The 115,343-nt window shown below is 43.8% G+C and carries 102 protein-coding genes, 1 pseudogene and 2 riboswitches (1 of these 105 running past the window's edge); of the genes and pseudogenes, 79 read left to right on the top strand and 24 right to left on the bottom strand.

Annotated elements, in window-relative coordinates; all coding sequences use genetic code 11:
• The 6 genes from pknB to FRX57_RS03975 all read left to right on the top strand — a co-directional run.
• Positions 1–360: the 3' portion of a Stk1 family PASTA domain-containing Ser/Thr kinase gene (gene pknB / locus FRX57_RS04000; protein WP_146566936.1), read on the top strand. 1,452 nt of this gene lie to the left of the window's left edge; only the last 360 of its 1,812 coding nucleotides appear in the window; its start codon lies off the left edge, out of view; the stop codon is at positions 358–360.
• Positions 361–497: 137 nt separating this feature from the next.
• Positions 498–1,196, top strand: a complete 699-nt coding sequence (liaF, locus tag FRX57_RS03995; protein WP_146566934.1) for a cell wall-active antibiotics response protein LiaF — start codon at positions 498–500, stop codon at positions 1,194–1,196.
• The gene (locus tag FRX57_RS03990) at positions 1,193–2,203 is read left to right on the top strand and encodes an envelope stress sensor histidine kinase LiaS (protein ID WP_146566933.1); all 1,011 of its coding nucleotides are present in this window, start codon (positions 1,193–1,195) and stop codon (positions 2,201–2,203) included. The genes liaF and FRX57_RS03990 overlap by 4 nt, the downstream gene beginning before the upstream one ends.
• Positions 2,190–2,828, top strand: coding sequence for a response regulator transcription factor (locus tag FRX57_RS03985; protein WP_146566931.1), 639 nt, complete (start codon positions 2,190–2,192; stop codon positions 2,826–2,828). Before FRX57_RS03990 ends, FRX57_RS03985 begins: the two co-directional genes overlap by 14 nt.
• A gap of 39 nt (positions 2,829–2,867) precedes the next feature.
• Complete coding sequence (locus tag FRX57_RS03980) at positions 2,868–4,271, top strand: Cof-type HAD-IIB family hydrolase (protein WP_146566929.1); 1,404 nt, start codon at positions 2,868–2,870, stop codon at positions 4,269–4,271.
• The gene (locus tag FRX57_RS03975) at positions 4,268–4,633 is read left to right on the top strand and encodes a S1 RNA-binding domain-containing protein (protein ID WP_146566927.1); all 366 of its coding nucleotides are present in this window, start codon (positions 4,268–4,270) and stop codon (positions 4,631–4,633) included. Before FRX57_RS03980 ends, FRX57_RS03975 begins: the two co-directional genes overlap by 4 nt.
• A 40-nt stretch (positions 4,634–4,673) precedes the next feature.
• Here FRX57_RS03975 and FRX57_RS03970 read toward each other — a convergent pair whose 3' ends face one another.
• Positions 4,674–5,327, bottom strand: a complete 654-nt coding sequence (locus FRX57_RS03970) for a YigZ family protein (protein ID WP_146566925.1) — start codon at positions 5,325–5,327, stop codon at positions 4,674–4,676.
• Between the two features lie 35 nt (positions 5,328–5,362).
• On the opposite strand from FRX57_RS03970, the gene FRX57_RS03965 reads away from it, so the two are divergent.
• The 3 genes from FRX57_RS03965 (at position 5,363) to hpf (ending at position 7,948) form a co-directional block, all read left to right on the top strand.
• A complete protein-coding gene (locus tag FRX57_RS03965; protein WP_146566923.1) occupies positions 5,363–6,664 on the top strand; it encodes an ATP-dependent helicase ComFA in 1,302 nt (433 codons plus the stop codon).
• Positions 6,661–7,323, top strand: a complete 663-nt coding sequence (locus FRX57_RS03960) for a ComFC family protein (RefSeq protein WP_146566921.1) — start codon at positions 6,661–6,663, stop codon at positions 7,321–7,323. The genes FRX57_RS03965 and FRX57_RS03960 overlap by 4 nt, the downstream gene beginning before the upstream one ends.
• Positions 7,324–7,399: 76 nt before the next feature.
• Complete coding sequence (gene hpf, locus FRX57_RS03955; protein WP_146566919.1) at positions 7,400–7,948, top strand: ribosome hibernation-promoting factor, HPF/YfiA family; 549 nt, start codon at positions 7,400–7,402, stop codon at positions 7,946–7,948.
• Here hpf and FRX57_RS07755 read toward each other — a convergent pair.
• A complete protein-coding gene (locus FRX57_RS07755) occupies positions 7,906–8,100 on the bottom strand; it encodes a hypothetical protein (protein ID WP_146567259.1) in 195 nt (64 codons plus the stop codon). The genes hpf and FRX57_RS07755 overlap by 43 nt on opposite strands.
• Before the next feature lie 278 nt (positions 8,101–8,378).
• Positions 8,379–8,891, bottom strand: coding sequence for a TetR/AcrR family transcriptional regulator (locus FRX57_RS03945; RefSeq protein WP_146566917.1), 513 nt, complete (start codon positions 8,889–8,891; stop codon positions 8,379–8,381).
• A 146-nt stretch (positions 8,892–9,037) separates the two neighbouring features.
• Between FRX57_RS03945 and FRX57_RS03940 the strand changes: the two genes are divergently transcribed.
• From FRX57_RS03940 to FRX57_RS03885, 13 genes and pseudogenes are all read left to right on the top strand, one after another.
• Positions 9,038–10,390 carry an alpha/beta hydrolase gene (locus FRX57_RS03940; RefSeq protein WP_186600823.1) on the top strand — a complete coding sequence of 451 codons (1,353 nt, stop codon included), beginning with the start codon at positions 9,038–9,040 and terminating at the stop codon, positions 10,388–10,390.
• 95 nt (positions 10,391–10,485) lie between these two features.
• A pseudogene (locus FRX57_RS07870) lies at positions 10,486–11,166 on the top strand (transposase); the annotation flags it as partial.
• 141 nt (positions 11,167–11,307) lie between these two features.
• The gene (metG, locus tag FRX57_RS03930) at positions 11,308–13,302 is read left to right on the top strand and encodes a methionine--tRNA ligase (protein ID WP_146566913.1); all 1,995 of its coding nucleotides are present in this window, start codon (positions 11,308–11,310) and stop codon (positions 13,300–13,302) included.
• Positions 13,303–13,313: 11 nt separating this feature from the next.
• On the top strand, positions 13,314–13,550 hold the full coding sequence (locus tag FRX57_RS03925; protein WP_146566911.1) for a DUF2829 domain-containing protein: 237 nt from the start codon (positions 13,314–13,316) through the stop codon (positions 13,548–13,550).
• Positions 13,543–14,241: a 3-oxoacyl-ACP reductase gene (locus FRX57_RS03920; RefSeq protein WP_146566909.1), complete on the top strand. Its 699-nt coding sequence runs from the start codon at positions 13,543–13,545 to the stop codon at positions 14,239–14,241. The genes FRX57_RS03925 and FRX57_RS03920 overlap by 8 nt, the downstream gene beginning before the upstream one ends.
• Before the next feature lie 10 nt (positions 14,242–14,251).
• Positions 14,252–14,698, top strand: coding sequence for an ASCH domain-containing protein (locus FRX57_RS03915; RefSeq protein ID WP_146566907.1), 447 nt, complete (start codon positions 14,252–14,254; stop codon positions 14,696–14,698).
• Between the two features lie 10 nt (positions 14,699–14,708).
• Complete coding sequence (locus FRX57_RS03910; protein WP_146566905.1) at positions 14,709–15,671, top strand: Gfo/Idh/MocA family protein; 963 nt, start codon at positions 14,709–14,711, stop codon at positions 15,669–15,671.
• A gap of 184 nt (positions 15,672–15,855) precedes the next feature.
• Positions 15,856–16,947 carry a M50 family metallopeptidase gene (locus FRX57_RS03905; protein WP_146566903.1) on the top strand — a complete coding sequence of 364 codons (1,092 nt, stop codon included), beginning with the start codon at positions 15,856–15,858 and terminating at the stop codon, positions 16,945–16,947.
• Between the two features lie 182 nt (positions 16,948–17,129).
• Entirely contained in the window at positions 17,130–18,515 is a 1,386-nt protein-coding gene (gene glmU / locus FRX57_RS03900; protein ID WP_146566901.1) for a bifunctional UDP-N-acetylglucosamine diphosphorylase/glucosamine-1-phosphate N-acetyltransferase GlmU, read from the top strand.
• A gap of 5 nt (positions 18,516–18,520) precedes the next feature.
• Positions 18,521–19,063: an NUDIX domain-containing protein gene (locus FRX57_RS03895; RefSeq protein ID WP_146566899.1), complete on the top strand. Its 543-nt coding sequence runs from the start codon at positions 18,521–18,523 to the stop codon at positions 19,061–19,063.
• On the top strand, positions 19,056–19,226 hold the full coding sequence (locus tag FRX57_RS07630) for a hypothetical protein (RefSeq protein WP_484377507.1): 171 nt from the start codon (positions 19,056–19,058) through the stop codon (positions 19,224–19,226). Before FRX57_RS03895 ends, FRX57_RS07630 begins: the two co-directional genes overlap by 8 nt.
• Before the next feature lie 9 nt (positions 19,227–19,235).
• The gene (locus FRX57_RS03890; protein WP_146566897.1) at positions 19,236–19,934 is read left to right on the top strand and encodes a 5'-methylthioadenosine/adenosylhomocysteine nucleosidase; all 699 of its coding nucleotides are present in this window, start codon (positions 19,236–19,238) and stop codon (positions 19,932–19,934) included.
• A gap of 39 nt (positions 19,935–19,973) precedes the next feature.
• Positions 19,974–20,678 (top strand): B3/B4 domain-containing protein, encoded by a 705-nt coding sequence (locus tag FRX57_RS03885; RefSeq protein WP_146566895.1) that lies wholly within the window; start codon positions 19,974–19,976, stop codon positions 20,676–20,678.
• Between the two features lie 74 nt (positions 20,679–20,752).
• On the opposite strand, the gene FRX57_RS03880 is transcribed toward FRX57_RS03885, so the two are convergent.
• Positions 20,753–21,226 (bottom strand): arginine repressor, encoded by a 474-nt coding sequence (locus FRX57_RS03880; RefSeq protein ID WP_146566893.1) that lies wholly within the window; start codon positions 21,224–21,226, stop codon positions 20,753–20,755.
• 247 nt (positions 21,227–21,473) lie between these two features.
• Between FRX57_RS03880 and arcD the strand changes: the two genes are divergently transcribed.
• From arcD to FRX57_RS03855, 5 genes are all read left to right on the top strand, one after another.
• Positions 21,474–22,883, top strand: coding sequence for an arginine-ornithine antiporter (arcD, locus tag FRX57_RS03875; RefSeq protein WP_146566891.1), 1,410 nt, complete (start codon positions 21,474–21,476; stop codon positions 22,881–22,883).
• A 56-nt stretch (positions 22,884–22,939) separates the two neighbouring features.
• On the top strand, positions 22,940–24,055 hold the full coding sequence (locus FRX57_RS03870) for an aminotransferase (RefSeq protein WP_146566889.1): 1,116 nt from the start codon (positions 22,940–22,942) through the stop codon (positions 24,053–24,055).
• A 75-nt stretch (positions 24,056–24,130) separates the two neighbouring features.
• Positions 24,131–24,670: a 16S rRNA (guanine(966)-N(2))-methyltransferase RsmD gene (rsmD, locus tag FRX57_RS03865; RefSeq protein ID WP_146566887.1), complete on the top strand. Its 540-nt coding sequence runs from the start codon at positions 24,131–24,133 to the stop codon at positions 24,668–24,670.
• A complete protein-coding gene (gene coaD / locus FRX57_RS03860; protein ID WP_146566885.1) occupies positions 24,660–25,160 on the top strand; it encodes a pantetheine-phosphate adenylyltransferase in 501 nt (166 codons plus the stop codon). The genes rsmD and coaD overlap by 11 nt, the downstream gene beginning before the upstream one ends.
• Positions 25,138–26,178 (top strand): SepM family pheromone-processing serine protease, encoded by a 1,041-nt coding sequence (locus FRX57_RS03855; protein WP_146566883.1) that lies wholly within the window; start codon positions 25,138–25,140, stop codon positions 26,176–26,178. Before coaD ends, FRX57_RS03855 begins: the two co-directional genes overlap by 23 nt.
• A 64-nt stretch (positions 26,179–26,242) precedes the next feature.
• Here the strand turns inward: FRX57_RS03855 and FRX57_RS03850 are convergent, their stop codons facing one another.
• The 4 genes from FRX57_RS03850 to FRX57_RS03835 all read right to left on the bottom strand — a co-directional run bounded on the left by FRX57_RS03850 (position 26,243) and on the right by FRX57_RS03835 (position 28,846).
• A complete protein-coding gene (locus tag FRX57_RS03850) occupies positions 26,243–26,611 on the bottom strand; it encodes a VOC family protein (RefSeq protein WP_146566881.1) in 369 nt (122 codons plus the stop codon).
• A 57-nt stretch (positions 26,612–26,668) separates the two neighbouring features.
• Entirely contained in the window at positions 26,669–27,481 is an 813-nt protein-coding gene (locus tag FRX57_RS03845) for a TIGR03943 family putative permease subunit (RefSeq protein WP_146566879.1), read from the bottom strand.
• Positions 27,478–28,383, bottom strand: coding sequence for a permease (locus tag FRX57_RS03840; protein ID WP_146566877.1), 906 nt, complete (start codon positions 28,381–28,383; stop codon positions 27,478–27,480). The genes FRX57_RS03845 and FRX57_RS03840 overlap by 4 nt, the downstream gene beginning before the upstream one ends.
• A 268-nt stretch (positions 28,384–28,651) precedes the next feature.
• Positions 28,652–28,846 carry a CsbD family protein gene (locus FRX57_RS03835; RefSeq protein WP_146566875.1) on the bottom strand — a complete coding sequence of 65 codons (195 nt, stop codon included), beginning with the start codon at positions 28,844–28,846 and terminating at the stop codon, positions 28,652–28,654.
• 427 nt (positions 28,847–29,273) lie between these two features.
• On the opposite strand from FRX57_RS03835, the gene FRX57_RS03830 reads away from it, so the two are divergent.
• The 7 genes from FRX57_RS03830 (at position 29,274) to FRX57_RS03800 (ending at position 34,884) form a co-directional block, all read left to right on the top strand.
• Entirely contained in the window at positions 29,274–31,400 is a 2,127-nt protein-coding gene (locus tag FRX57_RS03830) for a Tex family protein (RefSeq protein WP_146566873.1), read from the top strand.
• Positions 31,387–31,824: a SprT family protein gene (locus tag FRX57_RS03825; protein ID WP_146566871.1), complete on the top strand. Its 438-nt coding sequence runs from the start codon at positions 31,387–31,389 to the stop codon at positions 31,822–31,824. Before FRX57_RS03830 ends, FRX57_RS03825 begins: the two co-directional genes overlap by 14 nt.
• Positions 31,825–31,901: 77 nt before the next feature.
• Positions 31,902–32,174, top strand: a complete 273-nt coding sequence (locus tag FRX57_RS03820) for a PspC domain-containing protein (RefSeq protein ID WP_146567257.1) — start codon at positions 31,902–31,904, stop codon at positions 32,172–32,174.
• 112 nt (positions 32,175–32,286) lie between these two features.
• Complete coding sequence (gene hprK, locus FRX57_RS03815; RefSeq protein ID WP_146566869.1) at positions 32,287–33,222, top strand: HPr(Ser) kinase/phosphatase; 936 nt, start codon at positions 32,287–32,289, stop codon at positions 33,220–33,222.
• Positions 33,215–33,994 (top strand): prolipoprotein diacylglyceryl transferase, encoded by a 780-nt coding sequence (lgt, locus tag FRX57_RS03810; protein WP_146566867.1) that lies wholly within the window; start codon positions 33,215–33,217, stop codon positions 33,992–33,994. Before hprK ends, lgt begins: the two co-directional genes overlap by 8 nt.
• A gap of 38 nt (positions 33,995–34,032) precedes the next feature.
• The gene (locus tag FRX57_RS03805) at positions 34,033–34,431 is read left to right on the top strand and encodes a DUF948 domain-containing protein (RefSeq protein WP_146566865.1); all 399 of its coding nucleotides are present in this window, start codon (positions 34,033–34,035) and stop codon (positions 34,429–34,431) included.
• Complete coding sequence (locus FRX57_RS03800) at positions 34,432–34,884, top strand: YtxH domain-containing protein (protein WP_146566863.1); 453 nt, start codon at positions 34,432–34,434, stop codon at positions 34,882–34,884.
• A gap of 293 nt (positions 34,885–35,177) precedes the next feature.
• Here FRX57_RS03800 and FRX57_RS03795 read toward each other — a convergent pair whose 3' ends face one another.
• Positions 35,178–35,465, bottom strand: a complete 288-nt coding sequence (locus tag FRX57_RS03795; RefSeq protein WP_146566861.1) for a DUF3270 domain-containing protein — start codon at positions 35,463–35,465, stop codon at positions 35,178–35,180.
• A gap of 145 nt (positions 35,466–35,610) precedes the next feature.
• Here FRX57_RS03795 and FRX57_RS03790 point away from each other — a divergent pair, with 145 nt between their 5' ends.
• Positions 35,611–35,829: a YdbC family protein gene (locus FRX57_RS03790; protein ID WP_146566859.1), complete on the top strand. Its 219-nt coding sequence runs from the start codon at positions 35,611–35,613 to the stop codon at positions 35,827–35,829.
• 15 nt (positions 35,830–35,844) lie between these two features.
• Here FRX57_RS03790 and FRX57_RS07625 read toward each other — a convergent pair whose 3' ends face one another.
• Entirely contained in the window at positions 35,845–35,997 is a 153-nt protein-coding gene (locus FRX57_RS07625) for a hypothetical protein (RefSeq protein ID WP_186600821.1), read from the bottom strand.
• Between the two features lie 6 nt (positions 35,998–36,003).
• Positions 36,004–37,491 (bottom strand): lysine--tRNA ligase, encoded by a 1,488-nt coding sequence (gene lysS, locus FRX57_RS03785; protein ID WP_146566856.1) that lies wholly within the window; start codon positions 37,489–37,491, stop codon positions 36,004–36,006.
• A gap of 255 nt (positions 37,492–37,746) precedes the next feature.
• Between lysS and FRX57_RS03780 the strand changes: the two genes are divergently transcribed.
• Positions 37,747–39,291 carry a BCCT family transporter gene (locus FRX57_RS03780; protein WP_146566854.1) on the top strand — a complete coding sequence of 515 codons (1,545 nt, stop codon included), beginning with the start codon at positions 37,747–37,749 and terminating at the stop codon, positions 39,289–39,291.
• Positions 39,292–39,384: 93 nt separating this feature from the next.
• Entirely contained in the window at positions 39,385–40,287 is a 903-nt protein-coding gene (locus FRX57_RS03775; protein ID WP_146566852.1) for an HAD family hydrolase, read from the top strand.
• A gap of 46 nt (positions 40,288–40,333) precedes the next feature.
• On the opposite strand, the gene FRX57_RS03770 is transcribed toward FRX57_RS03775, so the two are convergent.
• The 5 genes from FRX57_RS03770 to FRX57_RS03750 all read right to left on the bottom strand — a co-directional run bounded on the left by FRX57_RS03770 (position 40,334) and on the right by FRX57_RS03750 (position 44,049).
• Positions 40,334–40,987: a histidine phosphatase family protein gene (locus FRX57_RS03770; protein ID WP_146566851.1), complete on the bottom strand. Its 654-nt coding sequence runs from the start codon at positions 40,985–40,987 to the stop codon at positions 40,334–40,336.
• A 34-nt stretch (positions 40,988–41,021) separates the two neighbouring features.
• Positions 41,022–41,495 (bottom strand): aminoacyl-tRNA deacylase, encoded by a 474-nt coding sequence (locus tag FRX57_RS03765; RefSeq protein ID WP_146566849.1) that lies wholly within the window; start codon positions 41,493–41,495, stop codon positions 41,022–41,024.
• Entirely contained in the window at positions 41,492–42,334 is an 843-nt protein-coding gene (locus tag FRX57_RS03760; protein WP_146566847.1) for a DUF368 domain-containing protein, read from the bottom strand. Before FRX57_RS03760 ends, FRX57_RS03765 begins: the two co-directional genes overlap by 4 nt.
• A 67-nt stretch (positions 42,335–42,401) precedes the next feature.
• On the bottom strand, positions 42,402–42,950 hold the full coding sequence (gene thiT / locus FRX57_RS03755; protein WP_146566845.1) for an energy-coupled thiamine transporter ThiT: 549 nt from the start codon (positions 42,948–42,950) through the stop codon (positions 42,402–42,404).
• 37 nt (positions 42,951–42,987) lie between these two features.
• Positions 42,988–43,086, bottom strand: a riboswitch (TPP riboswitch).
• Positions 43,087–43,182: 96 nt separating this feature from the next.
• Positions 43,183–44,049, bottom strand: a complete 867-nt coding sequence (locus FRX57_RS03750) for a glycoside hydrolase family 25 protein (protein WP_146566843.1) — start codon at positions 44,047–44,049, stop codon at positions 43,183–43,185.
• Positions 44,050–44,216: 167 nt separating this feature from the next.
• Between FRX57_RS03750 and FRX57_RS03745 the strand changes: the two genes are divergently transcribed.
• From FRX57_RS03745 to tuf, 5 genes are all read left to right on the top strand, one after another.
• Positions 44,217–44,708: an ECF transporter S component gene (locus tag FRX57_RS03745; RefSeq protein ID WP_146566841.1), complete on the top strand. Its 492-nt coding sequence runs from the start codon at positions 44,217–44,219 to the stop codon at positions 44,706–44,708.
• Positions 44,692–45,060, top strand: a complete 369-nt coding sequence (locus FRX57_RS03740; protein ID WP_146566839.1) for a DUF4430 domain-containing protein — start codon at positions 44,692–44,694, stop codon at positions 45,058–45,060. Before FRX57_RS03745 ends, FRX57_RS03740 begins: the two co-directional genes overlap by 17 nt.
• Before the next feature lie 179 nt (positions 45,061–45,239).
• Positions 45,240–47,936, top strand: a complete 2,697-nt coding sequence (gene ppc / locus FRX57_RS03735) for a phosphoenolpyruvate carboxylase (RefSeq protein WP_146566837.1) — start codon at positions 45,240–45,242, stop codon at positions 47,934–47,936.
• 116 nt (positions 47,937–48,052) lie between these two features.
• Positions 48,053–49,333: a cell division peptidoglycan polymerase FtsW gene (ftsW, locus tag FRX57_RS03730; protein WP_146566835.1), complete on the top strand. Its 1,281-nt coding sequence runs from the start codon at positions 48,053–48,055 to the stop codon at positions 49,331–49,333.
• A 188-nt stretch (positions 49,334–49,521) separates the two neighbouring features.
• On the top strand, positions 49,522–50,718 hold the full coding sequence (gene tuf / locus FRX57_RS03725) for an elongation factor Tu (protein ID WP_146566833.1): 1,197 nt from the start codon (positions 49,522–49,524) through the stop codon (positions 50,716–50,718).
• A gap of 319 nt (positions 50,719–51,037) precedes the next feature.
• Here tuf and FRX57_RS03720 read toward each other — a convergent pair whose 3' ends face one another.
• On the bottom strand, positions 51,038–57,406 hold the full coding sequence (locus tag FRX57_RS03720; RefSeq protein WP_146566831.1) for a pullulanase: 6,369 nt from the start codon (positions 57,404–57,406) through the stop codon (positions 51,038–51,040).
• 217 nt (positions 57,407–57,623) lie between these two features.
• Entirely contained in the window at positions 57,624–58,409 is a 786-nt protein-coding gene (locus tag FRX57_RS03715; RefSeq protein WP_146566829.1) for a MerR family DNA-binding transcriptional regulator, read from the bottom strand.
• 91 nt (positions 58,410–58,500) lie between these two features.
• Between FRX57_RS03715 and FRX57_RS03710 the strand changes: the two genes are divergently transcribed.
• Positions 58,501–60,429 (top strand): heavy metal translocating P-type ATPase, encoded by a 1,929-nt coding sequence (locus tag FRX57_RS03710; RefSeq protein ID WP_146566827.1) that lies wholly within the window; start codon positions 58,501–58,503, stop codon positions 60,427–60,429.
• A gap of 66 nt (positions 60,430–60,495) precedes the next feature.
• On the opposite strand, the gene FRX57_RS03705 is transcribed toward FRX57_RS03710, so the two are convergent.
• Complete coding sequence (locus tag FRX57_RS03705; protein ID WP_146566825.1) at positions 60,496–61,128, bottom strand: DUF3862 domain-containing protein; 633 nt, start codon at positions 61,126–61,128, stop codon at positions 60,496–60,498.
• A gap of 237 nt (positions 61,129–61,365) precedes the next feature.
• Between FRX57_RS03705 and purB the strand changes: the two genes are divergently transcribed.
• From purB to deoD, 6 genes are all read left to right on the top strand, one after another.
• A complete protein-coding gene (purB, locus tag FRX57_RS03700) occupies positions 61,366–62,658 on the top strand; it encodes an adenylosuccinate lyase (protein ID WP_146566823.1) in 1,293 nt (430 codons plus the stop codon).
• A gap of 191 nt (positions 62,659–62,849) precedes the next feature.
• Positions 62,850–63,527: a ribose-5-phosphate isomerase RpiA gene (rpiA, locus tag FRX57_RS03695; protein WP_146566821.1), complete on the top strand. Its 678-nt coding sequence runs from the start codon at positions 62,850–62,852 to the stop codon at positions 63,525–63,527.
• Between the two features lie 12 nt (positions 63,528–63,539).
• A complete protein-coding gene (locus FRX57_RS03690; protein ID WP_146566819.1) occupies positions 63,540–64,751 on the top strand; it encodes a phosphopentomutase in 1,212 nt (403 codons plus the stop codon).
• A gap of 23 nt (positions 64,752–64,774) precedes the next feature.
• A complete protein-coding gene (locus FRX57_RS03685; RefSeq protein ID WP_146566817.1) occupies positions 64,775–65,584 on the top strand; it encodes a purine-nucleoside phosphorylase in 810 nt (269 codons plus the stop codon).
• A 3-nt stretch (positions 65,585–65,587) separates the two neighbouring features.
• Positions 65,588–66,808 carry a chloride channel protein gene (locus tag FRX57_RS03680; protein WP_146566815.1) on the top strand — a complete coding sequence of 407 codons (1,221 nt, stop codon included), beginning with the start codon at positions 65,588–65,590 and terminating at the stop codon, positions 66,806–66,808.
• A gap of 10 nt (positions 66,809–66,818) precedes the next feature.
• On the top strand, positions 66,819–67,529 hold the full coding sequence (gene deoD / locus FRX57_RS03675) for a purine-nucleoside phosphorylase (RefSeq protein ID WP_146566813.1): 711 nt from the start codon (positions 66,819–66,821) through the stop codon (positions 67,527–67,529).
• Between the two features lie 41 nt (positions 67,530–67,570).
• On the opposite strand, the gene FRX57_RS03670 is transcribed toward deoD, so the two are convergent.
• Positions 67,571–69,769: an LTA synthase family protein gene (locus tag FRX57_RS03670; RefSeq protein WP_186600829.1), complete on the bottom strand. Its 2,199-nt coding sequence runs from the start codon at positions 69,767–69,769 to the stop codon at positions 67,571–67,573.
• Between the two features lie 186 nt (positions 69,770–69,955).
• On the opposite strand from FRX57_RS03670, the gene FRX57_RS03665 reads away from it, so the two are divergent.
• From FRX57_RS03665 to gorA, 4 genes are all read left to right on the top strand, one after another.
• Positions 69,956–71,116, top strand: coding sequence for a class I SAM-dependent rRNA methyltransferase (locus tag FRX57_RS03665; protein WP_146566809.1), 1,161 nt, complete (start codon positions 69,956–69,958; stop codon positions 71,114–71,116).
• Between the two features lie 24 nt (positions 71,117–71,140).
• Positions 71,141–71,482, top strand: coding sequence for a YlbF/YmcA family competence regulator (locus FRX57_RS03660; protein WP_146566807.1), 342 nt, complete (start codon positions 71,141–71,143; stop codon positions 71,480–71,482).
• Positions 71,483–71,586: 104 nt separating this feature from the next.
• A complete protein-coding gene (locus FRX57_RS03655) occupies positions 71,587–72,309 on the top strand; it encodes a DUF554 domain-containing protein (protein ID WP_146566805.1) in 723 nt (240 codons plus the stop codon).
• A 113-nt stretch (positions 72,310–72,422) separates the two neighbouring features.
• A complete protein-coding gene (gene gorA / locus FRX57_RS03650) occupies positions 72,423–73,775 on the top strand; it encodes a glutathione-disulfide reductase (RefSeq protein WP_146566803.1) in 1,353 nt (450 codons plus the stop codon).
• Between the two features lie 88 nt (positions 73,776–73,863).
• Here gorA and FRX57_RS03645 read toward each other — a convergent pair whose 3' ends face one another.
• Positions 73,864–74,292 (bottom strand): GtrA family protein, encoded by a 429-nt coding sequence (locus tag FRX57_RS03645; RefSeq protein ID WP_146566801.1) that lies wholly within the window; start codon positions 74,290–74,292, stop codon positions 73,864–73,866.
• A gap of 28 nt (positions 74,293–74,320) precedes the next feature.
• Positions 74,321–74,417: riboswitch (PreQ1 riboswitch) on the top strand.
• Between FRX57_RS03645 and FRX57_RS03640 the strand changes: the two genes are divergently transcribed.
• The 4 genes from FRX57_RS03640 to addA all read left to right on the top strand — a co-directional run bounded on the left by FRX57_RS03640 (position 74,415) and on the right by addA (position 82,148).
• Complete coding sequence (locus FRX57_RS03640; RefSeq protein ID WP_146566799.1) at positions 74,415–74,924, top strand: QueT transporter family protein; 510 nt, start codon at positions 74,415–74,417, stop codon at positions 74,922–74,924. Its footprint overlaps the riboswitch before it by 3 nt.
• Before the next feature lie 7 nt (positions 74,925–74,931).
• On the top strand, positions 74,932–75,312 hold the full coding sequence (locus FRX57_RS03635) for an OsmC family protein (protein WP_146566797.1): 381 nt from the start codon (positions 74,932–74,934) through the stop codon (positions 75,310–75,312).
• Positions 75,313–75,370: 58 nt separating this feature from the next.
• Positions 75,371–78,559 (top strand): ATP-dependent nuclease subunit B, encoded by a 3,189-nt coding sequence (gene rexB, locus FRX57_RS03630; protein ID WP_146566795.1) that lies wholly within the window; start codon positions 75,371–75,373, stop codon positions 78,557–78,559.
• Entirely contained in the window at positions 78,549–82,148 is a 3,600-nt protein-coding gene (gene addA, locus FRX57_RS03625) for a helicase-exonuclease AddAB subunit AddA (protein ID WP_146567255.1), read from the top strand. Before rexB ends, addA begins: the two co-directional genes overlap by 11 nt.
• Before the next feature lie 496 nt (positions 82,149–82,644).
• Here addA and FRX57_RS03615 read toward each other — a convergent pair whose 3' ends face one another.
• Positions 82,645–82,953, bottom strand: a complete 309-nt coding sequence (locus FRX57_RS03615) for a hypothetical protein (RefSeq protein ID WP_146566791.1) — start codon at positions 82,951–82,953, stop codon at positions 82,645–82,647.
• Positions 82,954–83,131: 178 nt separating this feature from the next.
• Here FRX57_RS03615 and trhO point away from each other — a divergent pair, with 178 nt between their 5' ends.
• Positions 83,132–84,121, top strand: a complete 990-nt coding sequence (gene trhO, locus FRX57_RS03610) for an oxygen-dependent tRNA uridine(34) hydroxylase TrhO (protein ID WP_146566789.1) — start codon at positions 83,132–83,134, stop codon at positions 84,119–84,121.
• Between the two features lie 169 nt (positions 84,122–84,290).
• Entirely contained in the window at positions 84,291–90,137 is a 5,847-nt protein-coding gene (locus tag FRX57_RS03605) for a ZmpA/ZmpB/ZmpC family metallo-endopeptidase (RefSeq protein WP_146566787.1), read from the top strand.
• Between the two features lie 270 nt (positions 90,138–90,407).
• Here the strand turns inward: FRX57_RS03605 and FRX57_RS03600 are convergent, their stop codons facing one another.
• A complete protein-coding gene (locus tag FRX57_RS03600; protein WP_146566785.1) occupies positions 90,408–90,584 on the bottom strand; it encodes a DUF3042 family protein in 177 nt (58 codons plus the stop codon).
• A 68-nt stretch (positions 90,585–90,652) separates the two neighbouring features.
• Between FRX57_RS03600 and miaA the strand changes: the two genes are divergently transcribed.
• The 15 genes from miaA to rfbB all read left to right on the top strand — a co-directional run bounded on the left by miaA (position 90,653) and on the right by rfbB (position 104,847).
• Positions 90,653–91,540, top strand: coding sequence for a tRNA (adenosine(37)-N6)-dimethylallyltransferase MiaA (miaA, locus tag FRX57_RS03595; RefSeq protein ID WP_146566783.1), 888 nt, complete (start codon positions 90,653–90,655; stop codon positions 91,538–91,540).
• Between the two features lie 66 nt (positions 91,541–91,606).
• Complete coding sequence (gene hflX, locus FRX57_RS03590; protein WP_146566781.1) at positions 91,607–92,854, top strand: GTPase HflX; 1,248 nt, start codon at positions 91,607–91,609, stop codon at positions 92,852–92,854.
• Positions 92,838–93,476 carry a cystathionine beta-lyase gene (locus FRX57_RS03585; RefSeq protein WP_146566779.1) on the top strand — a complete coding sequence of 213 codons (639 nt, stop codon included), beginning with the start codon at positions 92,838–92,840 and terminating at the stop codon, positions 93,474–93,476. Before hflX ends, FRX57_RS03585 begins: the two co-directional genes overlap by 17 nt.
• Positions 93,477–93,488: 12 nt before the next feature.
• Positions 93,489–94,418 (top strand): ribonuclease Z, encoded by a 930-nt coding sequence (gene rnz / locus FRX57_RS03580; RefSeq protein WP_146566777.1) that lies wholly within the window; start codon positions 93,489–93,491, stop codon positions 94,416–94,418.
• The gene (locus tag FRX57_RS03575) at positions 94,415–95,173 is read left to right on the top strand and encodes an SDR family NAD(P)-dependent oxidoreductase (protein WP_146566775.1); all 759 of its coding nucleotides are present in this window, start codon (positions 94,415–94,417) and stop codon (positions 95,171–95,173) included. Before rnz ends, FRX57_RS03575 begins: the two co-directional genes overlap by 4 nt.
• Before the next feature lie 253 nt (positions 95,174–95,426).
• Entirely contained in the window at positions 95,427–97,625 is a 2,199-nt protein-coding gene (recJ, locus tag FRX57_RS03570) for a single-stranded-DNA-specific exonuclease RecJ (protein ID WP_146566773.1), read from the top strand.
• Positions 97,626–97,703: 78 nt separating this feature from the next.
• Positions 97,704–98,216, top strand: coding sequence for an adenine phosphoribosyltransferase (locus tag FRX57_RS03565; protein ID WP_146566771.1), 513 nt, complete (start codon positions 97,704–97,706; stop codon positions 98,214–98,216).
• Between the two features lie 32 nt (positions 98,217–98,248).
• The gene (locus FRX57_RS03560; protein ID WP_146566769.1) at positions 98,249–98,947 is read left to right on the top strand and encodes a DnaD domain-containing protein; all 699 of its coding nucleotides are present in this window, start codon (positions 98,249–98,251) and stop codon (positions 98,945–98,947) included.
• Positions 98,944–99,591 (top strand): endonuclease III, encoded by a 648-nt coding sequence (nth, locus tag FRX57_RS03555; protein WP_146566766.1) that lies wholly within the window; start codon positions 98,944–98,946, stop codon positions 99,589–99,591. The genes FRX57_RS03560 and nth overlap by 4 nt, the downstream gene beginning before the upstream one ends.
• Before the next feature lie 50 nt (positions 99,592–99,641).
• Positions 99,642–100,325, top strand: a complete 684-nt coding sequence (locus FRX57_RS03550) for a tRNA (adenine(22)-N(1))-methyltransferase (RefSeq protein ID WP_146566765.1) — start codon at positions 99,642–99,644, stop codon at positions 100,323–100,325.
• Positions 100,315–101,106, top strand: a complete 792-nt coding sequence (locus FRX57_RS03545; RefSeq protein ID WP_146566762.1) for a Nif3-like dinuclear metal center hexameric protein — start codon at positions 100,315–100,317, stop codon at positions 101,104–101,106. The genes FRX57_RS03550 and FRX57_RS03545 overlap by 11 nt, the downstream gene beginning before the upstream one ends.
• Positions 101,107–101,115: 9 nt before the next feature.
• A complete protein-coding gene (locus tag FRX57_RS03540) occupies positions 101,116–102,213 on the top strand; it encodes an NAD(P)/FAD-dependent oxidoreductase (RefSeq protein WP_146566760.1) in 1,098 nt (365 codons plus the stop codon).
• A 73-nt stretch (positions 102,214–102,286) separates the two neighbouring features.
• Entirely contained in the window at positions 102,287–103,156 is an 870-nt protein-coding gene (gene rfbA / locus FRX57_RS03535; RefSeq protein WP_146566758.1) for a glucose-1-phosphate thymidylyltransferase RfbA, read from the top strand.
• Positions 103,156–103,749 carry a dTDP-4-dehydrorhamnose 3,5-epimerase family protein gene (locus FRX57_RS03530; RefSeq protein ID WP_146566756.1) on the top strand — a complete coding sequence of 198 codons (594 nt, stop codon included), beginning with the start codon at positions 103,156–103,158 and terminating at the stop codon, positions 103,747–103,749. The genes rfbA and FRX57_RS03530 overlap by 1 nt, the downstream gene beginning before the upstream one ends.
• A 51-nt stretch (positions 103,750–103,800) precedes the next feature.
• Positions 103,801–104,847, top strand: a complete 1,047-nt coding sequence (gene rfbB / locus FRX57_RS03525; RefSeq protein WP_146566754.1) for a dTDP-glucose 4,6-dehydratase — start codon at positions 103,801–103,803, stop codon at positions 104,845–104,847.
• Positions 104,848–104,880: 33 nt separating this feature from the next.
• Here the strand turns inward: rfbB and FRX57_RS03520 are convergent, their stop codons facing one another.
• On the bottom strand, positions 104,881–105,783 hold the full coding sequence (locus FRX57_RS03520; RefSeq protein ID WP_146566752.1) for a polysaccharide deacetylase family protein: 903 nt from the start codon (positions 105,781–105,783) through the stop codon (positions 104,881–104,883).
• 171 nt (positions 105,784–105,954) lie between these two features.
• On the opposite strand from FRX57_RS03520, the gene FRX57_RS03515 reads away from it, so the two are divergent.
• From FRX57_RS03515 to FRX57_RS03495, 5 genes are all read left to right on the top strand, one after another.
• On the top strand, positions 105,955–107,691 hold the full coding sequence (locus tag FRX57_RS03515) for an ABC transporter ATP-binding protein (protein WP_146566750.1): 1,737 nt from the start codon (positions 105,955–105,957) through the stop codon (positions 107,689–107,691).
• A gap of 9 nt (positions 107,692–107,700) precedes the next feature.
• Complete coding sequence (locus tag FRX57_RS03510; protein WP_146566748.1) at positions 107,701–109,470, top strand: ABC transporter ATP-binding protein; 1,770 nt, start codon at positions 107,701–107,703, stop codon at positions 109,468–109,470.
• Positions 109,471–109,491: 21 nt separating this feature from the next.
• Entirely contained in the window at positions 109,492–110,601 is a 1,110-nt protein-coding gene (locus FRX57_RS03505; RefSeq protein WP_146566746.1) for a low temperature requirement protein A, read from the top strand.
• Between the two features lie 56 nt (positions 110,602–110,657).
• The gene (gene gloA / locus FRX57_RS03500) at positions 110,658–111,038 is read left to right on the top strand and encodes a lactoylglutathione lyase (RefSeq protein ID WP_146566743.1); all 381 of its coding nucleotides are present in this window, start codon (positions 110,658–110,660) and stop codon (positions 111,036–111,038) included.
• A gap of 221 nt (positions 111,039–111,259) precedes the next feature.
• The coding region (locus FRX57_RS03495; RefSeq protein WP_186600820.1) for an Ig-like domain-containing protein at positions 111,260–115,343 on the top strand (4,084 nt) is incomplete at its 3' end.

Below are 115,343 nucleotides of genomic sequence, written 5' to 3'. Positions count from 1 at the left end.
CTTAGTCAAACTCCTAAGGCCGGCAATCTCTTTGATCCTAAATCAGCTAAAAAGATTACCCTTGAAGTAGCGACAGCGGAAGAAGTAGCCCTACCAGGCTTAATCGGCTATACTTATAGTCAGGCTGTTAAAGAATTGGTTGATTTGGGCATTGCTGAATCTCGTATCAAGACCTATAATGCTGATGGCAGCAAGGAAATCAAACTCCCTTCAGCTTCACGAGAAGTTGTAGGACAATCTCCTGGCTATGGAGAATTGATTAAGTGGTCTGATAATACCGATATCAGCCTATATCTAGCAGATGAGTCGCAGGAATCAACTGACGAGAACGATCTTTCCGAAACAAGCGACACTGAATAACAAAAAAGCACGTAGAGGCAATGAATTGTTAACCTACGTGCTTTTTCTTGTCTTGTGTTTTTGATTTCCGACCTCTATTGAGCATTTTCACGGTTTTTTTGGTACAATGGCAAGTAATTAGTCAAGTGAGGTTTAGTGTGAAAAAGTTTCAGCTATTTTTAATTGTAGAAAGTCTGCTACTAACTATGGCTTTTCTAACCATTTTGGCCAATGATTTTTCAGCAGCTATCTGTATTTTGGTCATGGTTTTATTGGTTTTACGCTTTTATAATATTGGTAATCGCAGTAATTTTTTGTTGACGGCCAGTCTATTGCTTCTGTTTTTGATTTTTATGCTCAATCCCTATGTGGTGGCAGCTGTTCTGGTAGCGGTTAGCTATATTTTAATTAACCATTTTTCACAGGTTAAGCAGAATAATCGCCGTGCCTTAATTCAGTTTGAACGTGATGAACTGTTAGTTCGTCCAACTCGGAATCAGTGGCTAGGAGCCCAGCAACATCTGATTGGTGATGACTATCGCTTTGATGACATCAACATCATTCGCCTTTCCGGGAGTGATACCATTGACTTGTCGAATGTGATTATCAATCAGGAGAACAATATGGTTCTGATTCGTAAGGTCTATGGGCCAACCTTAATTTTGGTGCCAATTGATGTAGCCGTGACTTTAGATGTTAGTTCTGTCTATGGTAGTGTGACTTATTTTGATTTTCCGGTCTATGATTTACGCAATGAGACCATTAAACTAAGTCAACCTGAGGACAAGCAGTTATTGAGGGCCGTCAAAATTGTGGTTAGTGTTATTGCAGGTTCAGTTGAGGTGAGACGCTTGTGAAAAAATATTATCTTTTTTTGTTCTTTTTCTACGCGATTATCACCATGTGTTCAATGGTTTTTGTTATTCTAGATAGCTTGGGACTAGACTTTTTTTCCTTGATGACGGATTGGTGGATTTTACGCAAGTTCCTTTTTTCCATGAGCTTGCTAACCTGCTCGCTTCTGATTCTCCTTGTCCTTTTATGGGTGCTAGTCGATGATAGCATTAAGCGGGACCTGAATCAAAATCTCCGCCGGATTTTGAATAATCAGCCGATTTCTCTTGAAACGGAGACGGAGGTGGACCGTAATCTCCAACGCCTATCAAATAAGGTTAATCGATTGACGACTAATTTACAAAATACCGAAAATGCCTATATTTTAAATAGCCAAGAAATCGTTAAACAAGAACGTAAACGAATTGCCCGGGACCTGCATGATACGGTCAGTCAGGAGTTATTTGCCTCAGCCATGATGATTTCTGGTTTATCACAGAGTCTATCTCAACTCAGTCATGAGCAGCTGCAACTCCAACTAAGGGCAGTGGAAGATGTTATCAGTAGTGCTCAGAATGATTTACGGATTATGTTGTTACATTTGCGTCCAACAGAGTTAGAAGGACGGACGCTATCTGAAGGATTAGATATGATTTTGCGTGAATTGACTGATAAAAGTAATATTGAAGTGGTTTACCGTAAGGAGGTCAGCAAGTTACCCAAGGTCATTGAAGACAACCTGTTTCGGATTGCCCAAGAATTTATCAGCAATACCCTAAAACATGCCCAAGCTAGTCGTTTGGAGGTTTATTTGATTCAGACGGAAACGGAGGCCCAGTTGAAAATGGTGGATAATGGGAGGGGATTTGACATGAACGCTGTGCGTGAATTGAGTTATGGCTTGACCAATATCCAGGAACGGGTAGATGACTTGGCAGGAACCATGAAATTTTTAAGCAGTCCTGGAAATGGTGTTTCTATGGATGTGCGTTTACCGATTGTGAAAGGACAAAGAAATGGAGAACATTAAGGTTATTTTGATTGATGATCATGAGATGGTGCGGTTAGGGCTAAAAAGTTTTTTAAACCTACAGGCAGATGTTGAAGTGGTTGGTGAAGCTAGCAATGGACAAGAGGGAATCGATTTGGCCTTGACCCTCAAACCTGACGTCGTGGTCATGGACCTGGTGATGCCGGAGATGGATGGGGTTGAAGCGACCTTGACCTTGCTTAAACAGTGGAAGGCAGCTAAAATTTTAGTCTTGACGTCCTATTTGGACAATGAAAAAATTTACCCTGTGATTGAAGCTGGTGCCAAGGGATATATGCTAAAGACCTCAAGTGCTGCGGAAATCCTCCATAGCATTAAAAAGGTTGCCCAAGGCGAATTGGCTATTGAGACGGAAGTGGATAAGAAAATCAAATACCATGACCAACATCCCGATTTGCATGATGAATTGACTGCTAGAGAGCGCGATGTACTGAAATTATTGACCAAGGGGTATGATAATCAGACTATCGCAGACCAATTGTATATTTCTTTGAAAACAGTCAAAACTCATGTCTCTAATATTCTGGCCAAATTAGAGGTAGAGGATAGGACTCAGGCAGTTGTTTACGCTTTTCGTCATAATCTAGTTGCTCAAGATGATTAAGATGGTATAATAGAACTAGTGAAACAGAGGGGGAAAGTAATGGACGCAAAAACAAAATATAAGGCTAAAAAGATTAAAGCGGTCTTCTTTGATATTGATGATACCTTACGTGTGAAGGATACAGGCTACATTCCTGAACATATTACTACGGTTTTCCAGCAGCTACAGGCAAAAGGCATTTTAACCGGGATTGCTTCTGGACGTAGCATGTACGGGGTGGTGCCTGAGATCCGGGACTTAAATCCAGATTATTTTGTCACCTTAAATGGGGCCTATGTCATTGATAAAAAAGGTCAGGAAGTTTTTAACCAGCCATTTGAGTCAGAGTTAGTGACAGCTTATGTTAACTGGTGTCAGGAGGTTGGCATTGACTATGGCTTTGCAGGGAAGGACGAGGTTCCAGTGGTTTCTAAGCGGACAGATGTGATTGATGATGCCTTGGTTCCTGTTTATGGTACTTGTCCGGTAGATGCTGATTATTATCAAAACAATGAGGTCTACCAAATGTGGACCTTTGAAGATGGCAAAACTGATTTGCAGTTACCGGAGCATTTGGCGAAACACATGCGCCTAGTTCGTTGGCATAAAGATTCATCTGATGTTGTCCAGCTAGGCATGTCTAAGGCTAAAGGGCTGGAGTCAGTTATGGCAGCAGAAAATCTCAGCCCTGAGAATGTCCTCTTTTTCGGTGATGGCCTTAATGACTTGGAAATGTTTGACCTAGTAGGCCTCAAAATTGCAATGGGAAATGCTGTTCCTGAATTAAAAGAAAAAGCAGATTTGGTAACAGTTTCTGTTGAAGAAGATGGCATCTATCGTGCTTTAGTAGCTTTAGGTCTGATTGACAAGGTTTTACGTCTACCACAGTTGGATTTAGCACAAGTTGACGGACCACGCGCTATCATTAAAACCAACCACGGTGATTTGACTCTTCAACTCTTTGATGAGTATGCCCCCAAAACGGTGGCTAATTTTGTGGCTCTAGCCAAGAGTGGCTATTATGAGGGTGTTATTTTCCACCGCATTATCAAAGATTTTATGATTCAAGGCGGTGACCCAACAGGCACAGGTATGGGCGGACAATCAATTTATGGTGAGAGTTTTGAAGATGAATTCTCAGATGAATTGTATAATATTCGTGGCGCCCTATCAATGGCCAATGCAGGACCTAATACTAATGGCAGCCAATTCTTTATTGTTCAAAACCAACATTTCCCATACAGTGCTAAAGAACTCGTTCGTGGAGGCTGGCCGGAGAAAATTGCAGAAGTTTATACAAAAGGTGGAACTCCCCATTTGGATGGTCGTCATACAGTTTTTGGCCAATTATTAGACCAAGCTTCCTTTGAGGTTTTGGATAAGATTGCTGCTGTGAAGACAGATGTGACTGATAAACCGGAAGAGGACGTGGTCATCCACTCGATTGAGGTTATTGAGGGATGAGAATTGGAGACACCTTAGAGGGGAAAATCGTTGGCATTAAACCTTACGGTGCCTTTGTTGAATGTGAAAATGGGCTGACAGGCTTGATTCATATTTCTGAGATAAAAACAGGCTACGTTGATAATATTTATCGTATCTTAAGCCTGGGACAAACTGTGACAGTCCAGGTCATTGACTATGATGAATATACGAAAAAAGTCAGTTTTTCCATGAGGACCCTAGAGTCAGTAAAGAAAGTTGTCCATAGTAACCATCGTTTTTCTAATAGTCGTTATAAAATCGGTTTTAAACCACTAGCTAAAGCCTTACCCACTTGGTTGGCAGATAGCATGATATTTTTAAAAAAAGACAAAAAAGACTAGCTTGTAGAAGCTAGTCTTTTATTATTGATAACCAAGTGCTTTAAGTTTCTGATTGGTTCATAGGGATTAAGTCCACCTCAACTACTTTGCTGCCAATCTCTTGGACACTGACCTTACCGTGATAAAAATCAGTCAGGTCTTCTAGGGTGGTTTGGACAGCTTCCTTGTCTAGAAAGAGGTGGGTGGTGACCGTGACCGAAAAATCAGGGTCAACTTCTTGCAAGCCTTGGCTTTCTAAAAAGTTGGCAAAGGTTTGGTACTGGGGATAGGTCAGCTCAACTGCCAAGCCCTGTAGTTCCTTGATTTCAACGATACCGATTTCTTTGAGAGCCTTGGCTACACTACCAGCATAGGCCCGAATCAAGCCGCCAGCCCCCAGTTTAATGCCACCAAAGTAGCGGGTGACCACAACCACAATATTGGTCAAGCCCTGCTTTTCCAAAACAGTCAACATGGGAACTCCTGCTGTTCCGCTAGGCTCACCGTCATCACTGGAGCGTTTAATTTCCCCATTTTCCCCAATAATCATGGCAGAGCAGGAGTGATTAGCCTTGTGGTGTTCTTTTTTGATTTGACTAATAAAGTTACGCCCTTCCTCCTCACTACTAATCCGTTTGACCTGGCAGATAAAGCGTGATTTTTTGATGATGTCTTCAGAAAGACCAGTCTTTTTTATGGTTTTATAGCTTTTCATAAGAAAATTTTACCACAAATCACGAATAAATAGGTATGACAGACTTAAAAAATTATTACGGCCGCTTATTAACAGACCAGCAGCTGCCAGATGATCTGCGTCCACTCGCTCGTAGGCTACCGAGTATGGTCACGAAACAAGGGAAAAGCTATTGTGGGCGTTGTTCCAGTCGCATTGAAGAGGAGTGGTGCCTTCCAGACCAGACCTATTATTGTCGAGCTTGTATCGTCTTTGGTCGCGTGTTGAGTGATTTACCCCTTTATCATGTCCCGCAGAAAGACTTTGAGCAAAGACAGGTGCTCAACTGGCAGGGAGAACTAACTCCCTATCAAGCAGAAGTGTCCCAACATTTGCAAGAGGCCATTCAAAAACAGGAAGATATCCTTGTCCATGCTGTGACTGGGGCGGGAAAGACGGAGATGATTTATCAACCAGTCGCTAGTCTCTTGGCAGCAGGCAAGGCGGTTGCTCTGGTCAGTCCAAGGATTGATGTTTGTGTGGAATTATTTCAGCGGTTGACGCGAGATTTTACTTGCCCGATTAGCCTTTTACATGGGGGGTCAGAAGCCTATCAAGGCTCCCCCTTGGTCATTGCGACCGTTCATCAGTTATTCAAGTTCTATCAGGCTTTTGATTTGATTATCATTGACGAGGTGGATGCTTTTCCATTTGTAGACAATGCCATGCTTTATCAGGCAGTGGAGCAAGCGATAAAACCCGAGGGCAGTAAGGTTTTTCTAACAGCAACCTCAACCGATCGCCTAGATAGGGCGGTTAAATCAGGCCAGTTAAAAAAGGTTCATTTGGCCAGACGGTTTCATGCCAATCCCTTGGTTGTTCCTCGCTTGTCTTGGTTGGATGATCTATTGGAAAGCCTTAGTAAGCAAAAAATTCCTACTAAACTCAAGCGACAAATTGAGAAGCAGCAGACGACCGGTCACCCTCTCTTAATCTTTTTCCCTCATATCAGTTTGGGGCAGGATTTTTGTCAAGTGTTGACTAGCCTCTTTCCTGACAAGGCAATTGGTTTTGTATCCAGTCAAACGGCAGAGCGACAGGCAGAGGTTGAGCGATTTCGTCAGCGGGACTTGGACATTTTGATTTCAACCACGATTTTGGAGCGTGGGGTGACCTTTCCCTGTGTTGATGTGTTTGTTCTCTGGAGCAATCACAGGCTTTATAATCGCTCGTCGCTGGTTCAGATTGCTGGGCGAGTTGGTCGGAGCAAGGAGCGACCGACTGGTCTGTTGATTTTCTTCCATGACGGTAAAACCAAGGCCATGCTTCAGGCTATTCGGGAGATTAAACAGATGAACAAGGAAGGGGGATTTGAATGACTTGTTTATTGTGCGGGCAGAGTCTGCCAAGACAGTTCTCTTTTACGGATCTATTGTATTTGAAAAAATCTAGGGTCTGTCTTTGTTGTTCCTGTCAGGCCAGTTTTGAGCCGATTGGTCCCCAGCATTGTCCTGCTTGTGCCAAACCTGGTCAGAATGAGCTTTGCTTGGATTGTCACTATTGGCAAGAGCAAGGTCAAGTCGTGGAACATACCAGTCTTTATCACTACAATGAGGCCATGAAAGCCTACTTCAGTCGTTATAAATTTGAAGGAGATTACCTGTTAAGGGCGGTATTTAGCCAAGATATCAAGCTAGCCCTCAAGTCTTATAAGGACTACACTCTTGTTCCGGTTCCTCTGAGTCCTGAGGGCTTGGCCAAACGTCGGTTCAATCAAGTGACAGCTTTTCTTGACCATGCGGGCCTAAGTTATCAGGAACTTTTAGGGAAAAAAGATGGGGTTAAGCAATCCAGTAAGACTAGGCAGGAACGCTTGGCTAGCTGTCAGACCTTTTACTTGACAAGCAGGCAACCTCTTCCTGCTAAAATTCTCCTCATAGATGATATTTATACAACAGGGGCCACCTTGAATTTGATTAGGCAGCTTTTTCAGCAGGCGGGGGTTAAGGAACTCAAAACTTTTTCCTTGGCACGTTAAAATCTTGTCTTTTTTTCTTGAAAACGGTATAATGAATATATAGAAAAAGCAGTTAATTAGAAAAGAGGTAATGCTTATGATTAACTATAAGGTTCGTGGTGAAAACATTGAGGTAACAGAAGCCCTTCAGGCCTATGTTGAAGATAAACTAGCTAAGGTTGAAAAATATTTCCATGCGGATCAAGAATTGACTGCTCGTGTCAATCTCAAGGTTTATCGAGAAAAAACTGCCAAGGTTGAAGTGACCATTCCTCTGGGAAGTTTGACCCTTCGTGCGGAAGATGTTTCACAGGATATGTACGGTTCGATTGACTTAGTGGTTGATAAAATTGAACGTCAAATCCGTAAAAATAAAACAAAAATTGCGAAGAAACACCGTGAAAAAGTAGCCACTGGCCAAGTCTTTACACCGGAGTTTGAGGGTGAAAGTCAGGAAGACCAGGTGGGCTTGAAGGTTGTTCGCACCAAAAATATTGACCTTAAACCAATGACAGTGGATGAGGCTCTACTTCAGATGGAACTTTTGGGCCATGATTTCTTCATCTACATTGATGCCGATGACAATAGTACCAATGTGCTCTACTACCGTGAAGATGGTAATGTTGGCTTGATTGAAGCAAAATAATCTGTGAGAGTCTGGGACAATAATTCCTTGTCTCCAAAAAAAGCAACGGATTTGCCGTTGCTTTTTTGCATGGTTATGATCTCCTTTGTAAAATAGCATTGCTCAATAAACCATTTAGAAAGGCTATCCCATATGATTTTAGACTTTATCAGTCAACCATAGTGTTTAGGTGGTTTCTCAAATCAATCATAAAACAGCTGCCCTTAAGCTAGCCTGAGCCTGAGGAATAGCTGTTTTTGTTTTTTCAACTTGGCTAAGAAAGGCTAGTAGCTTACAACTGATCCTGTAACTCTGCCAGTTGGGAGACCAGCTCACTCTGGGATTCAAGTAACTAAGACAAGATATCTCTAATCTAAGCAAAATGGTTGATTACAAGCTAATTTGAAGACTGTCAGTAGTAAATTTGACACTTATCCAACGCAATCCCTGTCTAATCCAGTTGACGATTTGTTTCAAGATTAAAAGGATTAAATTGTCTATGAACTTCCTCTGGGCTATCCACCATGCCTTGACTTAGCCAACAATCAATGACCCCCCATGCAGCTCCTGAATGAAAACTTAACTCATAAGAACTTAAGTCAAGTCCCAAATCATAGGCCGTCTGCCTATTATAATCGATAATTTCCTGATACAACAAATGACCTAAACCCTGCTTGTGAATCACTAATAAATCATCTTTCAACTGATGGAGAAACTTAAAAACGGTTAACTCAGATGGTGTCTGACTTGTTTTGCTTTCTTCTAATAATTCTGCTGATTTTCCTTTAAGATAACTAATAATAATATCTTCCTTATTTGAAAAATTTCGGTAAAACGACACACGACCAACGCCTGCCTTACGGACCAAATCGGTCACTCGAATCGTGTTCAGTTCTTGTTCTGCCATCAACAAAAAGAGTGCCTGGGTTAGACTTTCTCTGACGATGTACTGATTTTCCTGCATACTCGACTTCCTTTCTGATACAAACACCTCTAGATTGTTTCATCTTCTGCCAAAGCGTTGACAACCGAAAACAGTTTGAGGTATATTACTTAAAGATGATACATTTGTTTCATCTGGCTGTCAATCATTTTGAAAGGAAAAATTCAATGTCCCGATTCGTTAACCTCTTAGCTGCTCTCGTCAGCATTGGCCTTGTCCTAGCTCGGAGTATCCTCTTTAAAGACAGTATCGTCTTAACCATACTCCTTATCGTAGTCCTTATCGGATTAGCTTGGTTGCACCGCTCCTCCAAAAACAGATTCTTCTACCTGGGCCTCATTTCCGCAGGTCTGATGAGCATCTATCTTACTTTTCCGACACCTTGGATTTGGTTTGTCGGACAGGTAGTAACCATTATCCTCTCTGCCCTAGTCATCATGTCTTTGTCAACCAAGAAAAACTACCTAACCTGGTTGAAGGCAGGAGTTTGTGGCCTCATTAGCCTCCTCCTTGTGACCATCAGTTACCAAGCTGTGGATCCAACTCTCTTCTTGAGCTACTATCAGGCAAGCACTCCTACTACTAATAGCTTTGAACCTAATTCTGAACTGACCCTTAATTTTGGTGACCAATTTGAACATCAAAAAGACATTGCTTATGCAACAGAGTATCCTCGAAGTTTTCTGGATATTATCCGTCATAAGGGGGCGGATAGTCGTGAAAGACCAACCTATGTCTTTTTTCATGGTGGTGGGTTTATTGCTGGTGATAAGATGTCTGGCGACCCTAATGCTAAGGGGGAAGAAAATGGCGAGCTCATTTATTTTAAGCAGGTTCTTGACATGGGCTATAACCTCGTTTCCATCAACTACGCTCTGGCTCCAGAGTACAAGAACCCTGTTCCAGTCATCCAAGCCAGTCAAGCTCTAGCCTACCTCCAAGAACACCAAGAAGAACTGGGAATTTCGACCAATCAACTGATTTTTGCTGGAAGTAGTGCCGGTGCTAACTTGGTCGGTAACTTTATCACAGCCCAACTTAACCCTGACCATGCTAAAACCTTAGGTCTAGAGCCTGTTCTTAGTAAATCTCAAATCAAGGCATTGGTCCTTGAAGCACCAGCCCTAGATCCTAGCCGAACCAGTCGAACGGTCCAATCGTCTGCCTTACATAATTACATCTTTGGTCAATCCCTAGCTTCTTATACCCAACAATCTCAAATCGCTTTAGACGATGATTTTGTCGCCAAAAATAACCTGATTAGCCTCATCACAGCAGATTTTCCACCAACCCTCCTCACAGAAGGGAATTACGGTAGCTTTGGTGACCAAGCTCAAGATTATCATCAACGACTTACTGCATTGGGTGTGCCGTCTACTCTCTTTATTCCAGACCAGCAAACCTATGGGAAACAACCTCACGCCTTTTTTACAGCAGATGCTACCAGCCAAGCTAGTAAAGACTATTATCGCCTCAAAGCAGAATTTTTCAAAACTCTTGACGAAAAATCCTCAGAATAACGAAAGCAGAAAAATAAACACGCTAAAAAGCTCTTGGAAAAATGAAATTTTCACTTTTTTCAAGAGCTTTTCCATTTCTAATGCCAGTCACTACAAATGGTCAACTCAAGGCTGGATACAATCTTCAAATCGCTACTGAGAAGCAATTTGTTCTTCACTATGATGTTTTCCCAAATCCGACAGACACTAAAACTCTTTTGCCATTTCTCGAAACCTACCCACATGATGTGAAGACCGTTGTCGCAGATGCTGGATATGGCAGTGAAGAGAACCTTCTTCGTTTAGATGAAAACAATGTGAACCATTTGATTCAGTATGCCATGTTTGATGAGGAACAGAAGAAAAAGTATACACAGTCAGCTAGGAACTTAGCGAATTAGTACTATGATGACAAAGAGGATAGCTATACTCATCCTGACGGGTGGTGCTATCGTTTTCACCATGTCAACCATCAGAAAACACAGACGGACTTTCAACAGGAAATCAAGGTTTACTACGCCGATGAACCTGAATTAGCCCCTCAAAAGGGACTGTATATCAACGAACGTTATCAACACTTAAAAGCTAAAGAATGCCAAGTGCTTTTATCTCCCGAAGGTAGACAGATTTTCGATCAACGCAAGATTGATGTGGAACCTGTCTTTGGGCAGGTAAAGGCTTGTTTGGGCTACAAGAGATGTAACTTAAGAGGCAAACGTCAGGTGACAATTGACATGGGATTGGTACTCATGGCCAATAATCTTCTAAAATACAATGAGAGAACAACTCAAAACTAAAAAGCTAGAGTTCCGCTATTGGGAATCTCTAGCTTTTTTTGTGGCTGAGAACGAGTTTTGTCTTACGCTCTTTCTTGATGGGAATTTACTGCTTTTTGTGGTATAATGAACTGATTATAGATGACAAGAAAGAGGAAAGAAATGACTGACAAGAAATCATTTTATATTACCACTCCGATTTATTATCCGTCAGGGAAACTGCATATTGGGTCAGCCTACACCACTATTGCCTGCGATGTTTTGGCTCGTTACAAACGCCTCATGGGGTATGATGTGTTTTATTTGACAGGTCTGGACGAGCATGGTCAGAAAATTCAAGATAAGGCCGCAGAAGCAGGTTTAGAGCCGCAAGCCTATGTGGATCAGATGGCCGCAGGTGTTAAAGACCTTTGGCAGCTCTTGGATATTTCCTATGATAAATTTATCCGCACGACCGATGATTATCATGAGCAGGTGGTGGGGCAAATTTTTGAGCGTCTTTTGTCTCAAGATGATATTTATTTGGGAGAATATTCTGGCTGGTATTCGGTGTCTGATGAGGAGTTTTTCACTGAGAGCCAATTGGCAGAGGTTTTTCGTGATGAAACAGGCAAGGTGACAGGGGGGATTGCCCCATCAGGTCATGAAGTTGAGTGGGTTTCAGAGGCGTCTTATTTCTTACGCTTGAGCAAGTATGCCGACCGTTTGGTGGCTTATTACCAAGAACATCCAGAATTTATCCAGCCAGCTGGTCGGATGAATGAGATGTTAAAAAACTTTATCGAACCAGGTTTGGAGGATTTGGCGGTTTCTCGTACGACCTTTACTTGGGGAGTACCTGTCCCATCAGACCCTAAACATGTGGTTTACGTCTGGATTGATGCCTTGGTTAACTATATCACAGCCCTTGGCTATGGTCAGGCTGATAGTAGTCAATTTGACCAATTCTGGCCGGCTGATGTTCATATGATTGGTAAGGATATTTTGCGTTTCCACTCTATTTACTGGCCAATTATTCTCATGGCGCTTGATTTGCCACTTCCTAAACGTTTGGTTGCCCATGGCTGGTTTGTCATGAAGGATGGTAAGATGTCCAAGTCCAAGGGCAATGTGGTCTATCCTGAAATGCTGGTAGAGCGGTATGGACTTGATCCCCTGCGGTATTACCTCATGCGGAGTTTGCCTGTTGGGAGTGATGGTACCTTTACTCCTGAAGACTATGTTGGTCGCATTAACTATGAATTAGCCAATGATTTGGGAAATCTGCTCAATCGTACAGTTGCTATGATTAACAAGTACTTTGATGGACAGGTACCAGCTTATGCCGGTCATGTGACTGCTGTTGATGGTCTGCTGACCGATTTCATAGCCCAAGAGGTGGCCCAATACCATGAGCAGATGGAAGCTGTTGACTACCCTCGTGCCTTGGAAGCTATTTGGAACATCATTTCTCGCACCAATAAGTATATTGACGAAACAGCTCCCTGGCTTTTGGTTAAGGACGAGAGCAAAGTAGCTGAGTTAGCGAGTAGCATGAGCCATTTGGCGGCGAGTTTGCGAGTGGTGGCACATTTGATTCAGCCATTTATGATGGCGACCAGCCAAGCCATTATGGAGCAGTTGGGCATGGAAAGTGTCACAAGTTTAAGCAAGCTGAGCCTAGCTGATTTGCCAAAAGGATTAAGCGTGGTTAAAAAAGGTAGTCCGATTTTCCCACGTTTGGAAATGGAAGAAGAAATTGGCTATATCAAGGCACAAATGGAAGCAGGAAAACCACAAGAAGAAACTGACTGGGATCCTGAAAAAGTTAGCTTGACCTCAAGCAAGCCAGAGATTAAGTTTGATAGTTTTGACGCTGTGGAAATCCGTGTGGCGCAAGTTAAGGCAGTGGAAAAAGTTGAAGGTTCTGATAAACTGCTTAAATTCCGCTTGGATGCAGGTGACGGTACGGATCGTCAGATTTTATCAGGTATTGCTAAATATTGCCCTAACGAGCAAGAACTAGTGGGTAAGAAGTTGCAAATCGTTGCCAATTTGAAACCAAGAAAAATGATGGGACTCATCAGTCAAGGCATGATTTTATCTGCTGAGCATGAGGGAGTCTTGACGGTCTTGACAGTTGATGACCAAGTGCCAAATGGTAGCCTCATCGGCTAGGAGGAAGAGTGATGACTTTTGAAGAAATCTTACCTGGTCTAAAAGCCAAGAAAAAGTATGTTCGTACGGGTTGGGGAGGGGCTGAAAACTATATTCAGCTCTTTGACACCATTGAGGTTCACGGGAAAAAGCTAGAAGCAACTCCTTATTTTCTTATCAATGTGACTGGAGAGGGTGAAGGATTTTCCATGTGGAGCCCCACTCCCTGCGATGTCTTAGCGACCGACTGGGTGGAAGTCCATGACTAAGACTGTCTTGGTGACAGGAGTGGCTAGTGGGATTGGTCTGGCTCAGGCACGAGCCTTTTTGGCTCAAGGTTATCGGGTCTATGGGCTGGATAAAATCCCAGCTCCTGACTTGACAGGTGATTTTCACTTCGTCGGCTTAGATTTACAAGAGGACCTAGGGCCTCTTTTTGAGCAGGTGCCAAAGCTGGACATTCTCTGCAATACGGCAGGTGTTTTAGACGCTTATCAACCCCTCTTGGCTGTGGACGAGGCTGAGTTTGACCGAGTATTTGCCATCAACTTCTTTGCCACGGTCAAACTTATCCGCCACTACCTACCAGATATGGTCGAGAGACAGGTGGGAATTATCATCAACATGTGCTCGATTGCTAGTCATTTGGCTGGTGGTGGTGGAGCAGCCTATACGGCCAGTAAGCATGCCTTGGCTGGTTTGACCAAGCAGCTGGCTCTGGATTATGCCAAGGACAAGATTCAGATTTTTGGGATTGCACCGGGAGCTGTTCAGACAGGTATGACCCAGAGTGACTTTGAGGAGGGGGGCTTGGCTGATTGGGTGGCGGAGCAGACACCGATTGGTCGTTGGTCTCAACCGGAGGAAATCGCAGAGCTAACCTTGTTTTTAGCTAGTGGAAAAGCTCAATCCATGCAGGGACAGATTGTCACCATTGACGGTGGTTGGAGTTTGAAGTAAGGAGTGACTGATGACAGTAGAAGAAATGATTAAGGCCTACCAAGCCATCAATCCTGATTGTGACGGGCAGATGGAGGCCTGGCAGTTTGGTGCCATGCCAGATGAATTGGCTCAGTTGGTCTTGGCGGGGCAAAAGACAGCAACCGCTTCGGCCTATGATGAATATCTGATTCATGATGAGGCTTTGCCAAGTAGTGATGAGAGTCCTTACAGTGTCATTCTCAATAGTAAGGATGAACCCGTGTGTATCATCAAGACCAGTAAGGTGACTGTTTTGCCCTTTAAGGAGGTGTCAGCCGACCATGCCTACAAGGAGGGCGAAGGTGACCGTAGTTTGACCTACTGGCGTCAGGTTCATTGGGATTTATTTAGCCAGTGGCTTGCTGCAGATGGTCTGACCTTTACCGAGGATAGCTTGGTGGTTTGTGAAGAATTTGAAGTCGTTTATCGGCCATAAGGAGGAAAAAATGAAACTAGCCCTACTTGGGACAGGCATGATTGTCAAGGAGGTCTTGCCAGTTTTACAAGAGATTGATGGCATTGATTTGGTAGCTATCTTGTCAACGCCTAGAAGTTTAGCCACGGCTGAAGAATTGGCTCGTCAGTATGGGATTGAGCAGGCAAGCAGTGATTATGAGGCGATTTTGTCCAATCCTGCAGTGGATACGGTTTATGTGGCCCTGCCCAATCATCTTCACTATGCTTACGCCAAAGAGGCTCTCTTGGCTGGAAAACATGTCATTTGTGAGAAGCCCTTTACCTTGCGGGCAGAGGAACTGGAAGACCTGGTCACTCTAGCGGCAGAGCGTCAGCTGTTCTTGCTTGAAGCCATTACCAACCAGTACTTGCCCAACTTCTTTTGGTTGAAAGAGCGTTTACCAGAGCTGGGTGACTTAAAAATTGTGACCTGTAATTATTCCCAGTATTCATCTCGCTATGATGCTTTTAAGCAAGGAGAAATTGCTCCTGCCTTTGATCCCAAACAGGGGGGCGGTGCCTTGCGTGATTTGAATATTTATAACATCCATTTGGTCGTAGGCCTGTTTGGCTCACCGGTGTCAGTTAACTACCTTGCCAATATGGAAAAGGGCGTGGACACCTCAGGCATGCTCATCATGGACTATCAAGCCTTTAAGGTGGTCTGTATCGGCTCCAAGGATTCGAGTGCGGTGATTAGTTCTACCATTCAGGGCAATAAAGGCTCTCTAACGGTTCATGGGCCAACCAACAGTTTACCAGAGGTCAGCATTAGGCTGAATGGTCAGGCAGAAGAAAGGGTCACCCTAAATCGTCAGCCTCACCGGATGGCTGATGAATTTATGACCTTTAGGGATATATTGGCTCAAGATAATCGCGTCTTGGCCCAAGCCATGTTGGACCATAGCCGAGCGGTGATGAGGGTCTTGGATTTGGCAACTGGTCAGCAATAGTCCTTGAAAACGGTCCTTTGGACTGTTTTTTCTTATTCTCCCAAAGGTGATTATTGGTATTGTGAAAGCTTTCAATCGCTCCAGTATTAGACAAAGAGATTTTTTGAATAGTGATCAGGAGATATTTTCTGAGGGTAGTTATCTATGTTATAATGAAAGAAAGCCTTGTTCTGGGAGGAAAGGTATGAAAAAGCATTTATCAAGCATTCTCGTGATGATTTTGTCAGGTTTGATGGGGTTTTATGGCACGCATTTTGTGTCTAGTATTATCTATTGGTCTAAGCTATCCTTTGACTGGCCGGTTTTAACGCTCATCTATCTGGTTCTTGCCTTTGTCCTGCAAATTGCCCTTCATGAGCTAGGGCACTTATTTTTTGGCTGGTTGACAGGCTATGGTTTTGTCTCCTATCGCTTTTTCAATCTCATGTGGCAGCAGGTTGATGGGAAAATCAAGTTTTTTAGGTATTCCATTCCAGGAACGGCAGGTCAAGCCTTAATGTCACCGCCAGACTTGGTAGGTGGTCGCTTACCTTATGTGCTCTACAATCTTGGTGGTGGTCTTGCTAATCTGGTGATCAGTTTTCTCAGTGCAGCGATATTCCTTGCTAAGCCCCACGAGTTCTTGCTTTTCCTGGCCCATTTTGGCCTTCTTTTTGCCCTAATCAATTTAATTCCCCTGACGGGTGTTATTGCTAATGATGGTGCTAATTGCTGGGGACTTTATCGTCAGCCGGAAACTCAAGTCTATTGGTGGGCTATCTTGGCTGTCAATGCTCAATTGGCTCAAGGAAAGGAGCTGGCAGAACTACCGGAAACTTATTTTCCCAAACCAGAGCCAGACCATCTGCAAGTTAGCCTAGGACAGGGGGCTGCGGTTAACCATGTGAATTGGTTGATGGCCAAGGGAGAGCTGGAGGAAGCCCTAGCCTATCTAGAAGAACTGGACTGGTCAGCTGCTGCTTGGTCGCAAATTTATGCTGTGGCTCTCAAGGTTGATCAAAATTACTGCGAGCTGCTCTTGCAAAAGGACGTGTCACCGATTTTAACAAAGAAAGATTGGCGACTGGTTCATAATCTTGCCAAGTCGCAACCCAGTTTTGCTGTTTTTTGCTATGCCTATTATTCCCTAGCCAAAAGAGACCAGAAAAAAGCACAAGAGGCTCTGAAAACCTTTGAAAAAATCGGCAAATCTTACCCTTATCCTGCAGAATATCAAGCAGAAGAAAGTAATTTGACACGGTTTCAGGAGTTGGCACTAGAGAAAAATTCTTGCTAAATCTGACTGTTTATGAGGGGTCCCCATTTTCCTATGTCAAGGAGACAGGCTCACATAGGTCAGTTGACCTCCTATCTGATTCAGACTTTGAAAACAGTCCTTTGGGCTGTTTTTTGGTTGCCGTCTTAAAATATGATATAATGGTAGGGTAAGTTTAAGTTAGAAATGGAAGAATGGTTAGTATGAGTAATTACGCAATTATTTTGGCAGCAGGCAAAGGCACTCGCATGAAATCAGACTTGCCTAAGGTCTTGCATCAAGTGGCAGGTATCAGCATGTTGGAGCATGTTTTTCGCAGTGTATCTGCCATTGCCCCTGAAAAAATGGTAACGGTAGTGGGGCATCAGGCTGAGTTGGTCCAGCAAGTCTTAGAGGGGCAAACCGATTTTGTCCTCCAGACCGAGCAGTTGGGGACAGGTCATGCGGTCTTAATGGCTGAAGACCAGTTGGCAGCCTTGGAAGGTCAAACCTTAGTGATTGCAGGCGATACCCCCTTGATTACTGGCGAGAGTTTGAAAGGTTTGATTGATTTTCATGTTAGCCATAAAAATGTGGCCACCATTTTGACTGCCCAGGCTGACAATCCTTTTGGCTATGGCCGTATTGTTCGCAATAAAATTGATGAAGTGGTCAAGATTGTTGAGCAAAAAGATGCTACTGATTTTGAGCAACAAATCAAGGAAATTAACACTGGCACCTATGTTTTTGATAATAAACGCTTATTTGAAGCCCTGAAAAATATCAATACTGACAATGCTCAAGGGGAATACTATTTGACGGATGTGATTGGCATTTTCAAGGAAGCTGGCGAAAAGGTCGGTGCCTACAAGTTGCAGGACTTTAACGAAAGTCTGGGTGTCAATGACCGAGTGGCCCTGGCGACAGCTGAAAAGATCATGCGACAACGCATTAACCAAGAACATATGCTCAATGGAGTAACCTTTATTGACCCAGAAAGAACTTACATTGATATTGATGTTGAATTGGCAGCTGATGTGCAAGTAGAGGCCAATGTGGTCTTGCAAGGGAAGACCAAGATTGGCTCAGAAACACTCTTGACTAATGGAACGGTTATTGTGGATTCTCAGTTGGGAGAAGGTGTGGTTGTGACCCATTCCATGATTGAAGAGTCGATCATTGGTTCTGGTGTAACCATTGGTCCTTATGCCCATATCCGTCCAGATTCTGAGCTGGCAGATCAGGTTCATATTGGTAATTTTGTCGAGGTTAAGTCATCAAGCATTGGAGAAAATAGCAAAGCAGGCCATTTGACTTATATTGGCAATGCTGAGATTGGTCCAGATGTTAATGTCGGTGCAGGAACGGTTACGGTCAATTACGATGGTAAGGGCAAATATAGAACCAAAGTGGGCAAGGGAGCCTTTATTGGTAGTCAATCAACCCTGATTGCACCCCTGTCGGTGGGAGATTATGCCTTAACGGCGGCAGGATCTGTCATCAATGAAGATGTCCCAGCCGATGCTTTGGCTTTGGGACGTAGTCGTCAGGTGACCAAGGAAGGTTATGCGGTCAAGTTTCCCCACCATCCTCAACAAAAAGAGAAGTGAGTACTATGGAAGAAAAAACCCTCAAACGTGACCTTGTTTTTCAAGGAAGGATTTTTGATGTAGCAGTCGATCAGGTGTCTTTTCCCAATGGTGGTCAAAGTAGCCGAGAATTGATTTTTCATAAAGGAGCGGTGGCTATCTTAGCCGTCACGCCTGACCAGAAGATTATTATGGTCAAACAATACCGCAAAGCCATTGAGAAGGTCTCCTATGAAATCCCAGCAGGTAAGCTAGAACTTGGGGAGACAGGTTCAGAAAAAGAGGCGGCCCTACGTGAGTTGGAAGAAGAAACGGCCTACACTGGTCAGCTAGATTTGCTTTATGAATTTTATACCGCCATTGGTTTTTGTAATGAAAAAATCAAGCTCTATCTGGCTAGGGACTTGACCAAGGTAGAAAATCCCCGTCCCCAAGATGAGGATGAATTTATTGAAGTCTTGGAGCTTAGCTATGAAGATTGCATGACCCTGGTTGAGACGGGTCAGATTGAAGATGCCAAGACCATTATTGCCTTGCAATATTATGCCTTACATTTGGCTAATGCCTAGGAGAGACATGATGAAAAAACAACCGTTAACAAGCAGAGAGCCGCTCAGGAGTCGGCGTCAGGCTCAGGCTGAGCGAAAACAGTTTCAACGGCGATTGAACTTGATTTTGTTTTTGGTCTTGACCTTGTTGGCTCTCTTGATTTACGCAATTTTGAAATGGTAGGGAAAAGGGATGAAATTTGGAATTATTGCCGCCATGCAGGAAGAATTGAGTTTCCTGCTGGCGCATTTGGTGGATAAAGAAGAACACTTAGTTTTAGACAAGACCTACTATACGGGTCGCTTGGGCCATCATGAGGTGGTCTTGGTTCAGAGTGGGGTTGGCAAGGTCATGTCAGCTATGAGTGTGGCGATTTTAGCGGAAACATTTGGGGTTGAGGCTATCGTCAATACCGGTTCAGCAGGTGCAGTTAAGACTGGACTAGCAGTGGGTGATGTGGTTGTGGCTGACCGCCTAGCTTATCATGATGTGGATTTGACTGCCTTTGGCTATGCCTATGGCCAAATGTCCATGCAACCCTTGTATTTCGAGAGTGAGCCTGCTTTTATTAAGACATTCAAGGCTGTTTTAGCTGAAAACCACCTACCTAGCCATTTAGGTTTGATTGCGACTGGGGATAGTTTTATTGCTGGTCAGGACAAGATTGCTGCTATCAAAGAAGCCTTTCCCCAAGTCTTGGCAGTAGAGATGGAAGGGGCAGCTATTGCTCAAGCAGCACAGGCCTGTCAACTTCCCTTTGTCGTTGTCCGAGCCATGAGTGACACAGCTGAACATGATGCTAATATTACCTTTGACCAATTTATTATTGAAGCCGGTAAAAAATCAGCCCAGGTCTTGTTGAGTTTTCTGGCCTCTGATGAGCTTGCTTAATTGCTAGAACTAATGATTTTAGAAAAATAGGAGTAGCAGATGACTAAATTTATCATTGACCAATCCTTTTGGGAGCTTTTTCCTCAAGCCAAGATTGGTGTGGTCTTGTTGAAAGACTATCAAGCCATTGGTGACTCGCCCCAGTCCTTGGTTGACCTCTTGGCGGAGAGCAACCAAATGGCTCAACAATATTTGACGGCAGCTAATTTTAGTGACAATCCTGTCATTCAGGTTTACCGTCAGGCCTATCAAAAATTTAAGACCAAAAAAGGTGCCCGGTGTAGTATTGAGGCCCTGTTGAAGCGGAGCCAAGGAGATAGAGCAGTGACCTCTATCAATCCTCTGGTTGATATTTATAATGCAGCTAGTCTGCGTTATGCCCTACCTGTGGGAGCCGAGGATTTAGACACCTTTGTCGGCGATTTGTACCTGACCCAGACTGAGGGTGGCGATGATTTTTATCTGATTGGCGATGGGGAGAATAACCCAACCCTACCAGGAGAAATCTGCTACAAGGATGACCAAGGGGCGGTTTGTCGGTGTTTGAATTGGCGAGATGGCCACCGTACCATGATTAGGGAGCAAACGAAAAATGCCTTTGTGGTCATTGAATTATTGGAGCCAGAGCGGCAGGATGACCTCTTGGCAGCTCTCAACTTTATCGGCCAGCAGGCTAGTGACTACTTATCAGCCAAAGCTGCTATCACCATTCTAGATAAGAACAATAGTTGTTTAGACTTATAAGCATATAATAAATCCTCTGTCAGATGAACAGAGGATTTATTATGACTTGTTTCGTGCTATGATCTTGGTAGAAGTTACTTGTCCCCAAAGAAAAATAGGGGAGGGGTATATTTGCTTAGTTCCTCAAAGCCACGCTGGGCTGCTTCTTGATCTTCACAAATGAGCAAGCAGGTGTCATCTCCACAAATGGTTGCGATGATTTCGGGTAATTGCATGGCATCAATAATAGAGCCAAAGGATTGTGCCAAACCAGGCAGGGTCTTCAAGACGATTTGGTGTTGAACTGGTCGTAGCATAATCAAGGCATCTTCCATATAAAATCTCAGTCGTTGCTCCCAGTGAGCCTGTGAGACACTATGAATTTCATAGTGTGAATCGTCTGAGGCGACCTTAACCAAATTAAGTTCCCTCATGTCACGAGACAAGGTGGCTTGGGTAACATTGACACCATTTTTTTTAAGAGCTTCTTGTAATTCTAATTGGGTGTGAATCTTGGTTTCTGTAACCAAGGAGCGAATTAACTGATGCCGTGCTTCTTTTTTGTTCATCATTTCTCCTTTTCTAACCATGAATCATAAACAGATGTATCTTTAGTATAACAAATAAAAAGTAAAATGTAAACAAAATAATCGTATTTTATATTTTTTATTCGGATATCAAGGAGTGATTGGCGAATTAAAAATACTTATTGATAAGGATAATGAAATTTTTTGCAAAAAAAGATGAAAAATAATCTTGCAAAAAACTAGTATTTTTGGTATTATTATAAAAAATAAAACTTAGGAGAGTATATTTATGTCAACAAATTCCAAAAAAGTTGGGGTTTTTGCTTTAACCGCTTTGGTGATTAGTTCCTCTATTGGATCAGGAATTTTCGCTATTCCGACGGATATGGCAGCCGCTACTGCACCAGGAGGTGCCTTACTAGGTTGGCTGATTGCGGGTATGGGTGTTTTGACCCTCTGTTTGTCAATTGTTAATATTGGTCAGAAAAAACCAGAGCTGGCAGGTATTGTGAGTTATGCTGAAGAGGGATTTGGTCCCTTTAATGGCTTCATCAGTGGCTGGGGTTACTGGTTGTCGGCCTGGTTAGGAACGGTGTCGGTTGTTATCATGATGATGAAGACCCTGTCACGTCTCTTTCCGATTTTTGGTAATGGTGATAATTTCCTCTCCATTGCGGTGGGTTCAGCCCTCTTGTGGTTCTTGTGCTACTTGGTTAATCGTGGGGTGGAAAGTGCTATTGTCCTCAATACCATTATTGCTGTTTGTAAGATTGTGCCCCTAGCCCTTTGTATCATCTTGGCCTTTCTCTTTTTTGATATGGATACCTTTATGACTAATTTTTGGGGTACCCAGTCAGGTCAGTTTGAATTGAGCAGTGTTGCCAAACAGGTGCAAAATTCCATGATGACCATCATGTGGGTTTTCGTTGGTATTGAGGGAGCTGCTATGATGTCAGATCGTGCTAAGAGTCAATCTGTTGTTGGTAAATCAACAGTTCTTGGTTTGATTAGCCTGGCTATCATTTATGTGTCGGCTTCTATCTTGCCTTATGGTATTTTGACACAAGAGCAGATTGCCAATCTACCTAGTCCAGCCCTAGGCTATGTCTTTACCCAAGACGTCGGAAGCTGGTTTCCCATTTTTGTTAATATTGCCTTGGTGATTTCTTTGTTTGGTTCATGGTTGTCTTGGATGATGCTGCCAGTGGAAACAACAGCCATCATGGCTCAACGTCACCTCTTGTCGCCTAAATTTGCTGAACTTAATGACAAGGACGTGCCAACCTTCTCTTTGGTTTTCATGACCGCCTTGATTCAGGTCTTTATGCTGACCCTCTTGGTGACAGACCAAGCCTATCAGTTTGCTTATACTCTATGTACCGCCTCTATGTTTATTTCTTGGCTATATGTGGTGCTTTATCAGGTCAAATTGGCCTATCAAACCAAGGAAATGGGGCAACTCTGGATTGGCTTGGCGGGTTCAGCCTTCTTCATCTGGGTCATCTGGGTGTCAGGATTTGACTATGTTTTGCTCTGCTTGATTGCCTATTTGGCTGGGATTGCCTTTTATTATCAGGCCCGTAAACAGGCTGGTTTCAAGACCGTCTTTTCACAAAAAGAATGGCTCTTGGTGGCTGTTTTAGTCCTTGGTGCCATCTGGGCTCTTGCTCGCCTCTTTGGTGGTCAAATTACGATTTAAGATAGCATAAAAGAGTTTGGTTAGCCAAACTCTTTTAGCACAAGAAAGGAGAATTTATGGAAATAAAGGCCTTTGGCGTGGAAGAATGGCTCAATACTTGGGAAAATGATGCCATCTATGATATTGCGGGCAGTTCAATCGCCTCGCTGACCTTGGAAGAAATTTTTCAGCTAGGGTCTGGGAAGGAAAAGCTTTTAAGTCAACTCTTGCCCAAAAAGATGAATTATGGCTGGATTGAGGGGTCACCAGACTTTAAGGAAGAGGTTGCCAAACTTTATAAAAGGGTCAAGCCCAGTCAGGTCTTACAGACCAACGGTGCGACAGGGGCTAATTACTTGGCCCTCTATGCCTTGATTGAACCAGGAGACCATGTGATTTCCCTCTATCCCACCTATCAGCAGCTGACAGATATCCCACGTTCGCTGGGGGCTGAAGTCAGCCTCTGGCAGATTAGGGAGGAAGATGGTTGGCTGCCCTCTTTGGCTGACTTACGTCAACTCATCCGTCCCAATACCAAGATGATTTGTATCAATAATGCCAACAACCCGACAGGAGCCCTGATGGACGCTAGCTACTTGACGGAATTGGTCAGTATTGCCCAAAAGGTGGGGGCTTATATCCTGTCTGACGAGGTTTACCAACCCTTAGAGCTAGGGCTTGAAATACCGGCTATTGTTGACCTGTATGACAAGGGAATTTCAACCAACAGTCTCTCCAAAACCTATTCCGTGCCTGGTATTCGGATTGGTTGGGTGGTAGCCAATAATCAGCTGACGGATTTATTTAGGAAATATCGTGATTACACCATGATTTGTGGGGGTGTTTTTGATGATTTTATCGCAACCCATGTTTTGAGACACAAGGACGACATCTTACAACGTAACCGTTCCATTGTTGAGGAAAATTTAGCCCTAGTCAAGGATTGGGTGGCCAAGGAGCCACGTGTGTCTCTGGTCTTTCCCCGCCATGTGTCCACCTCTTTTATCAAGTTAGCTATTCCAGAAGAGACAGAAAGTTTCTGTATCCGTCTTCTCAAGGAAAAGGGAGTGCTCCTGGTGCCAGGCAATCGTTTTGACCTGCCTGGCTATGCTCGCTTGGGCTATTGTGCCCCCAGAGATGTTTTGGTGGCTGGTTTGGCTGCCTTGTCGGATTTTCTGAGACAGTATGATTGAGGATAAGGAGGGAGAAATCAAGATTTTCTCTTTCTTTTTTCATCATTTACTTAAAAATCTGTTATAATAGGGGTTATGAGAGTTGTAGCAGGAGAATTTGGTGGTCGTCCCTTGAAAACCTTAGCGGGTCGAACGACAAGACCAACGACAGACAAGGTTAAGGGGGCCATGTTCAACATGATTGGTCCTTATTTTGAAGGGGGACGAGTTCTTGATTTATTTGCGGGCAGTGGTGGTTTGGCCATCGAAGCTATTTCACGTGGCATGGACAGTGCCGTTTTGGTAGAAAAAGACCGAAAAGCCCAGCAAATTATCGAGGAAAATATTAAAATGACCCAGGCACTGGCGGCTTTCACCCTGTTAAGGATGGATGCCAATCGGGCCTTGCAACAACTAACTGGAAAATTTGATTTGGTTCTGCTAGATCCTCCTTATGCCGAGGAGGAGATTGTCCGTCAGGTGACTGAACTGGAAGAACGAGCCCTCCTAGCACAGGAGGTTATGATTGTCTGTGAGACGGATAGGGCGGTGGACCTGCCAGAGGAAATCAGTAACTTTGGGATTTGGAAGCAAAAAATTTATGGGATTAGTAAGGTAACGGTCTATGTCAGGTAGAATTGGTCTGTTGGCAGGTAGTTTCGATCCGGTCACTTTTGGGCATTTGGACATCATTAGACGGGCTAGTCAGCTTTTTGACCAGCTTTATGTAGGAATTTTTTTTAATCGTGACAAGTCTGGTTATTTTGATGTAGCTACCCGCCAAAAATTACTCAGGGCTAGTTTGCAAGACCTGGCCAATGTCAAGGTGATTCTGGCCCAAGACAGTTTGGCGGTGGATATTGCTCAAGAATTAGGAGTGACCCATCTAGTTCGTGGCTTGCGTAACGCTAATGATTTAGCCTATGAGATGGAATTATCCTTTTTTAATCAGCAACTCGCGGAAGACTTGGAGACGATTTTTCTCTTGACGGCTCCCCAGTGGCAGCATGTTAGCTCCAGTCGAGTTAGGGAGTTAATTGCCTTTGGCGCAGATATCAGCCCCTTTGTTCCCCAAGCAGTAGTAAGGAAAGTGAATGAATGTCATGAAAAAAAACAAACGATTTAAATGGTGGCTACTGAGCCTCTGCTCAGTTCTAGTCGTGCTCTTTGCCTTTTTATACCCTTTGCCCTATTACTTAGAGCTTCCTGGCGGAGCCTATGATATTAGAACAGCCCTAACGGTTGATGGTAAAGAGGATAAGAAGAAGGGTTCTTATTATTTCACGGCTGTCAGTGTTGGTCGGGCTACCCTAGCTCACGTCATTTATGCCTGGCTAACTCCTTTTAGTGAGATTCAGTCGGAAAAGGGAACAACAGGTGGTTATAGTGAAGAGGATTATGTCCGCATTAATCAATTTTATATGGAAACCTCACAAAATGGAGCGGTTTATCAGGCCCTTAAACTAGCAGATCGACCGGTCAGCCTTGACTTTCTTGGTGTTTATGTCCTTGATGTGGCGGAAGATTCGACTTTCAGAGGTATTTTAAATCTAGCAGATACGGTGACTGGGGTTAATGATAAAACGTTCAAGAGTTCAAAAGAGTTGATTGATTATGTCGGTGGATTGACCATTGGTGACAAGGTCAGTGTGCAATACACCTCAGATGGTAAGCAAAAATCAGCTGAGGGGAAGATTATCAAATTATCTAACGGCAGAAATGGGATCGGTATCGGTCTAGTTGACCATACACAGATCTCTTCGGATGTGGCTGTTAAATTCACCTTAGACGGTGTCGGAGGCCCAAGTGCAGGCTTGATGTTTACCCTAGCCATTTATGATCAATTGATTGATGAAGATCTCCGCAAGGGAAGGGTAATTGCTGGGACGGGAACCATTGAACAAGATGGGTCAGTAGGAGATATTGGTGGCGCCGGACTCAAGGTGGTTGCCGCTGATAAGAGTGGAGCGGATATTTTCTTTGTTCCCAACAATCCAGTAGATGAGGCTATTTTGAAAGAAAATCCTGATGCTAAAACCAATTATCAAGAAGCCCTTCAAGCGGCCGAAAAACTCAAGACTAAAATGAAAATTGTACCTGTGAAAAATGTTCAAGAAGCCCTTGATTATTTACGTCAACAGTAACAACAAAACACCTGGCTTTGGTCAGCTTGCCTAAGAGCGAGACTGATAAAAGCCAGATGTTTTTTTATTTTTCTTTCACGGCGTAGTAGTGGCCACTAGGTGCCTGGAAATTAAAGTTTCTAAAGGGTTGGTCTTGAATATCCCCAATAGCGGGAGCATGAGCCTTGATGTTGCTGTGAAGCTCAGCTAAATGTTCAGTTTCAAAGAGGATGCTGGGCTGGTGATTAGCGACCTCAGGAGAAACCTGCTTGATAAATTCCAAGTCAAAGACGGTAAAGGTAACAGGTGATGTGGCGTCAACTTTCATATCAAATGTTGGGTAGCCCATCAGGTCTTCCTTATCCGTAATGGTAAAGCCAATCGCCTGCCAGAAAGTCTTGTCAGCTAGGACATCAGAACTGTAAAGCATGATGGAAAAGTCTTTGTGAAACATTCTAGTCTCCTTACTAGTAATTTATTTCATTATAGCATAATTGAAGTCGGATTCCTTTTAAAATGCTCGATAAACATAGGGATTGTCAGGTGGGTCAATCAGGGCGACTTGGCTAACTTGTAGGAAAGGAAGTCTTTGGTTTAAGTCTTTTTGGTAGCCCAAGTGCAGGGTTCCAGTAACCCTGAGCCAGCTATTATCAGGGAAGTTTTTCTGATAGCCTTTGGTTAGAAGGCCATAGACTCCTGAATCAGCAATGCAGTGGATAATGCCAAAACGAAAGAGGTAGAGTTCCTTGCTTGACTTAGGCTTGTTGTAGACAAAGCCAGTGAGACTAATTTGACGGTTGACAAACTGCTGGGGGAACAGATAGATGAGTTCCAAAACTTCCATGTAATTGTCTTGGTTAATGGTAATGGTTTCTTGACCATCATATTTTTTAAGGGCCTGAGTCATTTCTTGTTGATAACTGGTGGGGGTAAAATAAGAACTGGAATCTGGTTTTAGGTATTGTTGATTAGTATCGTCTGTAGGATCACTGGTTTTACCAGTTGGCAGAGCAGTTGGAAAGTGATATCCCTTGGCCTCAACGATACTAGAGTCTAAGCTGACTTGGGGGAGAAAAAAGCCGACAAGTAGGGGAAAACTCAGCAGAATGAAGGACAACTGGTTTGATTTTTTGTCTACTGTTCTTGTTTGTTGACTCTCTTTCATCCAAATATAGAGTTGATTTAGTAAGAAAAATAAACTGAGTACCATGGACAAGTAGACGAGGTAGCGATAGTGGCGGCTGATATATTGATCAAGTTTTCCTGTTAATTGCAAGTAGATGGCCAGTTCAAAATAACCAGCTAGGATAAAAAATCGACTCATAGGAGTACCTCCAGAATTAGGCTGAACAGTAAGACGAGGCTACTTGAGAGGGCAATAAATTGCCAAATAAAGGTGGGCTTAAACACTTTTCTCATCATCAGTAGATTTTTCAAATCAAGTAAGGGACCAAACAGGAGGAAGGCTAGTACGGGTGTTATTCCGAAACTTCCAAGCAAGGAAGCTCCAATAAAGGCATCAGCCTCACTACAAAGGGAGAGGGTAAAGGCTAGCCCCATCATGGCTAAAATAGCTAAACTAGGTGTTTGGGTAACCTGTCTGAGCCAGGTTGTTGGCAGATAGACTTGCATAGCAGCAGCTGCTAGACTTCCCCCAACCAGATAGCTCCCCGTGTTGAAAAAATCATCAATGGCATGACGACTGACAAACAGTAGTTTAGCCCTAACCGTTTTTGCTTCATGATGATGGTGCTTCTTAAGAGGAGGCTCGTCTTTTAAAATATCAGGTTTGATAAGATAGACCAGAGCCAACCCCATACAGAAGGCTACTAGACTGGCCCCCACGAGTCGTAAGATGACAAAGGTCCAGGAGTAGCCAAAGGCTGAGTAGGTAGCAAAGAGTACAATGGGATTGATAACCGGAGCGGTCATCATAAAGGGGATGGCTGCATGGCTAGGTAGCTTCTTTTCTAGTAGCTTATGAACAATTGGAACGATGCCGCATTCACAAGAGGGGAAGAAGAAGGCAGCTAGAAGACCAAACATAATTTGGCCTAAGGGGTGTTTAGGTAAGTAGTTGCTCATTCGCTCCGGGGTGATAAAGACTTCAAGAAAACCTGATAGTAAGGTTCCTAAAAAAATGAAGGGAAGAGCCTCAATCATAATAGACATAAAAATGGTTAGGACTTGCAAGAGACTATTGGGGAGAAAAGATAGGATAGTCATGAGATAAACTCCTTGGTGACATGATGATCTCCTAAAAACTAATGATTTCCTTAAAAATCTCACGTTTTTTCTTGAAAGCTGAACAATATTCCAGCACTATTTATTGTATCATAAGCTACTGTTTTCATCACTTCCTAGGCTAAGGGCAGGTTAGATTCTTCTGTCTTGGAGCAAGGTGTTAATGGAGAAAATCATCATTCTCAATTGACATAAAAAGAAAAAGCCAAGGGAAGCTGCCCTTGGCTATCTTGTTGGGAGGAAGATTTGTTTAGTCCTTGCTGAGACCAGAAAGGGCACCTTTGACAGTGTCTTTAACATCCTCCAAGGTTTCTTTGGCTTTGCCGGCCAATGTTCCTACTTGACCCTCAGTTTCCGTTGCCTTGTCACCGGTAACCTTACCAAAGGCCTCTTTAACACCACCTGCAACTTGTTCAAGTTTTGCGTTCAATTTTTCTTCTGACATATCATACTCCTTTAGTTATTCTTAGTTCAGTAGAGATAGGGGGATTGTTGTAGAACCTACAATGGACCAGTTTGGTCTCCCCCTATCACGCGATGAAATGTTCTGAGAAAAGTTAGCTAATCCCTTTCCTCACAATGGCTGACATCACTGTCATAAGAAGAGCAGTGAATGAGTGCTACCGGTAGTTTCACTCAAGGCATCTATATAAAATAGATAAGAGTTGTTAACATCTTTAGCATACCATCTTTTGTTTGAAAAAACAAATAATATGATTGTTTACCAGATAAATGATAGCAAAATGACATTATTTTTTGATATTGTCTTTTATTTTTAATCTAATGTTAATAGTTTCCTTCACAAAGGCAATGAAGTATTTAATTTATGATCCCAATGTGCCATTTTGGCTGAAAAAGGGTATAATAGGGTCATGGAAAATATGATTAAAATTGCCCAGGAATTGGGGCTGAAAGACAAACAAGTCAGTCAGGTGCTTAATCTGGCGGCTGAGGGAAATACCATCCCTTTCATTGCGCGTTACCGTAAGGAATTAACAGGAAACCTGGATGAAGTGCAAATCAAGGCTATTCTTGATTTGGACAAGAGCTTAACCAATTTGGCTGATCGTAAACAAACGGTCTTGACTAAGATTGACCAACAGGGTAAACTGACAGACAATCTGAAACTGGCTATCTTACAGGCAGAGAAACTGGCTGATGTGGAAGAGCTATATTTACCTTATAAGGAAAAACGGCGGACCAAGGCCACCATTGCGCGTGAGCATGGGCTGGCAGACTTGACCCGCTTGCTGCTTTTGGATGATCGTCAGTTGGAAGAAAAAGCTCAACAATTTCTTAGTGAGGCATTTCCAACGGTAGCTGCTGCCTTAACAGGAGCGGTAGATATTCTGATTGAAGCCTTAGCAGAAGATAACAACCTGCGTTCCTGGACCTATAATGACATTTGGGCCAATAGTCAGCTGGTGTCTAGTCTCAAAGCTCCGGACCTAGATGCTCAAGAAACCTTTAAGATGTATTATGAGTTTAGTGAAAGGGTCAAAGATCTGAAAGGCTACCGCCTACTAGCCCTCAATCGTGGTGAAAAATTAGGGGTTTTAACGGTCAAATTTACCCATCAATTGGACAAAATCCTTCGTTTTTATTTGGCTCGTTTTAAGCAGGTCAATCCTTACATTGAAGAAGCCGTAACTAAGGCAGCCAAAACCAAAATCATCCCAGCCATGGAGCGACGGATTAGGTCAGAACTGAGTGAACAGGCAGAAAATGGAGCCATTGATTTGTTTTCAAACAATCTTCGTCAGTTACTCCTGGTCTCTCCCCTTAAAGGGAAAGTGGTCCTCGGTTTTGACCCTGCCTTTCGGACAGGGGCCAAGTTGGCAGTTGTTGACCAGACCGGTAAATTGTTGGTCACAGAGGTAATCTATCCAGTGCCACCAGCCTCGCAAGCCAAGATTGAACAGGCCAAGGCTAGTTTGTCACAATTATTAGAGGATTATGGGGTTGAGCTGATTGCTATTGGTAATGGGACAGCCAGTCGCGAAAGTGAGGCCTTTGTTGCCCAGGTCTTGAAAAATCATCCCAAAGTTTCCTATGTGATTGTTAATGAGAGTGGGGCATCGGTTTACTCAGCCAGCGATTTGGCGCGGGCTGAATTTCCTGATTTGACGGTTGAAAAACGTTCTGCCATTTCCATTGCCCGCCGCCTGCAAGATCCTTTGGCCGAGCTAGTCAAGATTGATCCTAAGTCTATTGGGGTTGGTCAATATCAGCACGATGTTAGTCAGAAAAAACTATCAGAAAAATTGGATTTTGTGGTAGAAACAGTGGTCAACCAAGTTGGGGTCAATATCAATACAGCCAGTCCTGCCTTGCTTTCCCGTGTGGCGGGCTTAAACAAAACCATTTCTGAAAATATCGTTAGTTTTCGTGAGGCCCGAGGGGGAATTCGTAGTCGACAGGAAATTAAAAGCGTTCCCCGTTTGGGGGCCAAGGCTTTTGAACAAGCTGCAGGATTTTTGCGAATTCCAGAAGGTGATTATTTTTTAGATAATACAGGGGTCCATCCGGAATCTTATCCGATTGTGGAAAAATTATTCCATACGTTGGGATTGACTGAGCTAACTCAAGAGGCTAAGGAGACCCTTGAGCAGTTAGATGTCTTAACAATGGCTCAACAATTAGAGGTTGGGGTCTTGACCTTGCAAGATATTGTGGAGGATTTGCTTAAGCCAGGTCGTGACTTACGAGATAATTTTGAAGCTCCCGTTCTTCGCCAGGATGTTCTAGACATCAAGGATTTGCAAGTTGGTCAGCAGTTAGAGGGGACGGTCCGTAATGTGGTTGATTTTGGGGCCTTTGTGGATATTGGGATCCATGATGATGGCCTTGTTCATATTTCTGATATGCGACGCTCTTTTGTTAAGCACCCGAGCCAGGTGGTCTCTGTCGGAGAGATTGTTACCGTATGGATCAAGTCCATTGATGTGCAGCGTGGTAAAATTAATTTAAGTTTGGTCAAGCCAGATGAGACTCACTGACTATGTTAAGCAGGTGTCGCTAGAGGATTTTGGTTGGGAATTTACCCACCAAGCTTATTGGAATAAGCGACTACGAACAACGGGAGGTCGTTTCTTTCCTGGTGATGGGCATTTGGATTTTAATTTAGGCATCTATCAGGAATATGGAGAGGCTATTTTCCGGAAAATTGTCCGTCATGAGCTCTGTCACTACCACCTGTATTTCCAAGGTCGGGGTTATCGCCATCGTGACCAAGATTTTAAGCAGCTATTAGCCCAAGTGGATGGTCTGCGGTATGCTCCATCCTTATCGGAAAAAGGGAATGGCTATCATTATTTTTGCGTTTTTTGTCATCTCAGCTACCAGAGAAAGCGGCGGTTAAATCTAGCCCGTTATCGTTGTGGTAAGTGTCATGGCAGGTTGAAAGAGAAAAATCAGTCATAGGACTGATGACAATAGAGCTAATCCGGGTTATAATCGAATCATAAAAGTTGATTACAATCCAGAACAGGAGGATTATGATGACATCAGCATTTTATAAATTAAAACGAGGTAGAGTAGTTAGTGGCGTGATTGCTGGCCTGGCGGATAAGTTTGGCTGGGATTTGAGTTTAGCTCGGGTTCTGACGGCTATTTTTATCTATTTTTCAGGTGGTTTTGGTCTTTTTCTCTATATCGTCATGGCAAGCATATTGCCTTATAAGCTAGAGGAAAAAGAGACTTATAGTCAGCAAGCTCGAGGAAGAAGGCGCAAGGAAGCTAAGGTTGTTGAAGATGACGACTGGGTTTGGTAGCTACTAATAAAGTAATCAGTAGTGGGGGTACAAGGAAAGATGATGATCGACTTTGTGCTCCCACTTTCTCTTTTGACCTGAAATATGTTAAAATAAATAAAAAGGAGAACATATGACAGTTACTGTAAAGATGCTAGTTGATAAGGTCAAGTTAGAGACGATTTATGCCAATGATGACCTCTTATCTAAACCGATTACAACTTCTGATATTTCTCGTCCAGGTTTGGAAATGACAGGGTATTTCGACTATTATGCTCCTGAGCGTATTCAGCTGATTGGAATGAAGGAATGGTCCTATATGATGGCCATGACAGCCAATAATCGTTATGCTGTCTTGAAGCATATGTTTCGAGATAGCACACCGGCAATGGTTGTGGCGCGTAGTTTGGAGATTCCAGAGGAAATGCTTCAAGCTGCTCAAGAGGAAGGCACAGCCTTGTTGCGTAGTCACCTACCGACCAGTATTTTATCTGGTGAGATGTCTTGGTACCTCAATTCAAGTCTAGCTGAGCGGACCAGTGTCCATGGCGTGCTGATGGATATTTATGGCATGGGGGTTCTGATTCAAGGCGATAGTGGTATTGGTAAGAGCGAGACGGGCTTGGAGTTGGTGAAACGTGGCCACCGTCTAGTAGCTGATGACCGAGTGGATATTTATGCCAGAGATGAGGAAACCCTTTGGGGAGAACCGGCCGAGATTCTTCGCCATCTTTTGGAAATTAGAGGGGTTGGGATTATTGATGTGATGAGCCTTTATGGGGCGAGTGCTGTTCGCAATTCCTCTCAGGTCCAACTAGCGGTCTATCTGGAAAATTATGAACCTAATAAGGATTTTGACCGTCTGGGAAATAAAAAAGAAGAAATCGAGCTGTCGGGAGTGAAGATTCCTTATATTCGGATTCCTGTCAAAACAGGACGGAATATTTCAGTAGTTATTGAAGCAGCAGCCATGAATTATCGAGCTAAACAGATGGGCTATGATGCGACTAAGACGTTTGAAGATCGGTTGACGCAATTGATTAGTGAGAATGGAGCTAGCCATGATTAGTCCGATTTTAATTGAGCTAGGTCCCTTGACTATTCGTTGGTATGCAATTTGTATTGTAGTTGGCTTAATCTTAGGTGTTTACTTGGCCATTAAGGCTGCTCCTAGTAAAAAGATTACAGCTGATGACGTCTTGGATTTGATTTTACTAGCCTTTCCCTTGTCCATCTTGGGAGCAAGAGTATACTATGTTATTTTTTCCTGGTCCTACTATAAGGACCATCTGGCTGAAATACCAGCCATTTGGAATGGGGGTATTGCGATTTACGGTGGGATTTTAACAGGAATTGCTTGTGTTTACTGGTTTACCCGCCGTCGTTTTATCAATACTTTAGATTTCTTAGATTTGATCGCTCCCAGTCTTATCTTAGCCCAAAGTATCGGCCGCTGGGGAAATTTCTTCAATCAGGAGGCTTATGGTCAGGCAGTTGCAAACCTCAACTACCTGCCAACCTTTATCCGGCAACAGATGTATATTGATGGTGATTACCGTACACCGACTTTTTTATATGAATCCCTATGGAATCTTTTAGGATTTATTGTGATGATGGGAGCTAGTCGTCGCAAGGATTTTCTTAAACGAGGCGATTTTACAGCCTTCTATCTCATTTGGTATGGTGTGGGGCGTTTCATCATTGAAGGTATGCGGACAGATAGCCTGATGTGGTTGTCTATTCGAGTTTCCCAGTGGTTATCCTTGATCTTGGTGATTCTTGGTCTAGGATTACTTCTTGTTGGTCGTGGTCAAAAAGACAAGGTAGCCTACCATCTGTAGTGACTTGTCATGTTTAATAGTTAGAGGAGAATAGATAAATGGATTTAGGTGGCATTGCCCTATTAATTATTGCCTTAGCAGTTGTTTTGTTAGTGGTCTATTTGGTTATTTTACTAAGTAAGGTTTCTCGGACAGTGGACGAGACAACCAAGACCATTCAGGTATTAACTAGCGATTTAGATGTTACCCTGCATTTGACCAATGAATTATTGGCTAAAACAAATGTTTTAGTGGAAGATGTCAATGGTAAGGTATCAACCATTGATCCCCTTTTTGCAGCTGTGGCTGATTTATCGGTTAGTGTTTCAGATTTGAACACTCAAGCCCGTCAGTTTAGCCAAAAGGCTAGCACGGGGTCAAGTGTTGTCAAGGCAGGTGTTGCGACCGGAGCAACTCGGATGGCGACAAAATTATTTCGGAAAAAAGGAGGAAAATAGATGACTAAGTTATTGAAGACCGTATTTTGGGGTAGTCTATCAGGAGCGGCAGCCGCTTACTTGTTGACGAGTCAAAAGGGGAAACAGTTACAAGGGAAGGTTACCGACTTTGTAACAGATTATCAAGAGTCTCCTGAGGATTATAACCAAAAGTTGAAAGAAATGGTTATAGGTTATAAGGATAAGGCGCTTAATCAAGTACAGTCTTATAAGCAGCAATGGGAGACAGGTGAGTTGACCAAGGAAGATTTGTTGGCAAACTTGAAGGAGCGAACGGGGGAAGTCTTGGATTTAGCAAGTGATGGTCTTAATCAGGTCAAAACTAAGGTTCAAGAGGAGCTAGAAGGAGATGATTCTCAAGACGTGGCTGATCAGCAATTGCCCAAAGTAGGCGTTGTGGTAGACGATATTGTTATTGAGTATCAAGAGCAAACAAGTCAAGAAAAAGAGTAGGAGTTCTTAGCGAATTCCTTACGGGGGTAGACGATTAAAAGAGCCTAGTTGACTGGACTAGGCTCTTTTCGTCTGGTTTGTTGTGAGACTTATGATAAGATGCAGGTACAAGGAAAGAATAGGATTAGCCTGACTTGGTCACATCTAGTGGGTTTGGATTTGTGATGGGTTAGGTCAGGTTAAGGTAGAAATAAAAATCACTGGGTTGAGCAGCAAATCTAGCGAAAATTTGTGGCATGTTCACATATTTTATAAAAAATAACAGGTAGTCTTTCATCAAGCTTACCTGTTGGTTAATGTTTCATTGAAAAAATAAAATAAGATAGGGTCGAATTAAGGGCAAAACTAATCAAGAGTGATAGCAGAAAGGCCCAGAGGGACTGTATTCCTAAGGAGAGAAGGACAAAGCAAATGAGTACTGTCATGATGGAGAAAATGGCAACACGGGCAAAGAAAACGAGCTCGCGGAATTTTGCGCTGTTGCTATTCAACTCTTGAAATTCTCTGTACTTAGGCGAATAAGAAACTTGTAGGTCTTCTTCTCGTTCTTCTTGCCGTTGTCTATTGACATTGGTTGACATATTCCCCTCCCTCTATATTAATCTCTTTTATTATATCATAAGGAAGGGGCTTTGTCACATTGAATCGCCAAAAAACTCAATTTTTCTCCTTTTTGGTATAATAGTTGTGGTCTATTTGACGAATAAATAAGATAAGGAGGTCAATATGGCGACATTTACTTTTGAGATTGTTGAGGAGCTTTTAGTCCTGTCAACTAATGATAAAGGCTGGACTAAGGAATTAAACCGAGTGAGTTTTAATGGGGCAGAGCCCAAGTATGACATTCGTTCTTGGAGTCCAGACCATAGTAAGATGGGCAAGGGCATTACCCTCAGCAATGACGAATTTCAAACCTTGCTGGATGCCTTTCGTTCAAAAAAGTAGTCTAAAGACCTTAGACTACTTTTTCTTTTTGAGATAATCTGCCAAGGCGATGATGATAAAGACCACCCCTAAGTAGATAAACATGGTTCTATTGCTGGATTGGGAAAATAAGCCGTAGGCTATAAATATCAAGGCCGATAGGCTGGCCATCAGTCGATTGGTTCTCATAGGTATTTATTTCATGGTTGGGAAGAGGAGGACATCACGGATAGAGGTGGTGTCTGTGAGCAACATGCACAGACGGTCGATACCGATGCCTAGTCCACCTGTTGGTGGCATACCGTATTCAAGGGCTTCAACATAATCATAGTCAATGCCAGTAGCCTCATCATCTCCCAATTCTTTAGCCTTGGCTTGGGCTTTGAACCGTTCAAGCTGGTCAAGTGGATCATTGAGTTCGGTAAAGGCGTTACCGTATTCTTTGGTCATGATAAAGAGTTCAAAACGGTCAGTAAAGCGTTTGTCCTCGTCATTCATCTTAGCCAGTGGTGAAATTTCAACGGGGTGACCATAGACAAAGGTTGGTTGAATCAAGGTGTTTTCAACAAATTCTTCAAAGAAAGCATTGATAATATGGCCGACAGTAAAGTGTTTTTCCACAGCGACCTTGTGCTCCTTGGCCAGGGCAGTGGCTTCTTCTAGGCTCATGTCTTGCCAGAAATCAACACCAGTTTCTTCTTTGATGGCGTCAACCATATGGACACGTTTGAAGGCTTGGTGGATATTCAATTCAGTCCCTTGATAGCTGATAGGCCCCTCTCCCTTGACCGTTTTCGCCACATGTTGGATAATGCCCTCGGTCAAGTCCATGACATCAGTGTAATCATGGTAGGCTGTATAAAGTTCCAGCATGGTAAATTCAGGATTGTGGGTTTGGTCCACCCCCTCATTACGGAAGACACGACCAATTTCATAAACCTTCTCCATACCACCAACAATCAAGCGTTTAAGATGGAGTTCCAGGGCGATGCGGAGTACCATGTCCATACTGAGCGCATTATGATGGGTATTGAAAGGACGAGCAGCAGCCCCACCAGCTTCATTGTGAAGCACTGGCGTTTCTACCTCAAGATAGCCCAAGCTGTCAAGATAGCGACGGATTTCTGAAATAATACGGCTACGTGTTGTAAAACGCTCAAAGCTCTCACGGTTAGAAATCAAGTCTAGATAACGCTTGCGATAGATGGTTTCAATATCTGTTAGCCCGTGGAATTTTTCTGGTAGGGGACGGAGTGATTTTGAGAGGTGGGTGAGTTTGGTTGCCTTGATGGACAATTCTCCCATGTCAGTCCGCATAACCTGACCTTCCACGCCAAGGAAGTCTCCTAAATCAGCCTTTTTGAAAATCTCATAATTGTCTTCGCCAACCATGTCCTTGCGAACATAGATTTGAATTTGGCCTTCACGGTCTTGGATATGGGCAAAGCCGGCCTTGCCCTTACCTCGTTTGGTCATCATCCGACCAGCGATAATAGCAGTGTGCCCTAAGTCATTTAATTCATCCTTGTCTTTATCGGCGTAGTTAGCCTTGAGCCCAGCTGAGTCAGCAGTACGTTCAAAACGCTTACCAAAGGGATCAATGCCCTGCTCAGCTAGTTCAATCATTTTTTCACGACGCACAATCTGTTGGTCGTTAAGTTCTTCCATATGTTCTGTGGACATGTCTTCCTCCAAAAGTTTCTTTCCCTCCTATTCTATCATAAAATAGCAGAAATTTCACAAAGAGACTATCTTTTCTTTGAGTGTTGAGGAGAAAAGGGGAGTATTTTTTGAACAAAACTTGACATTTTTAGTTTTATGAGTAGAAGTATTTTTAGGTTTTTGTTACACTAGATAGTGATGTTCGTTTATCCTTTGAAAATGCGATGTTATTTTCTCGCAAAAAAATAAACGATAAGAATTTAAGGAGGTCTTGTCATGTTTAAACGCCAGACATCTGTCTTTTATGCGTCAGCAGGTTTGGTCTTGCTGCTGATTCTCTTAGGTGTTGTCCGACCGGTAGAATTGCAGCAGGCGACCGAACAGATTAAGCAATTGATTACTGTTCATTTTGGGTGGCTGTACCTACTTTTGGTGACGACTATTTTAGCCTTTTGTGCTTTTTTTATTTTCAGTCCCATGGGTCAAATCCGCTTGGGAGAGCCTGACTCTAAGCCAGAGTATTCTACCCTTTCTTGGATTGCCATGATGTTTTCTGCTGGTATGGGGATTGGCCTAGTTTTTTATGGGGCAGCAGAGCCGCTTAGTCACTTTGCTATTTCAGCGCCTTATGCCCAGGTGGGGAGCCAGCAAGCCTTGGCGGATGCCTTTCGCTTAACCTTTTTTCATTATGGTCTTCATGCTTGGGCTGTTTATGGGGTGGTTGCCTTAGCCCTGGCTTATTTTGGGTTTCGTAAGCAGGAAAAATACCTGTTGTCAGTTACTTTAAAGCCTTTGTTTGGAGCTAAGACGGATGGTTTTTGGGGCAAACTAGTTGACACGATAACTGTTTTAGCAACGGTCATTGGGGTAGCGACTACTCTGGGGTTTGGCGCTGCTCAGATCAATGGCGGTCTATCTTATGTGTTTGGTCTGGACAATACCATTTCGATTCAGATTATAATTATTGTGGTAGCCACTGTTCTTTTTCTTTTATCAGCCCTGTCGGGCCTAGGCAAGGGAGTTAAGGTCTTATCTGACTTTAATTTGCTTTTAGCCTTGTTATTGTTAGCAGTAGTCGTGGGGATCGGGCCGACAACCAAGATATTCGATGTCTTGACGACTTCTTTGGGCAATTATCTACAGACCCTACCCGAAATGAGCTTAGGAACTGCTGCCTTTAATGATAGTCAGAGACCATGGACTAATCAATGGACGATTTTTTATTGGGCCTGGTGGATTTCTTGGTCGCCTTTTGTTGGTGTCTTTATCGCTCGAATCTCCAGAGGACGAAGTATTCGTGAATTCTTAACGGTTGTTTTAATTGTGCCAACCTTACTGAGCTTACTGTGGTTTTCAGCCTTTGGGACCCTATCAACATCAGCCCAGATGTCGGGCCTTGATTTACGAAAATTTGCGACGGAGGAGATCCTTTTCGCCACCTTTGGTCAATACTCACAGGGAACTATATTATCAATCTTAGCTATTATTCTAGTCATGACTTTTTTTATCACGTCTGCAGATTCTGCCACCTTTGTGCTGGGGATGTTGACTGAAGATGGTCAGTTAACACCAACAAATCAAACCAAGGTAACTTGGGGAGTGGCTCTGTCTATTATGGCTATTGTACTACTCTTGTCTGGCGGCTTGACTGCCTTGCAGAACATTTTGATTATTGTCGCGCTACCATTTTCATTTGTTCTTATCCTGGTTCTTGCTTCGCTATTTAAAGAACTGCTCTATGAAAAACATGAAATGGGGTTGAGCATAACACCAGATAGGTACCCTAAGAAAAATGCTCCCTTTAAATCCTATGATGAGTAGTAAGAAATCTGGGCAAGAGATAGTTTGAAAGTTGCTAGGACTTAAGGTAAAGTAGTATAATAGTGAAAATAGAATGAAAGAGGAATTGAAACCATGATTTCATCAATTGTTTTTGATGTGGATGATACCATCTATGATCAACAAGCCCCTTACCGCTTGGCCATGGAAAAATGCTTTCCTGATTTTGATATGACTCAGATCAATGCGGCCTATATTCGGTTCAGGCATTATTCTGATACGGGATTTCCACGGGTAATGGCAGGTGAATGGACCACAGAGTATTTTCGTTTTTGGCGGTGTCGTGAAACTCTGTTAGAGTTTGGTTATCCAGAAATTGATGAAGCAAAGGGACGTGCTTTTCAAGACATCTACGAATACGAGCTAGAAAATATTACCATGCTTGATGAAATGAGGATGACCCTTGATTTTCTGAAAGCTAAGGGGGTCCCTATGGGAATTATCACCAATGGGCCAACGGAACATCAGCTGAAAAAAGTAAAAAAATTAGGTTTGTATGATTATATCGAACCCAAGCGTGTCATTGTTAGTCAAGCGACAGGTTTTCAAAAACCGGAAAAGGAAATCTTCAACCTAGCAGCAGAACAGTTTGACATGAATCCGGCTACCACCCTTTATGTGGGAGATTCCTATGATAATGATGTCATGGGAGCGTTGAATGCGGGTTGGCATGCTCTATGGTTCAATCATCGGAGGCGTCAACTCAAGGCTGGCAATAAGCCGATTTTTGATTTGGAAATTGATAATTTTGAACAGCTTTATGGAGCGGTTAAGGTCTTGTTTGACCTGCCAAATAATAAATTTATCTTTGATGCCAATGACAAAGAAAATCCTGTCTTTCAGATGGGCTTGGATAATGGCTTGATGATGGCAGCAGAGCGTTTATTGGAGAGTAATATGAGCATTGATAAGGTGGTCATCATGCTCCGCTTAGATAAAAAACAAGAACACCTGCTTCGCGTTAAATATGGTAATTAAAAAAAATCTTCTGATAATCATGATTATCAGAAGATTTTTTATGGCATTAGACCTGTTGAACCACTGCAAGAGGCTCTGTTTCGTCCAAATAAGATTTATCATTCCAGCTTAACAAACTAAAATCCTGGCCATTAGTCGTTTCTAATACACTGAGACTGGCATTGGCTAGTCCCCCATGTTGGCGGAGTCGAGCTGGTGAGTAGCCGAGCAATTCACCCATTCCAGCTACTAAGCTAGCTCCATGGCCGACGATAAGGACATGGTCTAGTTGCTGATAATCTAGTGATTTGACAAAATCAGCAATACGGTGACTGACTTGATAAACGCTTTCAGCATCAAACATGTCATGATTAAAGCAGGCTAGATTGTGGGTAAAGGCGTGGATTTGTTTAGGGTAGATGGCCTTCATTAAGCTGATTTTTTGGCCTTCCAAGCTCCCCAGACGCCATTCCCGTAGTTGGGGAATTTCTTCAATCTTTTTGGGGTGCAGATTTTCCTGGTTGATGAGTTGTGCGGTTTCGACAGCACGACGTAAATCACTAGAAAAAATGCGATTAAAAGGGATGTTCTTTAGGGCTTGACCTAACTGGATAATCTCCGGTAGGCTATCTTCCAGTAGGCTAGCATCGATACTTGCCCCTTGGAACATCCCTTGGCGATTCCAGAGGGTTTCCCCATGACGGACAAAATAAAGTTTCATAATCTTCTCCTAAGTTGTTAAAAATAGTAGTTGGTTATTGTTTGAGGTCAGCAAATTGAGCCTGGACAAATTCGGCAAGTTCCTGGCTATTGATTTGAATAGAGCGACCGCCTTCCCCTGCTGAAACAATTATCTCGGGTTGCAGGAGAGCTTGTTGATCAATAAAAATTGGAAAGGCGTGCTTTTGACGAATACCGATAGGATTATTGGCTCCGTGAATGTAACCTGTGGTTTTTTGTAAATTTTTCTGGGGAATCATTTGGACCTTTTTGTTACCGGATAATTTTGCTAGTTTCTTTTCTGAGAGGTGTTCTGTGATGGGAACAAGACCAATCAAGGGGCCAGTTTTATCTCCGGTCAAGGCTAATGTTTTAAAAATCATTTCCGGTTGGATATGATCTGGTAGTTGTCCTTCTAAGGCGTTTAGTTGCAAGCTGTCATAGGCAATTCCGGCCTTATCTAAGATTTGCTCAACCAAGGTTTTTTTCAGTTTAAGTCCTTTACTCATTTGTATTTCTCTTCTAATTTACTCATCCAAAGTCCCAAAGCAAGTCCTGCGATAAAAAGTAAGCTGGCAATCAAAAAGCCGGTCAGGTCAAGGCCCGCATAGGAAATGCTTTCGCTGCTGCTTGGATTTGGAAGAACAATCAGCAGGGTACTGGAGATAACAAGCCCAATAATAAAGTGATAGACGCGTGAATGATAGGTGGCAAGAGCATAATCCATTGCTTTTGAGAATAGTAGCATCGTTAGGGCTCCGCCAATGGCAATGGGAAGAAAGACTCCAAATAAATCAAGATTTTTAAAACCAGTCAACATCGGACTATAAAGCCCAAGAATAAGCAGCAGATTTGACGGGCTAAGACCAGGGACCAGTACACCAAGGGCAATCAAACTTCCTGCCAAGATAAAGCTCATGAAATTAGCAGGGATGGTTCCCACCATAGCATTAAGGTTATAAAGAAAGAAGCCAGAAATCAGCAAGGTAGCGATTAGCCAGAGCCAGTCAAGCTGGTCGCGTGGTGATTTGGCACTAGCCTCTTGCCAAAGGGTGGGGAGGGTACCAACAATGGCTCCGGTAAAGGCCCAGAGGACAGGAACTTGATAGTTGGCAAGCAAGTATTCCAAGGGGGCAGAAAAGAGAGCAATCCCTAAAATACCGCCAATTCCAACTGGCAGGAAAAAGAGAACATTATCAATAAAGTTCTTCGAGAGGTGGGCAAGAAATGAAATAATACGCTCGTAAAGTCCCAAGATGGAAGCTAAAACCCCACCGGATACCCCAGGTAAAATAAAACCGAGGGCGATGATAACTCCTTTAACGAGCCTGGTAATCCAAGAAATCATAAAATCCTCCAACTAAAAAATGGCATATAGAATCATTATACCATTTTTTAGTCATAATTTAAGAGAATTAACGGTTATAGCCGGGAATTAATAGTCTTGGAATTTTTTTGAGCAGGATAAGAAGCAAAAGATAGGAAATGATAGCTGATGGAATGAGAAAACCAGCATTGTAAGTTAAGGCATAGAGCCAGACAGGGCTTCCTTTAGGAGCATAGTCGCTATAAAAGAGAATACCAGCCAAGGTATGGGCTACTAATCGGCCTAGGCTAGCCAAACCTATGGCAAAGGCAAGTAGAACAGGGCGGTGGCTTAGATTTTTTTGGCGGGTGGCTAGACCAGCTAGGCCCAGCAGGCCATAAGCGATAGGATAATCAAGGAAAAATTGCCAAGGGCTAAGGAAATAGCCGCCTAGAAAAAGTTGAAGTTGCCCAGAAAGACTGCCTAGTAAGCAGCCGCTAATGGGGCCGTAGCGAAGGGCAAAGATAATCACTGGAAGCATGCCTAGAGAGATACTTCCACCTTGAGGCAGTTGAAAGAGGATTAATTTGTCTAACAGTAAGGACAGGGCTAAGAGCAAGGCTCTCTCTGTCTTTTGGCTAGTTGATAATTTTGGCATAGAAAAACTCCTTTTTAACGACAAAAGGAGTGGATAGACAAACTTTTGACACAATCCCTCCGCTAGTTTTAACTAGATCAGGTCTTGAGGATTTCGCCTGTGGCGATCTCAGCTAGAAGCACTCCTATGTGTAATATGTGGGATATTTAATTAATTTCAGTTTATCATAAACCATTTTTTTAGGCAACTGAAACGGCTTACAAAGTCAATAAGACTTAGCAAGTGCTAAATCTTATTTGGTGGTTGATTTCTTTTTGATCTTACCAAACAGTTTCTCATAGGTTGATTTGGTATTTTTGGTAACCGCAATTTGGTTTAAATCCAGAGGATTAGCAAAACCATTGAGATAACCTTGTGAGGTGTACTGGTGTAAATCGTAGTCAAGCGTGGTATCAGGTGCTGCTTCATAGTATCCAGAGTCAGACCCATAAGTTGGAATCCAGATAGCATCAAATTTATCTACGGAGATTTCTTGTTCTTCCATAAAGTAGGTTCCAATGTAGATACCGACATTTTTGGCACCTAAACGTTTCAGCTCCTTGCGGAAAGCTTCAACACCGGCATTCATATCAGACATGGTTGCTTCTTCAACGTCAATCCAATAGAAGGTGGGGTTATAGGGGGAGGCATTTTTATAGAAAATTTGAGCTTCCTCTTTCATTTCTTTAATGCTTGCCCCTAAGGCGTAACTATAGACAGCGACGGGAACCCCTCGCTTTTGAAATTCTGTGATGTGTTTCTTAAAGGATTTATCGACACCCGTTGTATAAGCAGCATTGTTGTTTTTGGTAATTTGAGATCCGCCGAAGACTCGGACAATGGCTCCGGAAATGTTTCTTGAGAGCACATCGTAATTAATCTCATTGGGTAATTGCCAACCGGAGACGTCAATAATTGGTTTAAGAACCACTTTTTCATCCTCTGAACTTGTTGTGGATTCTTCACTACTGGTTTGACTAGAGGCTGAGGGAATGGATTTTTGAGCAGCCTTTAACTGTTCTCTTTCCATCCAGGAGGCCTGTACTTTAGCAATAATCATGATTAAAGCAATCAAACTGAAAAAAATAAACACAACAATTGGTTTAATTCTTCTTCTCATCATTTCTATTGTAACGTAAAAAGGTTGAAAAAGCAAAATATCATGCCCAAAAAAGTGATATGATGGACTCGTTTTTTGATTTATAAGCCAGGATAAGGCTACAGACAAGGTTGAAGGCATTTTGACAGGTCAGGTAAGATTTGTTAGAATGAAGAAGAGGTAAGCTTATGGCACTAAAACGATTAAGTCAGCTGGCCCTGTTATCGGCAGTTTGCATCATTCTTCGTTATCTTTTCGCAGGAATTCCCAATGTGCAACCCATTACAGCCATTTTCTTAACCATAACCATTCGCATGGGCTTGGTCGATGGTGTCTTGGTTGCTGCGGTTACTATGTTAGTGACGGGGTTTTTACTATTTTTTGGGCCGTGGGTTCTTTGGCAAATCTTGTCGTATAGCTTGATTTTATGCCTTTGGAAGTTTTTATGTTATCCCATCAGCCAAAGGAAGTCATGGCTAGAGTCAGCCTTGGCAGGTTTACTTGCTTTTTTATATGGTTTGGTGATTGACAGTATAACAGCTCTTTTTTATGGGGCTCCTGTCTGGCCTTATGTGTTGGCAGGATCTGTTTTTAATTTGGCTCATGGCCTGTCGACGAGTTTGTCTTACCCAATTATTATCACGGTGTTTAGGAGGTTTACACATGAAAAAAATATTTAGTCTCATGCTACTGGTCGTGACCTTGTTTGTGGGAGCTTGTTCATCTCAAACGGCAACCAAGTCTACAGCGGAGCCACTTCAACGCGTTCAGTTAATTGTCACTGCTAACAACCATACGACTGATGAACAGGTTGAAGCAAAATCAAATCAAACGGTTATGGATGTGCTAAAAGCCAATTATCAAGTTAAGGAAAAAGATGGCTTTATCACAGCCATTGATGGGGTTGAACAAGATGTTGAAGCCAAAAAGTATTGGATGTTCAAAATCAATGGTGAGCTTGCTCCCAAGGCTGCTGATCAAATTACTGTTAAAGATGGGGATAAAATTGAATTTTACCAAGAGAGCTACTAATTTAGCAACATCATATGACGGAGGCATCTTCCCTAAGGGGAGGATGTTTTCGTATGCAGTTAAATGGGTCATTTTTGAATATTAAGGGGAGAAAAATGCAGGTCTGACCGATTGAGAATAGTATTTTTGGGATAAAAATGGTAAGATAGGAATGATTTAGTGATGGCAAGGAGGGGCCTGTGAGTATTCAGAAGTTAGAAAATATTAATGGAAATCAAGTGGTTGGTGAGGAGGTCAGAATCTTGACCCAACTGCTGCAGGAGGTCACCAAAGAGTTGGTGAGTCCAGAAGTTTTTGATTTGATTGAGCAATTGACTGACTTGTCCATTAGGCAAGATTATCAAACCTTGGAGGGGGTAATTCAGGGGATTAGCAACCAAGACATGGTGTTTGTGGCGCGATATTTTGCTATCTTGCCCCTCTTGATTAATATTGCAGAGGATGTGGATTTGGCTTACGCTGTCAATTATAGCAATAATATTGGTCAAGATTACCAAGGGAAATTGTCTTTGGTTATGGATGATTTGGTTAAAATGGAAGAAGCTAAGACCATCTTGGAACAGATTAAGGTGGTTCCAGTCTTAACAGCCCACCCAACCCAGGTTCAACGCCGGACCATGCTAGGTTTGACCAATGGTATTTATCTTTTATTGCGTAAGTATCGTGATGTTAAGCAGGGCCTAATTAACCAAAGAAAATGGCAGTCTGATTTGAGGCGCCAAATTGAACTGATGATGCAAACCGATATTATCAGGGAAAAGAAACTCAAGGTTAAAAATGAAATTAGTAACGTTATGGAATACTATAACCGCTCCCTGATTCCAGCAATCAGTACTTTGGTACAAGAGTACCGTCGTCTGGCCCGGGAACGAGGAATTGATTTAGCTGCTGCTCAGCCAATTAGCATGGGCATGTGGATCGGGGGCGACCGTGATGGTAATCCTTTTGTTACTGCTGAGACCTTGGAATTGTCTGCGGTGACACAGGCAGAGGTCATTCTTGGCTACTATTTACAGATGGTTGAAAAGCTTTATGCAGCCTTTTCAATGTCCACCAATCTTTCCAAGGCGAGTGATTCCTTGATTGCTTTGGCAAACCGGTCGCAAAACACGTCTGAGTTTCGTGAGAAGGAACTTTATCGTCGGGCCTTAACCCATATTGAAACCAGTTTAAAGCATAGCCTTACCTATCTCACAACCGGACGGACATCAGTGCCTTATTATGCCAAGGCAGAGGAGTTTAAGCAAGACCTTCTGATCTTGCAAGAGTCACTTTTAGCAAATAAGGGAACCTACCTGTTGGAGGGGGATTTTGCGCAACTTTTGCAGGCGGTTGATACGTTTGGGTTTTATTTGGCTAGTATCGATTTACGTCAAGATTCTAGTGTTCATGAAGCCTGTGTGGCCGAGCTTTTGAGAACAGCCAATGTTGAAACCGATTATTGTGGCTTATCAGAGCCAGAGAGGTGTCAACTTCTCTTAAGTCAGTTGCAGCAGGACCCACGAATTTTGTCATCCACCCCACTGCCAAAATCAGATGTCTTACAAAGAGAATTGGCTATTTTCCAAAAGGCGCGTGACTTGAAGGAGCGCATGGGAGAAGAAATCATCAGCCAACACATCATTTCTCATTCGGAAAGTGTGTCTGACTTGCTAGAATTGGCGATTTTATTAAAAGAAGTAGGGCTACTAGATAATGAGCAAACCCGCTTACAGATTGTTCCACTTTTTGAAACGATTGAGGATTTGAATAATGCTCATGACATCATGCAGGCTTATTTCCAATTGGATATGGTTCAACGTTGGCTAGCCGGTAATCATCAGTATCAAGAAATTATGCTGGGCTACTCTGACAGTAATAAGGATGGTGGTTATCTGGCTTCTGGCTGGACTCTGTATAAGGCCCAAAAGGAATTGACGGCTCTTGGAGAACGTTATGGCATTAAGGTCACCTTTTTCCATGGTCGCGGAGGAACGGTCGGTCGCGGAGGTGGCCCATCTTATGACGCCATCACCTCTCAACCTTTTGGCTCCGTGAAAGATCGGATTCGGGTGACCGAGCAGGGAGAAGTGATTGGCAATAAATATGGCAATAAAGATGCAGCCTATTATAATTTGGAGATGTTGTTGTCTGCTACCCTTAACCGCATGGTAACTCGTATGTTAACCAATCCGCAAGATCTTGACCGGTATCGTCAAGTCATGGATGAGATTGTTGCTGAAAGCTATCGCACTTATCGCCAATTGGTTTTTGAAAATCCTCATTTTTATGATTACTTTTTTGCCGCCAGCCCTATTCGTGAGGTGTCCAGTCTTAATATTGGCTCGCGCCCTGCCGCTCGTAAAACGATTACGGATATTAGCGGCCTAAGAGCTATTCCCTGGGTCTTTTCTTGGTCGCAAAACCGGGTCATGTTGCCTGGCTGGTATGGTGTCGGCTCCAGTTTTAAGTCCTTTGTTGATAAAGATCCCAAACATTTAGAACGTTTACAACAAATGTATCAAGAGTGGCCATTTTTCCGTAGTCTTTTATCCAACGTAGACATGGTTTTGTCAAAATCTAACATGAATATAGCTTATCAATATGCTCAACTCTGTCAGGATGAGGACGTCAAACAGGTTTACCAGCTTCTATTAACCGAGTGGAATTTGACCAAGGAAATGATTCTGGCGATAGAAGAGCAGGAGGAACTTTTGGCTGAAAACACCTATTTGAAAACCAGTCTGGCCCATCGTCTGCCTTATTTCAATGTGTTGAATTATATCCAGATTGAATTGATTAAACGATTGCGCCAGGGGCAGTTAAATGAAGAAGATGAAAACCTGATTCATATTACCATTAATGGTATTGCTACGGGCTTGCGTAATTCAGGTTAACTGATTAGGGAATTGGACGATTGGTCCAGTTCCCTTTGTTTTTCTCTTAGCTTTTGTTTTTTTTTGTCAAAGATGATATAATCGGAAACGCAAACTAGTAATTATCGGAGAAATCCATGAAGATTGATAAAAAACATTTATTAAATTATTCCATATTTTTACCCTATATGATTTTATCTATTGTGGGATTAATCGTCGTTTATTCAACCACTAGCGCTACCCTGATTGAATATGGTAGGAGTCCTTTTCGCTCGGTGATTAACCAAGGGATTTTCTGGTTGGTTAGTTTGGTGGCCATTACCTTTATTTACAAACTAAAATTAAATTTTTTAAAAAACTCAAGAGTCCTAACCATGGTCATGCTTATTGAAATGGTTTTGCTAGTCATTGCTCGTTTCTTTACCCAGCAGGTCAATGGTGCCCATGGGTGGATTGTGCTAGGGCCCATTAGTTTTCAACCGGCTGAATACCTGAAAATTATTATGGTTTGGTTTTTGGCATTTACCTTTGCTCGGAGACAAAAAACGATTGAGGCATACGACTATCAGGCCCTAACCAAAAGGCGTTGGATTCCAAGGCAGTTGTCTGATTTAAAGGATTGGCGCTTCTATTCTCTGGTCATGATTCTTTTGGTGGCAGCCCAGCCTGACCTGGGGAATGCCACGATTATCGTCTTGACTGCTATTATCATGTTTACCGTTAGTGGTATTGGCTATCGCTGGTTTTCTGGTCTATTGGGCACTATCACCCTGACCTCAACCTTATTTTTGGGAATGATTTCTGTGATTGGGGTTAAGACTGTTGCCAAAGTGCCTGTTTTTGGTTATGTTGCCAAACGCTTTAGCGCCTTTTTCAATCCCTTTAATGACCTGACTGACTCAGGTCACCAGTTGGCCAATTCCTATTATGCCATGAGTAATGGTGGTTGGTTTGGCCTTGGCTTGGGAAATTCGATTGAAAAAAAAGGCTACCTGCCTGAGGCTCAAACCGATTTTGTTTTCTCCATTGTTATTGAAGAGTTGGGATTGATTGGGGCAAGTTTGATTTTGGCCTTGGTTTTCTTTCTCATTCTCCGTATTCTGTTGGTAGGGATTAAATCTCAGAATGCCTTTAACTCAATGATGGCTTTAGGGGTTGGGAGCATGATGCTGATGCAGGTCTTTGTCAATATCGGAGGGATTTCCGGCTTGATTCCATCTACAGGAGTAACCTTCCCCTTCCTGTCGCAGGGAGGAAACAGCGTCTTGGTTCTCTCGGTTGCCATTGGTTTTGTCTTGAATATTGATGCCAATGAGAAGCGGGAACAGATTTACCAAGAAGCAGAAGAGGAATACCATCATCGCATGTCAGAAGAGTTGATGTCACAAAGTAAGGTTGTGGAGTTTAAAGAAATGTAGGACGAATACCTGATTTCCTATGGAAATCAGGTATTTTGCTATGAAAATATTAGAAGATAAAACAAAAAGATAAAAATAGCATAAAATACTTGCAATTCTGAGCTAATTTGATAGAATAGTATAGTAAAGTTAGACTGTATTGTACCGTCTATCTATAAAATATATTTTATTTGGAGGCTTTTCCTAAAATGGCAAAAGAAAAATACGATCGTAGTAAACCCCACGTTAACATTGGTACAATCGGACACGTTGACCACGGTAAAACTACTTTGACAGCTGCAATCACAACAGTTCTTGCACGTCGTCTTCCAAGCGCAGTTAACCAACCAAAAGACTACGCTTCTATCGATGCTGCTCCAGAAGAGCGCGAGCGCGGAATCACGATCAACACTGCACACGTTGAGTACGAAACTGAAGCACGTCACTATGCGCATATCGACGCTCCAGGACACGCGGACTACGTTAAAAACATGATCACTGGTGCGGCTCAAATGGACGGAGCTATCCTTGTAGTAGCTTCAACTGATGGACCAATGCCACAAACTCGTGAGCACATCCTTCTTTCACGCCAAGTAGGTGTTAAACACCTTATCGTCTTCATGAACAAAGTTGACCTTGTTGATGATGAAGAATTGCTTGAGTTGGTTGAAATGGAAATTCGTGACCTTCTTTCAGAATACGATTTCCCAGGTGATGATCTTCCAGTTATCCAAGGTTCAGCTCTTAAAGCTCTTGAAGGTGACTCAGCATTTGAAGATATCATCATGGAATTGATGAACACTGTTGATGAGTATATTCCAGAACCAGAACGTGACACTGATAAACCACTTCTTCTTCCAGTCGAGGACGTATTCTCAATCACTGGTCGTGGTACAGTAGCTTCAGGACGTATCGACCGTGGTACTGTTCGTGTCAACGATGAAATCGAAATCGTTGGTATCAAAGAAGAAACTACTAAAGCAGTTGTTACTGGTGTTGAAATGTTCCGTAAACAACTTGACGAAGGTCTTGCAGGAGACAACGTTGGTGTTCTTCTTCGTGGTGTTCAACGTGATGAAATCGAACGTGGTCAAGTTATCGCTAAACCAGGTTCTATCAACCCACACACTAAATTCAAAGGTGAGGTTTATATCCTTACTAAAGAAGAAGGTGGACGTCATACACCATTCTTCAACAACTACCGTCCACAATTCTACTTCCGTACAACTGACGTAACAGGTTCTATCGAACTTCCAGCAGGTACAGAAATGGTTATGCCAGGTGATAACGTGACAATCGACGTTGAGTTGATCCACCCAATCGCCGTAGAACAAGGTACTACATTCTCTATCCGTGAGGGTGGACGTACTGTTGGTTCAGGTATCGTTTCAGAAATCGAAGCTTAAGAAATTAAGTTCCCATAAACAATTAAAGTCAGACAACTATAATTGTAACCAGCAGAGCATTCTGCTGGTTTTTTAGTAGATCAGGGGGTTAGATTAGGTGAAAGGTATGGGAGGTTATAGGATCGATAGGTTGATAAGTTTCCTTTTATTTGGAAGAAGTCGTCTTCTTTTTAAAGATATGTCTGATGAATTAAGGATGATAAGGGAATTCTCTAGATTTTTACCGTGGTTTAGCTGATACCCATCTTTGATATGGCTAATAAGAAAAAGGAAATCTTTTATAGAGATTTCCTTTTTCATTGAGAAAATTAGGCTAGGACTACCAATTACTTTTCTTTTTCCGAGAAATGATACTTGCTAGACTAAGGAGAAGGCCAGAGCCGGCTAAGCTAAGGAGTTTGCTGGTTTTGTCACCAGTTTGTGGAAGTTTAATGGCTTCTGATTTTCTTGCTTTTGGGTTGTTTGTTTGATTAGCTGATGGTCTTGTTTGAGGGCTAGCCATCACTAGTTGTTTGGTTTTGAGAAGTTGTGGCTCCTCGTCAGTTTTAATTTGCTCGGATGCTTCTTCTGTTTTTCCTTGTTGGGTTGACTTGCCATCAAGGTTTGACTGTTTAGCTTGGACTGATGAAATGGTGTTGTTTTGGTCTTTTCCCTCTTCTTTTTCTAGCTCTGGTAGTTTATTTTCTTTGCTTAAGCGTAAGATGGTAGCTGTTAGGGGAGCTAGGGTTAGGGTATTGTTAGTCATGGTTACCCCTTGTGGCTCATCAATGCCACTGAGGTGGACCTGTCTAGCATCTGCGATAACTGTTGCTTTGGCTAGGTGGGCAAAGGCTTGCCCTAGTTTAAAGCTACGAGCTTGGCTATCTGCATTAACAAAAACAGCATAGATATCACCATTAGAAGCAATGGTCTGGTAAGCAATAACCAAGTCATGTTCTTTGATGTCCTTGCCATCGGGTTGGCTGATGAGGCTCACTTTTTGATCAATGTCAGCCTTACTTTTGAGGCTGAAAGCGTCGGTAGAACGCCGGAGAGCAATCAGTCCCTTGGTATAGGCTTGTGTCATGTGATGGACAGGATAGGTCTTGCCATCAGTAGCCTTTTGCCAATCAAATCGGTTGATGGCATCTGTGGAATCATAAGAATCATGAATAAAGTAAGGGTAGAAGAAAGGACTGCCATCAGGGTTGCGTAACAGATGGGCTTTATTAGGTATCTTATCTTCACTGACAGGTTCTTTATACTGATCGTCAAGAAATTGTTTGGTCCGACCATACTCTTGTCCGGCGTGAAGGAAAGGTGTGCCTTGGGCAGTTAAGACAAGAAGATTTCCTAAACGTTGACGCTGATGAATTTCCTGAGTATTTTCAGGGAAAGCGGGGTCTTTTTTAATGGATTGAGCAATGATATCAAAGAGAGTGAGGTTGTCATGAGCGGCAATGTACTGGATGACATCCCCTGGGCTATCTGCGGTAAAATTATTTGGTTGTGCCTTGATGTTATTAAAGAGTTTGCGGATATCTTGGCTACCGCCAGTAATAAAGGCTGGTTGCCCCTCATTAGGGTAGCCTGATTTGAGACTGTTGCGGATATCATCGGAAAAGACGGCGACAGTATCTGTTTTTTCCATCCAGGTTTGGTCGGCAGCTTGGGTTGGTTTATTTTCGTCACCAACATAAGTCTTCCAACCTTCCCCTAGCATGATAAGTTTGGGGTTGAGGCTTCGCGCAGCTTGGTAGGCCGCCAGAATACTCTCAGCATCATGGTCACCCATCATATCAAAACGGAAACCATCCACCTTAAATTCATTGACTAGATAGTTAATCGAATCAACTAAAATGCGTCGGCTCATGTAGTGGGTCGTTCCTAGCCGCCCACCGCCAAAGCTAGTTCTTGAAGTTCCGTCAGCATCCATAAAGTGATAGTAGTTGGGTTCTAAGTCTTCAAAGATAAAGGCCTTGGCTGTGTGGTTGTAAACCACATCAAGGATAACTCCCATGCCACGTTTATGAATTTCCTTGACTAGGGTTTTAAATTCAGCAATACGCTTATCGGCCTGGGTTGGATCGGTAGAATACATGCCAGTGAGGGCAAAATAACTTTGTGGGTCGTAGCCCCAGTTGTAGTTGTTGCCACTAGATGAATAATGGTCAGAACGACTGCGATCCATTTCATTAACAAAATAGTAACTCATGATAGGGAGGAGCTGGATATGGGTCACTCCAAGCTCCTTGAGGTAGTCTAATTTGTCAATAAAGGCAGAGAAGGTACCAAAAGGAGCGCTTAGTGATGTTTCGATGCTTTTATCTGAGGTAAAGTCGCGGACATGGGCTTCGTAGATGACAGCATCTTCTCGCTGTTTGAAGCCTGGAATCTTGGCAAAATCTAAATCTTTTGGCCCAATTTGGCTCGGATCAACAAAGGCAGCCTTGGCGATTTTACGACTAGGATCTGTTTCAGCCAAATCACTGTTCCAGGCGGCCAAGGATTTAGCATAAGGGTCAAGAGCGAGAACGCTAGTATCGCCACGTGTAATTTGATAGTGGTAGTAGTAACCACGGTAATCGCTAATGCCTAGCCTGGAATCAGGTGTCAGTTGGGCAGTCCAAGTTCCTTTGGCTCCTTTGAGCATGGGTAATTGACCGATGATTTTGTCTTGATTGTTCTTGTCATAGATGATAAGTGATACACTGTCAGCGCTTGGAGACCAGAGGGTTAGGTCCACTAAACGACCGTCTTGCTGCACTCGAGCGCCTAGTGGACCGTCATAGGCATAGAGTTGATCTTTTAGCTGCCAGTTTGGTTTAATCATGAGGCTGTCGTCGCCAAATTTAAGGGTATATGGTTTATCTGACATTGGGAAATCACCTTTCAATATCGCAGTTTTCAGTTGAGGGTTAAGTTCTACCTCGGTAATGGGAAGGGTGTGGCCACTTGAGTTGCTAACGCTTAATTTTTGGCGCAATTGCTCTTGGGTTAGACCTTCGAGAGAGGTAAAGCTGGTTTCGATTGTGTTAAGGCTAGTTTGTTGGGCGCCTGTTGCTGTGATGGTATTGACAAAATAAGGGTTAGTATAGATGGCCTCGTCATCGTCTTTGAGGAAGATTTGGCTGTGATTTTTAAAATCAGTAAACTGGTAATCCTTGGGCTGAATTTTGACATCGTCCCCTGTTTTAGTCTTGTCCAAGAGGAGGAAACCAAGAGACTGAGGTAGCTGAGTGAGTGGGATATCACGATAGACACCATAGGCACCCTGTTGTTCAAAATCTAAGCCATTTGGCCATTCCGTTAGCTGTCCTTCTTTTTTGAGAAGGTCTCCCCAAAGCCAGAGAGCCTTACCTTGATAATTACCGTCCTTGCGGAAATAATTGATTCGTAGGGTACCTTTGGCCTGTGGTGGGTAGGTGTAGCTATTATAGGCTTCGTCAAACCAAACTTGGTTCATTTGTGGGCTAATGAGCGGAACAAATTTGTCACCAGTGAGATTTTGACCAGCAGCATTGTTGATGAGCAAGCCAATCTTTTCTTGCTTGTTGTTAGCTAGTTCGACATCCAAGTAGTAGCCATAAGCATCTTTTTTAATCTTGTCTAGGCTGAGGGCACCGCTAGGCCAATTGGTTGATGGTTTAGCGACATCTTCCCAAACCCAGAGTCCAAGGCTGGACGGATTATCTGCGGGTAGGGTTTTAAAATGCAGACGGAGATGATTTTTCGCGATGGGTTCTTGATCAGTCTTGTGACTGAGGATTTGTCCTGATTCAACGGTTAATAACATGATTCCGCCTTCTTGGCGAGTTGGAGTAGTCAATTGAATGGCCCATTGCCCTTGGGCATTTTTTTGAGCTTGATAGGTTTTACCAGTATAATGGTCAAGAAGTTTAGTATTTTCGCTGACGGTCAAAGAGAGGTTTGAGCGAGTTTCAGCTTGGGCGTAAAGTAGGTAGAGGGCGGTTTGCTCATGACTACGCTTGGTCAACAGCCATCCTTGCTCTTGATTGAGGGCTAAGGTTTCATACTGTCCTTTAGAGAGGAGATTGGAGTAGCTATTTCTAAAGGACAGAAGTTTTTGATAATGTGTTAACAAATCATTCTTCTGTGTTTTGCTCCAATCGAAATTGTAACGGTTATCATAGATCGGCCAGTTATTAGCCCCGGTTTGGCCAATTTCCTCTCCATAGTAGATGATTGGCTGACCTTTGGCAGTTAATAGAAGGCTACTAGCGACTTTAAATTTGGCTAGGTCACCACCAAGGCTATATAAAAATCCATCTTCATCATGACTACTTAAAAACTGGCCCAAAGTGGCAAGGCTAGTCAAGGACTTGTCACGATTTTCTAGCTCTTGGCTAGCAGCCTGAATTTGACCATTGACAAATAATTTGGCAATGTCTTTAAAACCAAAATCTAGGAGACTGTCCATGGTACCACTGTTGAGATCCCCTTTGGTGTCTTTATAATTGGCTCCCCAAGTTTCGCCAATCAGATGGAAACCACTATTTTTAGCAACTAGTTCATTTTTAAAGTGTTGCCAAGTGGTGTCGTCAACATGTTTGACAGTGTCGACACGAAAGGCATAAATACTATTTCCTTTGGCAGTGGTGCTACGGTTGAGCCAAGAACTTTGCCAAGCAACCAGCTGGTCACGAACTTTCTTGTCTTCTGTTTTAAAATCAGGTAGTCCTGCGAGAGATCCCTTTTGATCGTCTCCCTCTTGATTTTCCTCCGGGCTGCGGATGAGCCCAGCAAACGTCTTTTCACTGCCATAGCCAGCATGATTGAGCACCACATCAACGATAATATTAATGTTACGTTTGGCGGCTTCGTCAATGAGGTCGTGGAAGTCTTTTAGGCTGCCGAGATGGGGATTAAGCTTTTCAAAATTACTTGCCCAATAACCGTGGTAGGCATAGTAGTCACCGTCCTTTTCTGAGCCGACATTTTGTGGGATATTTTCAACGATGGGAGTAATCCAAATGGCAGAAACTCCCAGTGATTTGAGGTAGTCTAGTTTGGCAGTGACTCCCTTAAAATCCCCTCCTTGATAGGTTCCTCTAGGATTTTTGGCCTTGTCATAGGCTTGGTGATAGGGGTTGTCATTGGTCTTGTCGGCATTATAAAAACGGTCAGTCACCATGAAATAGATAATTTGTTCATCCCAGTCTTTTTCACCGGTGGTTTTTTGACGCTGGCTAATGGTTACTGGAATCTTACCCTCATAGTAGCCATTTTTGTCATCATAAGCACGGACAAGTAACTCATAGGTGCCAGGTGGGGTAGAGCTGCTGGCTTTGATGGCTACACGATTTAATTCTGGAGAGATAGGTAGGGTACCACCACCGATGGCACTGGTATTGACTTCCATTTTAAGGATTTTGGCCTGTTCAGGATTTTTGAGGCTGATTTCTAGCAGTCCGCTTTGGTTATAATTGAAAGGAGCTAAGACCCGACCACTGATGCTGACATTGGCTTGACCAGGCTGGGTATTAGCAGTATCCACTTCTGCTTGTTCAGGAAGATAAAATGGGTTAGTGTAGACAGTGGTATCATCATTTTTCAGGAAAATTTGACTATGGATTTTCCGATCATTAAAGGCTAGGTCCCCCAACTTATGGCCAGGGAGTTCAGGATTGTTTTTGTTAACGAGAAGAAAACCAAGTTTCGAATTTAGAGCTTTGGTTAGGGGAACATCAACATAGCGACCGTAAGGGCCGACCTTGGTCAAGTCAAGGGCTCCCTTTGGCCAGTCTTCGCTAGCTTTTTCGACATCTCCCCAAAGCCAGGCCCCCCAACCGTCATAGGTCTTATCATCACGTTTGTAATGGATTCGGAGCAGTTTATCGTCGGCCAGTGGTTTGTAGTAGTAAACCTTGCCGTCGGTGGTGACCCAGACCTCATTGATTCCTGGTAGGGGGAGATCAATTTTTTGATCATCTGGGCTGATTTTTTGACCATCCTTTAGCAAGAGATAGCCAATACTTGCTGGTGTCTGGGATTTTTTGATGTCAATGTAGCGGCCAAAATCATCTTGATCTTCTGCTTTAAAAGCCTGGGCATCATTTGGCCATTTGGCACCGTCTGATGCTTGGTCGACGCCTCCCCATTTCCAAAGGCTATAAGCAGCCTCTTTGCTTTGGTCTAACCCTTGAAGGTGTAAGCGGAGGTAACCTTCTTGAACAGGGGGGGTATTTGGTTCCTGAGGACTTACTATTTCTTGTTGCATCAATGGTTTTAGCGTCTCTTGGTCATTTGGCTGATTTTTTGTTGGCGATTGATCAGTCTTGGCTACTTGAGCTAGATCTGGTTGATATTCTTGAGGACGCTCAGGATTCTGATGCTGCTGGGTGACTATCTGAGCTCCCTCCTTTATTTCTGGGCTGTTAGTTTGTTCTACCACTGGACTAGTTAGATGATCTGAATCGTTTGTTTTAGTCTCCGATTGTGGTTCCTGAAGTACGGAGGCTTCGGTAGTCGCTTGTTCCGAGTCTTGTGGTAGGCTTAAGCTAGTAGTCGTTTCGGGTGCTGGGGTCAGCGTCTCAGCCTGGACCCTATTTTGAGTAACATTTGCTCCTAAAAGACTGACTGCAATGGCGACGGAAGCCGTGCCAACCTTAAAGGTTCTAATGGAAAAAATATCTTTCTGCTGCAAAAAGGTTTTTGAGCAAGATTGTGGGATGATTTGTTTTGACATAAGATACTCCTTTTTGTTATCGCTTTCACTACCCATTATATCCTTTTTTAGACATAATGCAACCGTTTGCGTAAGTTTTTAATTGATTTAGTTATTGTTTGTATAAATCCAATAGTTGTTAACTTGTTAGCAATTTGATGTAAAAATCATTTAGTGAATAAAAATAAAGCCTATCGACTCTAGATAGGCCTTATTTTGTATAAATAGCGTTTGGAGCTTAATCATTGATAAGGTAACGCAATTCCAGATGGGGTTGGCTGAGATGGTAGGGATTTTCAAAGGTTTCGAGAATCAGGAAGTCAATAATCTCTTTTTCAGCCTGTAAGGTCTGCAGTTTGTCAGCAATGTCATCTTGATGGATGTGTTCAGCATGGATATGCTGTTGGTTGAGACAGATAAAGGGCAAATCGGTCCTATCCAAGCATTCCTTGACCTTGAGGGCCATGTATTGCTTAAAGTTTTCTTCTTGATAGGCATAATAGCAGCCGATTCGATTGTCATAGTCAAGCTGGACATCATCTAATTCAAGGAGGCAGTGACGGACCTGATTGTAGTAGTCGCTTGACAGCATTTGGCCCTTAAAGGGAAAAAGGGCGTAACACTCATTGGTTTCGTCTAGGTGAAACTGTTGACGGTGGTCGATTTGTTGGGAAAGTAGGAGTTGTTGTTGGAGCTTGTGGAGGTAATCTTTGTCCTTTCGGACTTGTTTTTCGGTTGCTAAAATTTTGGCTTGAGCTTCTTGGATGATTTTGACCATGTCAATTTGATCGTCAGCCAGCATGTAGTTGGTAAAATCTTTTAAGGGAAGGCCATAGTCAGCACACATTTTAATTAAGGAAACGTAAGGGATATGGGAGTGGGAATAGTAGCGGTAGCCATTGTCTGGATTGACCTGGCTGGGCTTTAGAATACCAATTTGTTCATAGTAGCGAAGTGCCTTGGTATGGATACCAGATAGTTTGCTCAACTGACCAATGGTTAAAAAATGTTGAAAATTTGTCATAAAGCTCTTGACCTTCCTGTGACAGTATAGTTTATACTGTCATTATAACAAAATAAAAAAGCTTTTCCAAGGCTTGAAAAAAGGAGATTTTATGAGTAAAGGGAAACACAATCATCAACAAAAACATAATCATAGTCATAATCACAGCAAGGTTAAGTTGTCACCGGCAGTTCTATTTTTTGTCGGGATTGGAATTTTTATTTTAGGCCTCTTGCTGCCTGTTAGCGACTCCGTTAAGGCGATTTTTTCAACGCTAGCCATGCTAGTATCAGGTTACCATGTCATGTGGGAAGGGGTAGAAGACACCATCAAGAAAACCAAAGAGAAGGGCTCTTTTACGCCAAATACCCATATCTTGATGACCTTGGCAGCCATTGGAGCGGTCTTGCTAGGTGAGGCGACCGAATCGGCCCTCTTGATTTTTATCTTTGCGGGCGCTCACTTCCTAGAAGAATATGTAGAAGGGCGTAGCCAGCGTGAAATTACAAAACTCTTGCAGTTGAATCCGACAGAAGCTCGCCGCTTGTCAGCTGATGGTAGCGTAGAAGTGGTTCCGGTGGATCAATTGGCCATTGGTGACCGTGTTCAAGTGCTAAACGGTGGTCAGGTGCCGACGGATGGAGTCATTGTTGAGGGAACAACCAGCATTGACGAATCCACCATCAATGGGGAGTCCATTCCACGAGAAAAAACTGTGGGTGACAATGTCTTTGGTTCGACCATTAATGGGAACGGCACTTTCGTCATGGAAGTTACCAAGGATAGTTCTGATACGGTCTTTTCTCGCATCTTGCAACTGGTTGAGGCTTCCCAAAGCAATCTTTCGCCCACAGCCAGTCGTATTCGTGCTTTTGAGCCAGTTTACGTCAATATTGTTCTACTTGTCTTTGTTATCCTAATGTTTGCTGGTCCGCTCCTATTTGGCTGGACCTTGGCCAAGACCTTTTCAATCGGTTTAACCTTCATGGTATCAGCCTCACCATGTGCCTTGGCAGTATCAGCAGTCCCTGCAACTTTGGCTGGTATCTCTAATTTAGCCCGTCAAGGGGTCTTGTTCAAGGGCGGGGCTTTCTTGTCAAACTTGAGCGACTTGAAAGCTATTGCCTTTGATAAGACCGGAACCTTGACAGAAGGTAAGCCAAAGGTGGTTGACTATCAGTTTGAGACAGATGTGGTGACAGAAGCAGAGCTCAAGGCTATCCTCGTTGGTATGGAAAAACAATCTAACCATCCGCTAGCCACAGCCATTGTCAATTATTTCTCTGCTGAATTAACCATGGAAGCACCAAATTTGGAGGTAGAAAACCGTCTGGGTGAAGGCTTGGTTGCCAACTATCAAGGTCGTACTTACCGTATTGCCAAACCAAGTTCTTTTGACAAGATTTCTGAAACATGGTTACAGGTCAAATCAGACGAAGAAAGCCAAGGTCGTACTGTGGTGATGGTTGGTCTGAACGATGATGTGATTGGTTTCATCGCCATCCAAGATGTGCCACAAACTAGTGCCAAAACGGCTATTGATTACTTCAATCAGGCTGGTGTGAGAACGGTAATGATTACCGGTGACGCTAAATTAACCGGCGAAGCCATCGGTCGTCAACTAGGCATTTCTGAAATCGCAGCCAACGTCATGCCAGAACAAAAGGCAGACATTATCCAAAAACAACAGGCTAAATATGGTTTGACAGCCATGCTTGGTGATGGGGTCAATGATGCGCCTGCCCTTGTGACTGCTGATATTGGTGTCGCTATGGGGGATGGAACAGATGTTGCCATTGAAACCGCTGATGTTGTTTTGATGAAGAATGACCTCTTGAAATTAGTTGGGGCCCATAAGGTGTCTAAACGTTTGAAAAATGTTATTTTACAAAATATCGTCTTTTCAATGCTAGTCGTTTTCCTTTTGATTGGTTTGACCTTCTTTGGAAATCTGTCAGTGGTTGCCAGCGTGACCTTGCATGAAGGCTCAACCCTCTTGGTTCTCTTGAACAGTCTGCGCCTTTTGCTGAATAAAAAATAAATTGTGGTTGTAGCCCAGCTAAAAAATCTCCTGCTAACAAGCAGGAGATTTTTGACGGCTTATGGTTTAATCAGTCATGTTTGTTTCTGTTTTTTGCGCGAGTTGATCGTCGGTAAAGACCAGAAAGGCATTAGCTGTCACGTCTTTGCCTTTGACATTTGAAAACCAGGTTGCTCCGACACTTTTGGTCCCCATAATCTTTGATTCCGTGTAGACATCAGGCTCTCCCCAAACAGCAAGAACATCACTGTAGCTAGTGCCTTCAGCCAATTCGTTAAAATTAGTGAGGGAAAGATTTCGGTCACGATTGAAAAGGAAGCCGCTGATGGCCTTATTAACGGTCTTGCCTTGGTTAATCGCTAGGGTAATGGTCGTGTCACCGTCCACCCAGGTCAATTCTTCTGTGCTGAGGCCGTTAAGCTCGGAAGTGGTTGTTGATGTTGGTTCTCCCAGTAAGGCCTTGACCTCTTCTAAAGTACTCCCTCCTTCGCCAGCCTGGGAGCTATCACCGACTAAAATGGTATCAAACTGTTGGCGTAGCTGTGTGTTAACGACAGGTGTTTGACTAGATGAGCTACTAGTTGACTCAGTTGTTATGGGTTCCACAGTTGGTGTTTGACTGGTGGAGTTGGACTTGCTACAAGCAGCAAGCGCTAAGCTTGAGAGGAGGGTAAGGCTGATTAGTGATAGTTTTTTCATGATTCTACATTAGACTTTCTATAAAATGATAATGGTCAGAAAACTGACATTCTAAGCCTAGTATATCATAAAATTTATCTGAGGAAAGCATTTTTCCGTTAACGACATTGAGAATTAACGCATGGTAATAAATTGTTTTGTGGTCTTCATCATCCAGAATAGTCTGTCATTTTCGACATTAGAATTTTTGGGGCAGGTATGGTAAAATAAGGAGACTACAGAAGGAAGGGACAAGAGATGTTAGAGCGTTATACCCGCCCAGAGATGGCGGCCATTTGGAGTGAGGAAAACAAATATAAGGCTTGGTTAGAAGTAGAACTTTTGGCAGCTGAAGCCTGGGCAGAGTTGGGTGATATTCCCAAGGAAGAGGTGGCCTTGCTACGACAAAAAGCCAGCTTTGATGTGGCCAGAATTTTAGAAATCGAAGAGGAAACTCGCCATGATGTCGTGGCTTTTACCCGAGCGGTGTCAGAAAGTTTGGGCGAGGAGAGCAAGTGGATTCACTATGGTTTGACCTCAACAGACGTGGTTGATACAGCCTATGGTTATCTCTATAAGCAGGCCAATGATATTATTCGTCAAGACCTGGCTAGATTTATCGAGATTATTGCCCAGAAGGCGCGTGAGCATAAGTTGACCATCATGATGGGACGGACTCATGGTGTTCATGCAGAACCAACGACCTTTGGTTTGAAATTGGCGACTTGGTACAGTGAAATGAAGCGTCAGCAAGAACGATTTGAACGTGCCGCAGCTGGGGTTGAAGCAGGTAAAATTTCGGGTGCGGTGGGCAATTTTGCCAATCTGCCAACTTTTGTCGAGGAATATGTTTGTGGTAAATTAGGCATTCGGCCTCAGGAAATTTCCACTCAGGTCCTGCCTCGTGATTTACACGCAGAATATTTTTCTGTTTTGGCGGGTATTGCCACCTCTATTGAACGCATGGCAACGGAAATCCGTGGTTTGCAAAAATCAGAACAACGCGAAGTGGAAGAATTTTTTGCCAAGGGTCAAAAAGGCAGCTCTGCCATGCCCCATAAACGTAATCCCATTGGCTCAGAGAATATGACCGGTCTAGCTCGTGTGGTGCGGGGCCATATGGTGACAGCCTATGAAAATGTCGTCTTATGGCATGAACGTGACATTTCTCACTCCTCAGCCGAGCGAATTATTACACCAGACACGACCATCTTGATTAACTACATGCTCAATCGCTTTGGGAATATCGTGAAAAATTTAACGGTCTTTCCAGAAAATATGGCTCGTAACATGGCGTCAACCTTTGGTTTGATTTATAGCCAGCGTGTCATGCTAACCTTGATTGACAAGGGGATGACTCGTGAAGAGGCCTATGATTTAGTTCAGCCAAAGACAGCCTATGCCTGGGATAATCAGGTGGCTTTCAAGCCCCTTCTGGAGGCAGATGAGACCGTTAGTCGCCTGCTTTCTCAGGCTGAGTTGGATGAGCTCTTTGACCCAAGCTATTACACCAAACGAGTAGATGATATTTTCAAGCGTTTGGGCCTCTAATTCAGTGAAGAGTAGCAAGGACAATTTTCTTATTTGGTAAAATCGAGACACTTGTCTTGAAAATAGCAGTCTAGCGGTGAGACAGGTCACATCTTTTGTCTCGGCTAGGCTCTTCTTTTTATCTTAAGATTAGATATTTATGCTTTAACATGGTATAATATGTAAGGATAATAAAGAAAGGACAGGACATAATGGAAGCGCTTAAAAAAATAGCGGGCATCAAGGCCGCTGAGTATGTGAGCGATGGCATGATTGTCGGACTAGGAACAGGTTCAACAGCCTACTATTTCGTTGAGGAATTAGGCCGCCGCGTTCAGGAAGAAGGCCTATCTATCGTTGGGGTAACAACCTCTAGTCGAACCAGTGAGCAGGCAAAACGTTTGGGAATTCCCCTCAAGTCGATTGATCAAGTGGATTTTGTCGATGTAACGGTTGATGGTGCCGACGAGGTTGACAGAAACTTTAATGGGATCAAGGGTGGGGGAGCAGCCCTCTTGATGGAAAAAATCGTTGCCACCCCGACCAAGGATTACATCTGGGTGGTTGATGAGAGTAAGTTGGTAGAGACCTTGGGAGCCTTTAAACTACCTGTGGAAGTGGTTCAATATGGAGCTGAGCAGCTCTTCCGTCGTTTTGAACGGGCTGGTTACAAGCCAAGTTTCCGTCAAGGCGAGGCTGGTCGCTATGTAACCGATATGCAGAATTTTATCATTGACTTAGACTTGGGGCAGATTCCAGATCCTGTCGCCCTAGGTGACCAACTGGATCGCACTGTTGGTGTGGTTGAGCATGGTTTGTTTAATGGTATGGTTAACCGAGTGATTGTCGCAGGTCAAGATGGCCTAAGGATTTTAGAAGCAAAACATTAAAAAGGAGTTTTTATGACAAGATTTAATCGGATTCATTTGGTGGTCTTGGATTCAGTGGGAATTGGAGCAGCCCCAGATGCGGACAAGTTTTTCAATGCGGGCACCCCAGATACTGAGTCAGATACGCTAGGACATATTTCTGAGGTAGCAGGTTTGACAGTTCCTAACCTGGCTAAGATTGGTTTGGGGAATATTCCACGTGACCAGGCCTTGGCAACGGTCCCAACTGAGGAAAATCCAAGTGGTTATGTGACCAAGTTGGAAGAAGTTTCCTTGGGCAAGGATACCATGACTGGCCACTGGGAAATCATGGGGCTGAATATTACCGAGCCTTTTGACACCTTTTGGGATGGTTTTCCAGAAGATATTTTGTTGAAAATTGAAGAATTTTCAGGCCGTAAGATTATTCGTGAGGCCAATAAACCTTATTCTGGAACGGCTGTTATTGATGATTTTGGTCCTCGTCAGATGGAAACGGGTGAGCTGATTGTTTATACGTCAGCAGACCCCGTGCTACAAATTGCTGCTCATGAAGAGGTTATTCCTTTGGAGGAGTTATACCGTATTTGTGAATATGCCCGTTCGATTACCTTGGAACGGCCGACCCTTTTGGGCCGTATTATTGCCCGCCCTTATGTTGGAAGTCCAGGCAATTTCACTCGTACAGCCAATCGTCATGACTACGCTGTTTCCCCATTTGAGCCAACGGTATTGAATAAGTTGGCTGACGCAGGTGTGCCAACTTATTCAGTTGGTAAAATTAGTGATATTTTCAACGCTTCTGGCATTACTAATGATATGGGCCACACCAAGTCCAATAGCCATGGCGTGGATGTCTTGATTGAAACCATGAATTTGCCAGATTTTGACAAAGGCTTCTCATTTACCAACTTGGTTGACTTTGATGCCGTTTATGGTCACCGTCGTGATGTGGAAGGCTACCGTGACTGTATTCAGGAATTTGACGCTCGCCTGCCAGAGTTGATGGCTAATATGCAGGAAAATGATTTGCTACTGATCACGGCTGACCATGGTAACGACCCAACTTATGCAGGAACAGACCATACGCGTGAATATGTGCCACTCTTGGCTTACAGCCCATCATTTAAGGGGAATGGTGTCTTGCCGGTAGGCCATTTTGCTGATATTTCAGCCACTGTGGCAGACAACTTTGGTGTTGACACTGCCATGATTGGGGAAAGTTTCTTGGATCACTTGCTTTAATCAAATCACAAAAGGAGAAAATGATGTCATTACTAAGAAAAATTAAGGAAACTGCTGATTTTTTAAAAGCTAAGGGCATGGATGCCCCAGAATTTGGCTTGATTTTAGGGTCTGGCTTGGGCGAATTGGCTGACGAGGTGGAAAATGCCATTGTCATGGACTATGCTGACATTCCGAACTGGGGTCAATCAACGGTTGTTGGCCATGCAGGGAAGCTAGTTTATGGTGACTTGGCGGGACGTAAGGTCTTAGCCCTTCAAGGGCGTTTCCACTTCTATGAAGGCAATCCCATGGAAGTGGTAACCTTCCCTGTCCGTGTCATGAAAGCACTTGGTTGTACAGGTGTTTTGGTGACCAATGCGGCTGGTGGGATTGGCTATGGTCCAGGGACCCTGATGGCCATTAGTGACCATATCAACATGACCGGGCAAAATCCTCTCATTGGGGAAAATCTTGATGAGTTTGGGCCACGCTTCCCAGATATGTCAGATGCCTATACTGCCCAATATCGTCAAGTTGCCCACCGTGTGGCGGAAGACTTGGGAATTAAGCTGGATACAGGGGTTTATTTGGGTGTGACTGGACCTTGCTATGAAACCCCAGCAGAAATCTTGGCTTATAAGGGCATGGGAGCCCATGCAGTTGGCATGTCAACCGTGCCAGAAGTTATCGTAGCCGCTCATTCTGGTTTGAAAGTCTTGGGAATTTCTGCCATTACCAATTTTGCGGCCGGTTTCCAATCTGAATTGAACCATGAAGAAGTGGTTGAAGTCACTCAACAAATCAAGGGAGATTTCAAACGCTTGCTCAAGGCAATTTTGGCGGAGCTGTAGGCTTTGACGACAAAAACTTATGGCTGGCGGCTCTTAGGGATAACGCTTGTTAGTGGGGTCTTGACAGGCTTGGTAGCCATTGGTCTGCATGATTTGCTGAAACTTATTCAAGAGTTGGTTTATGGCTATACCGACGGGCAATTTCTCATTTTAGCTAAGCAAATTTCTCCCTTGCGGCGGGCTCTTGTGCTGATTTTAGCAGGGCCTTTGGTGGCTGTTTGTTGGTATTTCCTGCAAAAGAAAGCCCCTTTACTGAGCATTAAGGGACAAATTGCTGGTCTATCTAGGGGGACTTATCCTCGTTTTTGGCAACATCTTGGCCATGGTTTGACCCAGATTTTAGCTGTGGGGATGGGAGTGCCTGTCGGCAAGGAAGTAGCTCCACGGGAATTGGCGGCCCTACTTGCGGGTAAGCTATCGCGAGCCCGCTTGTCAAGGCGTGATCAAGAAGTATTACTAGCAGCAGCAGCGGCGGCAGGCTTGTCGGCAGTTTACCAAACGCCTATTGCCAGTATGTTTTTTCTCTTTGAGGGGATGAAGGCTCCCAAAAACTGGCGAAGTCTGAGTCTAGGGCTTATCATGATTACAACGGCGACTTGGGTTGCCAATCTTGGCATTGCAGCCAAGCCCACCTATCAAGTGACTCAACTGGATTGGGCCAAGGAGACTTGGGTAATAGCGGTCTTATTAGGGCTCTTGCTCCCTCCTCTAGCCCTTTGGTTTAAGCAAGGGGTCCAGCGAGTTCAAGCTAGTCGTGTCAAGGATGGCAAGATTTTTCTCTGGTTGACGACTAGTATGGTCCTAGTGGCCCTCTTGGCATTGGGGCTACCTGAGATTTTAGGCAATGGTCGTGATGCAGTCCAAGCAGCCTTTCTTGGCCTTTCCTGGTCCTATGCCTTAGCCTTGCTGGTGATAAAAACCTTGGTTGTCTTATTGGCCTTAAAGAGTGGAGCTTATGGGGGAACCTTGACGCCAGGTTTTGCTTTAGGGGCTCTCTTGGGTTTACTTTTGGCGACTGGTCTAGTGGGATTTTTGCCCGATTTATCCCTGCCTATGGCTAGCGTGATTGGGGCGGGTACCTTTTTGTCAGTGTCTATGGGAACGCCTTTAACTGCTATTTTTCTGACCATGACCTTTACCGGTCAATCTTACTTGTCGCTCCTGCCTTTGGCTCTTTCCGTCGGGCTAGCGACGCTTGTTACAGCTATTATGACAAAAAATTAAGGAGATAATCATGTCAATTCATATTGGTGCCCAGATGGGCGAGATTGCAGATAAAATTTTGTTGCCGGGCGATCCCTTGCGAGCAAAATTTATTGCAGAAAATTTTTTAGAAAACCCTGTTTGCTTTAATGAAATTCGTGGAATGCTAGGCTATACGGGAACCTATAAAGGTCACCGTGTTAGCGTGATGGGGACGGGTATGGGAATGCCGTCTATTTCCATCTATGCTAATGAGTTAATCACGTCTTATGGTGTGAAAAAGTTAATTCGTGTGGGAACAGCAGGGTCTCTCAACAAGGATGTTCACGTGCGTGAGTTGGTCTTGGCTCAGGCGGCGGCAACCACGTCAGCGATTATTCGCAATGACTGGCCAGAATATGATTTTCCACAAATTGCTGATTTTGACTTGTTGGATAAGGCCTACCATATTGCTAAGGATTTAGGCATGACCACCCATGTGGGCAGCGTCTTGTCAGCTGACTTGTTCTATTCTGATCTAGGTGAGAAAAATCTCAAGCTAGGAACCATGGGTGTTAAGGCGGTGGAAATGGAAGCGGCAGCTCTCTATTATCTTGGTGCTAAACATAATGTTCAAACGCTAGCCTTGATGACCATTTCAGATAATCTTTTGGATCCATCAGAAGATACAACCGCAGAGGAGCGTCAAACAACCTTTACAGATATGATGACGGTTGGTTTGGAAACGCTGATTGCAGAATAAGTAGATCAAAAAACTGGATAGCCCTCTGGCTGTCCAGTTTTTTATTGTGGAGTGTTTGTCGTGTCACTGCTGGTTTCAGTCTGTGACAGTTCTTGGTCTTGGCTAGGGTCAGCATTATCAGTGGTTACAGCTTGACTTGAGGCTGCTGCCGCTGCGCTAGAGGCAGAAGCTTCAAGGTCACGGTAGCTGGGTGCTTGGTAGAGTGATTGGGTAGTTTTATTACCATTTTGACTGTAAAGACTGGTTGACTTACTGCCTAGCCCCTTCTCAATTTTTTTCAAGTCCTCTAGAGATTTGATATAGGAAATCTTGGAAGAATCTAAGGGGTCAAGTCCGCTATCTTGATAGAATCTGAGGAGGTCTCCAGTCTGGATATCATCACTAATGGCCAATTGTTTCTTGGCTGCTTCTTTGATCAGATTGACAGCGGTAACAGTTGATTCATCAGGATTGGTAATTTCCTCTCCGGTATCGGTCTTATAGAGCTTGCCAGCATAGCTGGTGTAGTCCGGTGTAATGACATTACCTGAAGTTCGGAAAGCCACGATTTGTTGATTATCTGGTGACAATAGGTCTTGGCCGAGTTGGATGTATTTGCTAGAGTCAATGCCGAGAACGTGTAGGAGGGTTGGCAGAGCATCAACTTCACCACCGAAAGTAGTGCTGACAAATCCTTTATCCATGCCAGGAATGTGAATCATGTAAGGCACACGTTGTAGCATGGCATTGTCATAGTTGGTCCAGGTTTCTGAATTTTTATCCAACAGCTGAGCCAAATCAGGATTACGCGAATTGGAAATCCCGTAGTGGTCCCCGTACATGACAATAATGGAGTTTTCGTAAAGGCCACTAGCCTTGAGATAATTAAAGAAGGCTTCCAGGGCTGAATCAAGATAATTAGCAGTGGCAAAGTAGCCGTTGATGGTTTCATCTTCTGTTTTGGCCAAAGGGAAGCCCTTGTCATCACCAGTTAGATTTTGGTAAGGGTAGTGGTTGGATACAGTGATAAACTTGGTGTAGAAGGGTTGTTGTAGGCGTTCCAAGTATTTGATGGAATCAGCAAACATGACTTTGTCATTTAACCCATACTGGAAGGAATTGGTCTTAGTCGGTTTTGACATGTAGGATTGGTCAAAGAAATAATTGTAACCTAGTTGCTTGTAAACATTGTTGCGGTTCCAGAAGGTTCCATTATTGCCGTGGAAAACAGCACTGGTGTAACCACCGACCTGGGAGAGGATAAGCGGCGCAGCCTGTTGGGTGTTGTCGCCACCATATTGAACAAAGAATGAGCCTTGATTGAGGCCGAACAGAGAGGTTTCCATCAGCGTCTCTGAATCGGAAGTTTTACCGGCCTTAACTTGGTGGAAGAAATTGGCGAAAGAAAAGGTTTGATTTGAATTATAAAGGGAATTGATAAAGGGGGTGACTTCGTATTCCTTATCATCCACCTTGAGTTTGTAGTTTATCAGAAATTGCTGGAAACTCTCCAGATGAATCATGATAACATTCTTCCCTTTAGCAATGCCGTAGTAATCAGGATTGGGCTGGGCATAGTGCTGGGCAACATAGTCCTTGACGGTATTGATTTCTTCTGGCTTAGCTTCTGAGCGTACCTTTTGTGTTTGGTAGGTTTGATTGCCGTCATAGCCGATAAAAGCAGGTAGGCCTAGAGCTCTGACCACATAGGTATTTGAAAAGCCACGAGAGAGCAATTCGGGACGGTCAATCTCAGCTAGGAAGAGATTGATAGAAAAGAGTAAAAAGGACAAAGAAGTCACAGCGATACTTGCCTGCTTGGGGAAGGGGCGGGGGTCTTTCGTAATGAGTTTTTTTCTAAAGAGATAGGTCAGTATGATCGCATCTAGGAGATAAACAATATCCCAAGGGCGTAATAGATTGATCGCGGAGCTCCCGAGACCAGCAGAAACCTTGGAGCTTGCCATAGCTGTGGTAATGGTGATAAAATCGGAAAATTCTCTAAAATAGATGGCGTTGGCAACCAAGATAAGGTTGAGTACCAAATAGAGAAAAATTTCAAGTACATAGAAGACCCGAGTTCTCTTGGTATAGAGGGCTAAGCCGAGAAAAAGAAGGCTGACGGGAATTGGGTTGATTAGGGTTAGTAAGAGTTGGTAGGGGGTTTCCAAGCCCAAACTAAAATCGACATGGTAGGCCCACATGCTTTTGAGCCAGTAAAAGCCTAAGAGTGTTAGAGTAAAACCTAGGCGGGTACTCATGATTTTAAAGAGTGACTGAATTAGTTTTTTCACAAGAACACTTCCTCGTTAGAATTTCCTAAATGTAAAATCTCACTTTAAATTATACCACATTTACTTTTGTAATTCTTGGATTGACCGTTCATTTGTGCCTGACTGCCTGTGTTTATGGTTGTTTGCAAGCAGGGATTGTGATACAATAGGGCTATGAAAAAGTTACGGATAACAGAACAGGCCCGGAAGAAACTGGCACGAGGGGTTCAATTGTTGGTGGAAAAAGATTTTGTATCAACTCCTAGTGGCCAGGGCTTGGCTGAGCTATATGATGCCAATCACCGCAGGCAGGGACTGGCCTACTTGGCCCCCCAGAATAAGGGTGTGGGCTGGTTTTTATCCCCAAATGACCTTAACTTGGATCAGGCTTATTTTGAAGGTCTGTTTAGAACAGCCAAAAGAAAGAGACAGGCTTATGAAGGGTCTCAGCTGACGACTGCTTATCGCCTCTTTAATCAAGATGGTGATGCTTTTGGTGGATTGACCATTGATCGTTATGGTGACTATGCCCTTTTTTCTTGGTACAATGAATTTGTCTATGACCTACGTTCTCTTATTGTTGCGGCCTTTAAGGTTGTTTTTCCAGATATCAGAGGGGGATATGAGAAGATTCGTTTTTGTGGTTTAGCCTATGAATCGGCTCATCTTTATGGCCAGGAGGCGCCGGAAACCTTTTCAATTTTAGAAAATGGCGTGCGGTATCAGGTTTTCTTGAACGATGGCTTGATGACAGGTATTTTCTTAGACCAGCATGAGGTCAGGGCTAGCCTGGTGGATGGCCTAGCAACTGGAAAATCCCTCTTGAATATGTTTTCCTACACGGCAGCTTTTTCAGTGGCAGCAGCCATGGGTGGGGCTAGTAGGACGGTCTCGGTTGATTTGGCCAAGCGGTCACGCGATTTGTCACAAGCTCATTTTTTGGCCAATGGTTTGACTCTTAATCATCACCAGTTCTTGGTCATGGATGTTTTTGAGTATTTCCGTTATGCGATACGTAAAGGTCTTCGTTTTGACCTGATTGTTTTGGATCCGCCGAGTTTTGCCCGAAATAAAAAGCAAACTTTTTCAGTGGCTAAGGATTATCATAAATTGGTCTCAGCGGCCTTGCCTTTGCTCAATCCAGCAGGAATCCTAATTACCTCAACCAATGCCAGTAACCTTTCTGTGGAACAATTTAAGCAAGAGGTGGAAAAAGGAATGGGTGGGCTTGCACATACTTATTTGGAGACCAGACAGTTACCAGATGATTTTACGGTCAATCTAGCTGATCCAACGAGCAACTACCTAAAAGTGTTTACTATTCAAGTCAATTAATGATTATAGAAAAAGGAGAAAACAATGACTGTTAATATTTATGATTTAGCCAATGATTTAGAGCGTGGGATTCGTGCTCTTCCTGAGTATCAAGATGTGGCGGTAGCCAAGGAAAAAATTGCCCAGGATAATGCGGCCAAGGCCCTTTGGGAAGAATTTACGGCTGTCCAAGAACGTATTCAAGGTTTGCTTCAGTCAGGTCAAATGCCGTCACAAGAGGACCAAGATAGCATGCAGGCGATTGGGCAAAAGATTGAGGGCAACCCGATTCTGAAAGAATATTTTGATGCACAGCAACGTCTGTCTGTTTATATGACCGATATTGAGCGCATTATCTTTAAACCCTTGCACGATTTAGTCAAGTAATGGTTAAGGAGATTATCCCTAGGGATGGTCTCTTTTTCTTGTCTAGACAAGTCCTATCCAGCGTGATATAATAAGGGCTAACTTAAGATATAGGGGAGAGGTTTATGATTGGATTAGGCACTTTGGCCAATGTCTTTGGTGTGCTCCTTGGTGGTGGTCTGGGACTGATTTTGGGCAATCACCTGCCTGAACGGGTGCAAGATACGGTGATGAAGGCAACAGGGGTAGCGGTTCTCTTTTTGGGGATTGCGGGTGCCTTAGAAGGCATTTTGGTTTTGCAAGATGGCAAGCTGGTCAGTCAAGCAGGCATGTTAATCATTCTGAGTTTGGCCCTGGGGGCCTTGATTGGTGAAGTCTTGAACATTGAGCAAGGCTTTGAACATTTTGGCCAATGGTTAAAAAGAGTGAGCAAAAGTCAGGGTGATGGGCAATTTGTTGATGCTTTTGTCACCACTTCTTTAACCATTTGTATTGGCGCCATGGCGGTGGTAGGTTCGCTTCAAGATGGGATGTTGGGGGATTCGTCGACCTTGTTGGCCAAGGCAGTTTTAGACGCCATCGTTGTTTTGATTTTGACCGTGTCAAAGGGCAGAGGTGCCATCTTTGCAGCAGTCCCTGTCCTGCTCTTTCAAGGAAGCCTTACCTTTTTGGCAACCTTGATTGCTCCCTTTGTGACAGCGACTATGTTAGCTAATCTTTCTTTGGTGGGGTCCATCTTGATTTTTTGTGTGGGGGTCAATCTTATCTGGGGCCCGATGATTAAGGTGGCTAATCTCTTACCAGCTATTTTAGTAGCCCTAGTTGCCACCCTACTTCCTTTCTTTTAAGGACTACTCTTAGCTACCTTTGGGTGGCTTTTTTGCTCAGTTGGCGTGTTGGATTTTTGTCAGAGCCTAGCTTTTATGATAAAGTAGGCCTATGAGAAAAAAGGAGAATGACAATGGAAACAAGTTATGACTATATTGTGATTGGAGCAGGTAGTGGGGGTATTGCCTCTGCCAATCGTGCCGCCATGTATGGGGCTAAAGTGCTTTTAATTGAAGCCAAGGACCTTGGTGGCACCTGTGTCAACCTTGGTTGTGTGCCTAAAAAAGTCATGTGGTATGGCGCCCAGGTGGCGGATACCCTCAATCATTATGCTCCGGCTTATGGTTTTGCCACAGCGGTCAAGGATTTTTCTTTTGCGACCTTAAAGGCTAATCGTCAGGCCTACATTGACCGTATTCATCAGGCCTATGAGCGAGGTTTGGACCATAATGGGGTGACCTATATACAAGGCTATGCTCGTTTCTTGGACCAGCAACGGGTGAAAGTAGCCGGTCAGGTCTATCAGGCCCCCCATATTTTGATTGCGACTGGTGGCCATGCCCACATTCCCGATCTTCCGGGGGCTGACTATGGCATGACCTCAGATGGTTTCTTTGAACTGGACCAAATCCCTCAACGTGTGGCAGTTGTCGGGGCAGGCTACATTGCGGTGGAAGTGGCCGGGGTTCTGCATGCTTTGGGTAGTCAAACCCATCTCTTTGTCAGACAGGACCGTCCCTTACGTCAGTTTGACGGGGAGATTGTCCAGCATTTGCTTGACTTGATGGCCCAAGACGGCCCCAACCTGCATACGCAGGCCATTCCCCAAGAAGTCATCAAGGAGACGGATGGCAGCCTGACGCTTGTTCTAGCAGACGGTCGCCGTCAAAACGTTGATGCTGTCATTTGGGCGATTGGTCGTCGCCCCAATGTCACTGGTTTTGACTTGGATAAGACGGGTGTCCGTTTGACGGAGCAAGGTTATATTTGGTCGGATGAGTATGAAAATACGTCTGTGCCAGGAATTTATGCCTTGGGTGATGTCACTGGAAAATTAGAATTGACACCAGTGGCTGTGGCGGCCGGTCGTCGTTTGTCAGAGCGTTTGTTTAACCATAAACCTGATGAAAAATTAGACTATACCAATGTGCCAACAGTGATTTTCAGTCATCCTGCCATTGGTTCAGTAGGCCTATCGGAAGAAGCTGCGCTTGCTCGTTACGGCAAGGGCACGATCAAGGTTTATCGCTCTCGCTTTACCTCAATGTACACGGCGGTAACAGACCATCGTCAGCCCTGCTTGATGAAATTGATTTGTCAGGGGCCGGATGAGCGTGTTGTGGGGCTGCATGGGATTGGCTATGGGGTTGATGAGATGATTCAGGGCTTTGCGGTTGCCATCAAAATGGGGGCGACCAAGGCTGATTTTGACCAGACCGTCGCCATTCATCCAACAGGGGCAGAAGAATTTGTCACCATGCGTTAGTGGAATTTTATGTTAGTAGCCTGTTTTTACGGATAAGATTAACCCTCTCCTCAAATCTGAGGAGAGGGTTGGTTTATAGTGGGTCGTTTTAGGATTTGGTATTGTTAAAGACAAAGACTTTACTGAGGAAATAATTGGCTAGAATGATGAGTGCTTGAGCTAGCCAGGTTTCAATTCGGTTAATCCAAATGGGATCATTGTGAACAAATTGGCCAATGATTTGCGGAAAACGTTCCACTAATAAAATGACGAGGAGCAAATCAAGTAGTAAGGTGCTAAGACGGGCTCCGATAAATTTGACTAGGCGCTTAGGCCAGCCTTCAGAGGATTGGTTAAAGACTAGGCGGTCATTGGTCATAAAGGCAAAGAGAATAGCGATGATATTGGCTATGATGGCAGCTAAAGTGGCCTGCTGGATGATGTAAAAAAGGAGTTCTCGAGCTAAGAGATAGACTAAGGTGGTTAAGAGGCCAAAGATGAGGTACTTGACAGCTTGATGATTTAGTAATTTTTTCATACCCCTACTCTATCATATTTTTGAAATTTGTGCTATAATAATCACGTTGCTGAGCAACCCTTGGTGCTTCTATCCTTTCGCCAAGCATATTAAACGTGGACTTGCCACTAAAGGAGAACTAAATGAAATCATTAACCAGTCGTGACTATGTTCAAGTGGCCCTGGTGGCTGCCATCTACATTGTCTTTACCGTTTTACCCCCTTTTAATGCGATTAGTTATGGGCCCTATCAGTTCCGTTTGTCGGAGATGTTGAATTTCTTAGCTTTTTATCACCCCAAATATATTCTTGCGGTGACCTTGGGCTGCATGATTGCCAATTTTTATAGTTTTGGCCTGATTGATGTGGTCGTGGGAGGTTTGTCTACTCTGATTTTTGTTAGTCTGGGGGTCAAGCTTTTTAAAGGCTACCAGAAAGACTATCTTTTCAAGGGCCAGCTTAACAAGGCATTTTTCTATTTTTCAATCTTTTTTGCCTTGTCCATGGTGACGGTAGCTGCTGAACTGGCCATTATTGCTAAAGCTCCCTTTTTCTGGACTTGGTTAACAACTGGCTTGGGAGAATTGTTGTCCTTGTTGGTCGGTTCCCTAGTGATTGAAAAATTAGGTCAGCGGATTGATTTTAGGAGGTAGATCCCTAATGTACCAAACCAGTATTATTGGTCAGGGCTTATATCGAGCCAAGGCTAGGGGATATGGCCAAGAGCTTGACTTATTTGGTAACACCGCAGCAGGTGAAACGCCTATGAGTTTGGTCAATGTTGCTCTGGCTTCTTGTGTCACCATGTGTGCCCAAGGCTATTTTGCCAGATATCATGAGCAGGACAATGTTCCAATTGAGGTGACTAGTTCCTACGAGGCTGAGCAATTTATCCTTTTACTCACCTGTTCCCAGCCCTTGAAGGAGGAACATAAGAGAGCTTTAACTGCCTATATTGAGCAACATTGTCGGGTTAAAAAACTGTTGAACGATACGATAGGTATTAGCATCACCATAAAAACAAGAGAGGATGAGAGGTAAAAAATCTCCTCCTTTTTGTTATAATGAATACTAACAAGTAGAGATTGAGGAAAGTCCAATGAAATTACTTTACACGGATATGTGGCAGGACATCAGCCCTGCTCTGGTTGAGGAAGCAAGGAGCTTTGCAGAGACTGGGAAGCGGGTATTTTACATTGCCCCCAACTCCCTATCTTTTGAAAAAGAAAGACAGGTCTTGCAGGCCTTGCCTCAAGAGGCTTCGTTTAGGATAACAGTTACGCGTTTCGGCCAGATGGCACGCTATTTGACCTTAACTAGTGTTAATCCCAAACAATATTTGGACGATGTCGGCCTGACCATGATTTTCTATAAGGTTTTACTGGACTTGTCCGAGCAGGATTTGCAACTTTATCGTCGGGTTAAGGAAGATAGTGGTTTCATTCAGCAACTGGTTGACCTTTACCAGGAACTACAAACTGCTAATCTGACCATCGCTGATTTGTCCTATTTAGAGCCTGCAAAGGCAGCTGATTTACAGTTGATTTTTCAAGCGGTGGAGAGCTTGATGACAGACAAGAATTGCGCAGTTCAATCCTCTCTTTCTTTTCTAAGTCAGGAAATTAAGGCTGGTCGGCTTGATTTGAGTCAGGTTGTTGTTATTATTGATGGTTTTACTCGTTTTTCAGCTGAAGAAGAGCAGCTAGTGGATTTATTAGAAGCAGCTTGTCATGAGGTGGTTATCGGAACTTATGCCAGTCAAACCGCCTATCGAACAAACTATCTAGAGGGTCATGTTTATCAGGCTAGCGTAGCGTTTTTAACCAACTTAAGAGCTAGGTACCAGACCAAGGCTAGCTATCTTGCCAGTCAATCATTAGGAACAAGTTTTGAACAACTAACACAGTTGTTTGAACAAGTAACTAGTTTTTCTAATGCCTCTTTGTCTCCCTTGGCTGCTGATGATCCCTCTGTACAAATTTGGCGCTGGCCAACGGTTAAGGAAGAAATTGAAGCCATGGCCAAGAAAATTCGCCAGCTAGTTCAAGAGACTGACTATCAATACAAGGATATTACGGTTCTTGTGGGAGATTTATCAAGAGATCAACTAGCTATTGAGCTGCTGTTTAAGCAGTTTGATATTCCTCATTATGTGGCTAGTAGTCAGTCCATGAAAGATCACCCCCTTGTCAATCTGATAGATTCTCTGGAGCGAATCAAGCGTTATCATTACCGAGCTGAAGATGTTTTGAACCTATTAAAGTCAGGTCTTTATGGCCATTTTGAGCAAGCAGCGATTGATCAATTTGAACAGTATTTGCTATATGCTGATATTAAAGGACGTCAGCAATTCATCAGGGAATTTTCTGTTAACGGGGGTCAAGGGCAGTATGACTTGCCCCTGCTCAATCAGTTACGGGAGGCCTTAATCGGTCCGCTAGATCGGTTTTTGAATAGTCGCCCACAAAAAGCGCAAAGCCTCTTGAAAAAATTCAATAGCTTTTTGGCAGAGACTGGTTTGCCAGAAAATATGCAGCTTTTGACTCAGTTTTTATCTTTGGAGGAACGCGAAAATCATCAACAAGTTTGGGCCAATTTTGTGGCCTTGCTGGAAGAATGTCACCTGATTTTTGGCGAGGATAAGCTAGCGGTAAGGGATTTTCTAGCGATATTGCGTAGTGGGATGTTGGCGGGGACCTATCGCACGCTTCCAGCCCGGGTCAATGTTGTCAAGGTTCAATCCTATGATCTGGTCATGCCACACCACAATCAACTGATTTTTGCCATTGGACTGACGCGGGATGTTTTTCCCCTGCTTCATCAAAATAAGAGTCTACTAACCGACGAGGAACGTCAACTCATCAATCAAAAGGTTGAACAGACTGGTCGCTTGGAGATTCCTAGTCGGGAAAATAGCCAGCGCAATCTCTACCTAGCCCTCTCACTCTTTAATAGTGCCGATGTTCAACTCATTTTGAGCTATTCAGGACCAGGGGAAGGGGAGAATCGCTCACCTTATCTTGCTCTTTTAGAAGGATTTGGTCTAAAAGAGCAGGGGGCTCCTGAGTCTAAGATCAGTCATTACAAGGAAGTTTTGGCCCGACTACTGGCAGTGAATCATCTTCAAATCAGCCAGCAAGTGGAGGAGGGACAATCCTTTTGGACTCAAGCCTTGGTAGTTTTGCGACAGCAATTGGCCGCTCATCAACTCCAAACAGAGGTGCTTGACCTGCCGATAACTAGTCCGCTTTCAGCAGAGGTCCTATCTTTACGCTTTGCTGAGCAGAAGTGTCAATTATCTGTTTCAGCGTTGACGACGTTTTATAATAATCAATACCTCTATTTTTTACGTTATGTTTTAAGGTTACAGGAGCAAACGAGTATTCATCCAGATGCACGTCGACATGGTAGCTACCTCCATAAAATTTTAGAGAACTTTATGGCGGATCAATCACCATTAACAACTGAGGCTAAGTTGACTTTGGCCCTGGAAAAAACACGACAAGATAAGCATTTGGGCTTATCATATCAGCAATCCCAGGAAGATCAATTTTCACAAACGATTTTGGAGACGATTGCTGGTAGTGTGGTTAGTGCCTTGGCAAGAAATCAGGCGGTCAGCGTAGCTGGTCAGGAAGTTCCTTTTGATTTTTGGCTAACTCCCAAGCTTAAGGTGGGAGGTTTGATTGATCGACTGGATACTTTAGTTGATGGTAGTCAAGGGATTGTTGACTACAAATCAGGAGATAAGGCATTTCAACTGATTGATTTTTATCATGGACTAGATTCCCAGCTGGTCACTTATTTGCAAGTTCTAAAACAGCTGAATCAGCCCTTGTTTGGAGCCATGTACCTACAATTGACTGAGCCCCAATTGACTTTAAAAGAGTTGAAAAACCTTGATCAGCTGGCTGAGAAGGCACAGAAAACCTTGACTTACAAGGGAGTGTTTTCAGAAGATAGAAAAGAGTATTTGGCCAATGGGTTTTATCAGCTTAAGAAAGGTTTTGTATCCAATACTTATAGCCAGGAAGAACTGTCTCGACTCTTGGCCCATAATCAGCACTTATTTGAAACAGCCTATCGGCAGATTATGACAGGGCATTTTTTGATAAATCCTTATACTCGAGATGGGCGAACGGTCAGTGGCAATCAGTTAAAAAGCATTACCCGTTTTTCAGCTGACCGTCACATGTCCTATGCGAGAGCATTTGAGAAGTTTAACGAAACAGGGAAAAAACAACGAGAACTCTTATTGGGGTTGATGGAGGAAAATGATGGAAATTAAGCCTTTTTTGACAGCAGAAGATATTCGGTTGCTTCAAGAACAAGAAGCAAGGTCTGATGTGCCACAAAAACGTACCGCTGAGCAAATTCAGGCGATTTATAGTCATGGTAGCCATATTCTGGTGTCGGCTTCAGCGGGATCGGGCAAGACCTTTGTGATGATTGAGCGTATCTTTGATATGATTGAACGGGGTTACCACATTGACCAACTATTCATCTCAACCTTTACAGTCAAGGCGGCGGGTGAGCTGAAAGAGCGCTTGGAAAAAAAGATTAATCAAGCCCTTACCCAACCAAGGACGGATCAAGAACGTCATCACCTGTCACAGCAAATTCAACAGTTACCCTTGGCCGATATTGGCACCATGGATGCTTTTACCCATAAATTGGTCAGCCAGTATGCCTATTTACTAGGAATTTCCCCTAATTTTCGAATTATCCAGGAACAAAGCCAGCTCAAATTGTTGCAAGACGACGTTTTTCATGACCTTTTTAACTCTTATATGACAGGAAGTTCAGGTCACTTGTTCCGCCAATTGGTTCGAAATTTTATCGGGAAGGCTAAGGATAGTCGCCCTTTTCAGGAGCTGGTCTATGATGTTTACAGGTTTAGTCAAAGCATGGCCCATCCCCAGCTGTGGTTAGAGGAAACTTTTTTAAAGGGGTACGATCATTTTCTCAAGCGGGAGAATTTCCCAGATCAGTTGGTGACAGAGTTTTTGGAGTGTTTAGCAACAACGGCTGCTGCCTTGCAGGATGTCATTGATTCACCAGACTATGACGTTCTGACCAAGGCTGGTAAGCCCAAGGCAGACTACAAGAAAAAAAAGGAACAAATAGCTACCCTAGTCCAGGCTAAGTTGAATTGGGAACAAGGACTTGAACGCGATTTGGCTCAATTAGCCAAGAGCTTGACGCAAGCCTTACCTGCCACTAAAACCATTACGGTTAAGGGAATCAGCTATCCGATTTTTCAGGAGCTTCACCAGTATTTGGACCAGTTTAGACATTTGGACGTGATCGTTACCTATCAGGAGCAGGCAAGACCTATTTTGGTTTTGCTTCAGGCTTTCATGAAAGATTTTTCAGCTCAATTTTTAGCTGCGAAAATTCAAGAAAATGCTTTTGAATTTACTGATATTTCTCATTTTGCCATCAGTATTTTGGAGGATTATCCCCAAGTTCGTCAACAGTTTCAAGACAAGTACCAAGAGGTGATGGTGGACGAATATCAAGACAATAACCACCTACAGGAGCAACTGCTAGAGCTCTTATCCAATGGTCATAATCGCTTTATGGTAGGGGATATTAAACAATCTATCTATCGTTTTCGTCAATCAGACCCACAGATTTTTAAGGACCAATTTGAGCGTTTTCGAGCCCATCCTGACCAAGGGCAATTGATTTTACTCAAGGAAAATTTCCGAAGTCAGTCCACAGTGTTAGCGACAACCAATGCTGTTTTCAGACGGTTGATGGATGACTCTCTTGGCGATGTCCGCTATGACCAGGGGCATCAACTTTTAGCAGGTAGTCAGCAACAACTGTGCTCGGAGGCCAAGTATCAAAGCCAGCTCCTGCTTTATGATGACAGTCAAGAACAAGCTGCCTCGGCTGGTCAGCTCGATATCGGAGAAATTGATGTGGTAGCTAAGGAAATTATTCGCCTGTATCGTGAGGAAAAGGTAAGCTTTGACCAGATTAGTCTCCTTGTTCCTTCTCGTCGTTATAACGACACCATTATGAGGACCTTGGAAAGTTATGGTATTCCTGTTGTAGTTGATGAAATGGCCAAAAATTATCTTCAGTCAGTTGAAGTCATGGTCATGTTGGATACCTTACGAGTGGTCAATAATCCTCTGAATGATTATGCCTTGATTGCCCTGTTACGGTCACCCATGTTTGCATTTAATGAAGATGACCTGGCTCGTATCGCTTTGCAATCGGAAGAGCCGATAAAATTTTATGAAAAATTGCAGTTAAGTCTTAGCCAAGAAGGACAGGCTCTCAACTTATTGACGGAGGAGTTGGTGGAAAAAATTCAGGCTTTTGACCAGACCCTGCGTCGTTGGCGACAACAAGCAAAGCTGAGTAGCCTCTACCATTTAATTTGGCAAATCTATCAAGACAAGTATTATTATGACTATGTCGGAGGTCAGCCCAATGGCGCTCAAGCCCAAGCCAATCTTTATGCACTGGCAGAAAGAGCCTATGGTTATGAAGAAGGGGGCTTTAAGGGCTTGACCCGATTTATCCAGATGATTGATAAAATTTTAGCCAATGCCCATGACCTGGCCAATGTTGATTTATTAGTTTCAACTCAGGCTGTCAATTTGATGACCATTCATAAAAGTAAGGGCTTGGAATTTGATTACGTCTTTATCCTCAATCTGTTCCAACAGTTTAATAAGCAAGAGGAACGTCAGTATTATGCCTTGAGTCGGGAGTGGGGCTTGGGAATCCGTTATTTGGCTGATTTGAAAGCGGAAGTTGAGACCTTTTTACCAAGCCTTCCTGTTCGCATAGAGACGGTGGCTTTTCAGCAGATTAAGGAGGATAATCAAGTGGCAGACTTGTCTGAGCGCTTGCGCCTGCTCTATGTTGCCATGACTAGGGCTAGAAAAAAACTCTATTTAGTGGGCAAGGAAAGTCAGGAAAAATTTTCGAGCATGGAGGCCTTGGCAACCACTGCTGAAGGCTACTTGACTGCCAAGGTCAGACGAGGAATGACCAGTTTTCAGGATTGGATTTTGGGGCTTTTAGCAACTTTTCCCAAGGAAGGTTTTAACTTGACAGAGAGTTTCTTGGGGATAGACGACCTGACTCCTGAACAGATTGGTCAGGTTGAATTGCTTGATTTGGATGTGGCAGAGGTGGTTAGCCAAAGCCCAAACCAAGTCTTTAAGCAAGCCCTAGCTGATATGGAATGTGCCCTTAACTATAATCATCAATTTGCAGCTAGTATTGACCTTCCTAGTGTCCGCACCCCTAGCCAAATGAAGGAGTTTTACAAGCCAGTTAGTGATCAAGAGGGTGTTGATTTGATTGAGAAACCAGATCTCCCCCTTAATTTTGACCTGCCAACCTTTAGTCGACAAAGTAAGGTGTCGCAGACAGCCTTAGGAAGTGCGACCCATGAATTAATGCAACGCTTGGTCTTGTCTGACCGAGTGGAAAAGACTGATTTGCAGGAGGCCTTGCAAGCGGTACAAGCAGAGAAAAAGGTTAAAGATCGACTGGATTTGGAGAAACTCTATCAATTTTTCCAAACAGATTTAGGAAAATTACTGCAGGAACATCATGACCAGGTCCAAAGGGAGGCTCCTTTTTCCATGTTGCAAAAAGATCCCATCAGCCGTGAAAAATATATTATTCGTGGAATTTTGGATGGTTATGTGGTTTTGGCAGATAGAATTGTCCTCTTTGATTACAAGACTGATCGATTCAAAGATAGCCAAGTCCTTGTCAATCGTTATCGTGCTCAAATGGCGCTTTATGCCCAGGCCTTATCACGTTCTTATCAGATAGATCGTGTTGATAAATACCTGATTTTATTGGGTGGACAAGAGTTAGTGATTTCTCGTGTGTAAACTTAGTGATGGCTGATGATGCCAAGTTAAAGGAAGCGACAGGTCTTTTGTAGCCCCTCTTGAAAGCGTCTATAGAAGTTCAAAAAGGGCAAGGAGTGACCCAAGAAGGTCATCTTTTCATTCGTTATACTAGCTTTGTCTATCCTCAAAAGGCTCCAATCTTAGCAGACGGCTTTAGTTGGTCCAGCTGGATTAGGTAAGTCAATGACGACGAATTGGTGACTGCTCTTAACTTGTCCATCACTTATCAACTGTTCTTGGTGCTGAAAGGAGCTCCTTTTGGAAAATCATCGTATCACGGGCAGTGGAATCCATCAGGAATTTTTAAAAACTCATGAAATTTATGCTCGTTTTGTTAAGGAGCAGATATTATAAAAAGCTTGGATTTTTCCAAGCTTTTAGAATGTCGAAAATAGCAATGTTCTAGGTTTTTGATTTGTTTAAGCGGAAGAAAAAATGGACTTTTCTTCCAATCTAAGGCAGGGACCTCAGTCTGTTAGAGTAAGAAATGCTCAATTTTAAACGCTAACTCAGGGTAGCTAGAGACCAGTTCTTGGCTACTTTCCTCATAAAGGTGACGAATCTGGGCAATCTTATCGGGAAATTCATGACCAATGTAGTGGGATTGGCATTCTAGAGTCATAAAAAGCTCGTGAAAGAGGTCATTCATCTCTTCAAGCTTTTGACGCAGGCTTGTATTTTCTTCCAAAAATTGAGGAATCTCATAGTTAGACACCATCAGTGGGTCCTGCAAGATTTCCTTAACAGGATAGGTGCCATATTCTAGACTAAATTCGTAGGTCATAGGGTATCCTTTCTAGCTGATGGTTTCATTCTACCATAAATGACCCAAAAACAGACAAGAAAGGTCTTACTTGAATAAATGATAAAAAATAGGGGAATGCTTTGCAATTTTACCAAAAAGATAGTAAAATAAAGGTGGTTGAGCTATCAATCTATTGCAAAGATTAAAGGAGATAAGCATGTCAGAGAAAATTAGAGTCTTGCTCTATTACAAATACGTGCCAATTGAAAATGCTCAAGAATACGCAGCAGAACATTTGGCCTTTTGTAAATCAATCGGTCTCAAAGGCCGTATCTTGATTGCCGACGAAGGTATCAATGGTACCGTGTCTGGTGATTATGAAACAACGCAGAAATACATGGACTGGGTGCATAGCGATGAACGTTTTGCTGACCTTTGGTTCAAAATTGACGAAGAAGACCAACAAGCCTTTCGCAAGATGTTTGTTCGTTATAAAAAAGAAATCGTCCATCTTGGTTTAGAAGACAATGATTTCGATGCAGATATTAACCCACTCGAAACAACAGGGGAGTATCTGTCTCCAAAACAATTCAAGGAAGCCCTACTTGATGAAAATACGGTTGTTTTGGATACGCGTAACGATTATGAATATGACCTAGGTCACTTCCGTGGAGCCATTCGTCCAGATATCCGTAATTTCCGCGAATTACCACAATGGGTGCGTGATAACAAGGAAAAATTCATGGACAAACGTGTAGTGGTTTACTGTACTGGTGGTGTCCGTTGTGAGAAATTCTCAGGCTGGATGGTCCGTGAAGGCTATAAAGACGTTGGCCAATTACACGGAGGAATTGCGACCTACGGTAAGGACCCAGAAGTCCGCGGCGAACTTTGGGAAGGGAAGATGTACGTCTTTGATGACCGTATTGCCGTTGATGTTAACCATGTTGACCCAACAGTGATTGGTAAAGACTGGTACGATGCTAGCCCATGTGACCGTTACGTTAATTGTGCAAATCCATTCTGCAATCGCCAAATCTTCTCATCAGAAGAAAACGAGCATAAGTATGTTCGTGGTTGTTCTGCAGAATGCCGTGCTCACGAAAGAAACCGCTATGTTGTTGAGCATGGATTGACCCATGAAGAATGGGCAGCCCGTTTAGCGGAAATTGGTGAAACCCTAGATTTTCATACCGTATCAAATTAATAAGTGAGAAATTAGTCAGGTTTTCTGACTAATTTTTTATTTTAGCAACAAAAGAAAATAGTTTTTCTTTTTTGAATCATTACTATTCAAATACGTTAAAAATAAGATTAACATTCGGTTTTTACTTGTGTTATAATGGTAGTAACCGTTTGCGAAAAGGAGGATAGTGATGAAAAGACCGCAGAGTCTTCAGTTATTTAACAAACATTTAAGATTTTCGATTAGGAAATTGTCAGTTGGTATCGTCTCTTTGGCGATAGGAGCCTTTTTTGTCGGAGGCGGCCTAAGCAGCCCTGTTCAGGCAGATAGTCAGGTGACGACTAGCCTGTCTCACAGTCCCCTGACCCAGTATAATTATGTGACCGAGGATGAATTGAGTGCAGATGAAAAGGCCCTTATTCAAGAGGGGTTGCCGACAACTCATGATGCACATTGTCATAATTATTACTTGGTCTATCGTCCAGCAGGCAATAGTATCCTGCCAAGTACAGCCAGCCAGGCCCTCTCTCTATTAACAGTAGGTGGTCAGGTCTTGTTTGTGGTCTTGGGCATTAGTCTGGTGGCAAGTAGCCGAGGTAAAAAGGAGCGTCTGGTCTCATCTATCATGTTGATTACCCTATCAGGGACAATCTTTGTGCCAAGTATCCAGGCCCTACAAAGTCAGAAATTATCAGCCTATAATCAAGTTTACCACTTACAAACCGGCCAAAAAATGCCAGACGTGGCCGAGATTCCAGGCTACAAGTATATCGGTTATCTTTCCCTTTGTAGCTGTCAGGACAAGGTAGTGACAGACCTCTTGCCGGCGAGCTCCAGTGAGACAGAAACCAGCCTAAGCTCTAGCAAGACTGAAGCAAGTTCAAAGATTTCTGAGTCATTCTCAAGCTCAGTGGTCACTGGTAAACCAGAGCAAGTGGCGACTGTTCCAGGTTCCTCAACAGCACCCTTGGAAGAGGTTAAGGGGCCAGTAGCTGAGCCAAAGCCGGAGGGTGAGTCCATCCAGCCAGAACCAGCTCCAAGTCAGCCGACTAAAGAGAGTCAAGCAGTAGTGACTGTTCCATCTTCAAGCCAGGTAGTCAAGGAAGTGGAGAAAGAGGCCCTAGTTCCGTCATCAAGTCAGGTCATCAAGGAAACCGAAGCAGTAGTGACTGTTCCATCCTCAACTCAGGTCGTGAAAGAAGTAGAGACGATTGTGACTGTTCCTTCAGCGACCACAGTGACGACAACTGAAGAGGTTGTCAAGGAAGTTCTTGTGGAAGTTCCAGTGGTCAAGACCAGTGAGACAATTAGCTCAACTACCACCTCAGAAGGGAAAGTAGAAACCATTGTATCTGAGGTAGAGACGATTGTGACTGTTCCTTCAGCGACCACAGTGACGACAAGCGAAGAAGTTGTCAAGGAAGTTCTTGTGGAAGTTCCAGTGGTCAAGACTAGTGAGACGGTGATTGAAAGTTCAACAACGGTGGAAACGACAGTCCTTGTACCAACGGAGACCAAGACAGAGCAGACTCTAGTGCCATCAAGTACTAAGGAAACTGTTGTAGAGACCGTGCCAGCCTCTTCAACAGTCAGTCCTGTTCCAGAGCTACCAGCAAGTTCAACCAGTCCTGTTAAGGAAGTTCCAGTAAGCCCATCTAGCGCTTCTCAGCCAGAGTCAAGCAGTAGTGAGCCATCAAGTAGCTCAATTGCTTCTCAGCCAGAGTCAAGTAGCAGTGAGCCATCAAGTAGCTCAAGCACTTCCCAACCAGAGTCAAGCAGTAGCGAGCCATCAAGTAGCTCAAGCGCTTCTCAACCAGAGTCAAGCAGCAGTGAGCCATCAAGTAGCTCAAGCACTTCCCAACCAGAGTCAAGCAGTAGCGAGCCATCAAGTAGCTCAAGCGCTTCTCAGCCTGAATCAAGCAGTAGTGAGCCATCAAGTAGCTCAATTGCTTCCCAAGCTGAGTCAAGCAGTAGCGAGCCATCAAGTAGCTCAAGTGCTTCCCAAGCTGAATCAAGCAGTAGCGAGCCATCAAGTAGCTCAATTGCTTCTCAGCCAGAATCAAGCAGCAGTGAGCCAGATAGCACGCCAAGTTCATCAACCGAAGAGCCCCGACCAGATGAGCAGGAAGAAGAGCCTGTGGTGGACAAGTCAGCCCTGGCCCAATTAGTTAGCCAGGACCCAGAGCTGCAAGAAACCATTCGATATGTTTACGCAGATGTACAGGCCAAAGAGCAGTATGACCAAGCCTTACAAGCGGCGCAACAGGTGTTGTTGACTAATCAAGTAACCCAGGAACAGGTGGATGCCAGTCTCTTGTCCTTGAAAGAGGCTATGGAGCGGCTGAATGGACGCTTAAAAGCGACACCAGAATTGAGCTTAACCAAGGTAGAAAAAGATGATGATGCGGCTAATGCTCAATTATCCTACCGTTTAAGTGATCCCGATCAAGCTGTTGAGCGGTTGATTGTACGTGTCTATGACGCTGATAAGTTGGTAAAAGAAGTAAGCGTGACAGACTTGAGTCAACCGTTTGAGATTAAGGACTTGTCTTATGGTGTGCCGTATACTTTTGAGTCTGAGTTGGTTTATAATCTGAGAGATGGTCAACAATCTAAGACGGTCTCTCATGATCAGACAGTGGAGTTGAGCCTGAAAGCAGAGCCAAGCCTAGCTTTAGTGGAAGTCGTCAAGAATGATGACACTCGAAGTGCCCGTTTGACCTTTGAGTTAATCGATAGAGATAAGACGGTTAGCGGTGGTTTGGTCAAGGTCTACGAAGGAGATCAGCTAGTTAAGGAAGTAAGCGTCACCGACTTTAGTGAGCCAGTAGACTTATCAGACCTGTCCTATGGTGTACCCTATCGTTTCAAGACGGACTTAACTTACGACTTGCGAGATGGTCAACAATCTAAGACGGTCTCTCATGACCAGACAGTGGAGTTGAGCCTGAAAGCAGAGCCAAGCCTAGCCTTAGTGGAAGTCGTCAAGAATGATGACACTCGAAGTGCCCGTTTGACCTTTGAGTTAACCGATAGAGATAAGACGGTTAGCGGTGGTTTGGTCAAGGTTTACAATGGAGACCAGCTAGTTAAGGAAGTAAGCGTCACTGACTTTAGTGAGCCAGTAGACTTGTCCGACCTGTCTTATGGTGTACCGTATCGTTTCAAGACAGACTTGACTTATGACTTGAGAGATGGTCAACAATCTAAGACGGTTTCTCATGACCAGACAGTGACCTTAATTGAAAGAGTCAGCCCTGTGCCGGTTCTTGAGAAAAAACTTGTTTTTAAAGACATTTCCCAAATCGGCTTATATCGGGTAGTCAATGGTGAGTTAGTGAAGCAAACGTCTTTTACTGAAAGTCAAACAGATTTGTCTCATTATGTGGTAAAAATCGAATCTAGCAAATATAAGGACGTCTTACTCCCTGTTTCAAGGCTTGAGGGGAATCAGGTTGGTTTGCTCTTACCAGAATTGGTTCAGGACAAGCCATCAGGCTACGCTGAAGGGCTTAACTTTAGCTTGGGTCAGATTCCTGTACAGGCTCCTAATTATCAAGACTTGGCTGGTTATGATAGCCAACGTCAGATTGCCTATGCAAATATGGAAAAATTATTGCCATTCTATAATAAGGAAACAATCCTTGATTATGGCAATAAGGTTGACCCAGCAAACAAACTTTATACAACAGAGTTGGTTAGTCTAGTGCCGATGGTTGACAATCAGTTTGTGACGGATTACTATAGTCAGCATGAGCAGATTAATCGTTTGTTACTACATTATAAGGATAATACGGTAGCCTATGTTAATCTGGTCAATGGCCGCTTCTTCAAAAATAGCCCAGTTAAGGAATATCAATTGGCAGGTAGTGAGTTGATTTACACCCCTGAGCAGTTGATTCAGGCGCAAGATAGCTTAATTAATGAATTAGCTCAAGAACTGCAAAAGCTTAATTACTTTGAGAGTTTGGAAAATCTTTACCCAAATTTCATTTATCCTCCAGCCTTGGTTAATGCTGAAATGGAGCAACTTAAGACAGAGTCTTATGCAGAAGCGGTGGCTTCTTTGCGTCGTCAGCAGGTAGATCCGCTTTACCTAGAAAAATCCTATCATCAAGTTAAAGCTGGTATTAAAACGTATCTTCAATCCCTTTTATCACAGGAAGCCGTTTATGCCCCGGCTAATGCGACGTCAACTTACTTGCGTGATAAGATTTTAAAACATAAAGAAAAACTCATGCTTGGTCTAGCCTACCTAAATCGTTTGTATGATATTAACTATGATCAGCAGAATATCAAAGGATTGTCGCTCTTTAGGCAAGATTTCTTTGGTCAGCCAGTACGTCCTATAGATTTGTTGGAACAAATTGGTGGTGCAGGTCTTGAGAAGTTGGAATTTGCCAATAGCGCAGCCCTCTATCGAGATTATTTAGGACTTAAAAATGGCAAAGCGACGATTATGGACTACTTAAGTGCTTATAACAGACTATTGACGGACAAATCAGATAATGACTGGTTTAAGTCAGCTAGCAAGGCCTATATTGTCGAAAGTCCATCCCAAGCAGCACCGGCGGCCAATAGTCAGGTTTATCAGTCTCTGGCCAAGGAGCGTTATCAATCCTATATTTTACCCCTGTTGACCCTATCAGAAGACGGTCTCTTTATCATCAGTAATATGACAAGTTTGAATTTTGGCATGTATGATCGTGCGATTGACATGTCTTTGAAAGAGAGTGATCCACCGGCCTATGCAGCAGCAGTGGCGGAATATCAGGCAAAAATTCGTCAGACTGCTGATTGGCAGAGGGCCTACTATGACGTTTGGTATCGTCTTGCTAAGGATAAGGTAAAAGAACTTCTCCATGCTCGTTCAGATATGCCGATTGCTAACTGGGATGGCTACCGGATGGAAAATGGTCATTGGATGAGACCTTATGGGGATACTGCTAGCAGTCGGATGACGGATTTCTTCGCTCCGATTGGCAAATGGTACCGCTCAAATGGCACAGCCGCTAATGCTAATGGCACAACGACGTATTTTGTGGTGGATACCATGATTGGAGACAAGGGGCAAGGGACCATGACCCATGAGATGACGCATAATTTAGACACGTCTGTTTTTCTAGGCGGCTATGGTCGACGTTTGGGACCAGAAGCCTATGCGATGGGCTTTTTGGAAAGTCCTTGGACAGCAACCAATAAAGAGTTGGGCTTGAATTTATTTGCGGATTATGCTGCCAACGGCAGTCGTCGCAACTATAATGCGAGTCCTGAACGTTTCCAAAATAGTCAAGATTTACAAGAATTTGTCCGTGGCATGTTTGATGTCCTCCATACCTTGGAGGCCATTGAGGGTGAAGTCTATCTTGAAACCCCTAAGTATAAGCAGCGACAAATCTTCAGACGCCTGTTGGTTGAGGGGGTCAATACGAGAAATACAGCCTTCACGGATGACAAAGAGTGGAGTCAACTGAACTTTACCAGTCTAGCTGATTTGGTCAATCAGCGTGTACTCATCGGGACCCACCAAGACTATCGTTCCAACCGTGATTATGGGATGCCTTACCAAATGGTGCAACTCTTTTCGGCTATGTATAGTGCCATCACTTACGAGCGGACCCTGCCCGATAGTTTGACCTTTAGGCGATTAGCTTATGAAATTTTAGCAGAGGCGGGTTATGACGGCATGTTAAAATATGCGTCTGACCAACTGAGAAAAGCAGCAACAGCTACTGGTCAACCTTTCAATGATCGATACATTATTCAAGAGATTTTTGCAGGTCGCTACCAAAGCTTTGAGGAGTTTAAACTGGACATGCTTACTCAGCGTTTAGCCAAAGCCCAAAAAGGTGATTTAAAACCTGTTAGCTTTACCTATAATGGGCAGACCTATCGAGCGAGTTACCGTGTGATTAAACAACTCATGCAAGATGCTGTGGATAATAATCTCTATAGCCTACCTGCGTTAAAGGAAGCCATTTATCAGGCCTACCTTGCTGAAACAGATGATTTCAGGCAGTCTATTTATCGTGATTAGTAGTAAAAAAAGGCTGGGATGTCCCGGCCTTTTGGCTTGACTGATGACTGTCTCATAAAAAGGACCTGTTTCTAGCGAGTAGAAATCAGGTCCTTTAATTAATCTTAAGCCTTAGAGAGCTAGTTTGATTAGCAACTACACTTGTCACAAGTGCAATTTTGACAGGTGCAAAGGCCAGTTTCTTGGCAGGTACAATCTTTAGACATGGTAGGCTCCTTTCCCTAACGCAGACAAGCAAGACCAGAAAGTGGATTTCTGGTCTTTGGTTGATTAGCGAGTGACACGACGGCGAGCTGCTTTTTTACGGTTTTCTTCAATGAAGGCCGCTTTTTCTTCTTCAGGATCAATGATATTTTTTTTCACAGCGTAAACAGCTCCGGCTACGGCAGCACTAGCACCAAGGACACCAGTTGCCAAGCCTTTGATAAATGAATGTTTTTTAGCCATAAAGTTTCTCCTTTTCTTATGTTATAATCATAGTAACCAATTTGAGATTAAAATGCAAGGAAAAGGGTATGAAAACAAAAATAATTGTCGTGGCAGGGCCGACAGCAGTGGGCAAGACGGCCTTGGGAATTAAGTTGGCTCAAGCGGTTGGCGGTGAGATTATTAGTGGTGATAGTCAGCAGGTCTATCGGCAGTTGGACATCGGTACGGCCAAGGCTTCACCGGTGGAACAAGCAGCTGCTCGTCATCATCTGATTGATGTGCGTGAGGTGACGGATACCTATTCGGCTTATGATTTTGTTCGCGAGGCCAAACTGGCCATTGAGGAGATTAGGGCGGCGGGTAAGGTTCCTATTATTGTTGGGGGAACAGGTCTTTATTTACAGAGCCTTTTGGAGGGCTATCATCTAGGAGGACAGGTGGATCAGGACCAAGTGCTGGCCTATCGACAAGATTTGGAGGGCTTGTCCGACCAAGCCTTATTTGACAAGGTCGCAGAACAAGAGTTGGTGATTGACCAAGTTAATCGTAGGCGGGCAATTCGAGCCTTGGAACTGGCTCGTTTTGGTCAGGAAATGGTTAATCAAGAGCCCCCTTATCACCCTCTAGTCTTAGGCTTGACTGATGACCGTGATCGTCTTTATCAGCGAATCAATGAGCGAGTGGATCAGATGATGGCAACGGGACTTTTGGCTGAGGCCAAGTGGCTCTATGACAACTACCCCCAAGTTCAGGCTAGTAGGGGGATTGGCTACAAGGAACTCTTTCCCTATTTTGCTGGTCAGCAGTCTTTAGAAGAAGCAGTGGCTAAGCTCAAGCAAAATACTAGGCGTTTTGCTAAGCGTCAGTTGACCTGGTTCCGTAATCGGATGGCAGTGGATTTTTATGACATTTCTGACCCAGAGATGGAGAGCAAGATCAGGCAAGTGGTCGCAGAGTTTTTGGCTGAAAATTAGGAGTCAAGTCTGCTTTTTTACCTAAAATTTGATATAATTGAGCCATTGTGGACAAGGAGATTGGGAATGATTGAAACAAAGAAAACAGAAGAAGTGGTGATTTTAGTTGGGGTAGAATTACCTCAACAGGATAATTTTGCCATGTCCATGATGGAGCTGCACAGTTTAGCCAAAACCGCAGGGGCTAGGGTTGTTGATAGCTACACTCAAAAACGGGAGCGGTATGATAGCAAGACCTTTATCGGGTCGGGCAAGTTGGCAGACTTACGTGATCGTATTGAGGCAGATGAGATTAACACCGTGATTGTCAATAATCGGTTGACACCAAGACAAAATTCCAATTTAGAAGAAGCCTTGGGGATTAAGGTGATTGATCGGATGCAGTTGATTTTGGATATTTTTGCCATGCGGGCTCGCAGCCACGAGGGGAAACTACAGGTTCACTTGGCCCAACTCAAGTACATGTTGCCACGTCTGGCAGGGCAGGGTATCATGCTCAGTCGTCAGGCTGGTGGGATAGGGAGTCGTGGCCCGGGTGAAAGTCAGCTGGAACTGAATCGACGCAGCATTCGTCATCAGATTTACGACATTGAGCAAAAACTCAAGGCTGTTGAGAAAAATCGTGGCACGGTGCGAGAAAAACGCTTGGATAGTCAGTTTTTCAAAATTGGTTTGATTGGCTATACCAATGCGGGCAAGTCGACCCTGATGAATCTCTTGACCGATAATAGCCAGTATGAAGCCGATGAATTGTTTGCGACCCTTGATGCAACCACCAAGACCATTCCTTTGTCAGGAGCTTTTCAAGCGACCTTGACCGATACGGTTGGCTTTATCCAAGATTTGCCCACAGAATTGGTGGCAGCTTTCAAATCAACCTTGGAGGAGAGTCGCCATGTGGACCTCTTGCTTCATGTCATTGATGCTAGCGACCCCAACCATAGCGAGCAGGAGGCAGTTGTTTTGGACCTGCTCAAGGACTTGGCGATGGACCAAATTCCTCGCTTAGCGATTTATAACAAGATGGATCAGACAGATCAGTTGGTCGCAACGGCTTTTCCCAATGTCCGTCTCTCTGCCAAAAGTTCCGGCAGTCGTCAGCTTTTGCAGCGATTAATCATTGATGAAATTCGGCATCTTTTTCTACCTTTTTCCTTCAAAATGGCCGTGCAGGATCAGCACAAACTCTATGATTTGGGCAAATATGTTATTTTTGATAAAACCCCAATTGAGGGAGAAGAGTTTGAGGTGTCAGGTTACATCGCCGAAGACAACCAATGGAGGTTAGAGAAATTTTATGACAAACATGCTTGATTTAGCCTTGCAATATGGCGGTTTTACCAGTCTTGATCGGACCTACCTTAGCCAAAAATTTAAGACCATGACACCAGAGGAACAATTGCGTTTTATCACGCCCCCTCCCAGTGTTTTGAACGCTTATTTTGCGGAATATTATCAAAAAGAGTCACCAGAAAAGGCAACGGATTATTATTTTGCGATTAGCTCTGCCCTTGATTTGACGACAAGCCAGCCTAGTTTTAGGGAGGACAAGCCCTTTGTTCGCTTAAATTTATCTGGCAAATCCTATGGTTTTGCCTATCAAGATAGGACGGCAGAGGTGGCCCAGGTCTTTGCTGAAAAGCCAGCCCCCATTACAGCCAAGCTCTGTTTTGAATTGGCTGAGATTTTTCCCCAGTATCGTATTTTTGTGGATAAACAGGTCATCAAAATGGCCCCTAAAGAATGGTCCTTGGCCGAGGCAGAAGGGTTGGATTTGGGGCAAGCACTCTTGACAGAGGGCTATCGTTTGGCAGATGGTACCATTTATTTGAGTAGCTTTAATCAGGAGGAAATTCTAGAAGTTGCCCAGAACTTTAAGGGGCAAGTCTATTATGGTTTTCACCAAAGGCAGTACCTGCTCTATATTACAGAATAGAAAGTAAAAATCATGCAATTACAATTTTTAGGAACGGCAGCCGGTCAGCCGGCCAAGAGTCGCAATGTCTCTAGCCTGGTTTTGAAATTATTAGACGAAATCAATGAGGTTTGGATGTTTGACTGTGGCGAAGGAACCCAGCGGCAAATCTTATCAACGACCATTAAACCGCGCAAGGTCCGGAAAATATTTATCACTCATTTACATGGGGATCATGTGTTTGGCCTACCCGGCTTTTTGTCTAGTCGTTCTTTTCAAGCTAGCGATGAGCAGACGGACTTGGACATTTATGGCCCTCAGGGCATCAAACAATTTGTGATGACCAGTCTTAGGGCGACTGGCTCTCGCCTGCCCTACCGAATTCATTTTAAGGAGTTTACTGCCAATGATTTGGGTAAGATTTTAGAGACCGATAAATTTACCGTTTATGCGGAAGCCTTGGACCATTCGGTCTTTTGTATTGGCTATCGAGTGGTGCAAAAGGACTTAGAAGGAAGCCTTGATGCCGAGGCCTTAAAGGCCGCAGGCCTACCTTTTGGTCCGCTCTTTGGTCAAATCAAGAAGGGGCAGGATGTCACCTTGGCAGATGGTCGGCTGATTAGGGCCAAGGACTATATTTCGCCGCCCAAAAAAGGCAAGGTGGTCACGATTTTGGGAGACACCAGAAAAACCGATGCTAGCGTACGCTTAGCCTTAGGGGCGGATATTTTGGTGCATGAATCCACCTATGGCAAGGGAGATGAAAAACTGGCCAAAAGCCATGCCCATGCTACTAATATTCAGGCGGCCCAAGTAGCCAAGGAAGCATCAGCCAAACGCCTCTTGCTCAACCACATTAGCCCCCGCTTTTTGGGTCGAGAAATTGGTCAGATGGCGGCCGATGCTCGTCAGGTCTTTGCCAATACCTACATTGTCAATGATTTAGAGGAATTTGACCTATGAGAAGGATTCTGATGACAGGTGCTTCTGGAGACTTGGCCCAGGCCATTATCAACCGCCTAGGTCAAAGCGACCAAATTATCGCAGTGGGACGCTCGCAGGAAAGATTAGCCCAACTCTATGGTCAGAAATCTAATGTTACTTGCTATGCCTTGGACATTACCGACCAACAGGCGGTGGAGATTTTTTTGGCCCAGTTGCTAGAAACCTATGGCAATATTGACATGTTAATTAATAATGCTGGTTTTGGTCAGTTCAAATCCTTTGAAGCCTTTGATGAGGCTGAAATCAAGGAGATGTTCGAGGTCAATGCCTTGGCCAGTATCCGTTTTTGTCGCCTTCTTGGTCAGCACATGGCCGAACAGGGGCAGGGGCATCTGGTTAATATTGCCAGTATGGCAGGCCTGATTGCGACGAGCAAGTCAACCATTTATTCAGCGACCAAGTTTGCCCTCATTGGTTTTTCCAATGCTCTTCGTTTGGAGTTGGCAGATAAGGGAGTGTATGTGACAACAGTCAATCCCGGGCCAATTGTGACTAAATTTTTTGATCAGGCTGATCCTGAGGGGCACTATCTGCAACAGGTCAAGGCCTATGCTCTGACACCTGAGCAAGTAGCAGACAAGATTGTGAAATGTCTAGGCAAGAACAAACGAGAACTCAATCTCCCCTGGCTTCTCGCTTTAGCTCATAAACTTTATACACTCTTTCCTCGTTTGGCGGATTATTTGGCTGGCAGGACCTTTAATTATAAATAAAAAAGCAGAAAACCCTCTGCTTTTTTACATGTTTCTATAAAAAGTCAGAGCCCTAGAAAATAGGACTCTGACAGGAGATTTATGAAAAAGAAAAGTTTTAGGATGGTTACAGTATAAACTGACAAACTTAATTTATCCTTAACTAATTTTGTTTTTTATAGGCTTTATTGGAAGGGTACTGCTGACTTTTCTTCTTTATCTCTCTAACCATTTTTGCTATAATTTTAAGGAAGCTATTAGAAATGAGACACAAATGATTAAAGCGAAATATGACTGGCAACTTCTCGACAGTCAACCCGATGACGCATTTTTGAAGGTGGCAAAACAGGCAGGGTTAGCACCCCTAGCCAGTCAGATTCTATACCAACGTGGCCTGACGGATAGTGAGGACTTGGCTCATTTTTTGTCACCAGATTTGGGCCAATTGCATGATCCCTACCTCTTGTATGACATGGATAAGGCAGTGGCCCGGATTCGTCAGGCTATTGAACAAGGGGAACGGCTCTTGGTTTATGGCGATTATGACGCTGATGGGATGACCGCAGCCAGTATCATGAAAGAAACCTTGGAGATGATGGGGGCTGATTATGAGGTCTATTTACCCAATCGTTTTACCGATGGTTATGGGCCCAACCAAAGTGTTTATCAGTATTTTATTGAGCAACAGGGGATTTCTTTGATTATTACCGTGGATAATGGCGTTGCAGGCCATGAGGCAATTGCCTATGCCATGGAGCAGGGGGTGGATGTCATTGTAACTGACCACCATAGCCTACCGGCAGAGCTGCCCCTAGCCTATGCCCTGATTCATCCTGAACATCCGCAAGGCTCCTATCCCTTTAAGCAACTGGCTGGTTGCGGTGTCGCTTTCAAATTAGCCACGGCTCTTTTGGAAGAAGTGCCGACAGAATTTCTTGACTTGGTCGCCATTGGGACGGTGGCGGATATGATGTCACTGACAGGGGAAAATCGTCTCCTTGTCAAATACGGCCTGCAAAGTTTGCGTGATACCGAACGGCTAGGACTTCAGGAACTGCTCAATCTAGCAGGTGTTGACGCTGAAACCATTACGGAGGAGACTATTGGTTTCACCCTAGCTCCCCAACTCAATGCCCTAGGACGTTTGGACGACCCCAATCCAGCCCTTGACCTCTTGACAGGTTTTGATGAAGATGAGGCTAAGTCCTTGGCCCAGATGGTCAGTGATAAAAATGACCAACGCAAAGAGTTGGTGCAAAGGATTTTTGATGAAGCCAAAGGGTTAGTTGATCCGACCAAGCCCGCCCAGGTTTTGGCTAAGGAAGGATGGAATCCGGGTGTTCTGGGGATTGTGGCGGGTCGTCTCTTGGAAGAATTAGGTCAACCTGTTATTGTCTTGGCCATTGATGGCCAAGAGGCCAAGGGGAGTGCTCGTAGCCTGGCTACGGTTGATATTTTTGAGGCCTTGTCTGACAAGGAAGGACTTTTTTTGGCATTTGGGGGACATAGCGGAGCAGCTGGCATGACCTTGGAGATCAGTCAGCTTGAGCGGCTCAGTCAGGAACTGTGTGACTATATTCAAGAGGCAGAGCTTGATATGACGCAGAAACCTCAGTTGACCTTAGATGCCCAGTTAAGTTTGGCTGATTTAACCTTAGACACCATTAAAAATTTAGAAAAATTGATGCCCTTTGGCATGGACCACAAGAAACCTGTCTTTTGGCTCAAGGATGTGGTGGTCAAGCAGGCCCGTAGTATGGGCCAGGGCAATGCCCATTTGAAATTAAAAATCAGTCAAGAGGGCCAAGATTTGGAAGTGGTCGCCTTTGGTTATGGCCATTTGGTACAAGAATTTCTGCAAGCCAGCCAGCTGGAATTGGCCGTTAATCTCTCGGTCAATAGTTGGAATGGCAATCGAACCCTCCAGCTCATGCTAGTGGATGCTAGAGTGACAGGGGTTCAGCTAATTGACCTCCGAGCTAAAAATCAGCCCCTGCCGGCAGGAGTTCCGCTGCTAGCTAAGGGGGTTCAGAGCCGAGAAGTGGTCTTGCAAGAGGTTCCGGATCAGCTAGAGGACTTGAAGCAGGTCTTGCAGGCGGGTGACTTTGATATTATTTATTTCAAGAACCAGATAAAGAATCAGTACTATCTGACGGGATATGGCACGCGCGAGCAGTTTGCCAAACTCTATAAATTGATTTACCAGTTTCCAGAATTTGATATTCGCTACAAGCTGAAAGAGCTCAGCCATTACCTCAAAATTCCAGAAATTTTGCTGATTAAGATGATTCAGATTTTTGAGGAGTTAGATTTTGTCAAGATTAGTGACGGTGTTATGACGGTGAATAAGGAGGCTAAAAAACGAGAGATTGCAGAGAGTCAGATTTATCAGAACTTGAAACAAGTGGTGGCCGACCAGCAACTGATGGCTTTGGGAACTCCGCGGGAAATTTATGATTACCTGATGAGTTAGGGCTTACATATTTACCATTCTGCTAAATCATGCTATAATAAATAGTGGACATTATTTTATGAAACGAGTAGGAAAAAGATGGATTTAAAACATTACATTGCAACAATTGAAAACTACCCGACCGAGGGAATTCTCTTTCGTGACATTAGCCCTTTGATGGCTAATGGTGACGCTTATAGTTATGCAGTACGTGAGATTGTTCAATACGCTATGGGCAAAGACATTGACATGATTGTTGGTCCTGAGGCGCGTGGTTTCATCATCGGTTGCCCAGTGGCTTTTGAATTGGGAATTGGTTTTGCTCCTGTGCGTAAGCCGGGTAAATTGCCACGTGAAGTGGTAACAGCTGACTATGAAAAAGAGTATGGTTTTGATACGCTGTGCATGCACGCTGACGCTATTAAGCCAGGCCAACGTGTCCTGATTGTAGATGACCTTTTGGCAACTGGTGGTACGGTTAAGGCAACGATTGAAATGATTGAAAAACTAGGTGGTGTTGTTGCAGGTTGTGCCTTCTTGATTGAGTTGGATGATTTAGAGGGACGCAAGGCAATTGGTGACTATGATTACAAGGTCTTGATGCACTATTAAAAAGATGGATACAATCATCTGTGGAGGTAAAAATGAGTATTTTAGAGCATTATCAAAAGGGAAACTTAGTTTTACCCGCTAGCTTGCTCTTGAATTACAAGGACATTTTTTCCAGCGCAGATGATTTTTTAGTTTGGCAATTTTTCTTCTTGCAAAACACAACTAGACATGAATTGGCTCCTAGTCAGATTGCCAATGCCTTGGGCAAATCCATCGAAGCTATCAATGGCTCTATCACTAATTTAATTAATCAGGAGCTCTTGGCAATTCGCTCTATTAGTGTCAATGGCTTAGAAGAAACTATTTTTGACACGAGCCTAGCCCTAGATAAGTTAGAAAAGCTAGAAGGTCAGCAGCATAACCTGTTGACTAGCCTCCCTCAAGAGAAGGATAAAGACCTGAGTAAGGTGTTACCTGACCTCTTGAAAGACTTCGAACAGGCTGGTTGGGTCTTGACCCCCTTCCAATTGGAGGATATGCAAAAATGGATTCAAGAAGACCAACTAGAACCTGTCTTAATTCGTGAAGCTCTCCGTGAAAGTGTTTATAGTAATACGCGAAATTGGCGCTATCTTAGTAAGATTTTGCAAAACTGGAAAAAAGATGGTCTGTCAACCTTGGCTGATATTGAACAAATGCGTCAGGGGAGGGAGCAAATTAAACCAGAGACTGTTGACGCTTTGGATGATGACTTTTTTGCCGCAGCTAATGATTTGTGGGGAAGACGATGAGAATTGGTAAAGAACGCCTTAGGCAGGTCTTGGAGATTATTGGTCAGCTTTTTCCCGATGCGGGGTGTGAGTTGACCTATGAGACACCTTTTCAGCTTTTAGTGGCAGTTATCTTGTCAGCCCAGGCCACAGACAAGTCAGTCAATCAGGTAACACCTAACTTGTGGGCCAAATACCCTGAAATTGAGGATTTGGCAGCGGCTGACTTGGCGGAGGTGGAAGACTGTATTCGCCATATTGGCCTTTATAAAAACAAGGCTAAAAATATCATCAAAACGGCCCAGTTGGTCTTGGAGACCTATGATGGACGAGTTCCTGATAACCATAAGGACCTCGAAAGCCTCCCTGGGGTGGGGCGTAAAACCGCCAATGTGGTTCTGGCAGAAATTTACAAGGTTCCTGCTTTGGCAGTGGACACCCATGTTTCTCGAATTGCCAAACGCTTAAATATTTCTGCTCCGGATGCAGACGTTTTGGAAATCGAGCAAGATTTGATGAAAAAAATTCCCAAACGGGACTGGATTGTGACCCATCATCGTTTGATTTTCTTTGGGCGTTACCATTGTTTGGCCAAAAAGCCCAAGTGTGAGATTTGCCCAGTCCAGAGCTATTGTCGCTATTACAAGGAGACCCTTGGAAAATAAAAGAGAGCAGGTGTTGGAGCAAGACACCTGCTTTTGAGAAAGAGAGAAAAATGGAAGCTTATTTATCACAACGCTTACAGGCAGTAGCTAGCTATGTGCCTAAAGGAGCCCGTTTACTGGATGTCGGTAGCGACCATGCCTACCTGCCCTTGGCCTTGATGTCTCAGGGCTTGCTAGACTTTGCCATTGCTGGTGAGGTGGTGGCAGGGCCCTATCAATCAGCCCTAACCAATGTCGCCCAGGCTGGTTTTAGTGAGCAGATTTCTGTGCGTCTAGCCAATGGTCTAGCGGCCTTTGAGGAGAAAGATAGGATTTCTGTCATCACCATTTGCGGGATGGGGGGGCGCTTGATTGCAGAGATTTTAGAGAATGGCAAAGCTAAACTCCACCCCCTGCAACGCTTGATTTTACAAGCTAACAACCGTGAGGATGAGCTCCGCCAATGGCTCTTAGCCAATCACTTCACCATTGTTGCTGAGGAAATTGTCCAGGAAAATGACAAAATCTATGAAATCATTGTGGCAGAGCCAGGCCAATCAACCTTATCAAGCAAGGATTTACGATTTGGCCCTTATTTGCGACTGGAAAAATCGCCCGTTTTTTTGAAGAAGTGGACTAAGGAGCTAGCCAAATTAAATCAGGCGCTACAACAAATTCCAGTCCAGTATGAGACTGACCGCTCTGCTATTGGTCAAAAAATAGAAGCCATCAAGGAGGTGCTAAATGAAAGCTAGTCAAGTCATTGCCCGTTATGAGGCCTTTTGTCCGCCAGAACTTTCTCTAGAAGGTGATACCTGTGGCTTGCAACTTGGTCGTCTTGACAAGGACGTCAGCAAGTTAATGATTGCCCTTGATTTACGTGAGCAAACGGTGGCTCAAGCCATCGCAGAAGGGGCGGAGTTGATTATTGTGAAACATGCTCCGATTTTCCGTCCCTTGAAAGATCTAGTGGCCAGCCCAGCCAATCAACTCCTTCTTGACCTAGTCAAGCATGACATTGCCGTTTATGTCAGCCACACCAATATTGATGTGGTCCAAGGCGGCTTGAACGATTGGTTTTGCCAGCTATTGGGGATTGAAGACAGTCAGCCCTTGAGTGTGACCAAGGGCAGTGAGGGAATTGGGCGTATTGGTCAGATTACTCCCCAACCCCTAGACCAATTTGCTCAAAGAGTAAAAGAGGTATTTGGTCTTTCCTCTCTACGTTTAGTGGCCTATGATAAGGAAGTCAATCCGACTATTTCCCGAGTGGCTATTTGTGGTGGGAGTGGTCAGAGTTTTTATAAGGAGGCTCTTGCAAAGGGGGCTGACCTCTATATTACAGGGGATATTTACTATCATACCGCCCAGGAAATGTTGACAGATGGCCTCTTGGCACTGGACCCCGGTCATCATATAGAGGTTTTGTTTGTGGACAAATTAGCAGAGCTTTTTACCCGTTGGCAAAAAGAAGAAGGCTGGGACTTGACGGTTATTCCAGCCAGCCAATCAACCAATCCCTTTCAAGACTTATAGGAGATGCTCATGACAAGAATTGCCATTATTGGAGCGGGTATTGTGGGATCAACAGCGGCCTATTACCTGTCAAAATATCCGGCTTATCAAGTCACGGTTTTTGACCATGGATTAGGGCAGGCCACCAAGGCGGCAGCTGGTATTATCAGTCCTTGGTTTTCTAAGAGACGCCATAAGGCTTGGTATCGCTTGGCTCGCTTGGGAGCAGATTTTTACCCCAGTCTAGTAGCAGATTTGGCGGCAGCGGGACGAGAAACCAGTTTTTACCAGCAAACAGGGGTTTATTTGCTCAAAAAAAATGAAGCAAAACTAGCAGAACTCTATCAATTAGCCCAAAGTCGGCGACAGGAGTCTCCCTTGATTGGTCAGCTCAGTCTCCACTCTCAATCACAAGTGACAGAAAGATTTCCCCAGTTAGCAGGTTTTGAAGAGGCCCTTTATGCCTCAGGCGGGGCTCGGGTTGAGGGGGCTGAATTAACCCGCACCTTACTGGATGCCAGTGGGGCTAGCCTGGTGACAGAACGGGTTGACTTGCAAGTGGGAGAGACAACTTATGTCGTTGGTGGTCAGCCCTTTGATCAGGTCATCTTGGCCTGTGGTGCCTGGCTTGGCCAGCTATTAAATCCTTTGGGTTACGAGGTTGATGTCAAGCCCCAAAAAGGTCAGTTGCAGGATTACTTTTTTGACCATTTAGCGACAGAGACCTATCCTGTTGTTATGCCAGAGGGGGAATTGGATATTATTCCCTTTGCTCAGGGTAAAATCAGCGTAGGAGCCAGTCATGAAAATGATCGGGGTTTTGATTTAAGCTTGGATTCAGCTATTTTGGCTAAATTAGAAACAGAAGCGTTGAGCTATTATCCACTTTTGACAGCGGCCAAAAGTAAGGCCCAGCGTGTCGGCATCCGTGCTTACACGTCGGACTTTTCTCCTTTTTTTGGTCAAGTTCCTCACTTGCCTGGGGTTTATGCAGTTAGTGGTTTAGGCTCATCGGGCCTGACTACCGGCCCTCTTTTGGCCAAAAATCTGGTTGACTTGTTAGTCACAGGGGAATGCCTTTTGCCTGTGACAGATTATCCGATTGACCGTTACATTGTTAAAAGGTAGAACCAGAGAAAACATGACATTCCTGCTTAAAGATGATAGAATAGAAGTGACAAATTAGAAAGAGGAATTTGAGATGAAAGGTATTATTCTAGCTGGTGGGTCTGGAACCAGACTGTATCCCCTGACGCGAGCGGCGTCCAAGCAACTGATGCCCATCTATGATAAGCCCATGGTTTATTATCCCCTATCAACCTTGATGTTGGCAGGGATTAAGGATATTTTAATTATTTCAACACCAACGGATTTGCCACGTTTTGAAGAGCTTTTGGGAGACGGATCAGAGCTAGGGATTTCCCTTTCCTATGCTGTTCAACCAAGTCCCGATGGCTTGGCCCAGGCCTTTATCATTGGGGAGGAATTTATCGGCAATGATAGTGTGGCCTTAATTTTGGGTGACAATATTTACCATGGGGCTGGTTTGAGCAAAATGTTGCAAAAGGCAGCTAGTAAAGACAAGGGAGCGACTGTCTTTGGCTATCAGGTTAAGGACCCAGAACGCTTTGGTGTTGTGGAATTTGATCATGACATGAATGCCATTTCCATTGAAGAAAAACCAGAAAAACCAAAATCGGATTATGCGGTGACTGGTCTTTATTTCTATGACAATGACGTGGTGGAAATTGCCAAAAATATCACACCAAGTGAGCGTGGTGAGCTAGAAATCACAGATGTTAATAAGGCCTACCTAGAACGCGGTGACCTTTCGGTGGAATTGATGGGACGTGGCTTTGCTTGGCTAGATACAGGTACCCATGAAAGCCTACTAGAAGCTGCCCAGTACATTGAAACGGTTCAACGCCTGCAAAATGTCCAAGTGGCTAATCTGGAAGAGATTGCTTACCGCATGGGCTATATCAGCAAGGAAGAAGTCTTTCAATTGGCACAACCACTCAAGAAAAATGAATACGGGCAATACCTGCTACGTTTGATTGGAGAAGCTTAATGACAGAACAATTTTTTGACAAGGAACTGGCTAGTCGGCCGATTGAAGCCATCCCAGGCTTGCTAGAGTTTGACATTCCTGTGCGGGGTGACAACCGTGGCTGGTTTAAGGAAAATTTCCAGAAGGAAAAAATGCTACCGCTTGGTTTTCCAGAAAGCTTTTTTGCAGAGGGCAAGTTGCAAAACAATGTCAGCTTTTCGCGTCAACATGTTTTGCGTGGCTTGCATGCAGAGCCTTGGGATAAGTATATCTCAGTGGCTGATGATGGCAAGGTTTTAGGAACCTGGGTTGATTTGCGTGAGGGTGAGACTTTTGGTAACACCTATCAAACCATTATTGACGCCAGCAAGGGGATTTTCGTGCCTCGTGGTGTGGCCAATGGTTTTCAAGTCTTGTCGGATAAGGTGGCCTATAGCTACTTGGTTAATGACTATTGGGCAGCTGAGCTGAAGCCTAAGTATGCCTTCGTCAACTATGCAGACCCTAGCCTAGATATTGAATGGGATAATCTCGCTCAAGCAGAAGTGTCAGAAGCAGATAAACACCACCCAATGCTCAAAGATGTTAAGCCTTTGAGAAAAGAAGACTTGTAGGTTTTATCGGTTTAGGAAAAAGAGAGTAACACTAACAATTTCGGAGAAAACATGTCAGAATACAAAAATATCATTGTCACAGGTGGAGCTGGTTTTATTGGCTCAAACTTTGTGCATTACGTTTACAATAATCACCCAGATGTCCATGTGACCGTTTTAGATAAATTAACCTATGCGGGTAACCGTGCTAACATTGAAGCCATTTTGGGAGACCGTGTCGAACTGGTCGTTGGTGATATCGCAGACGCAGCATTGGTAGACAAATTAGCTGCCAAGGCGGATGCTATTGTCCACTATGCGGCTGAAAGTCACAATGATAATTCACTCAATGATCCAAGTCCCTTTATCCACACTAACTTCATCGGAACTTACACCCTCTTAGAGGCGGCTCGCAAGTACCATATCCGTTTCCACCATGTTTCAACGGATGAGGTTTACGGAGACTTGCCACTGCGTGAAGATTTGCCAGGGCATGGTGAGGGGCCAGGTGAGAAATTCACGGCTGAAACCAGCTACAACCCATCGTCGCCTTACTCCTCAACCAAGGCAGCTTCTGACTTGATTGTCAAGGCTTGGGTGCGTTCTTTCGGTGTTCAAGCGACCATTTCCAACTGTTCCAACAACTATGGTCCATACCAGCATATTGAAAAATTTATCCCGCGTCAGATTACCAATATCTTATCAGGGATCAAGCCAAAGCTCTATGGCGAGGGTAAAAATGTTCGCGACTGGATCCATACCAACGACCATTCATCAGGTGTCTGGGCTATCTTGACCAAGGGCCGTATCGGTGAAACCTATCTCATCGGTGCTGATGGCGAGAAAAATAATAAGGAAGTTTTGGAGCTTATTTTGGAGAAGATGGGGCAGCCTAAGGATGCCTATGACCATGTGACTGACCGTGCGGGTCATGACCTTCGTTATGCCATTGATGCTAGCAAGCTCCGTGACGAGCTAGGCTGGCAGCCAGAATTTACTGATTTCAGCCAAGGCTTGGAAGAAACCATCAAGTGGTACACGGACCATATGTCCTGGTGGCAGGCAGATAAAGAGGCAGTTGAAGCTAATTATGCTAAAACACAAGAGGTGATTAAATAATAAGAAAACCAGTCTAGTGTAGCTAGGCTGGTTTTATGGATTGAGTTGTTGCAGTAAGCTGTCTGCACTGGTAGTGGGAAGAATACGCAGTCGATTTAGGGTCAGAAGGCCATTAGCAGCGGAGGCAATCCCCTCATTGGTAGTTAGTCCCAGTTTGTAACTGTCTTGGGTTAAGGAAAGGAGTTGGTCAGAGTAGCGACCGGCAGGATAGGCCAGGGTCATGGTGTCCTGCCCAAGTTCTTGGTCTAGAAAGGTCTTGGATTGGGTTAGTTCTGCTACTTGTTGTTCTGTGCTACTGTATTGGAGGTCGGGATGGCTGACGCTGTGGCTCTGAAAGGACATGCCATTTGCTTTCATCTCTTTCATTTGTTCCAGAGTCAAATTTCCCGGTCGTCCTTCCTGGGTGTAGGAGGTAATGACATTATTGGTCGCCTTGACGCCATATTTTGTCAAAATAGGATAGGCCACGGTATAAAAGTCAATCAAACTATCGTCAAAGGTGAGCCAGACCACTTTTTCTTGGGGAAGGCTGTTTTCGCTCAAGGCTTTGTAGGCTTCTTCAGGACTTAAAAAATAGTAGCCAGCGTCCACCAGGGCCTTGATGTGTTCTTCAAAGGTTACTGGATCAAGGATAAGATTGGCATTGTTTGCTTCTTCGGGGGCCATTTGATGGATGGCATGGTACATGAGGATAGGGAGCTGGACGGCCTGTTCTTGCTTTTTCCAGTTCATCTGCTCGTGATTTGAGGTCCTTGTGGTTGGAGTCGTGACCTGTCTGGTTTGGCTTGCAGTAGTAGGGGCTTGAGGGTTATTAAATTTGATTAGCCTAGGGAGAATTTGCCAGGCCATGAGGGCTAAGATGACGAGGATAGCAATGATTAAGATGATATTGGTGGTTGCTAAGATACGTCTAGTGCGTTGGTTTTGATAAGGCATGGCAATCTCCTCACTAATTTTTCTAATAGCAGATTCTTGTTAAGTTTCTCACTTTTATGTTATAATACTTAGGTTAAAGAAAACTAAAGTTTGGCCTTTAGGTCAACGATAACAATAAATAACTAGGGTTGGAAAACGTTTTCCTAACCCTTTTAAGTGTCGGGAGGATTTATGAGCTTAATTTGGTCTTATTTGAAAAAGTACCCCAAGTGGCTGATTTTAGATTTGCTGGGGGCCTTATTGTTTATTGTCGTTAATTTGGGCTTGCCAACGATTTTGGCACGGATGATTGACCAAGGCATTACCAAGGGTCGGGTTGATTTGGTCTATTTTTGGACAGGAATGATGTTTGTCGTGGTTTTCCTGGGTATTTTGGGACGTTTACTAATCGTTTATGCCTCAGGAAAACTGACTACTACCATGATTAAGGACATGCGAAATGACATGTATGCCAAATTGCAGGCCTATTCTCATGCGGAATACGAACAAATCGGTGTGTCGTCTTTGGTCACCAGAATGACCAGTGATGCCTATGTCTTGATGCAGTTTGCTGAGCAGAGCTTACGCATCGGGGTCATCACCCCCTTAATGCTCCTATCCAGTATTGCCATGGTCTTGTTAACCAGTCCATCTCTGGCTTGGATTTTAGCGGTTTCTCTGCCCTTTCTCATCTGGGCGGTCTGGTATGTGGCTGCCAAAACGGCCCCCTTGTCTGAACAACAACAAGGCATTTTGGATAAAATCAACCAATATGCCCGTGAAAGTTTAACTGGTCTGCGGGTCATTCGAGCCTTTGCCCGTGAGGAATTTCAAGAAGAACGGTTTGATCAAGCAAATGATGCTTATCGTGACACTGCCAGTCGAGTCTTCAAGTTAACCGCCTTGACTGAGGTTTTCTTCGTCCAAATCATCATCGCCATGATTATTGCTATTTTCTGGTTTGCCTTGGCTCCCTTGCGTGACGGTGGTTTGCAAATAGGGGATTTGGTGGCTTTTGTGGAATATGCCTTTCATGCCATGCTATCCTTCCTTCTCTTTGCCAATTTATTTACCATGTACCCTAAAATGGCAGTTTCTAGCCATCGGATTCAGGAAGTCTTAGACATGCCTATTTCCATTACCTTGAATGAAGATGGCATTACTGAAACGGCAACACGTGGCTACCTTGAGTTTGACAATGTGACCTTTGCCTATCCAGGAGAGACGGAGAGTCCTGTCTTGCATGACATTAGCTTTAAGACAGAACCTGGTCAGACCATTGCCTTTATTGGGTCAACAGGCTCTGGCAAATCCTCTCTGGTTAACCTAATTCCCCGCTTTTACGATGTGACTTTGGGGCGTATTTTGGTGGATGGGGTTGATGTTCGCCACTATAATCTCAAGGCCCTACGCGCTAAGATTGGTTTTGTGCCACAGAAAGCTCTGCTATTTACGGGGACCATCGCTGAAAATCTTAAATATGGGAAGGACAATGCCAGTCATCAAGACCTAGACGAGGCGACGGATGTTGCTCAAGCTAGTGAATTTATTGCCAGTCGTGAAGATGGCTATGCCACTCACTTGGCAGAAGGCGGTAGCAATCTTTCTGGCGGTCAAAAACAACGCCTATCCATCGCCCGTGCTGTGGTTAAAAAGCCGGATATTTATATTTTTGATGATTCGTTTTCAGCCTTGGACTACAAAACAGATGCGGAATTGCGTCGTCGTTTAAAAGAAGTTACTCAGGACGCCACTGTCTTAATCATTGCTCAACGTGTGGGAACCATCATGGATGCCGATCAAATTATTGTCTTGGACAAGGGGAAAATTGTGGGTCGTGGTAAACATGATGAGCTCATGCAGACCAATGAGATTTATCGTGAAATTGCACATTCCCAACTCAATAATCAGAGTTTAACCGAAGAATAGGAGGAAAGCATGCCTGAAAAAAATGTATTTAGTCGTCTGTGGTCCTATTTGAAGGACTACAAGGGCCAGCTTTATCTGGCCATCTTTTTGAAGATTTTTAGTGTCGTTATGAGTGTCTTGGAGCCCTTTGTCTTGGGTTTGATTATCACTGAATTGACCAAGAATTTGCTGGCCATGGCTCAGGGAGTCGCAGGTGCTAGCCTTAACATTAGCTATATTGCTTGGATGCTGGTGGTTTATGGGATTCGTGCCATCCTCTTTAGTTTAGGCTCTTACGGGGCGAATTACTACATGACCAATGTGGTGCAGGCCAGTACCCGCGACCTCCGTCATGACTTGAGCAAAAAAGTGAACACCCTCCCGGTGTCTTATTTTGATAAGCACCAATTTGGTGATTTATTGGGGCGTTTCACCAGCGATGTGGAGGCGACCTCTAATGCCTTGCAACAGAGTTTTCTGCAAATTATCAATGCGATTTTTAGCTTGGTGATGGTTATTGGCATGGTCCTTTACCTCAATGTCCAGTTGGCCAGTGTGTTGATTATTACCATTCCCTTGACCTACTTGTCTGCCAGCCACATCATGAAAAAGTCACAACCTTATTTCAAGGAGCAGGCGGATGCTCTAGGTGAGATGAATGGTTTTGTCCAAGAAAATCTCACTGGTTTCAATGTCCTCAAGCTCTATGGCAGAGAAGACGTTTCCCAAGAAGAATTTAGTCGTATCACCAGCAAGCTCCAAGAAGTCGGTTTCAAAGCCAGTTTTATGTCAGGGATCATGATGCCCTTGCTCAATGGAATTTCTGATTTGACCTACTTGGTCTTGTCTGTCCTAGGTGGGCTACAGGTCATTGCCGGCAAGCTGACGCTGGGGAACATGCAGGCCTTTGTTCAGTATATTTGGCAGATTAGTCAGCCCATTCAAACCTTGACTCAACTGGCTTCCACCATGCAGAGCGCCAAATCATCTCTCGAGAGGATTTTTCAAGTTTTAGATGAGGCAGATGAGGCCAATGACAAGGCCAAGCTCTTGAACCAGCCCTTGACTGGTCAAGTCAGCTTTGAAGGGGTCAATTTCCAATACACTCCGGATAAGCCGCTGATTCGAGATTTCAACCTTGACGTTAAGCCGGGTGAGATGGTGGCCATTGTCGGCCCAACTGGTGCTGGGAAAACAACCTTGATTAACCTGCTCATGCGTTTCTATGATGTCACAGCGGGTGCCATCAAGGTCGATGGTCAGGATATTCGTGACCTTTCCCGCCAATCTTACCGCCAGCAATTTGGCATGGTCTTGCAGGACGCTTGGCTCTATGAGGGAAGCATTGAGGATAATTTACGTTTTGGTCGTCTAGATGCCACTGAAGAAGAGATTGTTCAGGCTGCCAAGGCTGCCAATGTGGATCACTTTATCCGTACCTTGCCCAATGGTTACAAGATGGAAATGAACCAAGAGTCCAGTAACATTTCTCTCGGGCAAAAACAACTCTTGACCATTGCCCGAGCCCTCTTGGCGGACCCTAAAATTCTTATTCTGGATGAGGCGACCTCGTCAGTTGATACCCGTCTTGAACTCTTGATTCAAAAAGCCATGAAGCGTTTGATGCAAGGGCGTACTAGCTTTGTCATTGCCCACCGTCTCTCAACCATCCAAGAAGCAGACAAAATTTTAGTGCTCAAGGATGGACAAATCATTGAACAAGGCAACCATCAGTCGCTCTTGGCTGACAAAGGATTTTATCATGACCTTTACATGAGTCAATTTAGTCAGCAGTCTTAGTGCTAAGGAGAAATAAATTAAATGATTACCCATAAAAAAGTGGAATTTACCGAGCTCTTTTATGACTTGGTCTTTGTCTATGCCCTCTCTAAAATTACCAACTTAATTCATCATCTGGAAGGGGGCGTCATTAGCCCTATCAATCTTCTGACCTTCTTGCTTGCCATGTTTATTTTGCTTAATACCTGGATGTTGCAGACGGTTTTTACCAACCGCTACGGGCGAAATTCTAAGCAAGATATGGTGATTATGTTTGTTGAGATGGGCCTCTTGCTCCTGGTGGCTAATTCTGTTACCACAGATTGGCAAGGCGTTCGCTTTCCTTTTACTTTGATGGTTGTTTTCTTGTCTTTGACCCTCTTAACCCAGTATTTTATCCAGTATCGCCAAGGAGATGCAAAAGATAAACTAGCCATCAAGGGTTACTTGTGGGGCTTGGGCCTGCGTTGCCTGTTGGTCTTTACTTCTCTCTTTTTTCCTTATCAGATAGGTTTGGTCTTTTATTTTCTTGGCTTAGTTGTGGGCATTGTCGCACCAATCTTTTTCCAGAGAGATATGGCTAATGTGGCCATCAATTTCCCCCATCTGGTTGAACGTCTATCGCTCTTGGTCATTGTTGCTATCGGTGAGATGATTGTTTCGGGGGTAGCGCCTGTCTTTACCTTGGATAATTTTTCGCTGGCCTCCGTCTTGAATTTTCTGATTGTGGTTCTGATTTTCTTGTATTATTTTGGCGAAATGGATCATGCGGTTGATGAGAGCAAAGAGACCCTGGGAATACGAATGATTTATTTACACTATCCCATTATGATTGGGATTAGTCTGATGACGGTATCGCTCAGTTTTTTGACAGCAGCAGAAGAAGTTAATCCCTACTTTCTCTTAGCCCTACTTTATACAGGCCTGGCTGCCTTTTTTGGCGGAACGCTAGCCCTCTATCCCTATAATAAGAGCATTTTCGCCTTTGACCGCGCCTATCGTTTCCGTCAATTCTTGGCTTATGGCTTGTCTTTCTTAGTCAGTTTTTTCTTTGTTGACAAGCCCTTGGTCATTTTATTGAGTGTCTTGTTCATGGCTACTTTTTTGGTTGGCCAATTTCTCAAGCTTTACTTTCAGTACCATAAGGCCTGACTTGTCAAATCAAAGATTTTAAGAGATAATAACATAAAGAAACAAAGGAGTTTATCATGAAATTATTACATACCTGTATTCGTGTCAAAGATTTGGACAAATCCATTGACTTTTATACCAGTGCTTTTCCCTTCAAGGAAGTCCGTCGCAAGGACTTTCCAGACCATAAGTTTACCCTAGTTTTCTTGAAAACCGAAGGGGAAGACTTTGAACTCGAATTGACCTATAACTATGATCATCCAGGTTATGACCTAGGAAATGGTTACGGTCATTTGGCGGTGGGAGTTGAGGACTTGGAGGCCAGTCATCAAGCCCATAAGGCTGCCGGTTATGAGGTGACAGATCTTAAAGGCTTGCCAAACCAAGATCCCCACTATTATTTTGTCGTCGATCCGGATGGTTATAAGATTGAAGTGATTCGGCTAGCTAATCATTAAAGAAGCCCCTTCTCAGTAGGGGCTTTTTTGCTGCTTAATCAATAGAAAAAATATCCGAGTAAGCGGTTGTTTACTCTATAAAAAAACTGATAGAGATATTATATTTCTGGACATTATGAATGTTTTATAAATTACATTGTTTTCTGAGCTAAATAATTTGACAAAATATGGTGTAAAAAGTAAGATGATAAGTGTAAAAATATAAAGTTTGGAGGATGTTTATGTTTAGACCAAATAAACATAGAGATACGGCGCAACGCTTTACCATCAAAAAGTTTAAGTTTGGCGCGGCGTCAGTATTAATCGGAACGGTATTTGCGGTATTTGCAGGTGGCGTTCAGGCTGAGGAGCAAGCCTCGTCAGCCGAACCAGCCTCGAGTAGCCCAAGTACCACACTGGTAACACCAGAGAGTGCTGCTCCGGCAAGTTCGACAGAGGTAAGTCCAGTTTCTGAAAGTGCCCCAGCGGTTAGTTCTGAAGTAGCAGAAGTACCGGCAGCTAGCTCAACAGCAGTTGTCGAAACAAGTACAGCAGCTCCAGTGTCAGAAGTTTCTGAGTCTTCAGAAGCAGCTAGCTCAACGGCAAGTTCAGAAAGTGCCAAGTCAGAAGAAAGCTCAAGGACGTCAAGCCAGGCGGCTAAAGCGCCAACGAGTCAAGCTCCAGCTAAGCAGGAAGTGGTGGCAGAATCAGCACCCCTTAGTGCTTCAGAGGCAGCAACTGCTACACGTGTTGCCGCAACAACCTATAAGGTAACTTATACGGATCTTGCAACAGGTGAAGTGGTTTATACGACTCCGACTAAGACCGTTTCAGAAGAAACGACCTTGCCAAAATCTGAGGCAGTTAGCTTTAATCTTTCTGTTAAAAATGAATTGGCAACAACCCCTGATCTTAAAGGTTACAAGCTAGCAGAAGGTCAGGCAGCTGTTCAAGCAGCAGTGGTTGTCGAACGTGGTGGTAAAAAGAACCTAGTTAACTTCAATGTGGTGCGGGATGATGTAGCAGCAGCTGCAGGTCCAGATGAGACAGAAGGCTATGCAGGTTTCCGGGCTATCTCCACAGAGAAAACCACAGCTGACCAAGTTACCGACCTGATTGGTCCTAACGGAGGCGATAGATCAACCCAGTTTCGTGAGACAGCTAATAAAGACCAAACCAATGCAGTACGACAAATCACATGGGTAGACTTTGCTGATACTAGCTCTTTCTTTAACCTGAAAACAGTCGATCGGGATAAAGCACTTCAAGTAGGGTCTTATTTTGAAAAAGAAATTTACCCAGGCTATGTGGTCCGTTTGGAAGTTGTCGCTTTACGTCCATTTGACGCAACGGAAACCTTCCGAGATCGGGTAGCTGGTACAGCTGATGAAGCCTTGTATCGACCAGATAAAATCAATGCAGATCGTGATACAGGAACAATTCCAGTTGACATCATTGTAGCTAGTCAAGATGGTTGGTCTGTGGCTAAGGCTAGATATGGTATCAATGGAGGTACACAACCAACCTTCCGTTCGAGAGTTAACGGTGGTAATGTTGGTGTTGAATTTAGCGTAAGTGCAACCTATCTTGGCCAGGCTGTACCATCGGCAGTTGTCATGACGACTGGTGAGGAAGCCTCTTATGGTGAGTTAGAGATTTACACCACGGATGGTAAACCGTTTGAATTGTTTGCTGAAATGTCAAATGACACTACTACGATGTCAGCAATGCCAATCACCTATGATGTGGACTGGAAACCTACTACATATCCAATTAAATATTGGGGAAATGCCAATCCAACAACGTCTCGTATTGCTAAGGAAGGTCGTTTGGATGGGACGACTAATGACCGAACATCAGCAGTTTTTGGAGACGGTATTGGCACTCAGGTCTTTGGACCAGTAGTAACTAGACGGGATAGCCCAACAGTTGCCTTGCCAATTGTCATGACCCGCGAAGCTTCTAGAGTTGGTGTTTACATCAATACGGCTGGTCGACAATCAACCATGATTGGTGTGGTTGTTTATGACCAAGGCGATGCCCCAGAAAGTTATGGCTCGGCTCAGCACTTGGTATCAAATCGTGTTAATTCACCATACCTTGGGTCAGCAGCACCAGACGTTGATATTAAAGGTGTCGGGACTGAGATTGATTGGGAAACAGATGATACGGCAGCAGCTAATGATGAGGGTGTTCGTCAGTTGGTGCCAGAAGATGAAATCTTTACAACAGCTAGTGGTCAAGAAACTTATAAACTTAAACGTGCCGGTGAGAATGATTATAGCCTAACCTTTAAGGCTAACCCGAATGGTAACCCAGAGGCCTTTGTTCGTGCCTGGGCAGACTTCAACAACAATGGTGTCTTTGATGAGAATGAAGTCTCTGACCTGGTAACAGTTACAGCTGAAGGTAATTACACAGTTAACTGGACGACAACACAAATTGTTGATACCTCTGTAACCAAATTGGGTGTTCGTATGCGTACGGCGCTTAACCAATATGACATCGCTACGCCAACAGGTATGGCTTATTCTGGTGAGGTAGAAGACTTTACGGTTCAGGTGACACACCCGCCACGTGGTGATAAGGAAACAACGACTGGTTATGTTAATGAGGTTCAACGCATTAATATTGCCTTTAATACAGCGGGTGCTGGTGTTGCCGCAACAGATACTTCAGGTAATGGAACAACAGAATTCACATCGTATGGTCGCCGAGATTATAACTTCGAAGTTGACAATACCATGAATGAAAATATTGCGGTTAAAATCGTTGATCCGTCAGGTAATCTTGTTGGCACTTACACTGAAGCAGGCGTAGGTACTTATATTGTTGAAAATAAAACCGTTACCTTTATTCCAGTAGACGGTTGGACAGGTACGGCTAAGGGAGTTGTTCTACGTGCTGTCGATAGCAACGGTGTATCTACAGGTTGGACTGCGCGAACAGCTGACAATGGTTTGGAAAATGTCAATGACGGCAGTCATAGCTACCCAACAGCAACCATGGATGCAGTTTATATCCCGACTGTTTTGAATCTTGAACCAACAGGAACAAATAAAGAAACTCGTGACTATATCAATACGCCTCAAAGTCAAGATACGACGAGTATGTTTGCACCTGGTACAGATGGAACAGGTACAGAGGCCCTTCAACCATCGAGCCTAACCCTATTGGATGCAAATGGTGCCCCAGCAACAACCGTAACAGTAGCAGAAGGTACTTATACCCTAGCAGGCAAGGTTATCACCTTCACACCAAATACTAACTATGTTGGTACAGCGACACCTGTAACTGTTCGCATGGCTGATTTGAGTGGCGATACAGCAACTGCGACGTACACTCCAACCGTTATCAACCTAACACCAACAGGGACAAACAAAGAAACCAGTGATTACATCAACCGTCCACAAAGCCAAGATACATCAAGCATGTTTACTCCTGGTACAGACGGAACAGGTACAGAAGCCCTTAATCCAGACAGTTTGACGATTCTAGATGCTAATAATAGCCCAGCGACAACCGTAACAGTAGCAGAAGGTACCTATACCCTATCTGGTAAGACCATTACTTTCACACCAAATACTAACTATGTTGGTACAGCAACTCCAGTAACTGTTCGCATGGCTGATTTGAGTGGGGACACTGCTACAGCAACTTACACGCCGACAGTGATTAACTTGACTCCAACAGCGAGTCCTGCTGAAACAACAGATAAGCAAGGTCAAAAACAATCAACCAATGCTAAATCAATGTTTGCTCCTGGAACAGATGGTACGGGTACAGAGGCGCTTGATCCAGCAAGTTTGACTCTCTTGGATGCTGATGGCAACCCAACGGATACAGTAACTGTCGATGGCCAAGGAACATATGTTCTTGATTCAGAAGGTAAGATTACCTTTACTCCAGAGCCAGGCTTCACTGGTCCTACAAGTGGTGTGTCTGTTCGTATCTCAGACTTGAGTGGTGATACAGCGACAGATAAATACACACCAACTGTAACGCCAATCACTCCAACTGCAGAGCCACGTGAAACCTCAGGCCCACAAGGTAAAGCACAGAAGACGGATGCCAAAACCATGTTTACTGAAGGTGACGAAGTTGCGCCAATCGACAACAGCACCATCACTCTCCTAGATGCCGAGGGTAACCCAACCAAGACGGTAACGGTTGAGAATGAGGGAACTTACACCCTTAACGATGATGGCACGATCACCTTCCAACCAGAGCCAAGCTTCGTTGGTAAAGGCCAAGGAGTCCGTGTTCAAGCTGCCGATAAGAATGGCACTAAGGTCTCTGACACTTACACGCCGACTGTAACTGACG

It is taken from the genome of Streptococcus cuniculipharyngis (assembly GCF_007859195.1).
GTDB lineage: Bacteria > Bacillota > Bacilli > Lactobacillales > Streptococcaceae > Streptococcus > Streptococcus cuniculipharyngis.
The sequence above is the reverse complement of the archived record's forward strand: the minus strand, read 5'-3'. Positions and strand labels throughout refer to the sequence as shown.

What these genes read in the sequence shown, in the direction of transcription:
- FRX57_RS03830 (WP_146566873.1), top strand. Translation starts at nt 29,274, where the DNA reads ATGGAAAATATGATTAAAATTGCCCAGGAATTGGGGCTGAAAGACAAA.
- FRX57_RS03745 (WP_146566841.1), top strand. Translation starts at nt 44,217, where the DNA reads ATGGCACTAAAACGATTAAGTCAGCTGGCCCTGTTATCGGCAGTTTGC.
- FRX57_RS03825 (WP_146566871.1), top strand. Translation starts at nt 31,387, where the DNA reads ATGAGACTCACTGACTATGTTAAGCAGGTGTCGCTAGAGGATTTTGGT.
- FRX57_RS03885 (WP_146566895.1), top strand. Translation starts at nt 19,974, where the DNA reads ATGACTAAATTTATCATTGACCAATCCTTTTGGGAGCTTTTTCCTCAA.
- FRX57_RS03980 (WP_146566929.1), top strand. Translation starts at nt 2,868, where the DNA reads ATGGACGCAAAAACAAAATATAAGGCTAAAAAGATTAAAGCGGTCTTC.
- FRX57_RS03805 (WP_146566865.1), top strand. Translation starts at nt 34,033, where the DNA reads ATGGATTTAGGTGGCATTGCCCTATTAATTATTGCCTTAGCAGTTGTT.
- FRX57_RS03665 (WP_146566809.1), top strand. Translation starts at nt 69,956, where the DNA reads ATGAAAAAGTTACGGATAACAGAACAGGCCCGGAAGAAACTGGCACGA.
- FRX57_RS03925 (WP_146566911.1), top strand. Translation starts at nt 13,314, where the DNA reads ATGACTTTTGAAGAAATCTTACCTGGTCTAAAAGCCAAGAAAAAGTAT.
- purB (WP_146566823.1), top strand. Translation starts at nt 61,366, where the DNA reads ATGTTAGAGCGTTATACCCGCCCAGAGATGGCGGCCATTTGGAGTGAG.
- arcD (WP_146566891.1), top strand. Translation starts at nt 21,474, where the DNA reads ATGTCAACAAATTCCAAAAAAGTTGGGGTTTTTGCTTTAACCGCTTTG.
- FRX57_RS03855 (WP_146566883.1), top strand. Translation starts at nt 25,138, where the DNA reads ATGAAAAAAAACAAACGATTTAAATGGTGGCTACTGAGCCTCTGCTCA.
- FRX57_RS03660 (WP_146566807.1), top strand. Translation starts at nt 71,141, where the DNA reads ATGACTGTTAATATTTATGATTTAGCCAATGATTTAGAGCGTGGGATT.
- rfbB (WP_146566754.1), top strand. Translation starts at nt 103,801, where the DNA reads ATGTCAGAATACAAAAATATCATTGTCACAGGTGGAGCTGGTTTTATT.
- tuf (WP_146566833.1), top strand. Translation starts at nt 49,522, where the DNA reads ATGGCAAAAGAAAAATACGATCGTAGTAAACCCCACGTTAACATTGGT.
- FRX57_RS03795 (WP_146566861.1), bottom strand. Translation starts at nt 35,465, where the DNA reads ATGTCAACCAATGTCAATAGACAACGGCAAGAAGAACGAGAAGAAGAC.
- FRX57_RS03550 (WP_146566765.1), top strand. Translation starts at nt 99,642, where the DNA reads ATGGAAGCTTATTTATCACAACGCTTACAGGCAGTAGCTAGCTATGTG.
- FRX57_RS03850 (WP_146566881.1), bottom strand. Translation starts at nt 26,611, where the DNA reads ATGTTTCACAAAGACTTTTCCATCATGCTTTACAGTTCTGATGTCCTA.
- metG (WP_146566913.1), top strand. Translation starts at nt 11,308, where the DNA reads ATGACTGACAAGAAATCATTTTATATTACCACTCCGATTTATTATCCG.
- FRX57_RS03685 (WP_146566817.1), top strand. Translation starts at nt 64,775, where the DNA reads ATGTCATTACTAAGAAAAATTAAGGAAACTGCTGATTTTTTAAAAGCT.
- nth (WP_146566766.1), top strand. Translation starts at nt 98,944, where the DNA reads ATGAGAATTGGTAAAGAACGCCTTAGGCAGGTCTTGGAGATTATTGGT.
- ftsW (WP_146566835.1), top strand. Translation starts at nt 48,053, where the DNA reads ATGAAGATTGATAAAAAACATTTATTAAATTATTCCATATTTTTACCC.
- FRX57_RS03965 (WP_146566923.1), top strand. Translation starts at nt 5,363, where the DNA reads ATGACAGACTTAAAAAATTATTACGGCCGCTTATTAACAGACCAGCAG.
- FRX57_RS03890 (WP_146566897.1), top strand. Translation starts at nt 19,236, where the DNA reads ATGAAATTTGGAATTATTGCCGCCATGCAGGAAGAATTGAGTTTCCTG.
- FRX57_RS03540 (WP_146566760.1), top strand. Translation starts at nt 101,116, where the DNA reads ATGACAAGAATTGCCATTATTGGAGCGGGTATTGTGGGATCAACAGCG.
- FRX57_RS03940 (WP_186600823.1), top strand. Translation starts at nt 9,038, where the DNA reads ATGTCCCGATTCGTTAACCTCTTAGCTGCTCTCGTCAGCATTGGCCTT.
- lgt (WP_146566867.1), top strand. Translation starts at nt 33,215, where the DNA reads ATGATTAGTCCGATTTTAATTGAGCTAGGTCCCTTGACTATTCGTTGG.
- FRX57_RS03640 (WP_146566799.1), top strand. Translation starts at nt 74,415, where the DNA reads ATGAAATCATTAACCAGTCGTGACTATGTTCAAGTGGCCCTGGTGGCT.
- miaA (WP_146566783.1), top strand. Translation starts at nt 90,653, where the DNA reads ATGAAAACAAAAATAATTGTCGTGGCAGGGCCGACAGCAGTGGGCAAG.
- rnz (WP_146566777.1), top strand. Translation starts at nt 93,489, where the DNA reads ATGCAATTACAATTTTTAGGAACGGCAGCCGGTCAGCCGGCCAAGAGT.
- FRX57_RS07625 (WP_186600821.1), bottom strand. Translation starts at nt 35,997, where the DNA reads ATGAGAACCAATCGACTGATGGCCAGCCTATCGGCCTTGATATTTATA.
- thiT (WP_146566845.1), bottom strand. Translation starts at nt 42,950, where the DNA reads ATGCCAAAATTATCAACTAGCCAAAAGACAGAGAGAGCCTTGCTCTTA.
- hprK (WP_146566869.1), top strand. Translation starts at nt 32,287, where the DNA reads ATGACAGTTACTGTAAAGATGCTAGTTGATAAGGTCAAGTTAGAGACG.
- FRX57_RS03790 (WP_146566859.1), top strand. Translation starts at nt 35,611, where the DNA reads ATGGCGACATTTACTTTTGAGATTGTTGAGGAGCTTTTAGTCCTGTCA.
- FRX57_RS03710 (WP_146566827.1), top strand. Translation starts at nt 58,501, where the DNA reads ATGAGTAAAGGGAAACACAATCATCAACAAAAACATAATCATAGTCAT.
- FRX57_RS03985 (WP_146566931.1), top strand. Translation starts at nt 2,190, where the DNA reads ATGGAGAACATTAAGGTTATTTTGATTGATGATCATGAGATGGTGCGG.
- FRX57_RS03600 (WP_146566785.1), bottom strand. Translation starts at nt 90,584, where the DNA reads ATGGCTAAAAAACATTCATTTATCAAAGGCTTGGCAACTGGTGTCCTT.
- coaD (WP_146566885.1), top strand. Translation starts at nt 24,660, where the DNA reads ATGTCAGGTAGAATTGGTCTGTTGGCAGGTAGTTTCGATCCGGTCACT.
- FRX57_RS03655 (WP_146566805.1), top strand. Translation starts at nt 71,587, where the DNA reads ATGATTGGATTAGGCACTTTGGCCAATGTCTTTGGTGTGCTCCTTGGT.
- FRX57_RS03505 (WP_146566746.1), top strand. Translation starts at nt 109,492, where the DNA reads ATGATTACCCATAAAAAAGTGGAATTTACCGAGCTCTTTTATGACTTG.
- FRX57_RS03715 (WP_146566829.1), bottom strand. Translation starts at nt 58,409, where the DNA reads ATGACAAATTTTCAACATTTTTTAACCATTGGTCAGTTGAGCAAACTA.
- FRX57_RS03845 (WP_146566879.1), bottom strand. Translation starts at nt 27,481, where the DNA reads ATGAGTCGATTTTTTATCCTAGCTGGTTATTTTGAACTGGCCATCTAC.
- FRX57_RS03605 (WP_146566787.1), top strand. Translation starts at nt 84,291, where the DNA reads ATGAAAAGACCGCAGAGTCTTCAGTTATTTAACAAACATTTAAGATTT.
- FRX57_RS03670 (WP_186600829.1), bottom strand. Translation starts at nt 69,769, where the DNA reads ATGAGTACCCGCCTAGGTTTTACTCTAACACTCTTAGGCTTTTACTGG.
- FRX57_RS03720 (WP_146566831.1), bottom strand. Translation starts at nt 57,406, where the DNA reads ATGTCAAAACAAATCATCCCACAATCTTGCTCAAAAACCTTTTTGCAG.
- FRX57_RS03775 (WP_146566852.1), top strand. Translation starts at nt 39,385, where the DNA reads ATGATTTCATCAATTGTTTTTGATGTGGATGATACCATCTATGATCAA.
- FRX57_RS03635 (WP_146566797.1), top strand. Translation starts at nt 74,932, where the DNA reads ATGTACCAAACCAGTATTATTGGTCAGGGCTTATATCGAGCCAAGGCT.
- FRX57_RS03615 (WP_146566791.1), bottom strand. Translation starts at nt 82,953, where the DNA reads ATGACCTACGAATTTAGTCTAGAATATGGCACCTATCCTGTTAAGGAA.
- deoD (WP_146566813.1), top strand. Translation starts at nt 66,819, where the DNA reads ATGTCAATTCATATTGGTGCCCAGATGGGCGAGATTGCAGATAAAATT.
- FRX57_RS03565 (WP_146566771.1), top strand. Translation starts at nt 97,704, where the DNA reads ATGGATTTAAAACATTACATTGCAACAATTGAAAACTACCCGACCGAG.
- gorA (WP_146566803.1), top strand. Translation starts at nt 72,423, where the DNA reads ATGGAAACAAGTTATGACTATATTGTGATTGGAGCAGGTAGTGGGGGT.
- FRX57_RS03975 (WP_146566927.1), top strand. Translation starts at nt 4,268, where the DNA reads ATGAGAATTGGAGACACCTTAGAGGGGAAAATCGTTGGCATTAAACCT.
- rsmD (WP_146566887.1), top strand. Translation starts at nt 24,131, where the DNA reads ATGAGAGTTGTAGCAGGAGAATTTGGTGGTCGTCCCTTGAAAACCTTA.
- FRX57_RS03690 (WP_146566819.1), top strand. Translation starts at nt 63,540, where the DNA reads ATGACAAGATTTAATCGGATTCATTTGGTGGTCTTGGATTCAGTGGGA.
- glmU (WP_146566901.1), top strand. Translation starts at nt 17,130, where the DNA reads ATGAGTAATTACGCAATTATTTTGGCAGCAGGCAAAGGCACTCGCATG.
- FRX57_RS03560 (WP_146566769.1), top strand. Translation starts at nt 98,249, where the DNA reads ATGAGTATTTTAGAGCATTATCAAAAGGGAAACTTAGTTTTACCCGCT.
- hflX (WP_146566781.1), top strand. Translation starts at nt 91,607, where the DNA reads ATGATTGAAACAAAGAAAACAGAAGAAGTGGTGATTTTAGTTGGGGTA.
- FRX57_RS03870 (WP_146566889.1), top strand. Translation starts at nt 22,940, where the DNA reads ATGGAAATAAAGGCCTTTGGCGTGGAAGAATGGCTCAATACTTGGGAA.
- recJ (WP_146566773.1), top strand. Translation starts at nt 95,427, where the DNA reads ATGATTAAAGCGAAATATGACTGGCAACTTCTCGACAGTCAACCCGAT.
- rfbA (WP_146566758.1), top strand. Translation starts at nt 102,287, where the DNA reads ATGAAAGGTATTATTCTAGCTGGTGGGTCTGGAACCAGACTGTATCCC.
- FRX57_RS03510 (WP_146566748.1), top strand. Translation starts at nt 107,701, where the DNA reads ATGCCTGAAAAAAATGTATTTAGTCGTCTGTGGTCCTATTTGAAGGAC.
- FRX57_RS03880 (WP_146566893.1), bottom strand. Translation starts at nt 21,226, where the DNA reads ATGAACAAAAAAGAAGCACGGCATCAGTTAATTCGCTCCTTGGTTACA.
- FRX57_RS03915 (WP_146566907.1), top strand. Translation starts at nt 14,252, where the DNA reads ATGACAGTAGAAGAAATGATTAAGGCCTACCAAGCCATCAATCCTGAT.
- FRX57_RS03645 (WP_146566801.1), bottom strand. Translation starts at nt 74,292, where the DNA reads ATGAAAAAATTACTAAATCATCAAGCTGTCAAGTACCTCATCTTTGGC.
- FRX57_RS03515 (WP_146566750.1), top strand. Translation starts at nt 105,955, where the DNA reads ATGAGCTTAATTTGGTCTTATTTGAAAAAGTACCCCAAGTGGCTGATT.
- FRX57_RS03705 (WP_146566825.1), bottom strand. Translation starts at nt 61,128, where the DNA reads ATGAAAAAACTATCACTAATCAGCCTTACCCTCCTCTCAAGCTTAGCG.
- FRX57_RS03920 (WP_146566909.1), top strand. Translation starts at nt 13,543, where the DNA reads ATGACTAAGACTGTCTTGGTGACAGGAGTGGCTAGTGGGATTGGTCTG.
- FRX57_RS03780 (WP_146566854.1), top strand. Translation starts at nt 37,747, where the DNA reads ATGTTTAAACGCCAGACATCTGTCTTTTATGCGTCAGCAGGTTTGGTC.
- FRX57_RS03740 (WP_146566839.1), top strand. Translation starts at nt 44,692, where the DNA reads ATGAAAAAAATATTTAGTCTCATGCTACTGGTCGTGACCTTGTTTGTG.
- FRX57_RS03760 (WP_146566847.1), bottom strand. Translation starts at nt 42,334, where the DNA reads ATGATTTCTTGGATTACCAGGCTCGTTAAAGGAGTTATCATCGCCCTC.
- FRX57_RS03945 (WP_146566917.1), bottom strand. Translation starts at nt 8,891, where the DNA reads ATGCAGGAAAATCAGTACATCGTCAGAGAAAGTCTAACCCAGGCACTC.
- lysS (WP_146566856.1), bottom strand. Translation starts at nt 37,491, where the DNA reads ATGTCCACAGAACATATGGAAGAACTTAACGACCAACAGATTGTGCGT.
- FRX57_RS07630 (WP_484377507.1), top strand. Translation starts at nt 19,056, where the DNA reads ATGCCTAGGAGAGACATGATGAAAAAACAACCGTTAACAAGCAGAGAG.
- FRX57_RS03895 (WP_146566899.1), top strand. Translation starts at nt 18,521, where the DNA reads ATGGAAGAAAAAACCCTCAAACGTGACCTTGTTTTTCAAGGAAGGATT.
- FRX57_RS03520 (WP_146566752.1), bottom strand. Translation starts at nt 105,783, where the DNA reads ATGCCTTATCAAAACCAACGCACTAGACGTATCTTAGCAACCACCAAT.
- FRX57_RS03585 (WP_146566779.1), top strand. Translation starts at nt 92,838, where the DNA reads ATGACAAACATGCTTGATTTAGCCTTGCAATATGGCGGTTTTACCAGT.
- FRX57_RS03770 (WP_146566851.1), bottom strand. Translation starts at nt 40,987, where the DNA reads ATGAAACTTTATTTTGTCCGTCATGGGGAAACCCTCTGGAATCGCCAA.
- FRX57_RS03575 (WP_146566775.1), top strand. Translation starts at nt 94,415, where the DNA reads ATGAGAAGGATTCTGATGACAGGTGCTTCTGGAGACTTGGCCCAGGCC.
- FRX57_RS03835 (WP_146566875.1), bottom strand. Translation starts at nt 28,846, where the DNA reads ATGTCAGAAGAAAAATTGAACGCAAAACTTGAACAAGTTGCAGGTGGT.
- hpf (WP_146566919.1), top strand. Translation starts at nt 7,400, where the DNA reads ATGATTAACTATAAGGTTCGTGGTGAAAACATTGAGGTAACAGAAGCC.
- FRX57_RS03840 (WP_146566877.1), bottom strand. Translation starts at nt 28,383, where the DNA reads ATGACTATCCTATCTTTTCTCCCCAATAGTCTCTTGCAAGTCCTAACC.
- FRX57_RS03820 (WP_146567257.1), top strand. Translation starts at nt 31,902, where the DNA reads ATGACATCAGCATTTTATAAATTAAAACGAGGTAGAGTAGTTAGTGGC.
- gloA (WP_146566743.1), top strand. Translation starts at nt 110,658, where the DNA reads ATGAAATTATTACATACCTGTATTCGTGTCAAAGATTTGGACAAATCC.
- rpiA (WP_146566821.1), top strand. Translation starts at nt 62,850, where the DNA reads ATGGAAGCGCTTAAAAAAATAGCGGGCATCAAGGCCGCTGAGTATGTG.
- FRX57_RS03960 (WP_146566921.1), top strand. Translation starts at nt 6,661, where the DNA reads ATGACTTGTTTATTGTGCGGGCAGAGTCTGCCAAGACAGTTCTCTTTT.
- FRX57_RS03800 (WP_146566863.1), top strand. Translation starts at nt 34,432, where the DNA reads ATGACTAAGTTATTGAAGACCGTATTTTGGGGTAGTCTATCAGGAGCG.
- FRX57_RS03905 (WP_146566903.1), top strand. Translation starts at nt 15,856, where the DNA reads ATGAAAAAGCATTTATCAAGCATTCTCGTGATGATTTTGTCAGGTTTG.
- rexB (WP_146566795.1), top strand. Translation starts at nt 75,371, where the DNA reads ATGAAATTACTTTACACGGATATGTGGCAGGACATCAGCCCTGCTCTG.
- FRX57_RS03970 (WP_146566925.1), bottom strand. Translation starts at nt 5,327, where the DNA reads ATGAAAAGCTATAAAACCATAAAAAAGACTGGTCTTTCTGAAGACATC.
- addA (WP_146567255.1), top strand. Translation starts at nt 78,549, where the DNA reads ATGGAAATTAAGCCTTTTTTGACAGCAGAAGATATTCGGTTGCTTCAA.
- FRX57_RS03545 (WP_146566762.1), top strand. Translation starts at nt 100,315, where the DNA reads ATGAAAGCTAGTCAAGTCATTGCCCGTTATGAGGCCTTTTGTCCGCCA.
- FRX57_RS03765 (WP_146566849.1), bottom strand. Translation starts at nt 41,495, where the DNA reads ATGAGTAAAGGACTTAAACTGAAAAAAACCTTGGTTGAGCAAATCTTA.
- FRX57_RS03530 (WP_146566756.1), top strand. Translation starts at nt 103,156, where the DNA reads ATGACAGAACAATTTTTTGACAAGGAACTGGCTAGTCGGCCGATTGAA.
- trhO (WP_146566789.1), top strand. Translation starts at nt 83,132, where the DNA reads ATGTCAGAGAAAATTAGAGTCTTGCTCTATTACAAATACGTGCCAATT.
- FRX57_RS03910 (WP_146566905.1), top strand. Translation starts at nt 14,709, where the DNA reads ATGAAACTAGCCCTACTTGGGACAGGCATGATTGTCAAGGAGGTCTTG.
- FRX57_RS03750 (WP_146566843.1), bottom strand. Translation starts at nt 44,049, where the DNA reads ATGAGAAGAAGAATTAAACCAATTGTTGTGTTTATTTTTTTCAGTTTG.